107 protein-coding genes and 2 pseudogenes (2 of these 109 cut by a window edge) are annotated in these 114,190 nt (G+C 61.2%); 64 read left to right on the forward strand and 45 right to left on the reverse strand.

Annotated elements, in window-relative coordinates; all coding sequences use genetic code 11:
* From ACST81_RS02930 to hglS, 5 genes are all read right to left on the reverse strand, one after another.
* Positions 1-531, reverse strand: partial view of a cytochrome P450 gene (locus ACST81_RS02930; protein ID WP_438751312.1) — the beginning only. Its footprint begins 885 nt before the window's first position; the window shows 531 of its 1,416 coding nt (coding positions 1-531); it begins with the start codon at positions 529-531; its stop codon lies beyond the left edge, outside the window.
* Between the two features lie 179 nt (positions 532-710).
* The gene (locus ACST81_RS02935) at positions 711-1,943 is read right to left on the reverse strand and encodes a pyridoxal phosphate-dependent aminotransferase (RefSeq protein ID WP_438751314.1); all 1,233 of its coding nucleotides are present in this window, start codon (positions 1,941-1,943) and stop codon (positions 711-713) included.
* An 18-nt stretch (positions 1,944-1,961) separates the two neighbouring features.
* Positions 1,962-3,494 (reverse strand): L-piperidine-6-carboxylate dehydrogenase, encoded by a 1,533-nt coding sequence (gene amaB, locus ACST81_RS02940; protein WP_438751315.1) that lies wholly within the window; start codon positions 3,492-3,494, stop codon positions 1,962-1,964.
* Positions 3,495-3,527: 33 nt separating this feature from the next.
* Positions 3,528-4,949: an FAD-binding oxidoreductase gene (locus ACST81_RS02945; RefSeq protein ID WP_438751316.1), complete on the reverse strand. Its 1,422-nt coding sequence runs from the start codon at positions 4,947-4,949 to the stop codon at positions 3,528-3,530.
* 10 nt (positions 4,950-4,959) lie between these two features.
* Positions 4,960-6,360 (reverse strand): 2-oxoadipate dioxygenase/decarboxylase HglS, encoded by a 1,401-nt coding sequence (gene hglS, locus ACST81_RS02950; RefSeq protein WP_438751317.1) that lies wholly within the window; start codon positions 6,358-6,360, stop codon positions 4,960-4,962.
* Between the two features lie 114 nt (positions 6,361-6,474).
* Between hglS and ACST81_RS02955 the strand changes: the two genes are divergently transcribed.
* The 3 genes from ACST81_RS02955 (at position 6,475) to ACST81_RS02965 (ending at position 17,623) form a co-directional block, all read left to right on the forward strand.
* Positions 6,475-7,368 carry a LysR family transcriptional regulator gene (locus ACST81_RS02955; RefSeq protein ID WP_438751318.1) on the forward strand — a complete coding sequence of 298 codons (894 nt, stop codon included), beginning with the start codon at positions 6,475-6,477 and terminating at the stop codon, positions 7,366-7,368.
* 467 nt (positions 7,369-7,835) lie between these two features.
* Positions 7,836-16,337 carry a GH36-type glycosyl hydrolase domain-containing protein gene (locus ACST81_RS02960; protein WP_438751320.1) on the forward strand — a complete coding sequence of 2,834 codons (8,502 nt, stop codon included), beginning with the start codon at positions 7,836-7,838 and terminating at the stop codon, positions 16,335-16,337.
* Positions 16,338-16,468: 131 nt separating this feature from the next.
* Positions 16,469-17,623 (forward strand): OpgC family protein, encoded by a 1,155-nt coding sequence (locus ACST81_RS02965; RefSeq protein WP_438751322.1) that lies wholly within the window; start codon positions 16,469-16,471, stop codon positions 17,621-17,623.
* Positions 17,624-17,783: 160 nt separating this feature from the next.
* Here the strand turns inward: ACST81_RS02965 and ACST81_RS02970 are convergent, their stop codons facing one another.
* Positions 17,784-19,541: a glucan ABC transporter ATP-binding protein/ permease gene (locus ACST81_RS02970; RefSeq protein ID WP_438751323.1), complete on the reverse strand. Its 1,758-nt coding sequence runs from the start codon at positions 19,539-19,541 to the stop codon at positions 17,784-17,786.
* Positions 19,542-19,988: 447 nt separating this feature from the next.
* Between ACST81_RS02970 and ACST81_RS02975 the strand changes: the two genes are divergently transcribed.
* Positions 19,989-20,729 (forward strand): LuxR family transcriptional regulator, encoded by a 741-nt coding sequence (locus ACST81_RS02975; RefSeq protein ID WP_438751325.1) that lies wholly within the window; start codon positions 19,989-19,991, stop codon positions 20,727-20,729.
* Between the two features lie 112 nt (positions 20,730-20,841).
* Positions 20,842-24,300 carry a pyruvate carboxylase gene (gene pyc / locus ACST81_RS02980; protein WP_438751326.1) on the forward strand — a complete coding sequence of 1,153 codons (3,459 nt, stop codon included), beginning with the start codon at positions 20,842-20,844 and terminating at the stop codon, positions 24,298-24,300.
* 50 nt (positions 24,301-24,350) lie between these two features.
* On the opposite strand, the gene ACST81_RS02985 is transcribed toward pyc, so the two are convergent.
* The 3 genes from ACST81_RS02985 to ACST81_RS02995 all read right to left on the reverse strand — a co-directional run bounded on the left by ACST81_RS02985 (position 24,351) and on the right by ACST81_RS02995 (position 26,892).
* On the reverse strand, positions 24,351-25,112 hold the full coding sequence (locus ACST81_RS02985; protein WP_438751327.1) for an amino acid ABC transporter ATP-binding protein: 762 nt from the start codon (positions 25,110-25,112) through the stop codon (positions 24,351-24,353).
* Positions 25,109-25,789 carry an amino acid ABC transporter permease gene (locus tag ACST81_RS02990; RefSeq protein ID WP_438751329.1) on the reverse strand — a complete coding sequence of 227 codons (681 nt, stop codon included), beginning with the start codon at positions 25,787-25,789 and terminating at the stop codon, positions 25,109-25,111. Before ACST81_RS02990 ends, ACST81_RS02985 begins: the two co-directional genes overlap by 4 nt.
* Before the next feature lie 326 nt (positions 25,790-26,115).
* Positions 26,116-26,892 carry an amino acid ABC transporter substrate-binding protein gene (locus tag ACST81_RS02995; RefSeq protein WP_438751330.1) on the reverse strand — a complete coding sequence of 259 codons (777 nt, stop codon included), beginning with the start codon at positions 26,890-26,892 and terminating at the stop codon, positions 26,116-26,118.
* A gap of 247 nt (positions 26,893-27,139) precedes the next feature.
* Between ACST81_RS02995 and ACST81_RS03000 the strand changes: the two genes are divergently transcribed.
* From ACST81_RS03000 to ispG, 4 genes are all read left to right on the forward strand, one after another.
* Positions 27,140-27,949, forward strand: coding sequence for a DeoR/GlpR family DNA-binding transcription regulator (locus tag ACST81_RS03000; RefSeq protein WP_438751332.1), 810 nt, complete (start codon positions 27,140-27,142; stop codon positions 27,947-27,949).
* Entirely contained in the window at positions 27,949-28,332 is a 384-nt protein-coding gene (locus tag ACST81_RS03005; protein ID WP_438751333.1) for a VOC family protein, read from the forward strand. The genes ACST81_RS03000 and ACST81_RS03005 overlap by 1 nt, the downstream gene beginning before the upstream one ends.
* Before the next feature lie 29 nt (positions 28,333-28,361).
* Positions 28,362-29,543, forward strand: a complete 1,182-nt coding sequence (locus ACST81_RS03010; protein WP_438751335.1) for an MFS transporter — start codon at positions 28,362-28,364, stop codon at positions 29,541-29,543.
* Positions 29,544-29,692: 149 nt separating this feature from the next.
* A complete protein-coding gene (ispG, locus tag ACST81_RS03015; RefSeq protein WP_438751337.1) occupies positions 29,693-30,946 on the forward strand; it encodes a flavodoxin-dependent (E)-4-hydroxy-3-methylbut-2-enyl-diphosphate synthase in 1,254 nt (417 codons plus the stop codon).
* A gap of 3 nt (positions 30,947-30,949) precedes the next feature.
* Here ispG and ACST81_RS03020 read toward each other — a convergent pair whose 3' ends face one another.
* Positions 30,950-31,588 (reverse strand): LysE family translocator, encoded by a 639-nt coding sequence (locus ACST81_RS03020; RefSeq protein ID WP_438751339.1) that lies wholly within the window; start codon positions 31,586-31,588, stop codon positions 30,950-30,952.
* Between ACST81_RS03020 and ACST81_RS03025 the strand changes: the two genes are divergently transcribed.
* Positions 31,587-31,805 carry a hypothetical protein gene (locus ACST81_RS03025; RefSeq protein WP_438751342.1) on the forward strand — a complete coding sequence of 73 codons (219 nt, stop codon included), beginning with the start codon at positions 31,587-31,589 and terminating at the stop codon, positions 31,803-31,805. The genes ACST81_RS03020 and ACST81_RS03025 overlap by 2 nt on opposite strands.
* A gap of 312 nt (positions 31,806-32,117) precedes the next feature.
* On the opposite strand, the gene ACST81_RS03030 is transcribed toward ACST81_RS03025, so the two are convergent.
* Positions 32,118-33,032, reverse strand: coding sequence for a polyprenyl synthetase family protein (locus tag ACST81_RS03030; RefSeq protein WP_438751344.1), 915 nt, complete (start codon positions 33,030-33,032; stop codon positions 32,118-32,120).
* 249 nt (positions 33,033-33,281) lie between these two features.
* Here ACST81_RS03030 and mtgA point away from each other — a divergent pair, with 249 nt between their 5' ends.
* The 3 genes from mtgA to rpmF all read left to right on the forward strand — a co-directional run bounded on the left by mtgA (position 33,282) and on the right by rpmF (position 35,036).
* Positions 33,282-33,965, forward strand: a complete 684-nt coding sequence (mtgA, locus tag ACST81_RS03035; protein ID WP_438751345.1) for a monofunctional biosynthetic peptidoglycan transglycosylase — start codon at positions 33,282-33,284, stop codon at positions 33,963-33,965.
* A 79-nt stretch (positions 33,966-34,044) separates the two neighbouring features.
* Positions 34,045-34,692, forward strand: coding sequence for a glutathione S-transferase family protein (locus ACST81_RS03040; RefSeq protein WP_438751346.1), 648 nt, complete (start codon positions 34,045-34,047; stop codon positions 34,690-34,692).
* Between the two features lie 158 nt (positions 34,693-34,850).
* Entirely contained in the window at positions 34,851-35,036 is a 186-nt protein-coding gene (gene rpmF / locus ACST81_RS03045) for a 50S ribosomal protein L32 (RefSeq protein ID WP_060502645.1), read from the forward strand.
* A 25-nt stretch (positions 35,037-35,061) separates the two neighbouring features.
* Here the strand turns inward: rpmF and ACST81_RS03050 are convergent, their stop codons facing one another.
* Complete coding sequence (locus tag ACST81_RS03050) at positions 35,062-35,277, reverse strand: hypothetical protein (protein WP_438751349.1); 216 nt, start codon at positions 35,275-35,277, stop codon at positions 35,062-35,064.
* On the opposite strand from ACST81_RS03050, the gene ACST81_RS03055 reads away from it, so the two are divergent.
* The gene (locus ACST81_RS03055) at positions 35,264-35,671 is read left to right on the forward strand and encodes a hypothetical protein (RefSeq protein WP_438751351.1); all 408 of its coding nucleotides are present in this window, start codon (positions 35,264-35,266) and stop codon (positions 35,669-35,671) included. The two genes, ACST81_RS03050 and ACST81_RS03055, sit on opposite strands and share 14 nt — an antisense overlap.
* A gap of 182 nt (positions 35,672-35,853) precedes the next feature.
* Here the strand turns inward: ACST81_RS03055 and phaR are convergent, their stop codons facing one another.
* Positions 35,854-36,435 carry a polyhydroxyalkanoate synthesis repressor PhaR gene (phaR, locus tag ACST81_RS03060; RefSeq protein ID WP_438751353.1) on the reverse strand — a complete coding sequence of 194 codons (582 nt, stop codon included), beginning with the start codon at positions 36,433-36,435 and terminating at the stop codon, positions 35,854-35,856.
* Between the two features lie 227 nt (positions 36,436-36,662).
* Between phaR and ACST81_RS03065 the strand changes: the two genes are divergently transcribed.
* The 9 genes from ACST81_RS03065 to gfa all read left to right on the forward strand — a co-directional run bounded on the left by ACST81_RS03065 (position 36,663) and on the right by gfa (position 49,303).
* The gene (locus ACST81_RS03065) at positions 36,663-37,844 is read left to right on the forward strand and encodes an acetyl-CoA C-acetyltransferase (protein ID WP_438751355.1); all 1,182 of its coding nucleotides are present in this window, start codon (positions 36,663-36,665) and stop codon (positions 37,842-37,844) included.
* 143 nt (positions 37,845-37,987) lie between these two features.
* Entirely contained in the window at positions 37,988-38,713 is a 726-nt protein-coding gene (locus ACST81_RS03070; RefSeq protein WP_438751357.1) for a beta-ketoacyl-ACP reductase, read from the forward strand.
* Positions 38,714-39,154: 441 nt separating this feature from the next.
* Positions 39,155-42,616, forward strand: a complete 3,462-nt coding sequence (locus ACST81_RS03075; protein ID WP_438751359.1) for a beta strand repeat-containing protein — start codon at positions 39,155-39,157, stop codon at positions 42,614-42,616.
* Between the two features lie 134 nt (positions 42,617-42,750).
* Complete coding sequence (locus tag ACST81_RS03080) at positions 42,751-43,092, forward strand: hypothetical protein (RefSeq protein ID WP_438751361.1); 342 nt, start codon at positions 42,751-42,753, stop codon at positions 43,090-43,092.
* 248 nt (positions 43,093-43,340) lie between these two features.
* Positions 43,341-46,448: a helicase-related protein gene (locus ACST81_RS03085; RefSeq protein ID WP_438753355.1), complete on the forward strand. Its 3,108-nt coding sequence runs from the start codon at positions 43,341-43,343 to the stop codon at positions 46,446-46,448.
* Between the two features lie 4 nt (positions 46,449-46,452).
* Positions 46,453-46,863 carry an RNA-binding S4 domain-containing protein gene (locus ACST81_RS03090; RefSeq protein ID WP_438751363.1) on the forward strand — a complete coding sequence of 137 codons (411 nt, stop codon included), beginning with the start codon at positions 46,453-46,455 and terminating at the stop codon, positions 46,861-46,863.
* Positions 46,864-47,066: 203 nt separating this feature from the next.
* The gene (fdxA, locus tag ACST81_RS03095; RefSeq protein WP_438751365.1) at positions 47,067-47,405 is read left to right on the forward strand and encodes a ferredoxin FdxA; all 339 of its coding nucleotides are present in this window, start codon (positions 47,067-47,069) and stop codon (positions 47,403-47,405) included.
* A gap of 417 nt (positions 47,406-47,822) precedes the next feature.
* A complete protein-coding gene (locus tag ACST81_RS03100; RefSeq protein WP_438751366.1) occupies positions 47,823-48,392 on the forward strand; it encodes a CarD family transcriptional regulator in 570 nt (189 codons plus the stop codon).
* 335 nt (positions 48,393-48,727) lie between these two features.
* Positions 48,728-49,303 carry an S-(hydroxymethyl)glutathione synthase gene (gene gfa / locus ACST81_RS03105; protein ID WP_438751368.1) on the forward strand — a complete coding sequence of 192 codons (576 nt, stop codon included), beginning with the start codon at positions 48,728-48,730 and terminating at the stop codon, positions 49,301-49,303.
* Between the two features lie 75 nt (positions 49,304-49,378).
* Here gfa and typA read toward each other — a convergent pair whose 3' ends face one another.
* Both typA and ACST81_RS03115 read right to left on the reverse strand, forming a co-directional pair.
* A complete protein-coding gene (gene typA, locus ACST81_RS03110; protein WP_438751369.1) occupies positions 49,379-51,208 on the reverse strand; it encodes a translational GTPase TypA in 1,830 nt (609 codons plus the stop codon).
* A 135-nt stretch (positions 51,209-51,343) separates the two neighbouring features.
* A complete protein-coding gene (locus ACST81_RS03115) occupies positions 51,344-51,568 on the reverse strand; it encodes a hypothetical protein (protein ID WP_438751370.1) in 225 nt (74 codons plus the stop codon).
* Between ACST81_RS03115 and ACST81_RS03120 the strand changes: the two genes are divergently transcribed.
* A complete protein-coding gene (locus ACST81_RS03120; protein WP_438751371.1) occupies positions 51,567-51,818 on the forward strand; it encodes a ribbon-helix-helix domain-containing protein in 252 nt (83 codons plus the stop codon). The two genes, ACST81_RS03115 and ACST81_RS03120, sit on opposite strands and share 2 nt — an antisense overlap.
* On the forward strand, positions 51,819-52,175 hold the full coding sequence (locus ACST81_RS03125; RefSeq protein WP_438751372.1) for a type II toxin-antitoxin system RelE/ParE family toxin: 357 nt from the start codon (positions 51,819-51,821) through the stop codon (positions 52,173-52,175).
* A 6-nt stretch (positions 52,176-52,181) separates the two neighbouring features.
* Here ACST81_RS03125 and ACST81_RS03130 read toward each other — a convergent pair whose 3' ends face one another.
* The 3 genes from ACST81_RS03130 to ACST81_RS03140 all read right to left on the reverse strand — a co-directional run bounded on the left by ACST81_RS03130 (position 52,182) and on the right by ACST81_RS03140 (position 55,842).
* Positions 52,182-54,269, reverse strand: coding sequence for a M3 family metallopeptidase (locus tag ACST81_RS03130; RefSeq protein ID WP_438751373.1), 2,088 nt, complete (start codon positions 54,267-54,269; stop codon positions 52,182-52,184).
* A 115-nt stretch (positions 54,270-54,384) separates the two neighbouring features.
* Positions 54,385-55,026 (reverse strand): LysE family translocator, encoded by a 642-nt coding sequence (locus ACST81_RS03135; RefSeq protein WP_438751374.1) that lies wholly within the window; start codon positions 55,024-55,026, stop codon positions 54,385-54,387.
* A 552-nt stretch (positions 55,027-55,578) separates the two neighbouring features.
* Positions 55,579-55,842 (reverse strand): hypothetical protein, encoded by a 264-nt coding sequence (locus ACST81_RS03140; protein WP_438751375.1) that lies wholly within the window; start codon positions 55,840-55,842, stop codon positions 55,579-55,581.
* A 231-nt stretch (positions 55,843-56,073) separates the two neighbouring features.
* Here ACST81_RS03140 and ACST81_RS03145 point away from each other — a divergent pair, with 231 nt between their 5' ends.
* Together ACST81_RS03145 and ACST81_RS03150 are read left to right on the forward strand one after the other, a co-directional pair.
* Entirely contained in the window at positions 56,074-56,544 is a 471-nt protein-coding gene (locus ACST81_RS03145) for a MarR family winged helix-turn-helix transcriptional regulator (RefSeq protein ID WP_438751376.1), read from the forward strand.
* Between the two features lie 8 nt (positions 56,545-56,552).
* Positions 56,553-57,749: a multidrug effflux MFS transporter gene (locus tag ACST81_RS03150; protein ID WP_438751378.1), complete on the forward strand. Its 1,197-nt coding sequence runs from the start codon at positions 56,553-56,555 to the stop codon at positions 57,747-57,749.
* A gap of 276 nt (positions 57,750-58,025) precedes the next feature.
* On the opposite strand, the gene ACST81_RS03155 is transcribed toward ACST81_RS03150, so the two are convergent.
* The 3 genes from ACST81_RS03155 to ACST81_RS03165 all read right to left on the reverse strand — a co-directional run bounded on the left by ACST81_RS03155 (position 58,026) and on the right by ACST81_RS03165 (position 59,900).
* Complete coding sequence (locus ACST81_RS03155; RefSeq protein WP_438751379.1) at positions 58,026-59,243, reverse strand: argininosuccinate synthase; 1,218 nt, start codon at positions 59,241-59,243, stop codon at positions 58,026-58,028.
* Positions 59,244-59,364: 121 nt separating this feature from the next.
* The gene (locus ACST81_RS03160) at positions 59,365-59,655 is read right to left on the reverse strand and encodes a type II toxin-antitoxin system RelE/ParE family toxin (RefSeq protein ID WP_438751380.1); all 291 of its coding nucleotides are present in this window, start codon (positions 59,653-59,655) and stop codon (positions 59,365-59,367) included.
* Positions 59,652-59,900 carry a type II toxin-antitoxin system ParD family antitoxin gene (locus ACST81_RS03165; protein ID WP_438751382.1) on the reverse strand — a complete coding sequence of 83 codons (249 nt, stop codon included), beginning with the start codon at positions 59,898-59,900 and terminating at the stop codon, positions 59,652-59,654. Before ACST81_RS03165 ends, ACST81_RS03160 begins: the two co-directional genes overlap by 4 nt.
* A gap of 83 nt (positions 59,901-59,983) precedes the next feature.
* Here ACST81_RS03165 and ACST81_RS03170 point away from each other — a divergent pair, with 83 nt between their 5' ends.
* Complete coding sequence (locus ACST81_RS03170; RefSeq protein ID WP_438751384.1) at positions 59,984-60,625, forward strand: LysE family translocator; 642 nt, start codon at positions 59,984-59,986, stop codon at positions 60,623-60,625.
* A 7-nt stretch (positions 60,626-60,632) separates the two neighbouring features.
* Here the strand turns inward: ACST81_RS03170 and ACST81_RS03175 are convergent, their stop codons facing one another.
* The 5 genes from ACST81_RS03175 to ACST81_RS03195 form a co-directional block, all read right to left on the reverse strand.
* On the reverse strand, positions 60,633-61,427 hold the full coding sequence (locus ACST81_RS03175; RefSeq protein ID WP_438751385.1) for an ABC transporter ATP-binding protein: 795 nt from the start codon (positions 61,425-61,427) through the stop codon (positions 60,633-60,635).
* On the reverse strand, positions 61,424-62,302 hold the full coding sequence (locus tag ACST81_RS03180; protein WP_438751386.1) for an ABC transporter permease: 879 nt from the start codon (positions 62,300-62,302) through the stop codon (positions 61,424-61,426). The genes ACST81_RS03175 and ACST81_RS03180 overlap by 4 nt, the downstream gene beginning before the upstream one ends.
* A gap of 268 nt (positions 62,303-62,570) precedes the next feature.
* On the reverse strand, positions 62,571-63,524 hold the full coding sequence (locus ACST81_RS03185) for an ABC transporter substrate-binding protein (RefSeq protein WP_438751387.1): 954 nt from the start codon (positions 63,522-63,524) through the stop codon (positions 62,571-62,573).
* A 93-nt stretch (positions 63,525-63,617) separates the two neighbouring features.
* A complete protein-coding gene (gene rlmN, locus ACST81_RS03190) occupies positions 63,618-64,850 on the reverse strand; it encodes a 23S rRNA (adenine(2503)-C(2))-methyltransferase RlmN (RefSeq protein ID WP_438751388.1) in 1,233 nt (410 codons plus the stop codon).
* A gap of 287 nt (positions 64,851-65,137) precedes the next feature.
* A complete protein-coding gene (locus ACST81_RS03195; RefSeq protein WP_438751389.1) occupies positions 65,138-65,641 on the reverse strand; it encodes an invasion associated locus B family protein in 504 nt (167 codons plus the stop codon).
* A 429-nt stretch (positions 65,642-66,070) separates the two neighbouring features.
* Between ACST81_RS03195 and ACST81_RS03200 the strand changes: the two genes are divergently transcribed.
* Complete coding sequence (locus ACST81_RS03200; RefSeq protein ID WP_438751391.1) at positions 66,071-66,643, forward strand: sigma-70 family RNA polymerase sigma factor; 573 nt, start codon at positions 66,071-66,073, stop codon at positions 66,641-66,643.
* Here the strand turns inward: ACST81_RS03200 and ACST81_RS03205 are convergent.
* Complete coding sequence (locus tag ACST81_RS03205; protein ID WP_438751392.1) at positions 66,640-67,026, reverse strand: YkvA family protein; 387 nt, start codon at positions 67,024-67,026, stop codon at positions 66,640-66,642. The two genes, ACST81_RS03200 and ACST81_RS03205, sit on opposite strands and share 4 nt — an antisense overlap.
* A 62-nt stretch (positions 67,027-67,088) precedes the next feature.
* The gene (locus ACST81_RS03210; RefSeq protein ID WP_438751393.1) at positions 67,089-67,406 is read right to left on the reverse strand and encodes a 4a-hydroxytetrahydrobiopterin dehydratase; all 318 of its coding nucleotides are present in this window, start codon (positions 67,404-67,406) and stop codon (positions 67,089-67,091) included.
* Positions 67,407-67,508: 102 nt separating this feature from the next.
* On the opposite strand from ACST81_RS03210, the gene ACST81_RS03215 reads away from it, so the two are divergent.
* Positions 67,509-67,970, forward strand: coding sequence for a low molecular weight protein-tyrosine-phosphatase (locus ACST81_RS03215; RefSeq protein ID WP_438751394.1), 462 nt, complete (start codon positions 67,509-67,511; stop codon positions 67,968-67,970).
* Here the strand turns inward: ACST81_RS03215 and thpR are convergent.
* Together thpR and ACST81_RS03225 are read right to left on the reverse strand one after the other, a co-directional pair.
* On the reverse strand, positions 67,910-68,497 hold the full coding sequence (thpR, locus tag ACST81_RS03220; RefSeq protein ID WP_438751395.1) for an RNA 2',3'-cyclic phosphodiesterase: 588 nt from the start codon (positions 68,495-68,497) through the stop codon (positions 67,910-67,912). The genes ACST81_RS03215 and thpR overlap by 61 nt on opposite strands.
* A 135-nt stretch (positions 68,498-68,632) precedes the next feature.
* Positions 68,633-69,223: an arylesterase gene (locus tag ACST81_RS03225; RefSeq protein ID WP_438751396.1), complete on the reverse strand. Its 591-nt coding sequence runs from the start codon at positions 69,221-69,223 to the stop codon at positions 68,633-68,635.
* A gap of 123 nt (positions 69,224-69,346) precedes the next feature.
* Between ACST81_RS03225 and ACST81_RS03230 the strand changes: the two genes are divergently transcribed.
* From ACST81_RS03230 to ACST81_RS03240, 3 genes are all read left to right on the forward strand, one after another.
* A complete protein-coding gene (locus tag ACST81_RS03230; RefSeq protein WP_438751397.1) occupies positions 69,347-70,063 on the forward strand; it encodes an ABC transporter ATP-binding protein in 717 nt (238 codons plus the stop codon).
* Positions 70,060-72,612 (forward strand): ABC transporter permease, encoded by a 2,553-nt coding sequence (locus ACST81_RS03235; RefSeq protein ID WP_438751399.1) that lies wholly within the window; start codon positions 70,060-70,062, stop codon positions 72,610-72,612. Before ACST81_RS03230 ends, ACST81_RS03235 begins: the two co-directional genes overlap by 4 nt.
* A gap of 225 nt (positions 72,613-72,837) precedes the next feature.
* Positions 72,838-73,581, forward strand: a complete 744-nt coding sequence (locus tag ACST81_RS03240) for a Bax inhibitor-1/YccA family protein (protein ID WP_438751400.1) — start codon at positions 72,838-72,840, stop codon at positions 73,579-73,581.
* Positions 73,582-73,736: 155 nt separating this feature from the next.
* Here the strand turns inward: ACST81_RS03240 and ACST81_RS03245 are convergent, their stop codons facing one another.
* The gene (locus ACST81_RS03245) at positions 73,737-75,107 is read right to left on the reverse strand and encodes an IS1182 family transposase (protein ID WP_438751402.1); all 1,371 of its coding nucleotides are present in this window, start codon (positions 75,105-75,107) and stop codon (positions 73,737-73,739) included.
* A 157-nt stretch (positions 75,108-75,264) separates the two neighbouring features.
* On the opposite strand from ACST81_RS03245, the gene ACST81_RS03250 reads away from it, so the two are divergent.
* Positions 75,265-75,822 (forward strand): GNAT family N-acetyltransferase, encoded by a 558-nt coding sequence (locus ACST81_RS03250; RefSeq protein WP_438751404.1) that lies wholly within the window; start codon positions 75,265-75,267, stop codon positions 75,820-75,822.
* A gap of 12 nt (positions 75,823-75,834) precedes the next feature.
* Here ACST81_RS03250 and ACST81_RS03255 read toward each other — a convergent pair whose 3' ends face one another.
* From ACST81_RS03255 to acnA, 3 genes are all read right to left on the reverse strand, one after another.
* Entirely contained in the window at positions 75,835-76,248 is a 414-nt protein-coding gene (locus ACST81_RS03255) for a DUF2794 domain-containing protein (protein WP_438751406.1), read from the reverse strand.
* 393 nt (positions 76,249-76,641) lie between these two features.
* Positions 76,642-77,391, reverse strand: a complete 750-nt coding sequence (locus tag ACST81_RS03260; protein ID WP_438751407.1) for a DUF1223 domain-containing protein — start codon at positions 77,389-77,391, stop codon at positions 76,642-76,644.
* A 177-nt stretch (positions 77,392-77,568) separates the two neighbouring features.
* On the reverse strand, positions 77,569-80,262 hold the full coding sequence (acnA, locus tag ACST81_RS03265) for an aconitate hydratase AcnA (RefSeq protein ID WP_438751408.1): 2,694 nt from the start codon (positions 80,260-80,262) through the stop codon (positions 77,569-77,571).
* Positions 80,263-80,530: 268 nt separating this feature from the next.
* On the opposite strand from acnA, the gene ccmA reads away from it, so the two are divergent.
* The 6 genes from ccmA (at position 80,531) to ACST81_RS03295 (ending at position 84,683) form a co-directional block, all read left to right on the forward strand.
* On the forward strand, positions 80,531-81,169 hold the full coding sequence (gene ccmA, locus ACST81_RS03270) for a heme ABC exporter ATP-binding protein CcmA (protein ID WP_438753357.1): 639 nt from the start codon (positions 80,531-80,533) through the stop codon (positions 81,167-81,169).
* 307 nt (positions 81,170-81,476) lie between these two features.
* Entirely contained in the window at positions 81,477-82,136 is a 660-nt protein-coding gene (gene ccmB, locus ACST81_RS03275; protein ID WP_438751409.1) for a heme exporter protein CcmB, read from the forward strand.
* Between the two features lie 248 nt (positions 82,137-82,384).
* A complete protein-coding gene (locus tag ACST81_RS03280) occupies positions 82,385-83,146 on the forward strand; it encodes a heme ABC transporter permease (RefSeq protein ID WP_438751410.1) in 762 nt (253 codons plus the stop codon).
* A gap of 4 nt (positions 83,147-83,150) precedes the next feature.
* Complete coding sequence (gene ccmD / locus ACST81_RS03285) at positions 83,151-83,321, forward strand: heme exporter protein CcmD (RefSeq protein ID WP_438751411.1); 171 nt, start codon at positions 83,151-83,153, stop codon at positions 83,319-83,321.
* Positions 83,318-83,929, forward strand: coding sequence for a DsbE family thiol:disulfide interchange protein (locus ACST81_RS03290; protein WP_438751413.1), 612 nt, complete (start codon positions 83,318-83,320; stop codon positions 83,927-83,929). The genes ccmD and ACST81_RS03290 overlap by 4 nt, the downstream gene beginning before the upstream one ends.
* A gap of 58 nt (positions 83,930-83,987) precedes the next feature.
* Positions 83,988-84,683 carry a fumarylacetoacetate hydrolase family protein gene (locus tag ACST81_RS03295; RefSeq protein WP_438751414.1) on the forward strand — a complete coding sequence of 232 codons (696 nt, stop codon included), beginning with the start codon at positions 83,988-83,990 and terminating at the stop codon, positions 84,681-84,683.
* On the opposite strand, the gene ACST81_RS03300 is transcribed toward ACST81_RS03295, so the two are convergent.
* The 5 genes from ACST81_RS03300 to dapF form a co-directional block, all read right to left on the reverse strand.
* A complete protein-coding gene (locus ACST81_RS03300; protein WP_438753358.1) occupies positions 84,684-85,268 on the reverse strand; it encodes a DUF2585 domain-containing protein in 585 nt (194 codons plus the stop codon).
* A 5-nt stretch (positions 85,269-85,273) separates the two neighbouring features.
* Complete coding sequence (locus tag ACST81_RS03305; protein WP_438751416.1) at positions 85,274-85,906, reverse strand: septation protein A; 633 nt, start codon at positions 85,904-85,906, stop codon at positions 85,274-85,276.
* Between the two features lie 224 nt (positions 85,907-86,130).
* Positions 86,131-87,873: a signal recognition particle-docking protein FtsY gene (ftsY, locus tag ACST81_RS03310; protein ID WP_438751418.1), complete on the reverse strand. Its 1,743-nt coding sequence runs from the start codon at positions 87,871-87,873 to the stop codon at positions 86,131-86,133.
* A 16-nt stretch (positions 87,874-87,889) separates the two neighbouring features.
* Positions 87,890-89,164, reverse strand: a complete 1,275-nt coding sequence (gene mtaB / locus ACST81_RS03315) for a tRNA (N(6)-L-threonylcarbamoyladenosine(37)-C(2))-methylthiotransferase MtaB (protein ID WP_438751419.1) — start codon at positions 89,162-89,164, stop codon at positions 87,890-87,892.
* A complete protein-coding gene (gene dapF, locus ACST81_RS03320; protein ID WP_438751421.1) occupies positions 89,161-90,075 on the reverse strand; it encodes a diaminopimelate epimerase in 915 nt (304 codons plus the stop codon). Before dapF ends, mtaB begins: the two co-directional genes overlap by 4 nt.
* 123 nt (positions 90,076-90,198) lie before the next feature.
* On the opposite strand from dapF, the pseudogene ACST81_RS03325 reads away from it, so the two are divergent.
* Together ACST81_RS03325 and ACST81_RS03330 are read left to right on the forward strand one after the other, a co-directional pair.
* Positions 90,199-90,360 (forward strand): annotated as a pseudogene (locus ACST81_RS03325) (GFA family protein); the annotation flags it as partial.
* Positions 90,361-90,495: 135 nt separating this feature from the next.
* Positions 90,496-90,927 (forward strand): hypothetical protein, encoded by a 432-nt coding sequence (locus ACST81_RS03330; RefSeq protein WP_438751422.1) that lies wholly within the window; start codon positions 90,496-90,498, stop codon positions 90,925-90,927.
* An 8-nt stretch (positions 90,928-90,935) separates the two neighbouring features.
* Here the strand turns inward: ACST81_RS03330 and ACST81_RS03335 are convergent, their stop codons facing one another.
* Positions 90,936-91,955: an MBL fold metallo-hydrolase gene (locus ACST81_RS03335; RefSeq protein ID WP_438751423.1), complete on the reverse strand. Its 1,020-nt coding sequence runs from the start codon at positions 91,953-91,955 to the stop codon at positions 90,936-90,938.
* A 371-nt stretch (positions 91,956-92,326) separates the two neighbouring features.
* Here ACST81_RS03335 and ffh point away from each other — a divergent pair, with 371 nt between their 5' ends.
* From ffh to ACST81_RS03375, 8 genes are all read left to right on the forward strand, one after another.
* Positions 92,327-93,898 carry a signal recognition particle protein gene (gene ffh, locus ACST81_RS03340; protein WP_438751424.1) on the forward strand — a complete coding sequence of 524 codons (1,572 nt, stop codon included), beginning with the start codon at positions 92,327-92,329 and terminating at the stop codon, positions 93,896-93,898.
* A gap of 13 nt (positions 93,899-93,911) precedes the next feature.
* Positions 93,912-94,214, forward strand: coding sequence for a chorismate mutase (locus tag ACST81_RS03345; RefSeq protein ID WP_325462806.1), 303 nt, complete (start codon positions 93,912-93,914; stop codon positions 94,212-94,214).
* 113 nt (positions 94,215-94,327) lie between these two features.
* On the forward strand, positions 94,328-94,690 hold the full coding sequence (gene rpsP / locus ACST81_RS03350; protein ID WP_438751425.1) for a 30S ribosomal protein S16: 363 nt from the start codon (positions 94,328-94,330) through the stop codon (positions 94,688-94,690).
* Between the two features lie 115 nt (positions 94,691-94,805).
* The gene (locus tag ACST81_RS03355; protein ID WP_438751426.1) at positions 94,806-95,387 is read left to right on the forward strand and encodes an NYN domain-containing protein; all 582 of its coding nucleotides are present in this window, start codon (positions 94,806-94,808) and stop codon (positions 95,385-95,387) included.
* Positions 95,368-95,943, forward strand: coding sequence for a ribosome maturation factor RimM (gene rimM / locus ACST81_RS03360; RefSeq protein ID WP_438751427.1), 576 nt, complete (start codon positions 95,368-95,370; stop codon positions 95,941-95,943). Before ACST81_RS03355 ends, rimM begins: the two co-directional genes overlap by 20 nt.
* A 2-nt stretch (positions 95,944-95,945) precedes the next feature.
* The gene (gene trmD, locus ACST81_RS03365) at positions 95,946-96,626 is read left to right on the forward strand and encodes a tRNA (guanosine(37)-N1)-methyltransferase TrmD (RefSeq protein WP_438751428.1); all 681 of its coding nucleotides are present in this window, start codon (positions 95,946-95,948) and stop codon (positions 96,624-96,626) included.
* 108 nt (positions 96,627-96,734) lie between these two features.
* Positions 96,735-97,160, forward strand: coding sequence for a YciI family protein (locus tag ACST81_RS03370; RefSeq protein WP_438751429.1), 426 nt, complete (start codon positions 96,735-96,737; stop codon positions 97,158-97,160).
* 223 nt (positions 97,161-97,383) lie between these two features.
* Entirely contained in the window at positions 97,384-98,643 is a 1,260-nt protein-coding gene (locus tag ACST81_RS03375; RefSeq protein ID WP_438751430.1) for an RNA polymerase sigma factor, read from the forward strand.
* A gap of 271 nt (positions 98,644-98,914) precedes the next feature.
* Here the strand turns inward: ACST81_RS03375 and ACST81_RS03380 are convergent.
* Together ACST81_RS03380 and ACST81_RS03385 are read right to left on the reverse strand one after the other, a co-directional pair.
* Positions 98,915-99,127, reverse strand: a pseudogene (locus ACST81_RS03380) (DapH/DapD/GlmU-related protein); the annotation flags it as partial.
* 426 nt (positions 99,128-99,553) lie between these two features.
* Positions 99,554-99,859: a hypothetical protein gene (locus ACST81_RS03385; protein ID WP_438751431.1), complete on the reverse strand. Its 306-nt coding sequence runs from the start codon at positions 99,857-99,859 to the stop codon at positions 99,554-99,556.
* A gap of 146 nt (positions 99,860-100,005) precedes the next feature.
* Here ACST81_RS03385 and ACST81_RS03390 point away from each other — a divergent pair, with 146 nt between their 5' ends.
* Positions 100,006-100,752 (forward strand): class I SAM-dependent methyltransferase, encoded by a 747-nt coding sequence (locus ACST81_RS03390; protein WP_438751432.1) that lies wholly within the window; start codon positions 100,006-100,008, stop codon positions 100,750-100,752.
* A gap of 115 nt (positions 100,753-100,867) precedes the next feature.
* Here ACST81_RS03390 and ACST81_RS03395 read toward each other — a convergent pair whose 3' ends face one another.
* The gene (locus ACST81_RS03395; RefSeq protein ID WP_438751433.1) at positions 100,868-101,614 is read right to left on the reverse strand and encodes a sulfite exporter TauE/SafE family protein; all 747 of its coding nucleotides are present in this window, start codon (positions 101,612-101,614) and stop codon (positions 100,868-100,870) included.
* A gap of 300 nt (positions 101,615-101,914) precedes the next feature.
* On the opposite strand from ACST81_RS03395, the gene rplS reads away from it, so the two are divergent.
* The 8 genes from rplS to leuC all read left to right on the forward strand — a co-directional run bounded on the left by rplS (position 101,915) and on the right by leuC (position 107,856).
* The gene (gene rplS, locus ACST81_RS03400) at positions 101,915-102,457 is read left to right on the forward strand and encodes a 50S ribosomal protein L19 (RefSeq protein WP_325462813.1); all 543 of its coding nucleotides are present in this window, start codon (positions 101,915-101,917) and stop codon (positions 102,455-102,457) included.
* 67 nt (positions 102,458-102,524) lie between these two features.
* Entirely contained in the window at positions 102,525-103,349 is an 825-nt protein-coding gene (locus ACST81_RS03405) for a class I SAM-dependent methyltransferase (protein ID WP_438751434.1), read from the forward strand.
* Between the two features lie 83 nt (positions 103,350-103,432).
* Positions 103,433-103,687, forward strand: a complete 255-nt coding sequence (locus ACST81_RS03410; protein WP_438751435.1) for a type II toxin-antitoxin system RelE/ParE family toxin — start codon at positions 103,433-103,435, stop codon at positions 103,685-103,687.
* On the forward strand, positions 103,687-103,995 hold the full coding sequence (locus ACST81_RS03415) for a HigA family addiction module antitoxin (protein WP_438751436.1): 309 nt from the start codon (positions 103,687-103,689) through the stop codon (positions 103,993-103,995). The genes ACST81_RS03410 and ACST81_RS03415 overlap by 1 nt, the downstream gene beginning before the upstream one ends.
* 173 nt (positions 103,996-104,168) lie before the next feature.
* On the forward strand, positions 104,169-104,966 hold the full coding sequence (locus tag ACST81_RS03420; RefSeq protein WP_438751437.1) for a transporter substrate-binding domain-containing protein: 798 nt from the start codon (positions 104,169-104,171) through the stop codon (positions 104,964-104,966).
* Positions 104,967-104,976: 10 nt separating this feature from the next.
* Positions 104,977-105,792: an amino acid ABC transporter permease gene (locus tag ACST81_RS03425; protein ID WP_438751439.1), complete on the forward strand. Its 816-nt coding sequence runs from the start codon at positions 104,977-104,979 to the stop codon at positions 105,790-105,792.
* 363 nt (positions 105,793-106,155) lie between these two features.
* Positions 106,156-106,362, forward strand: coding sequence for a hypothetical protein (locus tag ACST81_RS03430; RefSeq protein WP_438753802.1), 207 nt, complete (start codon positions 106,156-106,158; stop codon positions 106,360-106,362).
* A gap of 84 nt (positions 106,363-106,446) precedes the next feature.
* The gene (leuC, locus tag ACST81_RS03435; RefSeq protein ID WP_438751440.1) at positions 106,447-107,856 is read left to right on the forward strand and encodes a 3-isopropylmalate dehydratase large subunit; all 1,410 of its coding nucleotides are present in this window, start codon (positions 106,447-106,449) and stop codon (positions 107,854-107,856) included.
* Between the two features lie 533 nt (positions 107,857-108,389).
* Here the strand turns inward: leuC and ACST81_RS03440 are convergent.
* Positions 108,390-108,941 (reverse strand): L,D-transpeptidase family protein, encoded by a 552-nt coding sequence (locus tag ACST81_RS03440; RefSeq protein ID WP_438751441.1) that lies wholly within the window; start codon positions 108,939-108,941, stop codon positions 108,390-108,392.
* A 146-nt stretch (positions 108,942-109,087) separates the two neighbouring features.
* Between ACST81_RS03440 and ACST81_RS03445 the strand changes: the two genes are divergently transcribed.
* From ACST81_RS03445 to ACST81_RS03460, 4 genes are all read left to right on the forward strand, one after another.
* Positions 109,088-109,771: a response regulator transcription factor gene (locus tag ACST81_RS03445; RefSeq protein ID WP_062581492.1), complete on the forward strand. Its 684-nt coding sequence runs from the start codon at positions 109,088-109,090 to the stop codon at positions 109,769-109,771.
* 51 nt (positions 109,772-109,822) lie between these two features.
* Positions 109,823-110,278 carry a cyclic nucleotide-binding domain-containing protein gene (locus ACST81_RS03450; RefSeq protein ID WP_438751442.1) on the forward strand — a complete coding sequence of 152 codons (456 nt, stop codon included), beginning with the start codon at positions 109,823-109,825 and terminating at the stop codon, positions 110,276-110,278.
* Between the two features lie 124 nt (positions 110,279-110,402).
* A complete protein-coding gene (locus tag ACST81_RS03455) occupies positions 110,403-111,419 on the forward strand; it encodes an LLM class flavin-dependent oxidoreductase (protein WP_438751443.1) in 1,017 nt (338 codons plus the stop codon).
* Between the two features lie 92 nt (positions 111,420-111,511).
* Entirely contained in the window at positions 111,512-112,675 is a 1,164-nt protein-coding gene (locus ACST81_RS03460) for an AAA family ATPase (RefSeq protein WP_438751444.1), read from the forward strand.
* A 28-nt stretch (positions 112,676-112,703) separates the two neighbouring features.
* On the opposite strand, the gene ACST81_RS03465 is transcribed toward ACST81_RS03460, so the two are convergent.
* Positions 112,704-113,510 carry an exodeoxyribonuclease III gene (locus tag ACST81_RS03465; RefSeq protein ID WP_438751445.1) on the reverse strand — a complete coding sequence of 269 codons (807 nt, stop codon included), beginning with the start codon at positions 113,508-113,510 and terminating at the stop codon, positions 112,704-112,706.
* Positions 113,511-113,694: 184 nt separating this feature from the next.
* Between ACST81_RS03465 and ACST81_RS03470 the strand changes: the two genes are divergently transcribed.
* Positions 113,695-114,190, forward strand: the 5' portion of a protein-coding gene (locus tag ACST81_RS03470) for a GNAT family N-acetyltransferase (protein WP_438751446.1). The gene runs 11 nt beyond the window's last position; only the first 496 of its 507 coding nucleotides appear in the window; its start codon is at positions 113,695-113,697; the stop codon falls past the right edge of the window.

Genomic DNA, 114,190 nt, shown 5'->3' on the forward strand with positions numbered 1-114,190 from the left:
GAAAACACTGCGGGCAATGATCTCCGCGGTCAGCCCTGCCATCTCGTAAAGGGCATTGACCGTGGTGCCTTCCGGAATAGTGCTCCAGCGCTCGGCCAGTTCGGTCGCGGTGTTCTCCATGATCTTGCCGAACATCGGCAGCCGGTTTTTGTGAACGATGTCGTTGACCAGCGGGCGGCGCTGCTTCCAGGTCTCGCCATCGGAGATGAACAGGCCGTCGCCGAGCAGGAATTCGAGCGCGCGCCGCATCTGGGGTGTCTTGCGCTCGAAATTCTCGTGGCGCTTTGCGACGACGTAGCGGATCGCGTCTGGCGAATTGACGACGACGATCTGCCGGCCGAGCAGTTTCATCGAGGTGACGCGGTCGGTATAATCGTTCTTGCGCCAGACGGAGAGGAAGTCATGCCGAGCCTGCAGCATCAGCCGCAGGGTGCCGGGTTTTCCCTTGTAATAGGCTGCACGTGCCGGTTCGAAGGATTTCTTCCTGAGCTTTTCAACGATCCGGGTGGATTGTCGCAGACTGAAAAACATGCCCGGCTGCCTTCGTTCATCTAGAGGCGAGGCGCGGTGCGCTGCAGGCCGTTTGTCGGGCTACCGGATAGCAGCAAAATCGCTCGGTGCAAAACGCTTTCGACATGAAAAGCCCCGCCGTCGAAACGGCAGGGTTGTGAAAAATTGACGGTTCCGGACGATATGTCGGGGACGTTCGCTCAGCGCAAATCCGCGCAGGCCTTGGTGATCCGTTCCAGCGCTTCGCGCAGTTCGGTCTCCGAGGTCGCATAGGAAATGCGGAAGAACGGCGAGAGCCCGAAGGCGGAACCCGGCACGACGGCGACATGGGCGTCGTCGAGCAGATAGGCACAGAAATCGCTGTCCGTCTCGATGCGCTTGCCGCCGGGTGTCGTCTTGCCCAGAACGCCGGCGCAACCGGAGAAGGTGTAGAAGGCACCTTCCGGAACGCGGCAATCCAGACCCTCGATGGCATTGAGGGCGGAGACCACCAGATCACGGCGGCGTTGGAAGCTCGCCGTGCGTTCCTTCAAGAAATCCTGAGGTCCGTTGAGAGCGGCAACCGAGGCGGCCTGGCTGATCGAGGAGGGGCAGGAGGTCGCCTGGCTCTGTACCACCGCCATGGCCTTGATCAGTTCACGCGGGCCGCCGGCATAGCCGATGCGCCAGCCGGTCATGGCATAGGCTTTCGACACGCCATTGACGGTGAGCGTTCGGTTCTTCAGCGCCGGCTCAAGGGCAGCCGGGGTGACGAATTTGAAATCGTCGTAGACGATGTGCTCGTACATGTCGTCGACCAGCAGCCAGACATGCGGATGCCGAAGCAGGACATCGAGCAGCGGGCGGTAATCGGCTTCGCCATAGGCGGCGCCCGAGGGATTGGATGGCGAGTTCAGCATCACCCAGCGGGTTCTCGGCGTGATCGCCGCTTCCAACTGTTCGGCCCTCAGTCGGAAACCTGCCGCTGCGTCGCAAGCGATGAGAACCGGCTTGCCTTCGGCGATCTCGACGATGTCCGAATAGGATGTCCAGTAGGGTGTCGGGATGATCACTTCGTCGCCGCGGTTGAGCGTCGCCATCATCGCATTGAAGAGAATCTGCTTGGCGCCGGTCGCGACCGTGATCTCGTCCAGTTCGTAGGAAACGTCGTTTTCACGGGCGAACTTGCTCTGGATCGCCTTCTTCAGTTCCGGCGTGCCGTCGAGCGCGGTATATTTGGTCTGGCCCTTCTGCAAGGCCTCCCAGGCAGCCTGCTTGACATGGTCAGGCGTATCGAAGTCCGGCTCGCCGGCGCCGAGGATGATCACCGGCTTGCCGTCGCGCTTCATGGCTTGCGCCCGGGCGCCGATTTTCAGGATCTGCGAAACGCCGATCGTGGAAATCCGCGAGGCGGGCGAAAAGCCCGCCTCCTCGACCTTGGTGTTGATGGTCATGACCGGTGCCTTTCGATCTTATTCGATGTCGAAGGATACGCCCTGTGCCAGCGGCAGGGCCTTCGAATAGTTGATCGTGTTGGTGGCACGGCGCATATAGGCCTTCCAGGCATCCGAGCCGGATTCGCGGCCGCCGCCGGTTTCCTTCTCGCCGCCGAACGCGCCGCCGATCTCGGCGCCCGAGGTGCCGATGTTGACATTGGCGATGCCGCAGTCGGAACCATCCGGCGACAGGAAGCGCTCGGCTTCCTGCAGGTCGAGCGTGAAGATCGACGAGGACAGGCCGGCGCCAACCGCATTGTGATCGGCAACAGCGGCGTCGAAATCGCTGTATTTCATGACGTAGAGGATCGGCGCGAAGGTTTCTTCGGTGACCGGGCCATCCTGCTTCGGCATTTCGACCAGCGCGGGCTTCACATAGTAGCTGTTGGCGTGGCCGAGATCGACGCGCTCGCCGCCGGTGATCGTGCCGCCATGGGCCTTGGCTTCGGCGAGCGCCTTCTGCATGCCGTCGAAAGCCGGCTTGTCGACCAGCGGGCCGACCAGCGCGGTGGATTCCAGCGGGTTGCCGACCGAAACGCTCTGGTAGGCCTTCTTCAGGCGCGGAACCAACTGGTCGTAGACGCTGTCATGGACGAACAGGCGGCGCAGCGTCGTGCAACGCTGGCCGGCGGTGCCCATGGCGCCGAAGGCGATGGCGCGGAGCGCCATGTCGAGATCGGCGGACGGGCAGACGATGCCACCATTGTTGCCGCCCAGTTCGAGGATGGCGCGGGCAAAACGCTTGGCAAGGCGCGGACCGACGTCACGGCCCATGCGAGTCGAGCCGGTGGCCGAAACCAGCGGTACCTTCGGATGATCGACCATGACTTCGCCGATGGTGCGATCGCCGATCAGGACGGCGGTCAGGCCTTCTGGCGCATCGCCGAAGCGGGCGAGCGCCTTTTCAAGGATAGCCTGCGATGCAAGGGCGGTGAGCGGCGTTTTTTCCGACGGCTTCCAGACGACGGCATTGCCGCAGACGAGCGCCAGTGCCGTGTTCCAGGACCAGACGGCAACCGGGAAGTTGAAGGCGGAGATGACGCCGATGACACCCAGCGGATGCCAGGTTTCCATCATTCGGTGACCGGGGCGCTCGGTGGCGATCGTCAGGCCGTAAAGCTGGCGGGAGAGGCCGACGGCGAAATCGCAGATGTCGATCATTTCCTGCACTTCGCCGAGACCTTCCGACGGGATCTTGCCGGCTTCGATCGAGACGAGGCGGCCAAGATCGGCCTTGTGGGCGCGCAGTTCCTCACCCAGCAGGCGGACCAGCTCACCGCGCTTCGGGGCCGGAACGAGGCGCCAGGCGCGAAACGCTGCATCGGCTTTTTCAATCTTGGCGGCGGCATCGGCGGCCGAAACCGTCTTCAAGCTGGCGATCTGTTCGCCGGTGACCGGCGAGAAGGAGGCCATATCGCCGCCCGTATAGAGGTCCTTGGAAACGCCGAGCTTTTCCAGAAGGGCCGTGGTTTCCTGAACGACATTCACCGTCTTCGTTGCAATGTTCATGTGAGCAAACTCCCGTTTTCTTGTCTGAAAGGACTATCCGAAGCGCACTGTGCCGAGGGCTCCCGGCGAGGTGATGGCCTTGAGGCCCTGGGCCATGTCCTTGATCTTCTGTTGCGTATAAAGGTCGTAATAGGCCTGGTTCTTGCGGCCGATGGCATGTTCGGCACTGAAACTGCCGTTGAAATCCCTGACCGCGATGGCGAATACCCAGTCGCGCAGGCGCTGTTCGAAAGCCTTGTCCGATGCCGAGGCGCTGTCCTTCGGCACCACCAGATTGAAATGCACGCCGCCGTCGCCGATATGGCCGAAATCGCAGATCGTCACGTCCGGAAAGATTTCAGGCATCTCCGTCTTCATCCGGTCGCAGAAGGCCATGATATCACCTCTGCGGAAGGAAAGATCAAACGCGATCAGTTTTCCCGAATGCTTGACGCCCTCCGACAAGGCATGCCGCAAGGCCCACATTTCATGGGCCGGACCGACAAAGGCGTCGGCGAGCGGCGCGTCCTCGGTTTCCCAGATTTCGGCGAGCACCTGCTCCAGCACGGCATCGAGCGACTGTTCTCCCTCGCGTGGCGCCCAGGTGCGGGAGATTTCGGCGAGGATCACGTAATCCGGCACGTTGCCGCCCTGAAAGGGATTTTTCAGCGACGAAACATGATCGAGCGCGGCGACGATCGAATTGCGCGAAATGCCTTCGAAAGCAGATAGATAAGCACCGAGCCGCTCTTCCATGGCGCGCAGCAGAGGCATGACATGGGCACCGCTCGACGGTACCAGATAGGCGGTCGCCACCTGCTTCGGAAGGACTTCGAGATTCACAACGCATTCGGTGATGATGCCGAAGGCGCCGGATGTGCCGATGAAGGCCTGTTTCCAGTCGATGCCGGTGTTGTTCTTGCGCAGGTCCGAGGTCAGGTCGAGGATCGTGCCCTCGTCATCGGCCAGGACCACCTTGATGCCCAGCGTGTTGCGGCGCACGTCGCCATATTTCAGGAAGCGCGAGCCGCCGGTATTGGTGGCCAGCATGCCGCCCAGGCGCGGATCGGCGCCGAGATCGATCGGGAAGAACAGGCCGTGCTTCTCCAGCTTCTGGTTGACATCCGACAGCCGGAAACCCGCATCGACGGTCAGCGACCGGTTGTCGAGGTCGAGGTCGAATCGCTGCGTCATCCGGTCGAGGCTGAGCACCGCCTGCGTCTCCGTCGCATCCGGCGTCGAGCCGGAAACGAGGCCGGTATTGCCGGATTGCGGCACCAGTGCGATGTCGTTCTTCACGCAATAGGCAACGGCGGCCGAGACCTCTAGCGTCGTCTGCGGACGCAGCACAATCGCGGCTCGGCCTTCGTCATAGCGGGCGCCGGTCTGGTAGGCAGCCATATCCATGTCTCCGGTGACAAGGCCCTTGTCACCGAGGATGGCGGTCAACGCTGCGATATGCCCTTGGTCGATCATCGCCCCAGCTTTACTCCGCAGCCTCGGCGGATGAAAGCATCTGCCTGACATCGGCAATCGAAGCATGCTCGATCCCGGCATAGTGATCGAATTCGTTCAGCACCCTGGCGCCGAGGTCGAGTTCGAAGCGCTGCTGGTTCGGGCTTGCCACGAAGTCCTGGGCGGCATCGTCGCCGAGGTTGGACTGGAAGATGCCGGCGGCGCTGACGGGCAGGAAATCCTCGTAGACGATCGGGTCGAACTGGACGAGGCCGTCGGCGATCAGGCTGTCGAGGCTTGCGGACGCAGCCGCCCTCGCCTTGCGGCCCTTGACCGTCAGCGAGTAGGCGAAATAGCCGAGACCTTCCGCGCGGATGCCGGCCCAGGTGTCGGGGAAGGGTTTGAAGGCGTCGGACAGCGCTTGTTCGTATTCGGACGCATTCGAGCCGTCTGCCGCAGGGCGAACGATCTTGCGGGATGCGCTCAGGAGGTCGTCGTAGAGCGCACGGCCCTTGGGGGTGAGCGCGATGCCGCGCTGTTCGATCTCGCCGAAGCGGGCGGTGTGCGAGCCCTCTTTCCAGCTGCCGTCTTCAGCCTGGAAGGAGACCGGCTCTTCCAGCGCCTTGAACGAGGTCTGGCGCAACAGGATCGCGCATTTTCGGGTCGGCGGACCTTCGATGGTCGCCTTCGGGGCGATGGCGTATTCCGGCATCTGTTCCTGCACGGCATCGATATCAAGCGTGCGCGGCGTCAGGTGGTTGATATGCGGACCCTTGAACGAGACGACGTCGGCGATCAGCCGGTGGGCGTCGTGCAGGCGGTGATACATGGCTGGGCTCACATTGGCCTTGTCGTGCCAGCGAAAGGTTTCCAGCGCCTCGGCGACGAAACGCTCGGCATCGTCCTTGTCGAGGCCGCCCTGGCTTTCGGCCTTCTCCATCAGTGCGATGGCGCCGGGCGTGAAGATCTGGCGATTGGAAAGGATTTGTTCGGCCTCGGTGCGCAGGGTTTCGTCGGCGATGAGGTCGAGCCGCAGCAGCGAGGTGAAAACGCGGAAAGGGTTCTTCTTCAGCGCGGTGTCGCCGACCGGACGGAAAGCCGTCGAATGGACCGGCACGCCGGCGGTCGAGAGATCGTAATAGCCGACCGGGACCATGCCCATGACGGCGAAAACGCGGCGCATCATCGACAGTTCGGCGGGTGTTCCGAGCCGGATGGCGCCATGGCGTTCTTCGGAGATACGCTCCAGCGTGTCTGTGTCTTCCAGGCGGGCCTGAAGCTCGGGGTTTGCAGTCAACGTTTCGGCGTTCACCTTGCCGACCAGTTCCATCAGCGTGCCGTAGGCGGGCACTTCGGTGCGGTACATCGCCGACATCGCCGCCGAAAAGGCGATCCGGATATCGTCGGTGGATACGAAACTATTCTCTTTCACGACGGCACGCCTCGCAGTATGGAATGGATAGGTCGATCATTCTCATTTCGTATCATATAGGGTCAGTATGGGGATTGATTGCGACCGTTGTGACTATGATCATGCGAGGCCGGAATGAAGTTGAGCAGAAGACTGATCCCGGACGTCACCACGCTGCAGGCGTTCGAATGTGCTGCGCGCCACGGCAGCTTTACCCAGGCGGCGGCCGAGCTGAATCTGACCCAGAGCGCGGTGTCCCGGCAGATCAAGGATCTCGAAGGTCAGATCGGCGTGCTGCTTTTCGAGCGCGTCCGCCAGCGCGTCATCCTGTCCGATGCCGGGCAGAAATTCCTGCCGGAAGTGCGCCGCCTGCTTGCCCAATCGGAAGAGCTGATGGTGCGGGCCATGGCCTCCGCACGGTCCGAATCAACGCTGTCGATCGCCTCGCTGCCGACCTTCGGCAGCCGCTGGCTGACGCCTCGCCTGCCGGATTTCCTGAAACAGCATCCCGGCACCGTCATCAATATCGCCTCGCGCTCGCGGCCGTTCGATTTCGAGGAGCAGAATTTCGATCTCGCGATCCATTACGGTCAACCGGTCTGGGCGCATGCGACCTGCAGCTATCTCTGCAGCGAGATCATCGTGCCGGTGGCGAGCCCCGAGCTTTTGGCTCTCAATCCGATGACCGAGCCGGGCGAGCTTGAACACAAGCCGCTCCTGCATCTCGCCACCCGCCCGAAAATGTGGGCGCAATGGTTCGAGAGCAATGGCGGCGAGATGAAGTCTGCCTATCGCGGCAATCGCTTCGACCAGTTTTCCATGGTCATCGAGGCGGCGGTCGCTGGCCTCGGTTTCGCGCTGGTGCCGCGCTACCTGATTGAGCAGGAACTGTCGGGCGACAGGCTGAGCGTCGTCTTCGACCGGCCGATGCAGACGGAAAACAGCTATTATCTGGTCGTGCCGGAGGGCAAGCTGGAAAACCCCGTGAGCCAAGCCTTCCAGGCCTGGATCGTCAAGCAGGTCGGCTGAGCGGTTCGCCAAAACCGGTCCACTATCTGGAGTGGAACCTTTCACTGCTCCGCGCGTTCTGGTCTGGATGACCAGCATTAAAGAAGCAGTTTTGGACATTCTCCCGACATCAGCCGTGGAGGGATCGGTTCCGCCCGATCTTTCTTTCGCGCGACAGGCGCGAATTCGCCCACAGAACAGGCCCCGCTTCTTGCAACCAGTTGGCTCTACGGCTAAAAAATGCCTATTTCCTGCATCACGCAGCCCTGACACCGAAGCGACTGCCGCCTTCATTCTTTCCACCGCCCGTTCGGGCAATGCCGACGACAATGGTTTCCCGCCTGCGCGAAGCCCGATGGTTTTCGGCAAAGCGATGACGGGGCTTTAGGACTATGGTGGCGCAGAGCCAGACATCAGGGCAGCAGCCCATCCGGCCAGATGATGACGGCCGGATCCCTCAACACCGCTTGGATTCAGAACCCGTACCCATGCCTCTTCACAACACGCCGACCACGCCCGCGCGCGAAGCCGAAACCAAGCCGATCGATTATAACGATTCGATCCGCTCGACCTATTTCACCATCGACGAGCTTCGGGAATGCGGTGCGGCTCTCGCCCGCGATGGCGTGTCCAGTCTGCCGGGTTTCTTCCCCTTCGAATTCCGTCCGCGGCATCGTGAAAACGAAAACGAAATTTTCCGCGTCTACAAGGTGACGGCGACTGATGTGGAGGCTGGCGCCTCGATCACGCCAGCCGCCGAGTGGCTGCTGGACAACCATTATCTCGTCGAGGAATCCATTCAGGAAGTGCGGCGTGATTTTCCGCGCAAATTCTACCGCCAACTCCCGACGCTTTCTGTGCAGGGCACGACGATCCCGACGACCATGGCGATGGCCTGGCTCTATGTCGCTCATACCCATAGCACCGTCTCGCGCGAAAGCCTGACTGCGATGGTCGAGGGCTTCCAGCGGCATGAGACCTTCAAGATCGGCGAACTCTGGGCGCTGCCTTCGATCCTTCGCTTCGTTTTGATCGAGAACCTGCGCCGCATTGCCATCCGCGTCGATCGCTCACGCAACATGCGCAATAAGGCCAATGATGTGGCCGACCAGATCGTCCGCCTCGGAGATCCGGAAAAGTTCAAGTCGATTCTGGCCGAAGCCCAGCCGCTCTGTGCCGACAATACCTTCGTCGCCCAGCTTCTCTATCGCCTGCGCGACGGGTCGCAGACATCGAGCTTCGTGATCACATGGCTGGAAGACCAGCTTGAAAAGCGCGGCTCACATGTCGAGGAGGCGCTGGTCGCCGAGCAGAACCGTCTGTCCTCCGGCAATGCGACGATGAGCAACATCATCCGCAGCCTGCGCGAAATCGACGACAATGACTGGGCCGTCTGGTTCGAAAGCGTCAGCAAGCTCGATGATGCGCTGCGCCAGGGCTCGGATTATTCCTCGCTCGATTTCGGTTCGCGCAACAAGTACCGCAACACGATCGAACGGCTGGCCCGCCGCTCGGAATATACAGAACTCGAAGTCACCCATATCGCGCTCGACATGGTCAAGGAGCAGGTAAGCGCCGATGTGGATACGAGTGCCGCGCCACATGAGCCGAATGTCGGCAGTTTCCTCGTCGGCAAGCAGCGTCGATTGCTGGAAGCCAAGATCGATTACCGGCCCTCGGTGTCGCAGAACATCATCCGGGTCGGTCGCAAGCTGGATTGGCTGGCGATTGCCGGCCCGAATATCGTGCTGACCATCCTGGCGATGATCGCCGTCTATGTCTTCGTCAGCCCGATGGAAATTCCGACGGGCGCCAAGCTGATCATGCTGCTGCTGTTTGCCCTGCCGGCCTCGGAAGGGGCCGCCGGGTTCTTCAACACGCTGGTGACCCTATTCGTCACGCCGACGCGCCTTGTCGGGTATGAATTCCTCGAAGGCATTCCGCAGGATGCCCGCACCCTCGTCGTCGTGCCCTGTCTGATTTCGAAGCGCGATCATGTCGACGAGCTCGTGCGCAATCTCGAAGTCCACTATCTCGCCAATCCGAAGGGCGAGATTTACTTCGCTCTTCTGAGCGACTGGACAGATTCGAAGGAGGAAGAGACCGCCGCCGATCTCGACGTGCTCGAATATGCCAAGCGGGAGATCGAGACGCTGAGTGCGCGCTACGCGCATGACGGCCGTACGCGCTTCTATCTCCTGCATCGCCGCCGCCTTTATAACGAGGCCGAAGGCGCCTGGATGGGCTGGGAGCGCAAGCGCGGCAAGCTGCACGAGCTGAACCTGCTTCTGCGCGGCGACAGCGATACGAGCTTCCTCGCCGGGGCCAACACGGTGCCGGACAATGTCCAATATGTCATGACACTGGATTCCGATACGCGCCTGATGCGCGATGCTGTGACTAAGCTGGTCGGCAAACTCTATCACCCGATCAACCGTCCGGTCGTCGATCCCGTCACGCAGAAGGTGACGGCCGGCTACGGCATTCTGCAGCCGCGCGTCACGCCGTCGCTGACGACGGGCAGTGATGCCTCGATGTTCCAGCGTATTTTTTCGGTCAATCGCGGTATCGACCCCTATGTCTTCACCGTTTCCGATGTCTACCAGGATATTGCCGGCGAAGGCACGTTCACCGGCAAGGGCCTCTATCACGTCGATGCCTTCGAGGCGGCCCTGAAGGGCAAGATCGAGGAAAATGCCGTTCTCAGCCATGACCTTCTGGAAGGGTCGCTGGCGCATTGCGCGCTGGTCAGCGATGTCGAGCTGGTCGAGGATTTCCCGATCCGTTACGAGGTCGAGATGTCGCGCCAGCATCGCTGGGCGCGGGGCGACTGGCAGCTTCTGCCTTACCTGTTCAACCTCTCCAACGGCGTCAGCATGCTTGGCCGCTGGAAGATGTACGACAATCTGCGCCGCTCGCTGATCCCGGTCGCCTGGCTGATCGCGTCGGTGATGGGCTGGTACTACATGGAGCCGACCCAGGCGCTGATCTGGCAGTTCGTGCTGATCTTCAGCCTGTTCGTCGCGCCGACCATGTCGCTGGTCTCGGGCATCATGCCGCGCCGCAACGATATCGTCGCGCGCGCACACCTGCATGCCGTGATCTCGGAAATCCAGTCCGCGAACGCTCAGGTCGTGCTTCGCATCGTCTTCATCGCCCATTCCGCCGCCATGATGGCGGATGCCATCTGCCGCTCCGTCTACCGAACCTTCGTTTCCGGAAAGCTGATGCTGGAATGGCGCACGGCAGCCCAGGTTCAGAGTTCGGCCGGCGGCACGGTCTGGGATTATTACCGGTCGATGTGGATGGTTCCGGTCCTGTCGGTGATTTCGCTGGCGCTTGCCGCGATCTCGGACACGGGTCTTCCCTTCATCGGCATTCCCTTCGCGATCCTCTGGGCTCTGTCGCCTGCCATCGCCTGGTTCGTCAGCCAGTCGGCGGAGACCGAGGACCAGTTGGTCGTGCCGGACAATGTCGTCGAGGAACTGCGCAAGATCGCGCGCCGGACCTGGCTCTATTTCGAGGAATTCGTCACCGCCAAGCAGCATTTCCTGCCGCCGGACAATTTCCAGGAAATCCCGCATCCGATCCTTGCGGAGCGCACGTCGCCGACCAATATCGGTGTCTATCTGCTGTCGGTCATGTCGGCGCGCGATTTCGGCTGGATCGGTTTCGAGGAAACGGTTCGCCGCCTCGAGGAAACGATCTCGACGCTCGATGGAATGCCGAAATTTCGTGGTCACCTCTACAACTGGTACAAGACCGACACGCTGGAAACCATGGAGCCGAAATACGTCTCCGCCGTCGATAGCGGCAATCTTGCCGGGCATCTGATCGCGGTCTCGTCCATGTGCCGCGAATGGGCGGAAGCGCCCTCGGCGCATGTTCAGGGCAATCTGGACGGTATCGGCGACGTCGCTTCCATCCTGTCGGAAGTGCTGGGCGACCTGCCGGATGACCGCAAGACGGTTCGGCCGCTACGCCGCCTGATGGAAGAGCGGATCGTTGGCTTCCAGAATGCGCTGGCAACCGTCAAGCGCGAACACGAATTCGCCTCCATCCGGGTGATCAACCTGGCGGTTCTGGCGCGCGACATCCAGAAGCTGACGCTCAATCTCGACCATGAGGTCAAGAGCGCCCAGAGCAGCGAAGTGACGAAGTGGGCGACCCTGCTCGTCAATACCTGCGAATCCCATATTGCCGACGGTGTGTTCGATCTCGGTGCCATCGAGACGCTGCGCCAGCGTCTGGTCGTGTTGCGCGACCGCGCCCGTGATATCGCGTTTTCAATGGACTTCAGCTTCCTGTTCCGCCCCGAGCGGCGCCTGCTGTCGATCGGCTACCGGGTCAATACCAACGAACTGGACGAGGCCTGCTACGACCTTCTGGCGTCGGAAGCGCGCCTCACCAGCCTGTTCGCCATAGCCAAGGGTGACCTCCCGACGGAGCACTGGTACAAGCTCGGCCGTCCGATCGTGCCGATCGGCGCGCGCGGCGCGCTGATCTCGTGGTCCGGCTCGATGTTCGAATATCTGATGCCGCCGCTGGTCATGCAGGAGCGTCAGGGCGGCATCCTCAACCAGACCAACAACCTGATCGTCCAAGAACAAATGAACCATGGCCGCCGTCTCGGCACGCCCTGGGGCATTTCGGAAGCGGCCTTCAATGCCCGCGACCATGAACTGACCTATCAGTACACCAATTTTGGTGTTCCGACGCTCGGTCTGAAGCGTGGCCTTGGCCAGAACGCCGTTATCGCGCCCTATGCGTCGATCCTCGCCTCGATGTACGATCCGAAGGCGGCGATCGCCAATCTGGAGCGTCTGCGCGCGCTCGGGGCGCTTGGCGTCTACGGTTTCCACGATGCTGTCGACTTCACTCCGACCCGCGTGCCGGAAGGCAAGACCTGCGCTGTCGTGCGCAACTACTATGCCCACCATCACGGCATGTCGATCGCGGCTGTCGCCAACGTCGTCTTCAATGGGCGTCTGCGTGAGTGGTTCCATGCCGATCCGGTTATCGAGGCGGCCGAACTGCTGCTGCAGGAAAAGGCGCCGCGCGATATTCCGATCATCAACACCAAGAAGGAGCCGGAATCGCTCGGCAAGGGTCAGGAAGACCTGCTGCGCCCCGAAGTCCGCGTCCTGACCAATCCGCTCGCCAAGGACCGCGAGACGGTGTTCCTGTCGAACGGCCATTACTCGATCATGCTGACGGCGACCGGTTCTGGCTATTCGCGCTGGAACGGCCAGACCGTTTCTCGTTGGAAGGCCGATCCGACCGAGGATCGTTCGGGCACCTTCATCTTCCTGCGCGACACGACGAGCGGCGACTGGTGGTCGGCGACGGCCGAACCGCGCCGTGCCGCCGGCGAAAAGACCATGACGCGCTTCGGCGACGACAAGGCCGAATTCATCAAGACCGTCGGAGATCTCACCAGCGAAGTCGAATGCATCGTCGCCACCGAGCACGATGCCGAAGGTCGCCGGGTTATCCTGCTCAATACGGGCACGGAAGACCGCTTCATCGAGGTCACATCCTACGCCGAGCCCGTTCTGACGACGGACGACACCGACAGCGCCCATCCGATGTTTGCCAAGATGTTCCTGCGCACCGAAGTCGATCCGAAGGGGGACGTCATTCGCGTCACCCGTAACAAGCGCAGCCCGAGCGAACCCGACATGCAGGTCGCGCACCTCATCGTCGATAATGCCGCGAGCACAAGGCATACCGAGGCCGAGACCGACCGCCGCCGCTTCATCGGCGTTGGCCGAACGCTTGCCGAGGCGCAGGCCTTCGACAGCGACGCCAAGCTTTCGGGCGCCGACGGTTATACGCTCGATCCGATCGTCTCCCTGCGCCGCGTCGTGCGCGTGCCGGCCGGCAAGAAGGTCAGCGTGATCTTCTGGACCATAGCCGCACCCGACCGCGACGCCATCGACCGGGCGATCGACCGCTATCGCCACCCGGACAGTTTCAACCACGAGATGATCCACGCCTGGACCCGTTCCCAGGTGCAGATGCGCCATGTCGGCATCACCTCGCAGGAAGCGGCCAACTTCCAGATGCTCGGCCGTTACCTTGTCTATCCGGACATGCAACTGCGCGCCGATACATCGACGGTGCAGGCCGGTCTTGCGCCGCAATCGGCGCTCTGGCCGCTGGCGATTTCGGGCGACTTCCCGATCTTTACCGTCCGTATCAACGACGACATCGACCTCGGCATCGCGCGCGAAGCCCTGAAGGCGCAGGAATATCTGCGCTCGCGCGGCGTCACCGCCGATCTCGTCATCGTCAACGAACGCGCCGCATCCTACGCACAGGACATGCAGCACACGCTGGATGCCATGGCGGAAAACCTGCGCCTGCGCGGCCAGCCTGATGGCCCGCGCCAGCATATCTTCGCGGTTCGCCGCGATATCATGGAGCCGCAGACCTGGGCGGCGCTGCTATCGGCCTCGCGTGCGGTCTTCCATGCCCGCAATGGCAAGATCTCCGACCAGATCGCCCGTGCCGAGAACCTGCTGACCAAGCCGGTGAAGGACGAGGACACTCCGGTTGCGCCTCTTCTGGCTGTAATTGATGAAGACAGCGGAATTGCCGCCGCCGATATTACTGGCGACGGGCTGGAGTTCTGGAACGGTTATGGCGGCTTCTCGCCGGATGGCCGCGAATATGTGACGCGCCTGCGTGGTGGCGAAGCGACGCCGCAGCCATGGATCAACGTCATTTCCAACGAAACCTTCGGCTTCCATGTGGCGGCGGAAGGTGCTGCCTTCACTTGGGGCAAGAATTCGCGCGACTATCAGCTGACGTCCTGGACCAACGATCCGGTGATCAACCGTCCGGGTGAGGCGATCTTCATCCGCGACATGGACAGCGGCGCGGTCCTGACGCCCTATGCGGCCCTGTCGCGCCGCAAGTCCGTCACCTTCGAAACCCGCCACGGGCTCGGCTATTCCGTGTTCCACAGCGTGCAGGACAGGATCGAGGTCGAGGTCAGCCAGACGGTCCACCGCCAAGCCCCGGTCAAATATCTGCAGCTGCGGCTGAAGAATACGTCCGGCGAGGCGCGCAGCCTCAAGGTTTATTTCTATGCGGAATGGCTGCTCGGCAACAACCGCGCCAAGACGGCGCCGTTCATCCTCTCGCATCATGACGAGGTAAGCGGTGCCGTGCTGGCGACCAATCCCTACAGCGTCGATTATTCCGGCCGGACCGCCTTCCTGGCGGCGAGTGAAAAGCCTGTTGGTTTCACCACCAGCCGACGCGAGTTCCTGGGCAGGGCCGGCAGCATCTACGCGCCGCAGGCCGTGATCGACGGCGGCGCGCTGTCGGGTTCGGTAGACGCCGATGGTGATCCTTGCGGTGCCATCGTGCTCGATGTGAAGCTCAAGGCCGGCGAGAGCCGCGACCTGACCTTCTATATAGGCGATTCCGACAATGCCGCCCAGGCGCTGGAGCATCTGGAAACCGCGCGGCAGACCACGTTCGAAGGCGCTCTGGAAGCGTCGCGCAGCTATTGGCAGGACTTCACCGGCATTCTTCAGATCGACACGCCCGACAAGGCGTTCAACAACATGGTCAATGCCTGGCTGCCTTACCAGAGCCTCGGTTGCCGCATCCTGGCACGGTCGGCCTTCTATCAGGCCAGCGGCGCCTTCGGCTTCCGCGACCAGCTGCAGGACACATTGGCCTTCATCGTCCACCGTCCGGAGCTTGCCAAGGCGCAGATACTCAACGCGGCCGCACGCCAGTTCCCCGAAGGCGACGTTCTCCACTGGTGGCTGCCGGGCACCGGTGCCGGTGTCCGCACGCTGATCTCCGACGATGTCGTCTGGCTCGGTCATGCCGTGCAGTATTATTGCTCGGTTACCGGCAAGAGAGACATTCTCGACGAGCAGATCGCCTTCATCGAAGGTGCTGCGCTCGAGCCCGGCCAGCATGACAGCTTCTTCCAGCCCACCGTGTCGGAGCGGCGAGTCAGCCTCTACGAACATTGTGCGATCGCGCTTGATCTCGCCATTGCCCGCAAGGGTGACAACGGCCTGCCGTTGATCCTCGGCGGTGACTGGAACGATGGCATGAACCGCGTCGGCATCGAAGGCCACGGCACGAGCGTCTGGCTCGGCTGGTTCCTCGCCACCACGCTGCGCTCCTTCCTCGTCATCGCGCGCGAGCGTGGCGATACGAAGCGGGTCGAGACATGGGAGGCGCATCTTCCGGTCCTCAAGCAGGCGCTGGAAACCGCCGGCTGGGATGGCACCTATTACCGTCGCGGCTATTACGACAACGGCACGCCGCTCGGCACAGCCGATGCCAAGGAATGCCGCATCGATTCGATCGCCCAGTCCTGGAGCGTCCTGTCCGGCGAAGGCGATCCCGCACGCTCGATGCAGGCCATGGATGCGGTGCTTTCAGAGCTCGCCGACAGCGAACACCAAATCATCCGGCTTTTCACGCCTCCTCTGTCCGGGACGGCGCAGGATCCGGGTTATATCAAGGGTTATCCACCCGGCGTACGCGAGAATGGCGGGCAATATACCCATGCGGCTACCTGGGTGGTGTTGGCGCTTGCGGCCCAGAACCGCACCGAGGACGCCTGGCGCGCCTTCCAGATGCTCAACCCAGTCAATCACTCCACTGACCGCGACAGCGCCGACCATTACCGGGTCGAGCCCTATGTCGTGGCGGCCGATGTCTATGGCCATGGCGAGCTGACGGGGCGCGGCGGCTGGACGTGGTATACAGGTTCCGCCGCATGGCTCTATCGCGCTGCCGTGGAAGGTATTCTCGGCATTCGCAGGCAGGGCGACAGGCTGATCATCCGGCCTGTCCTGCCGAAGAGCTGGACCGGGTTCTCGGCGACACTCAACATCGATGGCAAAGCCTATGCGATTTCCGTGACGAAACAGGGAGAAAGCGACGAGCCGGTGGTGAGCGTCAATAATACTGTCACAAAAAACGCGCATGAAGGCGTTTTGTTGTAGCTGCCGGTGCGTCATGAAACGTGAAAGATCGGCTTTGCACCAGAAGGCGCAAGGCCGGTTTTGTTTTGACCACAGGCGGACACATCGCGTCGATGGGGCAGGGGCACTGAACCCGGACGAGACAAGACTACATGCTGCAAAAACTGGATTTTCCCGCGCCTGCCGCCGATGGGCGCGCGGCCATTGTACCGCCTCTTCGCGACACACGCCTTGACGTGTACCGCGCACTTTGCCTCATCATGATCTTCATCAATCATGTGCCGGGGCAATATCTCGAATTCCTGACGACGAAGAATTTCGGCTTTTCCGATTCCGCCGAGGCCTTTGTGCTGATTTCCGGGCTTTCGGCCGGGCTCGCCTCTGGGCGGAAGTTCGTCGTCGGGCGCCGTCTTGCCCTCAGCCTCAAGATCTGGCGGCGGGCCTTCACGCTCTATGTCGCGCATATCATGACCAGTATCATCACGCTGGCGATCTTTGCCGGCGGCGCGCTCTATTTCGGACGGCAGGACTTGGTCGGCGAGATCAACATCCGGCCGCTGGTCGATCATACGGAACAGGGTATCGTCGCCATGGTCCTGCTTGGCCATCAGCTCGGCTACAACAACATCCTGTCCATGTATGCGGTGGTCTTCCTGATCCTGCCCGCGATACTCTGGCTTTACGGGCGCAGTCCATTCCTGTTGTTCATGGCATCGGCGACGCTCTGGCTGGCCGCCGGCATCTTCATGATCGTGCCGCTCAATTTCCTCGACGAGGGCTACTGGTTCCTCAATCCCTGGTCCTGGCAGTTCCTCTTCGTCATCGGCATGATCTGCATGATGCGCGCCCGCGCCGGTCATTCCCTGCCGCGCCATCCGGTTCTCGTCCTCCTCGCCGGCGGTTATGTGACGCTGTCGTTCTTCTGGGTGTCGTTGTCCTGGTGGAATATCGACTTTTCCTACGGACTGCCGGCCGTGCTCACCGGCTTCGACAAGACCTTTCTGTCTTTGACACGCCTGCTGCATGTGCTGTCGCTTGCCTATCTGCTCGCCGTTTTCCCCATCTTTAATCGGCTGACGCGGCTGAGGATCGATCATCCGCTAGTCATGATCGGGCGTCATTCCCTGCCGGTCTTCGTCTTCGGAACGATCCTCGCCATGGTCGGACAGGTGCTATTGTTCGTGACCGGGCGCGATCCCGTCTGGGGATCGTTGTTTGTCGTGCTCGGCATCGCGCTGCATTTCGCCTATGCCCGCTATCTCGACTGGATCGTCGGACTGGCCCGGCCGGAAGTCGCGCCGGCTTGATCCGTCCCGCTCGTCTCACCGCGGATATCAGACCGCCACGGGCGCATCTCCTGTCCGCACCGCGTTGCCCCGTCTGCCCCACCCGAGCTGCGCCCTACAATACAAAAATCCCCGCGGCGGGCCGCGGGGATCGGAAGGTTTGGTTGATCGAACTCGTCGGTCAGGCGGCGGCGTGGCTCTTGCGGACATCGTCGTCCGTCAGGATGCCGCTGGCGCGGAGCAGTGCGGCGAAGCGGCCGTTGCTGTGGCTCAGTTCATTGAAACCGCCCATCTCAACGACCCGGCCCTGATCCATGAAGATCACCAGATCGGCCTCGCGCACCGTCGACAGGCGGTGGGCGATGATGAAGGTCGTGCGATCCTTGCGCAGGTTGTCGATCGCAGCTTTCACCCGGTTTTCAGTCTCGACGTCGAGCGCGCTGGTCGCTTCGTCGAGGACAAGGATCGGCGCATTCTTCAGGATCGCGCGGGCAATGGCGATACGCTGGCGCTCGCCGCCGGACAAGCGGTTGCCCCGTTCGCCGACGCGGGTGTCGTAACCGCTCTGGCGACCTTCGATGAAGTCGGCGGCAGCGGCGGCTTCGGCGGCGGCCATGACTTCGACGAGCGAGGCATCCTCGCGGCCAAGGCGAATGTTATCGCAGATCGAGCGATTGAGCAGGCCTGCATCCTGGAACACGGTGGCGATCGAGCGGCGCAGCGACTTGCGGGTCACCGTCGAGATATCGATGCCATCGACCAGAATCTTGCCGCCGGCCGGCTCATGAACGCGCTGCAGCAGGTTGACGAGGGTGGTCTTGCCGGCGCCGGTCGGGCCAACGATGGCGATCGTCTGGCCGGCCTTGGCCGTGAAGTTCACATCGCGCAGACCTTCGTTCGAATTGGCGAAGTTGAAGGAAACGTCGCGGAATTCGACTTCGCCACGGACATGATTGAGTTCACCGGCATCGGCGGGTTCTTCGCGTTCGCGAACCGAGTCTTCCAGCACGAAGAAGTCTTCCAGCTTGGCGCGGGCTTCGAAAATCTGCGTCACGAAGGCCTTCATCTGGTCGAGACGGCCGATCAGGAGATTGGCAAAGCCGATGAAGGCAATGACGTCGCCGACGCCCAGTTCGCCCTTCTGCACCAGGAAGGTACCGATGACGAGAATGGCCATCATCGAGATCGTGGACGCCATGCGGTTCAGCGCGCTGGCCAGCGCCCACCAGTCGAGGACCGGCAACTGGGCCGAGATCAGCTTCTGGGTGAAGTTCCTCAGCTCGCGGGTTTCGGCTTCGATGCGGTTGTAGCTATGCACGACCGACACGTTGCTGATCGAGTCCGACACATGTGAAAAGACCGTGTGATAGTGATCCTCGACAGAAGCCTGACCTTCCTTGGTGCGCGTCATGACGAATTTTCCGACGATGACATAGAGAACCCCGAGAACCACGAGGACCAGCGACAGGCGCACATCCATGGCAAAGGCGGTCGGAATGAGCAGCGTCAGCGCAACCGCCGTGGCGAGATGCTGACGCATGAATTCGAGCCAGAGGCCGAACAGCGTCTCGCAGGCGCGCAAAAGCGTATGAAGCGCGTTCGAGGTGCCGCGCTGGGTGTGCCAGGACAGCGGCATGGAAATGATGCGGCCGAACGCTTCGGTGATCAGGGTCGAGCGGCGGGTATGCGCCAGCCTGTCAGCTTCGCGGGCGACAAGCACGAAGGCGACGGTATTGAACACGCCAAGGCCTGCCCACATCAAAAGCATCGGCGTGACGCCCTGCTTGGAAGAGATCGCGTCGATGATGCGGCCGAACAGGATTGGCTCGGCAATCGTGATAACAGCCAAGACGATATTGGCGATAACGATCGCGGAGACGCGAAGCTTGTGAACGGCAAGATACTGAAGCGCTCTTGCATAGATCTGGAACAATGACACTGTCTTATCCCTTTTGGGCAGCTGGTTTGCGGTGCAATGAAAAGCAACAGGCATTCGCATCGCGGCATAAGTTCAGAAAGGAAGAGGAATGGGCAGCTGGGTTGTCTTTATGACCTGATCTGGATCGACCCAGAAAAAACCCTTGCCGTTTCCTGTTCTTCTCTCGTCTTCATGACCCACGCCTGCACGATCGAATAAACTTTGAGGTCGAGCGTGCAAGCCTGCCTGTGATACGTTGCTGGAAGCAGCGAAACGCCACTCCGGCAGATATCCATAGTCTGCTATTTTTTACATCTTGCGGTTCAGTGCCGATGCAGTGATAGGTAGTCTCATGATTGACGATACGGATTATCGCGGCTGCAACATGAATGGGTGCTGAACAAGCCATTCATGTTGCGCCGCAGCAGTTTATTTGAGCGTGGGACACTGATTTTTAGAGGGGATTTTATGAATATCACGCTGCTGGTCCAGTTTCTGGCGCTCATCGACGAAATGAGAAGCAGGGACGAGATCGTCCAGGAGTTCGAGCGGCTGCTGGATCGCTACGGCTTTGATTATTACGGCATCGTTCGCCAACCCAAGCCGGACGAAAATCCCCTGAGCCTGCTGCTTGCCGGCCGCTGGCCCGATGGCTGGCCGCAAATCTACATTCGCAAGAAATACGTCATCATCGACCCGACGATCCGTTTCCTCGGCCACGCGCAACGCGGCTTCCGCTGGCGCGACACCGCGGTTGCCTTCCGCTCCGATCCGCACCGCAAGCGCATGGAGCGCATGATGGTGGAGGCCCGCAATCACGGTCTTCATGACGGCTACATCTTCCCGGTCCACGGACGTCGCGGCCTGCTCGGCAACATGACCGTGGGCGGTCGGGTCGTCGATCTCTCGCCGGTCGAGATGAGCCTGTTCGACGGCGTCGCCAAGAAGCTGTTCTGGCGCCTGCTCGAACTGACCGACCCCGCTGTTCTTGCCGAAATGGTGTCGACTGTCGATGTGCAGATGACGCGGCGTGAAATGGAGGCACTCAATTATCTCGCCGATGGCATGACCTCGAACGAGATCAGCAAGGTTCTTGATATTTCCAATCACACGGTCGATTGGTACATGAACGGCATCCAGGAAAAACTGAAAGCCAAGAACCGGCATCACGCGGTTGCATTGTCGTTCCGGCTGGGCCTGATCAACTGACGCAACAAGGTTGCGTTATGACTTAAACTGAAATTGAACTTCTTGTGACGACGCGCTAATAGTGCTTTTCGCGGTGCAGCATTTCCGCGTTTCAAGTCTTGAGGAGTTCGACTTGCCCATTTCCAAAATCCTTGTCGCCAACCGTTCGGAAATTGCCATTCGCGTGTTTCGCGCGGCCAATGAACTGGGAATAAAAACGGTTGCGATCTGGGCGGAGGAAGACAAACTCGCGCTGCATCGGTTCAAGGCGGACGAGAGCTACCAGATCGGTCGCGGTCCGCATCTGGCCCGTGACCTCGGCCCGATCGAAAGCTATTTGTCGATCGAGGAAGTGATCCGCGTCGCCAAGCTTTCCGGAGCGGATGCGATCCATCCCGGTTACGGCCTGCTGTCGGAAAGCCCGGAATTCGTCGATGCCTGTCATCAAGCCGGCATCACCTTCATCGGCCCGACCGGCGACACCATGCGCCGTCTCGGCAACAAGGTGGCCGCCCGCAACCTGGCGATCGAGATCGGCGTTCCCGTCGTTCCGGCGACCGACCCGCTGCCGGAGGATGAGGCGGAAATCCGGCGTCTCGCCGACGAGATCGGCTATCCCGTCATGCTCAAGGCCTCCTGGGGCGGCGGCGGTCGCGGCATGCGCGCCATCCGCGACCCGAAGGACCTGATCCGCGAGGTCACCGAAGCCAAGCGCGAGGCAAAGGCCGCCTTCGGCAAGGATGAAGTCTATCTCGAAAAGCTGGTCGAGCGTGCCCGCCATGTCGAAAGCCAGGTTCTCGGCGATACGCATGGCAATGTCGTGCATCTGTTCGAGCGTGACTGCTCGGTGCAGCGCCGCAACCAGAAGGTCGTCGAGCGTGCGCCGGCGCCTTACCTGACGCAAGAACAGCGCGAGGAACTGGCCAACTATTCCACCAGCATCGCCAAGGCGACCAACTATATCGGCGCCGGCACGGTCGAATATCTGATGGATATGGACAGTGGCAAGTTCTACTTCATCGAAGTCAATCCGCGCATCCAGGTCGAGCATACGGTCACCGAAGTCGTGACCGGCATCGATATTGTCAAGGCGCAGATTCACATCCTCGAGGGCTTTGCGATCGGCACGCCGGAATCGGGCGTCCCGAAACAGGAAGATATCCGCCTCAACGGCCATGCACTGCAGTGCCGCATCACCACCGAAGATCCTGAGCAGAACTTCATTCCCGACTATGGCCGCATCACCGGCTATCGCTCGGCCTCTGGCTTCGGCATCCGTCTCGACGGTGGCACCGCCTATCCTGGCGCCGTCATCACCCGCTACTACGATCCGCTGCTGGTGAAGGTCACCGCCTGGTCGCCGAACCCGCAGGAGACGATCGCCCGCATGGATCGTGCGCTGCGCGAATTCCGCATTCGCGGCGTCGCCACCAACCTGACCTTCCTCGAAGCGATCATTTCGCATCCGAAGTTCAAGGATAACAGCTACACGACGCGCTTCATCGACACGACGCCGGAGCTGTTCCAGCAGGTCAAGCGCCAGGACCGCGCCACCAAGCTGCTCACCTATCTCGCCGATGTCACCGTCAACGGTCATCCGGAAGCCAAGGGCCGTCCGAAGCCGAACGCGGATGCGGCAAAGCCGGTCGTTCCCTATATCGACGCGCCGATCCAGCCGGGCACCAAGCAGAAGCTCGACGAACTCGGCCCGAATAAGTTCGCCGAATGGGTGCGCGCCCAAAGCCAAGTCCTGATGACGGACACGACCATGCGTGACGGCCATCAGTCGCTCTTGGCAACGCGCGTGCGCACCTACGATATTGCCCGCGTCGCCGGCACCTATGCCAGGGCGCTGCCGAATCTCTTCTCGCTCGAATGCTGGGGCGGGGCGACCTTCGACGTCTCCATGCGATTCCTGACGGAGGATCCGTGGGAACGTCTCGCGCGTATCCGCGAGGACGCACCGAACCTGCTGTTGCAGATGCTGCTGCGCGGCGCCAACGGCGTCGGCTACAAGAACTATCCCGACAATGTCGTGAAGTATTTCGTCCGCCAGGCGGCCAAGGGCGGCATCGACGTCTTCCGCGTCTTCGACTGCCTGAACTGGGTCGACAACATGCGCGTGTCGATGGATGCCGTCGCCGAGGAGAATAAGATCTGCGAAGCGACGATCTGCTATACCGGCGACATCCTCAACTCGGCCCGCCCGAAATATGACCTGAAATACTATACAGCGCTTGCCGGCGAGCTGGAAAAGGCCGGTGCGCACATGATCGCGGTCAAGGATATGGCCGGCCTCCTGAAGCCCGCCGCGGCACGTGTCCTGTTCAAAGCATTGCGGGAGGCGACCGACCTGCCCATTCATTTCCACACGCATGATACGTCGGGCATCTCGGCTGCGACCGTGCTTGCGGCCGTCGATGCCGGCGTTGACGTGGTCGATGCGGCTATGGATGCCTTCTCCGGCAATACATCGCAGCCGTGCCTCGGCTCGATCGTCGAGGCGCTCAAGGGTTCCGAGCGGGATCCGGGCCTCGATCCGGAATGGATCCGCCGTATCTCCTTCTATTGGGAAGCGGTGCGCAACCAGTACGCCGCCTTCGAAAGCGACCTCAAGGGACCGGCATCCGAAGTCTATTTGCACGAAATGCCGGGCGGCCAGTTCACCAACCTCAAGGAACAGGCCCGTTCGCTGGGTCTGGAAACCCGCTGGCACCAGGTGGCGCAGGCCTATGCCGATGCCAACCAGATGTTCGGCGATATCGTCAAGGTGACTCCGTCCTCCAAGGTTGTCGGCGACATGGCGCTGATGATGGTGTCCCAGGACCTGACGGTGGCGGATGTCGAAAATCCGGCCAAGGACGTCTCGTTCCCCGAATCGGTCGTCTCGATGCTGAAGGGCGACCTCGGCCAGCCTCCGGGCGGATGGCCGAAGGCGCTGCAGGCCAAGGCCTTGAAGGGCGAACAGCCCTATACCGCCGTTCCCGGCTCGCTCCTGCCGCCGGCCGACCTCGATGCGGAGCGCAAGGCCATCGAGACCAAGCTGGAGCGCGAGGTCTCCGACTTCGAATTCGCCTCGTATCTGATGTATCCGAAGGTCTTCACCGACTACGCGCTGGCCGCCGATACCTATGGTCCGGTCTCGGTCCTGCCGACGCCCGCTTATTTCTACGGTCTCTCGGCTGGCGAAGAGTTGTCGCCGGCGCTCGAAAAGGGCGTTTCCCTCGTCATCCTGCATCAGGCGACGTCCGAGCCGGACGAACAGGCCATGGTCAAGGTGTTCTTTGAACTCAACGGCCAGCCGCGCCTGATCAAGGTTCCCGATCGCAACCGGGCCGCCTCCTCGGCCGTTCGTCGCAAGGCCGACCTCGCCAACGCCGCTCATCTCGGCGCACCGATGCCCGGGGTCATCTCGACGGTCTCCGTCTCCGCCGGCCAGACGGTCAAGTCCGGCGACGTGCTGCTGTCGATCGAAGCGATGAAGATGGAAACGGCGCTGCATGCCGAAAAGGACGGGACGATCGCCGAAGTGCTGGTTCGCACCGGCGACCAGATCGACGCCAAGGATCTGCTGATCGTCTACGGCGCTTGATAGCTTTCTTCCAATTGAAAGTGGCCGGCTTAAAACCCGGCCATTTCTTTTCAGATATCGTAATTGTTGCCGGCGCTGAGCGAGGAGATGAACTTCTTCGTGCGCTCCCGCTCCGGCGTCTGGAAGATGTTCTTCGGCGCGCCGCTCTCGACGATCAGGCCGCCGTCGAGGAACAGGACCTGATCGGCAACCTTGGAGGCAAGGCGCAGGTCGTGCGTGGCCATGATCATCGTCGTACCTTCGGCCGCCAGCCGGTTGAGAACCTCGACGACTTCTTCGGCCAGTTCCGGATCGAGCGCCGAGGTCGGCTCGTCGCAGAGCAGGACGCGCGGTGACGGCGCAAGTGCACGGGCAATGGCGACGCGCTGCTGCTGGCCGCCGGAAAGCGTGGCGGGCCAGGCGTCCGCCTTGTGCGCCATGCCGACCTTTTGCAGCAGTTCCTGCGCACGGGCACGGGCTTTCTCCTTCGGCCATTTCAGCACGGTGACGAGACCTTCCATGACATTCTCGATCGCCGTCTGGTGCGGAAAGAGCTGGAAGTTCTGGAACACCATGCCGGTCTGGCGGCGCAGTCGCTGGATCGCGTCCCAGCCGGTCTTCTTGCCCGGGGAAAAAACGATCTGCTCGTCACCCAGCTTGATTGTGCCCGATGTCGGCGTTTCCAAGAGGTTGACGCAGCGCAGAAGCGTGCTCTTGCCGCCGCCGGAGGGGCCGACCAGTGCGGTGACGGTACCTTCGGCGATGGCGACGCTGATATCCTTCAGCACGACATTGTCACCGAACTGCTTGACGATATGGGTAAGCTCGATCATGTGCGCGCCTCCAGGAAGCCGCCATAGCGGGCGAAACGTTTTTCCAGCCGCACCTGAAGGGCAGAAAGAACCGAGCTGAGCGCCAGATAGAGCAGGGCAGCCTCGATATAGAGGATCAGCGGTTCATAAGTGGTCGCAACGATGCGCTGCGCCGTCTGGAACAGTTCCGGCACGGTGATGGCGGCGGCAAGCGAGGTGTCCTTCACCAGTGAAATGAACGTGTTGGAAAGTGGCGGCACGGCAACGCGGGCGGCTTGCGGCAGGATGGTCCGGCGCATCGCCTGTCCCCAACTCATGCCGATCGAATAGGCCGCTTCCCACTGGCCGCGCGGCACCGAGGAGATGACGGCGCGGATAATTTCGGACGTATAAGCGCCAATGTTGAGCGTGAAGCCGATCAGCGCCGCCGGGAAAGCGTCAAGCAGGATGCCGACCGCCGGCAGGCCATAGAAGATGACGAAGAGCTGGACGAGCAGCGGCGTGCCGCGAATGACCCAGACATAGAACCGTGCCACCGTGACCAGCGGCCTTGGCCCGAACAATCGGGCAATGGCGGTGAGCAGCCCGAGCATCAGCCCCAGCGTGAACGAGAGCAGCGTCAGCGGTATGGTGAAGATCAGCCCCGCCCAGAGAAGCGGCTGGAGCGAATCGAGCATGAGTTGAAGCCAAGGGGGCACGATCTTCTTCCTCGAACGGTTTTCAATATGGCAAATACCCCTCCCCAACCCCTCCCCACAAGGGGGAGGGGCTTAAACGCCGCGCTTTCCTCGATTTTCGGATACTTGCGACGGGAGATATCTACATTCGTGGAGGAGGAACGGTGCCGCGGATCAAGCCCCCCTTTGTGGGCAGGGCTATCGCATATGGAGAAGTCCCCCTCTGGCCTGTCGGCCATCTCCTCACAAGGGGGAGAAATCCTGCCGCAGCCCCTTGTTTTCAAAGACAGGGGCGGCGGCAGTTTAAGCCCCTCCCCCTTGTGGGGAGGGGTTGGGGACTTTCGTCGTTACTTCGAAACGTCTGCGCCGAAATATTTCTGCGAGATAGCATCATAGGTGCCGTCGGCCTTGATGTCGGCCAGTGCCTTGTTGATCGCTTCCAGAAGTTCCGGCTCGCCCTTGCGGATGATGATGCCGGAGTAGTCGGCATTGGCCTGTTCGGCGGCGATCTTCACCGGTGCATCGGCCTTCTTCTTCTTGAAGTCGAGGAAGGACAGGCTGTCGTTGATTGTCGCGTCGGCGCGGCCGGTGAGCACGAGCTGGATCGACTGGTCGAAGCCGTCTGTGCCGACCAGTTCGGCGCCCGATTCCTGCGCCAGCTTGCCGAAGTTGCTCGTCAGCGACTGGGCGGCCTTCTTGCCCTTGAGGTCCGGGAAGTCCTTGATATCGGCATTGTCGGCCTTGACGATCAGGACGGCCTTGGAGGCGATATAGGGCTCGGAGAAGTCGTATTTCTGCTTGCGCGCATCGGTGATGCCGACCTGGTTGATCACGGTGTCGTAGCGGTTGGCGTCGAGGCCGGCGATCAGGCCGTCCCACTTGCCTTCGAGGAATTCGGCCTTGACGCCCAGCTTCTGTGCCACGGCTTCGCCGATCTCGACGTCGAAGCCGACAAGCTTGCCGCTTTCATCATGATAGGTGAACGGCGCGTAGGTGCCTTCCGTGCCGATCTTCAGCGCACCGGCGGCCTTGATGGCGTTGAGGTTTTCACCCGCGAAGGCCGTACCGAAGGTGACCAGCTGGGCAAGGGCGGCAGCGGCGAGGAGTGTGGGAACCAGTTTCATTGTCTTTTCCATTCTTCTTGTCATCCGGCCCGTCTGCCGGGGATGGCGGGACAATCGCATGCCATCGCGCTTCAGGGAGCGCAAAAAACTTCAAATGCGGCGCGAAACGGCGAAGGTTTTGTCAAATTTCATCACATCGGACGAATTTTGACCTGCTGATCAAAAAATCAAGCGTCGCGCAGGCGAAATCCGGGAAAAGAGGGATTGAATTCGCCTGAAATCTTGGTATGCGTGTTTTCGCATTTTTATGCCGATTTGTGCACGATTGGGCGAGCCCTTGCAAAACGTCCTTCTTCTTCGCCAGCGCCAGACGCTGATCAAGGATCGCCTCGACGCGTCGGGTCGCGTGCTGGCTGTCGATCTTGCCCGTGAATTTGGCGTCTCCGAGGACACGATCCGCCGTGACCTGCGGGAGATGGCTGCGGCGGGTCTCTGCGAGCGGGTCTATGGCGGCGCGCTGCCCTTGGCTCCGGGCGGGACGTCCCTGATCCGGCGGGTCGGGGAAGCGTCGGAGCGTAAGCGGGCACTGGCCGTGGCGGCCGCCTCCTTGATCCGTGACGGGATGACCGTCTTTTTCGATGCGAGCTCGACCAATCTGGCCATCGCCAGGGCCATTCCGGCAGGCATGAGCCTGACGGCGGTCACCAATACGCCCCTGATCGCCGCCGCCCTGATGGACAATCCGGAGGTCGAGATCATCCTGATCGGCGGACGGATCGACCGGCAGGTCGGTGGCGCCGTTGGTTCCGCCGCCCAGCGGGAAATCATCGCGTTGCGGCCGGATCTGTGCATTCTCGGCGCCTGCGGCATCGACGCTGGCGCCGGTATTACCGCCTTCGATTATGAGGATGCGGCCTTCAAGCGCCTTGCCGTGCAGCAGAGCGCCGCCGTCCTGGTTGCAGTCACGGCCGACAAGATCGGCACATCGGCGCCACATGCGGTCGTCCCGGCCAAAGCCTGCACGATCCTGGTCGTTGAAGACGAAACCTCCGCCATCTCCCTGTCCGTCTTCCGCGAGATGGGGATCGATGTCGTAACAGCCAAGGAAAAGACCTGATGCGCATCGGACATGTGGCACTCTGGACGACGGATATCGATCGTCTTTCCGCCTTCTGGGCTCAAACCTTCGGCGCCGAGATCGGCGAACGGTATGAAAGCGCTCGGCGTCCGGGCTTTGCCTCGCGGTTCCTGTCACTCGCCGACGGGCCGACCATCGAGATCATGCAGGGTCCATGGATCGGTACGCCGGGGGGGCTGGTCGAGCGCGCGGGGTATGCCCATGTGGCGCTGTCGCTCGGCAGCCGCGAGGCGGTCGACGTCATGGCTGACAATGCCGCGCGCCGCGACATTCTGGTTTCGCCGCCGCGCATGACCGGCGACGGCTTTTACGAGGCGGTCCTCAGGGACCCCGATGGCAACATTATCGAAATCATGATCTGAACCCGGTTTCCCACCGGGAGGAGAAAACTATGGATCAACTGACGTCACCGGCACTCCGATCGGGTTACATGCCGAAAACCCGCCTGGCGGTTTCCCTCATGTTCCTGATGAACGGCTTCGTCACGGGCAGCTGGGCGCCCAAGATTCCCGAATTCAAGGAAAAGCTCGGGATCGGCGAAAGCGTGCTCGGCCTGCTGATCCTTTGCTTCGGCATCGGCTCGCTGGTGCTGATGCCGATTGCCGGCGGCTTCATCGCCAGGCTCGGATCGCAGAAAGTGGTCAAGGTCACGGCCGTCGCCCTGTCGCCGCTGCTCCTGCTTCTGACGCTGGTGCCCAATGTCTGGGTGGCCGTCGTCGCCATGTTCATTCTCGGCGGCTTCGTCGGGGCGATGGACGTGGCGATGAATGCCAATGCCGTCGAGGTCGAAAAGACCATGCGGCGGGCGATCATGTCCTCCTGTCACGCCTATTGGAGCCTGGGTGGACTGCTCGGCTCGGCGGCCGGCGGCCTGCTTATGGCGAATTTCGGCGTTCTGCCGCACGCGATCTTCGCCACCATCGTCTGCTTTTCGCTGGTTGCCATCGCTTGGCCGATGATGCTGCACGATCAACCACATCCCGATACGGCAAAGCAGAAACTGCGCCTGCCGCTGACGCCACTGCCGTGGCTGATCGGTCTCGTTGCCCTGTTCTCGATGGTGCCGGAAGGTTCCGTGCTGGATTGGGGCGCGCTTTACCTTCGCAACGAGCTCGGCGCATCCGTCGCGCTGTCCGGCTTCGGCTTTGCCGCCTTCTCGGCGACCATGGCGATCATGCGCTTTGCCGGCGATCACGTCCGCGACCGGTTCGGGGCCGTCAAGACGTTGCGGGTCTGCACCGTGACGGCGCTGGTCGGCCTCGTGCTCTCGGGACTGGCGCCGACTGCGCCGCTGGCGATCCTCGGCTTCGCGCTTGCCGGCATCGGCATTTCCAACATGGTGCCGATCGCGTTTTCAGCGGCCGGGAATATGCCGGGTCTGGCTCCCGGCATTGGTCTTTCGGTTGCGACCACCATGGGTTATTCCGGCATGCTGTTTGCGCCGTCCCTGATCGGTTTCATCGGCGAGCATACCGGCTTTGCGATCATCTTCGCCTGCATCCCGATCCTGTTCATCGTCGTGCTGATCCTCTCGCATCATGCCGTCCATGCCGATCATAGGGGCGGACATTGATCGCAGGCCGGGCCGTCAGGACGGCCCGGCCGCTTGCCCCGGCGGTTGCGGGCCATCAATTCGCCGTCAAGAAATGATCTTGCCGTTGACATCTTGGCTTTCGTCATCCACCTGAAAGCCAGTTGCCGCACCACTTCCAAGAGGCGCCCATGTCTTCGTCCTTCGATTACGAACCGCAGCCGCGCCGGGCGTCCGTCGCCGTCGACGTCGGCGGCGTGATCGTCGGGGGATCGGCGCCGGTTGTCGTCCAGTCGATGACCAATACCGATACCGCCGATATCGATGCCACGGTCGCGCAGGTCGCCGCGCTCCACCGGGCCGGTTCCGAACTGGTGCGCATCACCGTCGATCGCGACGAAAGTGCCGCCGCCGTGCCGAAAATTCGCGAGCGACTGGAACGTCTCGGCCTCGACGTGCCGCTGATCGGCGATTTCCATTATATCGGCCACAAGCTGCTTGCCGATCATCCCGCTTGCGCAGAGGCACTGGCGAAATACCGCATCAATCCCGGTAATGTCGGCTTCAAGGCGAAGAAGGACAAGCAGTTCGCCGAGATCATCGAGCGCGCCATCCAGTTCGACAAGCCGGTGCGCATCGGCGTCAACTGGGGCTCGCTCGACCAGGAACTGCTGACCAAACTGATGGACGACAACCAGGCCCGGGGCTTTCCGCTGACGGCCAGCCAAGTGATGCGCGAAACCATCGTCCAGTCGGCGCTGATTTCGGCGGAACTCGCCGAGGAAATCGGCCTGCCGCGCAACCGCATCATCCTGTCGGCCAAGGTGTCGAACGTGCAGGATCTGATCGCCTGCTATTCCATGCTGTCGACGCGCTCCAACCACGCGCTGCATCTTGGCCTCACCGAGGCGGGCATGGGCTCGAAGGGCATCGTCTCCTCGGCCGCGTCGCTCGGCATCCTGATGCAGCAGGGCATCGGCGACACGATCCGCATCTCACTGACGCCGGAGCCTGGCGGCGACCGCACACGCGAAGTGCAGGTGGCGCAGGAACTCTTGCAGGTCATGGGTTTCCGCCAGTTCATTCCGGTCGTCGCCGCCTGTCCCGGCTGCGGTCGCACCACCTCGACGGTGTTCCAGGAACTGGCGCAGAAGATCGAGGGCGACATCCGCCGCAACATGCCGATCTGGCGGCAGAAATATCCGGGCGTCGAAGGGCTGAAGGTCGCCGTCATGGGCTGCATCGTCAATGGTCCCGGCGAAAGCAAACATGCCGATATCGGCATTTCACTGCCCGGCACCGGCGAGCTTCCGGCCGCCCCCGTCTATATCGACGGCAAGAAGGCGCTGACGATCCGCGGCACCAATATTGCCGGCGATTTCGAGGCGCTGGTGGGTGACTATATCGAAAAGCGCTTCGGCCGGGGACAGGCGGCGGCCGAGTAACGGCTAAAGCCGCGCCGTCAGCAGCTTGAAGCCGGCAAAGGCGAAGAAGCCGGCCATGGCTGCCTCGATGCCGCGCCGCGCGCGTTTATAGCCGCGGTGGATCGGCTCGATCGAAAACAGCAGCGCGAAGCCTAAGAAGATGATGATACCGAGCAGCATGCAGCCGCCGATCAGGATGGGCATGACATGCGGCGCATCCTGCGGCGTGCCCAGCGAAACCAGCGTCAGCCAGGAAAAGATCGCCTTCGGGTTGGTCAGGTGGATGCCGAGGCCCTTGAGATAGAGGCGGCGCAGCGAAGGCGGCTGCCTGTCGAGCGCGACGGTACCTTCCGTCTCCTTGCGCATCGCCGCTTTCAAGGCCTTGAAGGCCAGCCAGAGCAGATACAGCCCGCCGGCGATCTTCAACACGAACAGCGCATTGCCATAGCTGCGGATCAGCGCCGAAAGCCCGGCGGCCGCCAGCATCGCCCAGGTATAGGATCCCGTCAGCACGCCGGCCGCCAGCGCCAGCCCACCGGCGCGGCCCCGGCTGATAGACGTGGAAATGATCGCCGCGATCGCCGGCCCGGGCGAGGCGGTGGCGATGATGTAGGCACCCCAGGCGACCAGTAGCTGCGGCAGGTAGGGCAGGAGGGTGGACATGCAGGATCTCCGGGGCGTGACATGTGCTACAAGCGTGATCTTGCTCAGGGCTCGTGAAAAGAGAATGCATATTCTTGTTGCGGTGACATTTTTCCGGGAAAGAGCGCTTGCGGGTTCGTCAACCTCTTCCATGATTTTTCAATCATCGCTGATTGCATTTCGTTCGAGCAATCTTGTGGTTTCTCAGCAATATGACATGATGAGTTGTGGTAAATAAATACTTCAACTCTGGGGGGTTATGCGATTTGAAGGGGCGGCTCTGTCGATATTCATCACCGCGATGATGACATCCCAAGTATCTGCGGAAGATACTGTCGCTGAATGCGTGAAAAGAGGCATAGCTTACTTCCAAGAAATCGGCTCATACCCGACGCTCAGCGATGGCCGAGATGCAGCCACCGTAGCATTTGAGCGATGCAGTCGAACTACAACTGCATTTCCTTAAAAGCCGACAGACTTACTTGTTCCCGTAGCGATATTTTCTCTTTAAGCTGTTTACCAATTCTACCATCCTTCTGTTGGATTTTGTTCAATGATCGCGGTTGGCTATGAAGCGAGCTGTCTCGTTGAGAATGCTTGCACGCGTACCGAACGACCTCAGCAGCCCCGCAGCATCAGCCACCAGGGCCACCAGCCGGTTTTCCGCCCAATCCTGCCCCCGCAGAGAAATCAGCGTGCCCTTGCCACGGGCAGCGTCCTTGCCGGTTGCCTTGCCCATGGTTTCCGCGTCCGCCGTCAGGTCGAGCAGGTCGTCGGCGAGCTGGAAGGCGAGGCCGATGGTTTCGCCGTATTGGCGCATCAGGCGGCGGTCATCGGCGCTGCCGGCGGAAATGATGGCGCCGGCTTCGCAGGCAAAGCGGATCAGCGCACCGGTCTTCATTGCCTGCAGGGTCGTGATCCCGGCCTCGTCCAGCACGCAGCCCTCCGCCGCCAGATCCAGCGCCTGGCCGCCGGCCATGCCGCCGATGCCGGAAGCACGCGCCAGCGCCAGCACCAGTTCGGTCTTCTGCCGGTCGGGCAGGTTGGTTTCGGGTGCGGCGATGATGTCGAAGGCAAGCGTCAAAAGGCTGTCGCCGGCGAGGATTGCATTCGCCTCGCCATGGGCGACATGCACGGTCGGCTGGCCGCGCCTGAGATCGTCGTCGTCCATGGCGGGCAGGTCGTCGTGCACCAGTGAATAGCTGTGAACGCATTCCAGCGCCGCCGCGATCCTGAGCGCTGCCTCGGGATCACCACCTAAAAGCGCCGTGCTTTCGATGACGAGGAACGGGCGCAACCGCTTTCCGCCGTTCAGCAGGCCATGGCGCATGGCGGCCAGCAGAGGAGCGGGGCGAGCAATCTCGTCGGCTTGAATCGTCTCGCCAAGAATGCCGGAAAGACAGGTTTCCACGGCTGTAGCGCGGGCCTTCAGGCGGGCTTCGAAGGATGTGGAATGATCGCTCATGCCGCGCTCTTTGGCATGACAGCGCGCGTCCTGGCAATTGTATTTTGCTTCCGGGATGGCGTTCGCCCGCCTTCAACGCCGCGAACGGGTACAATTTGCGAAAAGGCGTTCAATTCCGGCCGCTCTTGCTCTAAGAGAAGTCTGGGATCATTCAGGCGGGCGCTTCAAAGATTGGACATCGTACCGGAAACGCGTGAGGAGGACGACGTGCCAATGACCGGCTCGCGGAGTAGCCGTTCGCGGAGCTGGATGCAGACGCTCCGGCGGCGCTGGCGCAAGCTCATCCTGTTGCTGGTCGGTCTCGTCCTCCTGCCCTACGTGCTGGTCATCCTGTACATGCCGAGCTTCATTCACCCGATATCGACGCTGATGCTGCGCGATCTCGTGCTGTTGCGCGGCTATGACCGGCAATGGGTCTCCTTCGACAATATTTCGCCCAATCTGGTCCAGTCGGTGATGGTGTCGGAAGACGGCCAGTTCTGCATTCATGGCGGGGTCGACTGGGTGCAGATGCGCGGCGTCGTCAATGATGCGCTCGAAGGGGAATCGACACGCGGCGCCTCGACCATCCCGATGCAGACGGTCAAGAACCTGTTCCTCTGGAACGGCCGCTCCTTCCTGCGCAAGGCGATGGAACTGCCGCTGGCGCTGGCCGCGGATTTCGTCTGGAGCAAGCGGCGGATGATGGAGCTCTATCTCAACGTCGCCGAATGGGGACCGGGCATTTATGGCGCGGAAGCGGCCGCCCAGCATCATTTCGGCGTTTCCGCTGCCAAGCTGACGCGTCGTCAGGCTGCTCTTCTCGCGGTCTCCCTGCCCAATCCGTTCGAGCGCAATGCCGGCAAGCCGGGTCGTGGCCTGAAGCGCCTGGCATCGCTGATCGAACGCCGCGCCGGCCGGTCTGGTGAATATATCAAATGCCTTTATGATTGAGATCAGGTCTTTTCATTGGCGATGAAAGACCGGTGTCATCTATAGCAGGGCCTCGTTTCGTGAAGGATGGGGAAGACCGATGACAAAACTCACGCTCTATGTCGGCAACAAGAACTATTCGTCGTGGTCGCTAAGGCCGTGGCTCGCCTTGGAAGCCTGTGGCGTTCCCTTTGAGGATGTCGTCATTCCCTTCGATTTTGAAAATGGCAATCCGAAATTCAGGGATATATCCCCGACCGGCCGCGTTCCCGTCCTGCATGACGGCGAGACCCGTGTCTGGGAATCGCTGGCGATCATCGAATATGCCGCCGAACTGTTTCCCGAGGCAGGTTTATGGCCGCAGGATCCGGTGGAGCGGGCCGTGGCGCGCAGTTATTCCATGGAAATGCTCTCCGGCTTCCAGGCGTTGCGCAACGCCTGCCCGATGAACATGCGCCGGGAAAAACGGGCGATTGATGTGCCTGATGGCGTGAGGGCTAATGTCGAGCGGATCGAAACGATCTGGCGCGAGGCGGTCGCCCGATCCGGCGGGCCGTTCCTGTTCGGCCGGTTTACCGCTGCCGACGCCATGTTCGCGCCGGTGGTCAATCGCTTCGAGGTCTATGACCTCACGCGCAATCCGGTCTCGCTGGAATATATGGACGCGGTCAAGACCCATCCGGCCTTCCAGAAATGGCAGGAAGCGGCGTTGAAGGAGACCTGGGTCGTGGCGGAAGACGAGGCCTGAAGCTTCTGCCGATCACCGACTCGAAAAAATGCCGGCAGGGACTGGTCAAACGCCTGTGAGGCATGTATAAGCCCGGCAAATTCCGAGATTGACATCTGTTTGTCCCGGCCAACGGTCTGGCCGCGAAACAGAGTTTTGCCCGATAAGTGGAGTATGAAATGGCTGTACCGAAAAGAAAAACGAGCCCGTCCAAGCGCGGTATGCGCCGCTCCGCTGACGCGCTGAAGACGCCGACCTATGTCGAAGACAAGAACTCCGGCGAACTGCGTCGCCCGCACCACATCGACCTGAAGACCGGCATGTACCGCGGTCGCCAGGTTCTGACCCCGAAGGCTTCCGCTTAATCAGCGCTGCCGTCAGGTATGAATTTTAAAGGGCTGGCTTTTGCCGGCCCTTTTCGTTGTCTGTCGGTGGCTGGTCAACAAGAGCCGCCATCGGGCATTTTCCGATCGTCTTGCGCCAGCGCTGCCCTATCTCGATCCGACGGTCATTTTCTTGACCGGAACCATGCTGTAAGCAAAGATCGATCGATGTCGGCCACGGCCGGCACGCCAACCGGGAGCCCTTGCCGATGATCGCCGCCATTCCATTGTTGATCCTGCCGTTCATTCTCTACAATCTGGGAATGGTGGGCGTTCTCGGAAGCGGCGGCGTTGCGGTTTTCGAAGACGTCATCCTGTCGATGACCATGCTGTCCGGCGCCGTCTGGACGATGAGCGTCGGCGACCTGGTGATCGTCATCGCGCTTCTTCTGCTGTTCGTTGAGATTCTCAAAGCCACCCGCGTCAGTTCCAAGGCGCTATTGGATCATCTCCTGTCGATGGTGCTGTTTATCGTCTTCCTGATGGAGTTTTTGCTGGTCGCCAACGCCGCGAACCACGTCTTCTTCATCCTGATGACGATCTGCTTCATCGACGTCATCGCCGGCTTCTCCGTGTCGATGCGCACGGCCGGACGGGATGTGTCGATCGGGCTTTGAGCGTTTTTCTCTTCTCCCCGGCGGGGAGAAGGTGGCGCATAGCGCCGGATGAGGGGGGCCGAAGGCCACCTTTGAGATAGGCCGCGCGCGTCGGCTTTGCCGCCGCCCCCTCATCGCCTCACTACGTTCGGCACTTCTCCCCGCTGGGGAGAAGAGGGAGTTCCCGGTTTAGGGACTGCGTCTTACCCCAGGTTTTCCAGCTTCGTCTGTAGCGCGCGCAGCTGTTCCTTGAGTTCGTCGATGTCCTTGGCTTCCGCCTTGCGCGGTTCCTTGGCGGCCGGGGTGGCGGCCATGAAGGGGGAGAACATCTGCATGGCCTGGTGGAACAGGTCGGTGTTGCGCTTGACCTGCTCTTCCACCAGTTGCAGCGGTACGGAGAGGTTCTTGCCGAGCGGCGTGTCGCCGAACGCCTTGTTGATCTGCTCGCGCATCGTCACCTGCTGGTCGGTGAAGGCCTGCATCGAATGTTCGAGATAGCTCGGCACCACCATCTGCATCTGGTCGCCGTAGAACGAGATCAACTGGCGCAGGAAGGGGATCGGCAGCAGCGTGTTGCCGGTCTTGGATTCCTGCTCGAAAATGATCTGCGTCAGCACTGAATGGGTGATGTCCTCGCCCGATTTCGCGTCCTGAACGGTGAATTCCTCTCCCTTTTTTACCATGACCGCGAGATCGTCGAGCGTGACGTATGTGCTTGTTCCGGTATTGTAGAGCCGTCGGTTGGCGTATTTCTTGATTACGATCTGACCGTCGTGTTTAGCCATCTGGGTCTCCTCCCCATGCTCCCGTCTTTATTGTGTTTTTCAGAGTATCCGTAAAAAATCGGTTCTGACAATCTCTTTGTGCAATGCGGCGACGCAGGTGCGAAATTTCACCCTCGTCCAGATTGTGATAGCCAGACGATACGAACCGTCACATGATCGCGTTTGACTTGCGCGATGACCTTTGCCAGTCTTCAGCAATTGCGAAGAAAAGAACGAGGAAATATCGGATGAGCACCCCCTCCATCGTCATCGCCAGCGCGGGCCGCACCGCAGTTGGTTCGTTCAACGGTTCTTTTGCCACAACACCCGCGCATGAACTCGGCGCCGCCGTCATCAAGGGCGTGCTGGAGCGTGCGGGCGTCGAGGCCGGCGAAGTGGATGAGGTCATCCTCGGGCAGGTTCTTTCCGCCGGCGAGGGGCAGAACCCGGCCCGTCAGGCGGCGATGAAGGCCGGCATTCCGCAGGAAGCAACCGCCTGGGGCATGAACCAGCTCTGCGGCTCGGGCCTGCGCGCGGTCGCGCTCGGCATGCAGCAGATCGCCACCGGTGATGCGAAGATCATCGTGGCCGGCGGCATGGAATCCATGTCGATGGCGCCGCATTGCGCGCACCTGCGCGGCGGCGTGAAGATGGGCGACTTCAAGATGGTCGACACCATGATCAAGGACGGCTTGACCGATGCCTTCTACGGCTATCACATGGGCACGACGGCCGAAAACATCGCGAAGAAATGGCAGCTGTCCCGCGACGACCAGGACCAGTTCGCGCTGGCCTCCCAGAACAAGGCCGAGGCCGCGCAGAAGGCCGGCCGCTTCGCCGACGAGATCATTCCGTTCATCGTCAAGGGCCGCAAGGGCGACGTCACCGTCGATCAGGACGAATATATCCGACACGGCGCCACGATTGACCAGATGACCAAGCTGCGCCCGGCCTTCGACAAGGAGGGCACGGTGACTGCCGGCAACGCATCCGGTCTCAACGACGGCGCTGCGGCCACACTGCTGATGAGCGAGGCCGAGGCTGGCCGTCGCGGCATCCAGCCGCTCGCCCGCATCGTGTCCTGGGCCACCGCCGGCGTCGATCCGCAGATCATGGGCACAGGCCCGATCCCGGCATCGCGCAAGGCGCTGGAAAAGGCCGGCTGGTCGGTTGCCGATGTCGAACTGGTCGAAGCCAATGAAGCCTTCGCGGCGCAGGCCTGCGCGGTTAACAAGGATCTCGGCTGGGATACGTCGATCGTCAACGTCAACGGCGGCGCCATCGCGATTGGCCATCCGATCGGTGCATCCGGCGCCCGCGTACTCAACACGCTGCTATTTGAAATGAAACGCCGTGGCGTGTCGAAAGGCCTGGCGACATTGTGCATCGGCGGCGGCATGGGTGTCGCCATGTGCGTCGAGCGCCTCTGATCACGAGATGAACACCAGTTCAGATCGCCCCGTGCCAGGACGGCCGGGGCGGTCTTCACGGTAACAATCGGGAGAAGAGGGCCCTGCATCCTGATCGGCGTAGGGACCGCCAGATAAACGTCAACGAAACGGGGGAAGAGACGATGAGCAGGGTAGCATTGGTCACCGGTGGGTCGCGCGGCATCGGCGCGGCCATTTCCATTGCCTTGAAGGCCGCCGGATACAAGGTCGCGGCGAACTATGCCGGCAATGACGAGAAAGCGCAGGCCTTCACGCAGGAAACCGGTATTCCGACCTACAAATGGGACGTGTCGGACTACAAAGCTTGTGCCGAAGGTATCGCCAAGGTCGAAGCTGATCTCGGGCCGGTCGAAGTGCTCATCAACAATGCCGGCATCACGCGCGACGCCATGTTCCACAAGATGACGCCGGAACAGTGGAATTCGGTCATCGACACCAACCTCACCGGCCTGTTCAACATGACGCATCCGGTCTGGACCGGCATGCGCGACCGCAATTTCGGCCGCGTCATCAATATTTCCTCGATCAACGGCCAGAAGGGCCAGATGGGTCAGGCCAACTATTCCGCCTCCAAGGCCGGCGATCTCGGCTTCACCAAGGCGTTGGCGCAGGAAGGCGCGGCCAAGGGCATTACCGTCAACGCGATTTGCCCCGGCTATATCGGCACCGAGATGGTCCGCGCGATCCCGGAAAAGGTCCTGACGGAGCGCATCATCCCGCAGATCCCGGTCGGCCGTCTCGGCGAACCCGATGAGATCGCCCGGATCGTTGTGTTCCTGGCCTCCGACGATGCCGGCTTCATCGCCGGTTCGACGATCTCGGCCAATGGCGGCCAGTTCTTCGTCTAACGTCTTCGAATACGTTCTGCCGGCGGCGTCCTGACGGGCGCCGTTTTGCAGTTCGCCGGAATTAACACAGGTGGCGTTGATCGCGACGAATGCCGAGTTAATCCACCATTTCCAATGGTTAATAAATTGTTTTACACAATATCTCGCAGATTCAACACGAGCCTTGCTCGCGAGATATTCTCCGCCTCTTCCTCATGCTGAACCGCAGCCGATCCGCGCATGTTCGTCGCTGCGGTATCCATTTCCTTGAAGTCTTGTCCATGAGCTTCCCCCATTCCTTCCGGGGAAGGAATGGGGCCGGAAAAGGACCGTCGCACATGTGCCGCGCTCAACCAAGCACACTATTACTAGGCACGTTAACGGACATTCCAATATTGACTTGCAACTTCCGGCGGTCTTTCCTAGACAAAACACGGGTATACGTCATTTTGGGGCAAATGAATGGCAACGATTACAGGCACGACTACGTCCAGCGAAACCTTGAACGGAACGTCTGGCGATGACGTCCTGATCGGCGGGGCTGGTGACAACGCACTGTATGGCGGAGCCGGGAAGGATACTTTCACGACATCGGCGAGGCTCGCGTTCAGCGGCACCGTATTTACCATTGTTTCCTACGACACCGTCATGGACTTTGCACAAGGCACCGACAGGATCGACGTGTCCGCCTACGGGATTTCAAGCTTCGACCAGTTACAGGCGATCATGGTGCCGGCATCCGGCAATGCAAATGACGCCTACTTCAATGCTTATTTCGGCGGCATTGATCACGAATGGCAAATCGAAGGCATTACCGTCGCCAAATTGAAGGCGAGCGATTTCGTCTATTCGACGGCCGCTGGATCGATCATCGAAGGGACGGATACCGGCAGTTGGGGTGGCCATGACCGTCTATTCGGCTCGACGGGCAACGATACCATCAAGGGCTACGGCGGCAACGACCAACTCTTCGGCGGCAACGGCAATGACGTCCTGATCGGCGGGGCTGGTGACAACGCACTGTATGGCGGAGCCGGGAAGGATACTTTCACGACATCGGCGAGGCTCGCGTTCAGCGGCACCGTATTTACCATTGTTTCCTACGACACCGTCATGGACTTTGCACAAGGCACCGACAGGATCGACGTGTCCGCCTACGGGATTTCAAGCTTCGACCAGTTGCAGGCGATCATGTTGCCGGCATCCGGCAATGCAAATGACGCCTACTTCAATGCTTATTTCGGCGGCATTGATCACGAATGGCAAATCGAAGGCATTACCGTCGCCAAATTGAAGGCGAGCGATTTCGTCTATTCGACGGCCGCTGGATCGATCATCGAAGGGACGGATACCGGCAGTTGGGGTGGCCATGACCGTCTATTCGGCTCGACGGGCAACGATACCATCAAGGGCTACGGCGGCAACGACCAACTCTTCGGCGGCAACGGCAATGACGTCCTGATCGGCGGGGCTGGTGACAACGCACTGTATGGCGGAGCCGGGAAGGATACTTTCACGACATCGGCGAGGCTCGCGTTCAGCGGCACCGTATTTACCATTGTTTCCTACGACACCGTCATGGACTTTGCACAAGGCACCGACAGGATCGACGTGTCCGCCTACGGGATTTCAAGCTTCGACCAGTTGCAGGCGATCATGTTGCCGGCATCCGGCAATGCAAATGACGCCTACTTCAATGCTTATTTCGGCGGCATTGATCACGAATGGCAAATCGAAGGCATTACCGTCGCCAAATTGAAGGCGAGCGATTTCGTCTATTCGACGGCCGCTGGATCGATCATCGAAGGGACGGATACCGGCAGTTGGGGTGGCCATGACCGTCTGTTCGGCTCGACGGGCAACGATACCATCAAGGGCTACGGCGGCAACGACCAACTCTTCGGCGGCAACGGCAATGACGTCCTGATCGGTGGGGCGGGTAATGACACCTACTTCATCACGGACAAGGGCGACACGGTCGACGAAAGCGACGGCTCCGGCACCGACGAGGTGCGCAGCACCATCAGCTTCAGCCTTGCCGACGAATCGGTCGTAGCGGGCGAGGTCGAGCATTTGACCCTCCTCGGTTCCGGCAATATCAACGGCACAGGCAACGACCTCGCCAATACCATCACCGGAAACGCGGGCAGCAACGTGCTCAAGGGTGGAGCCGGCGACGACACGCTCTACGGTCTCGACGGCAACGACACGCTTGATGGAGGTGCCGGAGCCGACCGGATGGAAGGCGGCAAGGGCAACGACACCTATGTCGTCAGCAGTGCGGGCGACGCGGTGGTGGAGGTCTATGGGCAGGGCAGCGACCTCGTCAAATCCGCGATCAGCTACACGCTCGGCGCTAATGTCGAGAACCTGACGCTGACGGGCACCGCCAACCGCAACGGGACAGGCAACAGCCTTGCCAACGTGATCACCGGCAACAGCGGCAACAACATCCTCGATGGCAAGGCGGGCGCGGATACGCTGACGGGCGGCAAGGGCAACGATACGTATGTCGTGGATAACGCCAAGGACAAGGTGATCGAGAATGCAGGCGAAGGCACCGATCTGGTCAAGGCCTCTGTTTCCCATACGCTTGCCGCCAATGTCGAGAACCTGACGCTGACGGGAACGGCGGCGATCAACGGCACAGGCAACGGCCTTGCCAACGTGATCACCGGCAATTCTGCAGCCAATGTCCTCGACGGCAAGGCAGGGGCCGACACGCTGACGGGCGGCAAGGGCAACGATACGTATGTCGTGGATAACGCCAAGGACAAGGTGATCGAGAATGCAGGCGAAGGCACCGATTTGGTCAAGGCCTCTGTTTCCCATACGCTCGCCGCCAATGTCGAGAACCTGACGCTGACGGGAACGGTAGCAATCAACGGAACAGGCAACAGCCTTGTCAACGTGATCACGGGCAACAGCGGCAACAATATTCTGGATGGCAAGGCAGGGGCCGACACGCTGACGGGCGGCAAGGGCAACGACACCTACATCGTCGACAATGCCAAGGACAAGGTGATCGAGAAGGCGGGTGAGGGCACCGATCTGGTCAAGGCGTCTGTTTCCCATACGCTCGCCGCCAATGTCGAGAACCTGACGCTGACGGGAACGGCAGCAATCAACGGAACAGGCAACAGCCTTGCCAACGTGATCACCGGCAACAGCGGCAACAACATCCTGGACGGCAAGGCGGGCGCGGACACACTGACGGGCGGCAAGGGCAACGACACCTACATCGTCGACAATGCCAAGGACAAGGTGATCGAGAAGGCGGGTGAGGGCACCGATCTGGTCAAGGCGTCTGTTTCCCATACGCTCGCCGCCAATGTCGAGAACCTGACCCTGACGGGAACGGTAGCAATCAACGGCACAGGCAACAGCCTTGCCAATGTGATCACCGGCAACGCCGCTGCAAATACGCTCAAGGGCGGTACTGGCAACGACATCCTCAAGGGTGGGGCTGGTAATGATCTGCTCTATGGCGGCACGGACAACGATACGCTCGAAGGCGGAGCTGGTAACGACGCGCTCCGGGGTGAGGCTGGCAACGATACGCTTTACGGCGGCGCGGGTGCTGACGATCTCTATGGCGGCGCGGGCAAAGATACCTTCATCTTCAAGTCTGTGAAGGATTCGACAACCTCAGCGTCAGGACGCGACACGATCTTCGACTTCGACGGCAAAGGCGGCGACCGGATCGATCTTGGCACCATCGACGCGAAGACTGGAACGAAGGCCGACGATGCCTTCTCGTTCATCGGAACCAAGGCCTTCTCCAAGGTAGCAGGAGAACTGCGCTACGAACAGAAGACGGATGGAACGTATGCCTACGGTGACGTGAATGGAGACGGCAAGGCGGATTTCGCCATCCATTTCGACGATACACTCACGCTCTCAAAGGGTTATTTCTTGCTGTAATATCCAATGTCTGTGTTCAATCGCTTGTGACGAAAACGGATCAGGAGTTAGTCTTTTGGGAAGATTCGTATTTCACGAGCCTGTCAAAGTCCGTGAAACTGGTTTTGGTGCCTCTGGCGCATCCGGAGCGACGAATGGAACTGGCGGCTATGCATGGCCTTCCATCTTCTCGCTGCCCAAAGGGTCTGTTCGTGGATTTCGACCGCCGCCCTGTTATACCCGACCAGTCGGAGCGCGAGCCAATCTTCGTGCTGGATCATATCCCGCAACCAGTCCAGAGCTTCTATGGTACGCGCGTTTCGATGAGATCCTGCGCCCTTTCACGTCGAAGGGTCGTCCGGTCAGATTTTCCTGATTTTTCATATATTTGGATTCTGAATCTCAACGGCAACCGCAGGCTTCAGAGCCGCAGATTCTTTCTGCGAAAACGCGATTCAGGATGTGGTGCAAATCTGGCGCCGCAAATCAACATCTAGCCGTGAACAAATCCTGAATCCAATGGAGTCAGCGATTCGTCGCTGATTCGTTCCACCGCTGTTCCGATTCGGGCCGAGGCGGCTGGAAATGCGAATGTCGGACGCCATTTCTATCGTTTCATCGCCGGCTGCCCTTGCGTTTGTGACCCCGCATGGGCATGTGTGGCTCTGCCGGTTGACGCGGTTTCCGCCGTGAACGCCTTCGCAGACTGAAAGTGCGCAGGATCGAGACAGTGCCTGACCAACCCATGATCTTGAGCGGCCGCGGTGTGATCGCGGTGCTCGGCCCCACCAATACCGGCAAGACGCATTACGCGATCGAGCGCATGGTCGCGCACGAATCCGGTGTGATCGGCCTGCCGCTGCGGCTTCTGGCGCGTGAAGTCTATACGCGGGTTGTCGAGAAGGTTGGCGCTCACAATGTTGCCCTGATCACCGGCGAGGAAAAGATCACGCCGCACATGGCGCGGTTTTCGGTCTGCACCGTCGAGGCGATGCCGCGCGAGACCAAGGCCGCCTTCGTCGCGATCGATGAGGTGCAACTGGCCGGAGACCTGGAGCGCGGCCATATCTTCACCGACAGGCTGATGCATCTGCGCGGTCGGGTGGAGACGCTTCTCCTCGGCGCATCGACCATGCGCCCGATCCTCGAACAACTGCTGCCCGGCATTACCGTCGTCGAGCGGCCGCGCCTGTCGCAGCTCCTGTATGCCGGCTCCAAGAAGATCACCCGCCTGCCGCAGCGTTCCGCCATCGTCGCCTTCTCGGCCGAGGAGGTCTATGCGATCGCCGAGCTGATCCGCCGGCAAAGAGGCGGCGCGGCCGTCGTGCTGGGCGCGCTTTCGCCGCGCACCCGCAATGCCCAGGTCGCGCTCTATCAGGCGGGCGATGTCGAATATCTGGTGGCGACCGACGCCATCGGTATGGGCCTGAACCTCGATGTCGATCATGTCGCCTTCGCGCAGGACCGGAAGTATGACGGTTACCAGTTCCGCGACCTGAACCCGGGTGAACTGGCGCAGATCGCCGGCCGTGCCGGCCGTCATCTGCGCGACGGAACCTTCGGCGTCACCTCGCGGGTCGAGCCTTTCGACAACGAACTCGTCCACCGGATCGAATCGCACCAGTTTGATCCGGTTCGTGTCCTGCAATGGCGTTCGAAGTCGCTGAACTTTGCGTCCATCGCTGCATTGAAGAAAAGCCTTGATGCAGCACCCACCGTCCACGGGCTGACGCGGGCCTTGCCGGCGGTTGATCAGCAGGCGCTGGATTACCTTTCGCGCTATCCGGAAGTGAGCAGTGTCGCGACCACACCGGAGCGTGTAGAAAAACTCTGGGAGGCCTGTGCTCTTCCAGACTATCGGCGTATAACGCCGGCGCAACATGCCGATCTGATTTCGACCATCTATGCCGATCTCGTCCGCCGTGGCACAGTGAACGAAGATTTCATGGCCGAACAGGTTCGACGTGCAGATCATACGGACGGTGAAATCGACACATTGTCCGCGAGAATTGCCCAAATCAGGACATGGACCTATGTGTCCAACCGTCCGGGATGGCTTGCCGATCCGACACACTGGCAAGAAAAGACGCGGGAAATCGAAGATCGATTGTCTGACGCGTTACATGAAAGGTTGACGAAACGCTTTGTTGATCGCAGGACATCTGTGCTCATGAAGCGCCTGAGAGAGAATGCGATGTTGGAAGCTGAAATCAGTGTAAATGGCGATGTCTTCGTTGAAGGTCATCATGTGGGACAATTGGCGGGCTTCCGTTTCACGTTGGCGACAGTGACCGACGGTCTTGACGCGCGTGCGGCGCAGGGTGCAGCGCAAAAGGCGCTTGCGCTCGAATTCGAAGCGCGTGCCGCCCGGCTGCATGCCGCCGGCAATGCCGATCTCGCCCTAGCTTCGGACGGTCTCGTGCGTTGGCTTGGCGATCCCGTGGCGCGTCTTGCCGCCAGCGATCATGTCATGCGTCCGCGCGTGCTGTTGCTTGCCGACGAGCAGTTGCAGGGCAATGCCCGCGAGCATGTGCTTGCCCGCATCGAGCGCTTCGTCAATCATCACATCTCGACCGTGCTGAAGCCGCTCGACGATCTTTCGCGTGCCGAGGATCTCGAAGGCCTTGCCAAGGGTCTGGCCTTCCAGCTCGTCGAAAATCTCGGCGTCATGTTCCGCCGCGACGTGGCCGATGACGTGAAATCGCTGGACCAGGAGGCGCGCGCCTCGATCCGTCGCCACGGCATCCGCTTCGGCGCCTATCACATCTTCATGCCGGCACTTCTGAAGCCGGCGCCGGCCGAACTCATCAGCCTGCTCTGGGCGCTGAAGAATGACGGCCTCGACAAGCCCGGTTACGGCGACCTCATCCCGGTTCTGGCCGCCGGCCGCACCTCGGTGGTCACCGATCCGTCCTTCGAGCGGACCTTCTATAAGCTGGCCGGGTTCCGGTTCCTCGGCAAGCGCGCCGTGCGCATCGATATCCTCGAGCGCCTGGCCGACCTCATCCGTCCGTTGCTGCAGTGGAAGCCGGGCACGACCAACCGTCCGGACGGCGCCTATGACGGCCGCCGCTTCACCGCGACGACGGCAATGCTGTCAATCCTCGGTGCCACGCCGGATGACATGGAAGAAATCCTGAAAGGTCTCGGCTACCGCGCTGATGCCGTGAAGGCCGAAGACGCAGCCGCCTTCCTGGCGTCGCAGGCGGGTGCAGCCGCACCGGCAGCAGTCGCGACGGATGCACCGGCGGAAGCCGCTGACCATGACGATGCGGATGCAGCCGGTGAAGAAGCGCAGGCTGCCGAGCAAGTTCCGGTTGCTGAGGCTGCTGTTGCGGAAACCGCTGAGGCTGATGTTGCCGAGGCTGCAGCCCCTGAAACTGCCGCTGAATCCGCCCCGGTCGCTGAGCCGGCAGAAGTGGTCGAAGCCAAGCCGGTTCTGCTGTGGCGTCCGGGCAGCCGCAACGACAACCAGCGTCAGGGCGGACGTCCGCAAGGCGATCGCCGTGGCGGTCAGAATCGCGCGCCCCAGGGCGAGGCCCGTCGCGAAGGCGGCGAGCAGCGCCGCGACGGCGAAGGCCGCCGTGAAGCGCGCGGCGACGATAACCGCAAGGGCGGTGGTGGCCGGCCGGATCGCAACCGGGGTCGTGACGGTGGTCGAGATGGTGGCAAGCCGCAGGGTGGTCAGCGTCACGAGAAGGGCGACCGTCAGGACCGCCCCGATCGCAACGACCGCGGCGGAAAGCCGCAGGCGGCCAAGTTCGAAGCCCGTCCGCCGCGCAAGGAAAAGCCGCTGGATCCGGATTCGCCCTTCGCCAAGCTCGCTGCGCTCAAGGAGCAGATGAAAAAGTAACGCCATGGCCGAAAAACAGCCCCAGTCCCTGCCGGTTTTCCGCCAGCGTCTCGACAAATGGCTGTTCTTCACGCGGCTCAGCAAATCCCGCTCGATCGCCCAGAAGGCGATCGAGGCCGGCGATATCAGGGTCAATGACGCCCGGATCACCCAACCTTCGCATACGGTAAAAACCGGTGACGTCGTGGTTTTCTCGTCTGACCGCCGCGACATGACTGTTCGTGTGCTGGCGCCCGGCAGCCGTCGTGGACCCTATGAGGAGGCCCGTCTTCTCTACGAAGACCTGACCCCGCCGATGATGCCGGGAGAGAAGCTCAGCACCTTCGATCAGGCCACGCGGGAGCGCGGCAGCGGCCGCCCGACCAAGAAGGAGCGCCGTGAGGTGGACCGGCTTCAGGGTTGGCAGGACGATTAGAAAACTGTCCCGCCACCTGCCGATTTGACGCATGGATTATTCTTGCAAAGGCAGGTCAAAGCCTTTACCTCACGGGGTAAATGAGCAGTCCTGCTGCGCCGCAAGAGGCGTCGGCGGGCTGATATCCTCAACGGATGCGGACAAGCGAGCTTAACGCCTTGTTGCTGTCTGCCATCACATGTGAGAAATCGCTGGAGTACCTCATGACGTATGTCGTGACCGACAATTGCATACGCTGCAAATATACAGATTGCGTGGAAGTGTGCCCGGTGGACTGCTTCTATGAAGGCGAGAACTTCCTTGTCATTCATCCCGACGAATGCATCGACTGCGGTGTCTGTGAGCCGGAATGTCCTGCGGGTGCGATCAAGCCGGATACCGAGCCGGGCCTGGACATGTGGCTGAAGGTCAACGCCGAATTCGCCACACAATGGCCCAATCTCACCGTCAAGCGTGACGAGATGCCGGAAGCCAAGGAAATGGATGGCGTCGCAGGCAAGTATGAGAAGTATTTTTCGCCGAAACCTGGTCAGGGCGACTGACGCGGCAGGGTTCCGAGGCAGCCGGTTACGGGTTGATTATCCCGGCTGCAAAAAATGGCGAAATTGGGAGAATCGTGGCTTAACCATGTCCGTGACGGACTGGTTGGGGTTCTTCCCCATTGTAAAGCAAATTATTGATTTCCGCAGTTTTTTATGATAGGGTCTGAATACTGATCCACATCGCGGCACTGCGCGTGCTCGAAAAACCATCACGAAAGCAAAAGAGTCCCACGGCGCGGTTGACCCCAAATACGCAACCTCTGTTGCATGTGTGTGATCGCCCCGCAGAAGATTGATTTGACGACCGTTGGAACGGATCAGCATGGAGTCACCCGACGGTGTCCCCGTCCATTCCGGGCCTGACTGACCCGGCCCCGGCGACCCCGCCGGGAGCGTAACAGGGAGTTTTTGAAACGAATGACGACCCAGCAGAAAAAATCTTCAACACGCCATGGATTCAAGACCGGTGAATCGATCGTTTACCCGGCCCACGGCGTTGGACAAATCGTCGCAATCGAAGAGCAGGTGGTTGCGGGCATGTCGCTCGAGCTGTTTGTGATCGATTTCGAGAAGGACAAGATGCGCCTCAAGGTGCCGGTTGCCAAGGCCGTCTCCATCGGCATGCGCAAGCTGTCCGAAACCGATTTCGTCGAGCGTGCATTGAAGGTCGTCCAGGGCAGGGCGCGTGTCAAGCGGACCATGTGGTCCCGCCGTGCGCAGGAATATGATGCCAAGATCAATTCCGGTGACCTGATCTCGATCGCCGAAGTCGTCCGCGACCTCTACCGTGCTGAAAACCAGCCGGAACAGTCCTATTCCGAACGCCAGCTTTACGAAGCTGCGCTTGATCGCATGGCGCGCGAAATCGCAGCCGTGAACAAGATGTCGGAAACGGAAGCTGTCCGCCTCGTCGAGGCCAACCTGAACAAGGGTCCGAAGCGCGGCAAGGCCGTCGAAGAAGACGATACTCAGGAAGAAGCTGCGTAAGCACCGGTTTCGGTGTTTGCATTCAAAAAGCCCTGTCAGTTCAATGACGGGGCTTTTTTCGTTTCATCGCTGAAGTCGTCGCACCGACCGGAAGCGTCCGCACGACCTGCCCTGACTGCGCACCCGTCATTTGGTGGAGCATACCCCCGTCAAAATCCAATCCCGTCAAGATCGGTAATCGCACAAAGATCGATAAAGCTGGTCTTCCTGCGGGCGAGACAGTCCGCGAACGCCGGAAGACTCTTCCCGCCATCATGCTATGCTGGCCGTCGAGGCGTCCTGCCGCGATCTGCCGGCACGGGGGACGATGCGATAACCGGCATTGGGAGGAGATCATGGCAGGAACTGTTTCTCTACATCCGTTACTGGACCGAGGCTTGCCCAAGGCTTCCGGAAGCTTCACAGGCGGCGTCCTGGTTTGCGAATGCGCCGACAGACCCGTGCGCGTCAAGGTCGATGGCGATGTTGCGCATAACCATGCCTGTGGCTGCACCAAATGCTGGAAACCGGCCGGCGCGACGTTGTCTGTCGTCGCCGTTGCCCCGCATGACAAGATCACCGTGCTGGAGAACGGCGACAAGCTCTATGTAGTCGACAAGGCGGCGCTGATCCAGCGCCATGCCTGCAAGGGCTGCGGCGTGCATATGTATGGACCGGTGGAGCGCGAACACCCGTTCCAAGGCTTGGACTTCATCCATCCGGAACGGTTCGAGCAGGATGGATGGTCGCCGCCCGGCTTTGCCGCCTTCGTTTCCTCGGTCATCGAAGCCGGAACAAACCCCGCTGACATGCCGGCGATCCGGGCGCGGCTGACGGAACTGGGGCTTACCCCATCCGATTGCCTGAACAACGCCCTGATGGACTATATCGCCGTCTGGACGGCCCAAAAAAGCGGCGTGCTGAAATCCTGATAACCGCGCCACAAAATGAAAAAGGGCGCAGCGACCGGTGTCGCTACGCCCTCGTATTTGATGCGAACCGGCCGCTTACGCAGCGCCGCGCGACTTTTCGAAACGCTTACGGTCGTTCGAGTCGAGGTACATCTTGCGCAGGCGGATGTTCTTTGGCGTCACTTCGACCAGTTCGTCGTCCTGGATCCAGGACAGCGCGCGGTCGAGCGTCATGCGGATCGGCGGGGTCAGCTTGACGGCTTCGTCCTTGCCCGACGCACGCATGTTGGTGAGCTTCTTGCCCTTCAGAACGTTGACTTCGAGATCGTTGTCGCGTGTGTGGATGCCGATGATCATGCCGGCATAAACCTTTTCGCCGGCTTCGATGATCATCGGGCCGCGGTCTTCCAGGTTGAACATGGCATAGGCCACCGATTCGCCGGCATCGTTGGAGAGCAGAACGCCCTGAACGCGGCCACCGATATCGCCCTTGTAGGGCTGGTAGTCGTTGAACAGACGGTTCATGATCGCCGTGCCGCGCGTGTCGGTCAAAAGTTCCGACTGATAGCCAATCAGGCCACGGGTCGGCGCCAGGAACTTCAGGCGAACGCGGTTGCCGCCGGACGGACGCAGCTCGGTCATCTCGGCCTTGCGTTCCGACATCTTCTGGACGACGACGCCGGAATGCTCTTCGTCGACGTCGATGACGACTTCCTCGATCGGCTCCAGCATCTGGCCGGTGGCTTCATCCTTGTGCATGACGACGCGCGGACGCGATACGGCAAGCTCGAAGCCTTCGCGACGCATGGTCTCGATCAGAACGGCCAGCTGCAATTCGCCACGGCCGGAGACGTAGAAAGAGTCCTTGCCTTCTGCTTCTTCGATCTTCAGCGCGACATTGCCTTCAGCTTCCTTGAACAGGCGGTCACGGATGACGCGGCTGGTGACCTTGTCGCCTTCGGTGCCGGCAAGCGGACTGTCGTTGACGATGAAGGACATGGTGACGGTCGGCGGGTCGATCGGCTGGGCGTGCAGCGCCTCGGTGACCGAGGGATCGCAGAACGTGTCGGCGACGGTGCCCTTGGACAGGCCGGCAATGGCGACGATGTCGCCTGCATGGGCTTCATCGATCGGCGTGCGCTCGATGCCGCGAAACGCGAGAATCTTCGAGATACGGCCGTTTTCGATCAGCTTGCCGTCCTGGCCGAGAACCTTGACGGCCTGGTTCGGCTTGATCGAACCGGAATGGATGCGGCCGGTGATGATACGGCCGAGGAAGGGGTTGGCTTCAAGGATCGTGCCGATCATGCGGAACGCGCCGTCCTCGTCGCCGACGCTCGGTTCCGGAACGTGCTTGAGCACGAGGTCGAGGAGCGGCGCGAGGCCTTCTTCCTTCGGACCTTCCGGATTGACGTTCATCCAGCCGTTGCGGCCCGAACCGTAGAGGATCGGGAAGTCGAGCTGTTCGTCGGTCGCGTCGAGATTGGCGAAGAGGTCGAAGACTTCGTTGATGACTTCTTCGTGGCGGCCGTCCGGACGGTCGATCTTGTTGATCGCGACGATCGGACGGAGACCGACCTTCAGCGCCTTGGAGACGACGAACTTGGTCTGCGGCATCGGGCCTTCGGAGCTATCGACCAGAACGATCGCGCCGTCCACCATCGACAGGATGCGCTCGACTTCACCGCCGAAGTCGGCGTGGCCGGGCGTATCGACGATGTTGATGCGGACGCCCTTCCAGTCGATCGAGGTGGCCTTGGCCAGGATGGTGATGCCGCGCTCTCTTTCGAGATCGTTACTGTCCATCATGCGCTCGGCTGTGCGCTGGTTGTCGCGGAAGGACCCCGACTGCTTCAGGAGTTCGTCGACGAGCGTGGTTTTCCCATGGTCAACGTGTGCGATGATCGCGATGTTGCGCATTTTCATGTTGTGAATCTCGGAGGTTTCGGGGCGTATCCGGTGCACGCCGCATGTTCAATGGCGCGCTCATACAGGTTTTTTTGCATTTGCGAAAGGGGGCCGGCCGCAAAGTCTTGAGAGACGGTAAATCCATGGGTGGCTTCACACCGAATTTCCGCCAGGAGACGGTCGAGCGCCACTTGGCACGAAATCTGCCGGACTGCTTCGCAGGCGCATCAGCATGGAAACGATGTCGGTCTTCGAATCGTTGACCGTGATACCAACGGTTTGATGACCGATCCCGTGACGCGATGGGCGTTTGTGCGATTTATTGACAATATCGTACACAAAGCTCAAGCTGTCCGGTAGTTCCTGGAGATCGGTCATGGCATCGGAAAGCATTCACGTGCGGGTCACGGGCGCCTTGCAGGCGCATGTCCAGCAGCAGATCGGCGAGGATGGCCTCTATGAAAATGCCAGCGAATATATCCGCGCACTGATCCGCCGCGATCTGCAGGGCCGGACTGAATCTTGGGACTGGCTGCAGAGAAAGCTTGAGCCAGCGCTCAGAGCGGACGAGGCGGATTATGTCGCTGTTTCCGCCGAGGACGTTATTCGCCGCAATACAGGCCGATAGATGAGCGGCTATCTCTTCTATCCACCGGCGGACGCAGTGCAGGACCGTATCTGGACGGATACGGTGGAACAATGGGGCGAGGCGCAGGCCGTCACTTATATTACCGGCCTGCATGCTCATCTGCAGAAATTATCGGAAACGAGAAGTCTCTGGCGCAAGCTGCCGCGCGACCTCGTCATCCCGGCCGGCCTCAAGACCGAGGCCTTCTTTAGCCGCTATGAACGGCATTACCTGTTCTTCCGGGTGCTTCCGAGCGCCAAGATCGGCGTCATGGCCATCCTGCATGACCGGATGGATATCCCCGTGCGGCTGCACGAGGATCTCACCAGCATCGACGACACGCTACGGGAAGAGTAGCGTTCTTCAGGCGTCCGAACCTGCCAGCTCTTCCGTTATCGCCAGGCCCTTCTTCGCCAACATCGCGTCCGGGCTGGGCAGCTTGCCACGGAAAGCCTTGTAGGCGTCCTCGGGATCGATGGCGCCGCCGACGGAATAGATGTTGTCCTTGAGCTTCCTTGCCGTTTCAGGGCTGAAAGCGTCGCCGGTTTCCTCGAAGGCGGCGAAGGCGTCGGCATCCAGTACTTCCGACCACATGTAGGAATAATAGCCGGCCGAATAGCCGCCGGCGAAGATGTGCTGGAAATGCGGTGAGGCGTGACGCATGACGAGCGACTTCGGAATGTCGAGTTCAGCCAGCACCTCGGCCTGAACCGCCATCGGATCATCGACGGCGTCGCGGGTGTGGAACTCCATGTCGACGATGGCCGAGGAGGTGAACTCCACCGTGTTAAAACCGGCATTGAAGGTACGCGCGGCCAATACCTTGTCGAGTAGGGCCTGCGGCATCGGCGCGCTGGTCTGGAAATGCACGGCATATTGCTTCAGGATCGCCGGGACCGTCAGCCAATGTTCATAGAGCTGCGAGGGAAGCTCGACGAAATCGCGCGAGACGGAGGTGCCGGAGACCGACGGGTAGGTGACGTCGGACAGCATGCCGTGCAGCGCATGGCCGAATTCGTGAAACAGCGTGCGGGCATCGTCCAGCGACAGCAGCGCCGGTTTTCCCTCGGCGGGTTTGGCGAAGTTGCAGACATTGTAGATGATCGGCAGTTCGCCGGTCCTGCCGTTCTTGAGCGGTAGCTTGTGCTGCGACTGGAAGGCGCTCATCCAGGCGCCGGACCGCTTCGAGTCGCGGGCGAAATAATCGCCCATGAACAGCGCAATCAATGTGTCGCCGGCATCGCGGATCTCGTACACCCGCACGTCCGGATGATAGGCGACGATGCCTTTCTTCTCTGTTGCCCGCAGGCCGAACAGCCGGTTTGCCACGTCGAAGCAAGCTTCGATGATCTTTTCGAGCTGCAGATAGGGCTTCAGTTCGGCTTCGGAAAAATTGAATTTCTGCGACCGGATGCGTTCGGCGTAGAAGCGCCAGTCCCAGGGCATGACATCGTGGTTCTTGCCGTCGTCAGTGATCAGGCGGGCGATATCGGCCTCCTCCTCGCGGGCGCGGTTCACCGCTTTTTTCCAGACGGCATGTAGCAGTTCGTTCACCGCAGTTGGTGTCTTGGCCATCGTGTTATCGAGCTTCAGTTCGGCGTAATTGCCATAGCCGAGCAGGCCGGCCATCTCGCTGCGCAGTGCCAGCGTCTCGCGGATGACGCCACGATTGTCGGTCTCGCCGGCATTCTCGCCACGGGCGACCCAAGCCTTGAACGCCTGTTCGCGCAGGTCACGGCGTTCGGAGAAGGTGAGAAAGGGTTCGATGATCGAGCGCGACAGCGTCACGGCATATTTGCCGTCCTGGCCCCGGTCGCGGGCGGCTGAGGCCATGGCATCGCGGAGAAAGTCGGGAAGTCCGGCGAGTTCCTGTTCGTCTGAAAGAATGAGCGACCAGGCCTTTTCATCGGCCAGCACGTTATGGCCGAACCGGGTGCTGAGGCCGGCAAGCTTCTCGTTGATGCCTGCCAGCTTTTCCTGCTCCGCCTTCGGCAGCTTGGCGCCGGACTTGACGAAGCCTTTCCAGTGACGCTCCAGCACGCGCGTCTGCTCAAGCGTCAGGCCGAGCTTTTCGCGGCCCTCCCACAGCGCGTCGATCCGGGCGAACAGGGAAGCGTTCATGCCGATCTTCGAATAATGCCGCGACATCTTGGGCGAGATGTCACGCTCCAACGCCTGGATCGTGTCATTGGTATGCGCGCCGGCCCGGTTCCAGAACAGCGAGGATACCCGCGACAGCGCATCGCCGGCGATTTCCAGCGCGATGATCGTATTGTCAAAAGTCGGGGTGTCGGGATTGCCGGCAATGGCGTCGATCTCTTGCTCATGCTCGGCAAGGGCAGCCTCGAAGGATGCAGCGAAGTCACCGTCATTGACCGCCTCGAAGCGGGGCAGGCCGTCCGGGCCGTTCCAGTCGGTGACGGCGGGGTTCAGCGCTGGGCTCAAAGTCATGGGTCAATCCTTTCGCATATCGTCTCTGGCCGCCAAAACGGCGGATGCTGCCGATGTTGTCGGCAGCGATTGTGGACATATCAAGATGGGGAGGTGGGCCTGATCGCCTTTTCGATCAAGGCTTCCTGACGCCGAAAAGGCCCGGTGCCGCATGCCAGACCGCCTGGACCGCAAAGCCCATGAACAAGAGGCCGGACAGCCGCACGATGGTGAGTTCATGCCTGCGGTAGAAGCGCCGGACGACGGAGGCGCCGATGATGCCGATGAGGATCACGTCGGCGGCGAGGAAACCGAGGAAGGAGACGCCAAGCAGCGCTGGCAGCGCGTCGAAATCGAGCGCATTCGACGAGCCGGCCAGCAGTGCCGTGAAGGTGGCGAGCGCCACCGGATAACCCTTGGGATTGGTCAGCCCGAAGATCAGGCCGCGGCGATAGGGGCGCTCGACCGTCATCACCGGCTGGTTGTCGCCGCGCGGCTTGGCGCGCAGCGCCGACCAGCCGATCCAGGCGAGATAAAAGCCGCAGAGAAGGCCAAGAATATCGAAAACCGTGCTGCCGATGGTCTTGGCGCCGACGATTGCGACCAACGCCAGCGTCGACCAGAGCAGATCACCCGCAAGATGCCCGCCCATGAACAGCGCGCCCGCCTTGCGGCCCTGACCGGCGCCGATGCCAAGCAGCGCCAGGAAGGCCGGACCCGGAATGAGAACATAGAGAAGGGCGGCCAGAAAAGCGCCGAAAAGCAGGGTCTGCGTCATGGGATCTCCTCGCGATGAAAGGCCATTCGATCCTGCGCAGGTGATTCCGTCAAGATGCGGCGGGACCAGGCAAAGGGCGATCGCATATGCAGCAGTCCCCTCCCCAACCCCTCCCCACAAGGGGGAGGGGCTTAGAGCATCGTTCCCTTAATACGCCCCATTCTGCTGGAAGGAATTTTGGCCAGAACCAAGGCGGCTGGCGAAAAGCGCAGCAGAAGCTGCGGTTGAGACGGCCACCGCCGGTAGTGGCCAAAATTCATCCAGCCCTTCGGGTTGGCTGAAAACGGCCGCCCACTGCGGCGGATGGCTGGACCGATGGATGTCGCATCGCTCTGCGCCATCCTTCTTGTGGATCGGACGTTTTGAGCCAACAGAATGGATCGTATTAAGGGAACGATGCTCTAACCTGCCGCCCGGTCCGTCTTCTGAAACGAGGACCGGCGGCCGGGTCTCTCCCCCCTTGTGGGGGAGATGGCCGACAGGCCAGAGGGGGTCTTTTTCCTTATACGATAGCCCTGAGACCAGACTGTCCCCGCCGCGCGCGGTACGAACTTACTTCGCTTCGGTCGCCTTCATGGCGTTGTCGAGATGCATGGAGCAGTCGTCCATCTTGCCGTCTTTCATCGCCATCTTGGCGCTGTCGACTTCCTGCATGGCCATCATCATCGCGTCCTTCTTCATCGGATCCGTCATGCCCTTGGCCATTTCCTCGGTTTTCATGATGGAAGCATCGTCGCAGGCGGTCATGCCGGCTGCGAAGGCCGGCGCGGACAGAGCGGAAACCAGGGCAGCAGCGGTCAGAAGTGTCTTGAACATGATATCTCTCCCAGTGGGCGGGGCATGATTGCCTCCGGGACGAACACTGCGCGTGGGATGCCAACACGGTCCATTCACGCGTCCGCGATGCACGACGTTGTCATCCTGCGTGCGGCGGCGTGATATTTTCGTGATCGTTTTATTAGGTTTTACTGCGATTGCTCTGTCGAGCTTGTTGGTCATGGCGCCGGATGATAAGTAAATCTTACGATAAACCGTGATCGCAACTGTATGGCTGTCAGACTTGAAACCGATACGATCGGCATGCTGCTCACCGACGTATCACGGCTGTTGCGCGGCGCCTTCGACCGGCGCATCACGGCGGCCAGCCTCGGCGTCACGCCGGGCGAGGCGCGGGCCCTGATCCAGGTCGGCGCAATGGGCGGCATCAAGCAGGCGGATATCGCCATCCGGATGGGTATCGAGCCGATGACGCTGTCGACCTATCTCGACCGCCTCGAAGGGCTGGGCCTTGTCGAGCGTGTCGCCGATCCTTGTGATCGGCGGGCGAAAAATGTCGTGGTGACCGAAAAGGCGGACCCGCTTCTCCTCAACATCCGCGACAATGTCCGTGCCCTGATGGACGAAATCACCGATGGGTTGGACACCGATGCGCGCGAGACCCTGCGGCTGAGCCTCCAAGACTTGCGCGACAATCTGCACCAGCTCGACCGCGGTGCCAGCCGAAAGACGGCCGAATGAACCTGCGCATGAGTGAACGCCGCACCAGCATGCTGGGTGCGCTGCTGGCGACGCTGGGGCCGATCTCCATGTCGATCTACACGCCGGCCATGCCGGAGCTGGTGCAGGCCTTTGTCACGACGGAATCGATGATCAAGCTGACGCTGTCGGTCTATTTCGGCGGCTTTTCGATCGCGCAACTGGTGGCCGGCCCGATGTCGGATGCCTTCGGGCGGAAGAAGGCGACGCTCGTCTTCGTCGGCATCAATCTGCTCGGCAGCCTGATCTGCGCCTTTGCACCCTCCGTCGAATGGCTGCTGGCCGGTCGGCTGATCCAGGGCATCGGCGCGTCGGTCGGCATGACGGTCGCACGGGCCATGGTCCGCGACCAGTTCGTCGGCGCCGAGGCCTCACGCATCATGAACCTGATCGGCATCATGCTGGCGATCGGCCCGGCCATGGCGCCAACCCTGGGCGGGCTGGCGCTGGCGACCGTCGGCTGGCAGTCGATCTTCTTCCTGCTGGTCGGCTTCGGGCTTCTTGTCATCTCCGCCGTTCTGCTCTTCATGCGGGAGACATCGACGCCGGATCCGCGCCGCGCAAGGCCGGGGCCGCTCCTGCAGGCCTATGGCCAACTGATCCGCGATCCGCGTTTCGTGGCGGCGGCGGTCGTGCTTGGCGGCTCGGTCGGCGCGCTTTATGCGCAATCGACCATGCTGTCCTTCATTCTGATCGACCGTGTCGGAATGTCCCCGACGGCATTCGGCATCGGCATGCTGATGCAGACCGGCTGCTATTTCGCCGGCTCGGTTGCCTTGCGCCTGACAGCCGCGCGGCTTGGCGGCGAAGGCTCGGTCCGGGTCGGGCTGGCGTGCTGCGGCATCGGTGGCCTGCTGATCGCACTCTCTGTCCATTTTCTCGAGCCGAGTTATCTCTCGGTCATGCTGCCCGTCGCCTTTTCCAGCTTCGGTATCGCCTTCCTCACCCCGCACATGACGACGGCGGCGCTACAATCCTTTCCTCACATCGCGGGCTCTGCCTCGGCTATGATGGGCTTCATCCAGATGGCCGGCGGCTTCCTCGGCGGGCTGGCGGCGGCGCTCCTTGGCACACCCTTCACCGCTTTCGGCCTGATCATCCCAGCCATGCTGTTCCTGTCGGTGGTGAGTTACATGCGGTTTGCCACGCTGACGTGGCGAGTGGCGCTGGATGGTGCGGGCGAATAGGCAGGGTCTGATTCCGAGGACGGAGCGTAGCCCTTCACTTTCCCTCATGCCCGCCCTTGTAGCCGGCGTCCAGCCGCCGCGCGTCCGCGCGGTGAGACGGCGGGTAATTTTCAAAGGATCTTTTGACCCGACGGACGTCGGGTCACTGGATGCCCGCCACCAGGGCGGGCATGAGGGAGATTGGATTTGTCGCTCAACCTACCAATGGGTTCATAACAAGAGACAAAAAAGCCCGCCATCCCTGCGAATGGCGGGCTATTGTCAGTGAAAAATGGCTTACTTGTCCCAATTACGGGCGGCCAGCGTGCGCAGTCGCAGTGCGTTCAGCTTGATGAAGCCGGCGGCGTCCTTCTGGTCGTAAGCGCCCTGGTCGTCCTCGAAGGTGACCAGCTTGTCGGAATAGAGCGACTTCGGCGATTCGCGGCCGATGACCATGACATTGCCCTTGTAGAGCTTCAGCGTCACTTCGCCCTCGACATGGTCCTGGCTCTTGTCGATCAGCGCCTGCAGCATTTCGCGCTCGGGCGAGAACCAGAAGCCGTAATAGATCAGTTCCGCATAGCGCGGCATGATCTCGTCCTTCAGATGCGCCGCACCCCGGTCGAGCGTGATGCTCTCGATGGCGCGGTGGGCAGCAAGCAGGATCGTGCCGCCGGGGGTCTCGTAGATGCCGCGCGACTTCATGCCGACGAAGCGGTTTTCCACCAGGTCGAGCCGGCCGATGCCGTTGTCGCGACCCAGCGCATTGAGCGCGGTCAGGATCGAGGCCGGGCTCATTTCCTTGCCGTCGATCGAGACCGCATCGCCCTTGCGGAAGCCGATCCTGACGGTGGTCGCCACATCCGGCGCCTCTTCCGGGGAAATGGTGCGCATATAGACATAGTTCGGCGCTTCGACGGCCGGGTCCTCGAGCACCTTGCCCTCGGAGGAGGAGTGCAGGAGATTGGCGTCGACCGAGAAGGGGGCCTCGCCCTTCTTGTCCTTGGCGACCGGAATCTGGTGTTTTTCTGCGAATTCCAGGAGGTCGGTGCGGCTCTTGAACGACCAGTCGCGCCAGGGGGCGATGATCTTGATATCGGGGTTCAGCGCATAGGCCGAAAGCTCGAAACGAACCTGGTCGTTGCCCTTGCCGGTGGCGCCATGAGCGATCGCGTCGGCGCCGGTCTCGCGGGCGATGTCGATCAGGTGCTTGGAGATCAGCGGCCGGGCGATCGAGGTGCCGAGCAGGTAGACGCCCTCATAGACGGCATTGGCGCGGAACATCGGGAAGACGAAATCCTTCACGAACTCCTCGCGGACATCCTTGATGTAGATTTCCTTGATGCCCATCATCTCGGCCTTCTTGCGGGCCGGTTCGAGCTCTTCGCCCTGGCCGAGATCGGCGGTAAAGGTCACCACTTCGGCGCCCAGCTCCGTCTGCAGCCATTTCAGGATGATCGAGGTGTCGAGACCGCCGGAATAGGCGAGAACGACCTTTTTCACTTGCTTTGCCATTTTGTCTGTCCGTCTTGTGCGAGAAGACGCGGATCCGCGCCGCCAGAAAATTCAGCGGCACTTTTAGCGAGATTGCCCGGCCGTGCAAGCCTTGTCACCCCGGAAGTGACGCCGAGCCGCATCATAGATGCCGTGCGGGGTCCATTCGCTGATGAAGGATACGCACAATCAGAATATCTTCCTGGTTCTCGCGATACCAGACCCGATGTGAGCCACACGAAATGACGAAATATCGAGATTTACCGACTGCTCTAACGGCGCGTCGGGTAGAATGCAGCAACAGAGACGAGCAAGCCTGTTCAAGCTCAGCGATGTAAGTTTCGGCCTGCTCCGGTCCCCACTGATCTTCGGTATAATCATAGATCTCATCGAGATCGGCCGCTGCCTTCGGAGAAAAGGCAAGCTGTTTCATCTGGCGCCGCGACGTGCGCGTTTTTGTTCAATGAACGCCTTGAAATCGAATTCCACCGGCTCGCCCGATTCCTCGCCTTCGATCAGCGCTGCCCGGAGCGCTTCAATCTTTGCATCGTCGTCGCGAAGCAGGCGAAGGCCGGCCTCGACGACGTCGTTCGCCGAGGCATAGTGTCCGGCGCGGACCTGCCGGTCCACGAAAGCGCCGAGCTCTTCATCCAGAACAATTTGCGCGTTCTTTGCCATGGAGAAATCCCATTGAATGCCGGGCTGCAATCTAGCATGGGCTATGATATCGAGACAATATCATCCCGCCGAAAGATAAAATCATGGATTTCCTGCCCAGCCTGCCGACGCTTCTCGCCTTCACCGCCGCGACGCTGTTGCTCGCTGCGACGCCGGGTCCCGACATGACGCTGTCGATCAGCCGGGCGCTCAGCCAGGGCAAGGCTGCGGCCTTTTTCATCGTTGTCGGCACCAGCCTCGGCTGCGTCGTGCATACGCTGCTCGTCGCCTTCGGCATTTCGGCGCTGATCACCGCTTCGCCGACCGCCTTCATGATCCTGAAGACCGGGGGTGCGGCCTATCTGTTCTGGCTGGCGGTTCAGGCGATCCGCTGTGGATCGACGCTTTCGGTCAAGAAGGTCGATGATACCGGCGCTTCGGCCATGGCCAATATCTCCACCGGACTCTGGGTCAACCTGCTCAATCCGAAGGTCATCATCTTCTTCATGACCTTCCTGCCGCAATTCGTCACCGCCCATGATCCGGCCGTAACGCAGAAGCTCCTGTTCCTCGGCTTCTTCTTCATCGTCGCGGCGATGCCGGTCAATGTGCTGGTCATCCTGACCGCCGACTGGCTGTCCTCATGGCTGCAGCGCAGGAAGAGCGTCATGCGCGCCATCGACTATACGTTCGCCGGCGTCTTCTCGATCTTCGCGGTGAAGATCCTGTTCACCCACGCGCGCTGACCGACGATCACCCGATCAGCAGCGCGTCGTCGTCCAGCGTCTGGCCGCGGATCTTGCGGAACATGGCGATGAGGTCTTCCACCTGCAGCGTCTTGCGGCTGTCCCCGGAGACATCGAGCACCACCTCGCCGGCATGCAGCATGATGGTGCGGTGGCCGAAATCCAGTGCCTGACGCATCGAATGGGTGACCATCAGCGCCGTCAGCTTGCGCTCCGAAACGATCTTCTGCGTCAGGTTCATGATGAACTCGGCCATGCCGGGGTCGAGTGCTGCCGTATGCTCGTCGAGCAGCAGGACTTCGGAACCCGCAAGCGTCGCCATGACCAGCGAAACCGCCTGCCGCTGGCCGCCGGAGAGAAGGTCCATGCGGTCCTTCATGCGATTTTCGAGGCCGAGATTGAGTTCGGCGATGCGTTCGCGGAAATGTTCGCGGCGCTTGGGGCCGAGTGCCGGCGTCAAGCCGCGGCTTTCGCCGCGCCGGGCAGCGAGCGCCAGGTTTTCCTCGATCGACAGGGCGCCGCAGCTGCCCGCCAGCGGATCCTGGAAGACGCGGGCAACGAGGCCGGCGCGGGCGGCGGTGCCCTTGCGGGTAACGTCGGTGCTGCCGATCGTGACGGTGCCTGCCGTCGGGATGACGTCGCCGGCGAGCACGCCGAGCACGGTGGATTTGCCGGCGCCGTTGGAGCCGATGACGGTGACGAAGGTGCCTTCCTCGACCGTCAGGCTGACCCCGTTCAGCGCCTGCTTCTGCAGCGGCGTTCCCTTGCCGAAGATGACCTGGATATCGTTTAGCTTGATCATGCGGCACCTCCGCGGCGCAGGCGGGGAAGAACGAGGGCGAAGGTGACGAGGGCCGCTGTGACCAGATTGAGATCGGAGGCCTGCAGGCCGAGCATATCGGTCGAGAGCGCCAGCTGAATAGCGATGCGGTAGAGGATCGAGCCAAGCACGCAGCCGATCAGCGCAATCAGGATGCCGCGAGCGCCGAGCAATGTTTCGCCGATGATGACGGCGGCGAGACCAACGACGATGGTACCGACACCCGAGGTCACGTCGGCAAAGCCGTTTGTCTGGGCAAACAACGCGCCGCCAAGCGCAACGAGCGCGTTCGAGATCGCCATGCCGAGATAGATCTGCCTGTTGGTATCGACGCCCTGCGCCCGGGCCATGCGGGCATTGGCGCCGGTCGCGCGCATGGCAAGGCCGGCGTCGCTTTCGAGGAAACGCCAGACGGCGATGACGGCGATCAGCGCGAGGATGCCGACGAACAGCGGCCGGACGTAAAAGTCGCGCAGGCCAAGCCCGTAGAAGGGCGACAGCATCGTGTCGGCATTGATCAGCGCCACGTTCGGCTTGCCCATGACCCGCAGGTTGACGGAAAACAGTGCGATCATTGTCAGGATCGAGGCGAGCAGATTGAGGATGCGGAAGCGGACATTGAGAATGGCCGTGACGATGCCGGCGGCGGCGCCCGCGACCATCGCGACGCCCGAGGCGATCCACGGATTGACGCCGGCAATGATCAGCACGGCGGCGACGGCCGCACCCAGCGGAAACGAACCATCGACGGTCAGATCGGGGAAATCGAGCACGCGAAAGGCAAGGAAGACACCGATGGCCACGAAGGCATAGACGAGCCCCAGTTCCACCGCTCCCCAGAAGGCAATTTGGCTCACCGCCGTGATCCTTTCGTTCAGTCATCGCCCCGATGGGACGCTGTTACCAGATAACACGAAAGCGCCCCCATCTTCGACAAGGGGCGCTTGTTGGATCTATATATCGAAAGTCCCCTCCCCAACCCCTCCCCACAAGGGGGAGGGGCTTAACCCAGCCGCACCGCCACACAAAATTGTCACCTTGCTCGAGGTGTCGTCGAGAGGTGGGACAGTGCGGCAGCCTAGCCCCTCCCCCTTGTGGGGAGGGTTGGGGAGGGGTTTTAAAACCTTACTCGATCACCTTCGTTGCGCGGCCAAGGACGCTTTCCGGGAAGGTCACGCCCATCTTGGCGGCGGCGGACTTGTTGATGACCAGGTCGGTGCCGGCCGCGACCTTGACGGGGATATCGCCGGGGTTCTCGCCCTTCAGGATGCGCACGACCACGTCGCCGGTCTGCTTGCCGACATCGTGGTAGTTGAAGCCGAGGGCGGCAACGGCGCCGCGCGCGACGGAATCGGTGTCGGCGGTGAAGAGCGGCAGCTTGGCTTCCTCGGCGACGGCGACAGCGCCTTCCAGCGCCGAGATGATCGTGTTGTCGGTCGGGATGTAAATCACGTCGGCGCGGCCGACGAGCGCGCGGGCGGCACCCTGGACTTCAGCCGACTTGGTGGCGGCGGATTCGACGATGGTCAGGCCGGCCTTCTCGGCTTCCGCCTTCAGCACGGCAAGCAGAGAAACGGAATTTGCCTCGCCGGAATTGTAGAGATAGCCGATCGACTTCACGTTCGGCAGGATTTCCTTGATCAGCGCGACATGTTCGGCAACCGGAGACAGGTCGGAAAGGCCGGTGACATTGCCGCCCGGCTTGTCCATGTCCTCGATCAATTGCGCGCCGAGCGGGTCGGACACGGCGGTGAAGACCACCGGAATATCGCGGGTCGAGGAGACGACCGCCTGCGCTGAAGGAGTCGAGATCGGCACGATGACACTGGGTGCTTCGCCGGCGAACTGGCGGGCGATCTGGGCTGCCGTCGCCGGGTTGCCCTGCGCGGATTCGTAGAGGAAGGTCAGGTTCTCGCCTTCCTTGTAGCCGGCAGCGGCGAGCGCTTCCTTGACGCCGTCACGCACGGCATCCAGCGCCGGGTGCTCGACGATGGCGGTGACCGCGACGGTGACGTCATCGGCCCGCGCGGGCATGGAAAGGGCGACGGTTGCCGCAAGAGCGAGCAGGATTGAACGCATGGTGTCCTCCAAAGACTGATTTTTGGGCAGTTTTAGGAAACCGGGACAGTTAAATCAATCGAATTGCAGGCGAGGAACCATCAAAATTGCTGATCAGTCCTCGCCGTGATTGGCGATCATCATCGCTTCGAACGCCATGCGATCGACCTTGCGCATGCGCTCGGAATCTGACTTCAGCTGGCCGCAGGCGGCAAGGATGTCGCGGCCGCGCGGGGTGCGGATCGGCGAGGCATAGCCGGCCGCGTTGATGAAATCGGCAAATTTCTCGATCTGTTCCCATTTCGAACACTGATAGTTCGTGCCGGGCCAGGGATTGAAGGGGATCAGGTTGATCTTGGCCGGAATGCCCTTCAGGAGGCGCACCAGTTCCTTGGCATCTTCCAGCGTGTCGTTGACGCCTTCGAGCATGACATATTCGAAGGTGATGCGGCGCGCATTCGACAGGCCCGGATATTTGCGGCAGGCGTCGAGCAGGTCCTTCAGCGGATATTTCTTGTTGATCGGCACCAGCATGTCGCGCAGGTCGTCCTTCACCGCATGCAGCGAGATCGCCAACATGACGCCGATTTCCTCGCCGGTGCGGAAGATTTCCGGAACGATGCCGGAGGTTGACAGCGTGACGCGGCGCTTGGAAAGCGACAGGCCGTCGCCATCTGTGGCGATCAGCAGCGCGGCCTTGACGTTTTCGAAATTGTAGAGCGGCTCGCCCATGCCCATCATCACCATATTGGTGACCTTGCGACCTTCATTGGGAACGATAGCACCGGCCGGCGTGTCCCGATCCGGGAAATCGCCCAGCCGGTCGCGGGCGAGAAGCAGTTGCGAGAGGATTTCCTCCGCCGTCAGGTTGCGCACCAGCTTCTGCGTGCCGGTATGACAGAAGGAACAGGTGAGCGTGCAGCCGACCTGGCTGGAGACGCAGAGCGTGCCGCGGCCTTCCTCAGGGATATAGACGGTCTCGATCTCGACAGGACGGCCGGCGCCGCGCGGTGGAAAGCGCAAGAGCCATTTGCGGGTGCCGTCGGTGGAAATCTGTTCCTCGACGATTTCGGGCCGCGCGATGGTAAAATGCACCTTCAAAAGCTCACGCATGTCCTTCGACACATTGGTCATGTGGTCGAAATCGGAAACGCCGCGTACATAGAGCCAATGCCAGAGCTGGCTCACCCGCATCTTGACCTGCTTGACCGGCACGCCGATCTCGGCCAGCGCTTTGCCCATGTCCTCGCGCGAAAGGCCGATCAGCGACGGCTTTTCAACGGCTATGCCAGGGCGGACGGGAGCCTTGACGGGGCGATCCAGGTTGAGTGCTTCAGTCGCGGCCATTCTCGCCATTTCCCATGTTCGAGATACGCAAGGTTCCGTTCAAGCGCCTGTGCCTGCCGTCGATGCGTAAATGCTGAGATCAGAGTTCGTTTGCCGCGCATCGGGATCGCCAGCGATCCCAGGATCGCTCAACGATCCGCGCGGTCATCGTTGTGGCGGCCTTTAGCATGGTTTTCGGCCTGCGTCACCCTCCGTAGGGTCAGGGCAGGATTGCAAAAAGGCAAAGCGTTAACGCCGAAAGGCCGGACGAGCCGGCCTTTCGAAATCACTGACCAGGCAGAGAAACCTTATTTGCAGTTCTCGATCTGCTTCAGCGCTGCCGAAATGCCCGATAGCGAGTAGGAATAGGCCGTCGGCGTACCCTTGCGCGACTTGGCCGCGACCGACATGGCTTTGCCGGACTTCATCGCGGCGACCAGCGCGGGCTCTTCAGCGGCGTTTTCCACCCAGGCGGAGTTGCCCTTGGTGAACATGACGAAGTCCTTGGCGTCGATGGTGACGGTGACCTTGGAATTTTCCTGCAGCGCATAGCCCATCATCGCCTGCGGTTCATAGGAGATGTTCTGGCCCGGGCGCTGCGAAACGAGGAAGAAGATATCGCCATGATCGACATTGGCCGGGCTCTTCTCCTTCGGAACCGAGAGAACGTAGCAGACCTTGCTGGCGCCGGACTGGTAGGAATAGGCGCCCCAGGCGTTGAACTGCTGAATGCGGGTCGGAGATTGCGCGGAAGCGACACCGGCAGTTGCGAGCATGAGTGCGATTGCGATGGTGATTTTTCTGAACTGCATCTTGTCCTGCCGGTTTCTTGAGCGCCAAAGCCCGTGGCATGTGCCGGGCAACGCATGGTCACGATTTGATTCATTTTGACTTAATTCAGGTTACCAAACCGTCAACATTCCTGAATTTGACTGAGCACCGCTTTAATACGGAACACATTGCGACGCAAACACCGCTCTGATTTCAGACTTGCGAGCAAGAACCTGAAGGTGAGCTTGTTCGATTTCGAACCTGAACGAAAACCCCGAAACGGTCCTGCAAGAGAGACCGCTGCACGCCTTATCGAGTTGCCGCCCGAAGAGCGTTTGCCCAATTCATTAAAGCGTGCTCGATATTTGTTTATGTCACAAAGAATCAGGCAAGAGTTTGACCTTTGATAAAAGCGCTGTACCTGTTGTGCAATCGTGCGAAATTGGGAAGGGGAGGCCATCAAGAGCGGAATGGATGTGGAGGCGAGACAGCATTTCGCAGACCTCGCCGTGGCCGTCGCAAGGAATCGTGACAAGGCAGCCTTCGCTGAACTCTTTGATTTCTTTGCCCCCCGGCTGAAATCCTTTCTGATGCGCCAGAATGCCAGTGCGACAGAGGCCGAGGAACTGGTCCAGGAGGTCATGGTTATTCTCTGGCAGAAGGCCCATCTCTATGATCCCGAAAAATCCTCGCTGTCGACCTGGCTTTTCCGCATTGCCCGCAATCGGCGCATCGACGCTGCGCGCCGCCAGCGCAATGACGAGCTTGACGCCAACGAGCCGCTTCTGCTGCCAACAGCGCCGCCGGCGCCCGATGATGTGCTGGAAAACCAGGATCGCGAGCAAATCGTTCGCGCCGCCCTGTCGATGCTGCCGGAGGAACAGGTCACCCTGATCCGGATGGCCTTCTTTTTCGGCCAGTCTCACTCCGAGATTTCAGCCGCCACCGGATTGCCGCTCGGCACGGTCAAATCGCGTATCCGGCTCGCCTTCGGCAAGCTGCGCGCGTTGCTGGAGCAGAACGGCGTGGAAAGTTCCGGTTAGCGGGTGCTTTTCGACGCCTCGCCGTGCAGGGCCTCGTCGGCCTTGAGGTAGTGATTTTCCTTGATCTGGCCGCTGATCGCCGCGAAGGCTGCCGTCAGAACGGCGATATCGTCGGAAAAACCGACCATGGCCAGGACATCCGGAATGAAATCGAACGGCAGGACGAAATAGGCCAGCGCGCCGAGCAGGATGCCGCGCGTGCGCATCGGCGTCGTCGGGTCCATGGCGCAATAATAGGCGGCGACGAGGTCGCGGCTGAATGGCACCTGGCGCATGGCGCGCTTCAGGGTCGGCCAGAAACGGCGCTCAACCTTGCGGGCCTTCGCCTCCTGCTCACTCTCCTCGCCCGGAAGCAGAATCTCGCCGATCTTGACGTCATCCATGTCTTTTGTCCCGTCTCTCATGGAAAATCATATGGGGAGCGATTGGCCTATTTCAAAGAGTGCTACTTCAGATGATCCGGCATGCGTCCGGCCGCCGCATGGTCCATCTTCGCCGCAAGCTTGAAGTCCAGCTCGGTCAATCCCTTGGAATCATGCGTGGTCAGCGTCACGTCCACCTTGTTGTAGACGTTGAACCATTCGGGATGGTGGTTGAGCTTTTCGGCCGAGATCGCGCACTCGGTCATGAAGCCGAAGGCCTCGACGAATGTCTTGAAGCGAAAGGCCTTCCAGATCGATGATCCGTCCTCCGAAAGCACCCAGCCTTCCATCTTGTGAAGGTTTTCGGCGACCGTTTCCGAGCTCAGCTTTTCCTGCTTCATCGTGATTCCCTCGCTATTGTCTGGCCGGTGCCGGATATTGCGGTTCCACAACGCGGCAGCGGCGGATAGGTTCAGGCTTGTGTCGCGAACCATCTGGATAGCATGAAACCTGTCAGAATTCTCTTCGTCTGTCTCGGCAATATCTGCCGCTCGCCGCTGGCAGAGGGCATTCTCCGATATCAGGCGCAGGATCGCCCGATCGAGGTCGATTCCGCTGGAACCGGCGGTTGGCATATTGGCGATCCACCCGACAGGCGCTCGATCGCGGTGGCAAGACGCCACGGCATCGACATTGCCGGCCAGCGCGGCCGCAAGGTTCATGTCGGCGATTTCGAGGATTTCGATCTGATCCTGGCCATGGACCGCAGCAATCTCGCCAATCTCAAGGCCTTGGCGCCGGCCGGATCAGCCGGCAAGGGGCATCTGTTCCTCGATTTCACGCTTGGGCAGGATCGAGATATTCCCGATCCCTATTACGAAGGCCCGGAAGGTTTCGAGACCGTCTACCACCTATTGTCGGAAGGATGCTCGTCGCTCGTCGGCAAGCTGGAGCGGCTTTCGTAAAGCGGGAAGACCTCTTCGGTCACATAAGGGCCGCCGCCGACGGAATCGCGCGACGACAGGAGCACGAAGCGCGAGACGGTGAAAGGGTTGGTATAGAAGCCGCCGCGCCCCGAGAGGTAGCGTACGACATCCTCGACGCGGGAGGATCTGAGCCGGCCGAGCGTCACGTGCGGCGTGAACTTGCGCGGATCGGCCGGCAGGCGAAGCCTCTGGCAGATGCGTTCGATTTCGGCCTGGAGGGCATAGAGTTCCGGCGGGTTGCTGACGCCGGCCCAGACGGAATGGGGTTTTTTCGATCCGAAGGCGCCGGTGCCGGTCAGTTGCAGCTGGAATTCCGGGCGTTCGATCCTGTCAAGCTGATCGACGATCTCGTCGGCGGTGCGATTGTCGACGTCGCCGATGAAGCGGAGTGTGATGTGGTAATTCTCCACATCGATCCAGCGGGCACCGGGTAGACCACCACGCAACAATGAAAGGCTCATCGCGGCATTACGCGGTATCTCGAGGGCGGTGAAAAGTCTCGGCATGTCGAGCTCCCCGAATCTCTTGGCAGATGCCTCAGCGAATCATGACCGGCGTCTGCACGCAATTACAATTTCGCACCTGCAATATTTATCCAATGCCATTAACAGTCTCTGAACAAGCGATTTTTTCTCGGACAGTTAACCTCCGGTCGAAAGCGAGCCGATGAATCGCTCGGCAATGGGCAGGAACCGGTCGACCATGACGCCGACGCCGGTGCCGTTCGGATGCATGCCATCCTCAAGCTGCGTACCGGCCACGCCGACCACCCCGTCGAGGAAGAACGGGTACATTTCGAGGCCATAGGTCTTGGCCAGTTCCGGATAGATCGGATTGAAGCGGCCGGCATAGTCGTCGCCCATGTTCGGCGGTGCCATGATCCCGACCAAAAGCACGGCGATGCCGCGCGATTTCAGCTTTTCAATCATCGCCACCAGGTTCTTGCGGCTTTCCTCCGGCGCGATCCCGCGCAGGGCGTCGTTGGCGCCCAGTTCCAGGATGACACCCTTGGTGCCATCCGGCACCGACCAGTCGATACGTGCAAGACCGCCCGACGTCGTGTCTCCGGAAACGCCGGCATTGCTGATCGTCACGTCATGACCCTTCTCGCGGAGGGCCTTTTCGAGACGGGCGGGAAAGGCGTCTTCCGGCGGCAGCTGGTAGCCGGCCATCAGGCTGTCGCCGAAACCGACGATATTGAGCGTCGCGCAGGCGCCTGCGGTCGCGGTCATCACAATTGTCGTGATCGCCAACAAAAATGTATGGAAACCTTTTATTCGCATGCCAGCGCCCTTAAATCGGTAAAAGTCAGCCGTTGCGGCCATTTCGATATTTTACATATAGGGTAATTTCCTTTGGCAAAAACCATGATCGACCTGAAAAATGCGGATCTGACCCTTGGGCAGGCCGCCGCTTCCGTTCATGTGCTGAAGGGCATGGATCTGACCATCGGCGCCGGGGAATCGGTCGGGATCGTCGGACCATCGGGCTCCGGCAAGTCGACATTGCTGATGGTTCTTGCCGGCCTCGAGCGGCTGGACAGCGGCGAAATCGTCATTGACGGCACGCCGCTGCATGGCCTGAGCGAGGACCGCGTCGCCGAATTCCGTGGCCGCAATATCGGCATCGTCTTTCAATCCTTTCACCTTATTCCGAACATGACGGCGCTGGAAAATGTCGCGGTGCCGCTCGAATTGGCGAATGTCCCGAATGCCTTCGAGATCGCCCGCAAGGAACTGGTTTCTGTCGGTCTCGGCGAGCGGCTGTCGCACTATCCGGGCCAGCTGTCCGGTGGCGAGCAGCAGCGCGTTGCCATCGCCCGGGCGCTGGCACCCTCGCCGAAGCTGCTGATCGCCGATGAACCGACCGGCAATCTCGATGCGGAAACCGGACGGCAGGTTGCCGATCTCATCTTCTCCAAGCAGGCCGAGCGCGACATGACGCTCATCCTGGTGACGCATGATGCGTCGCTTGCCACCCGTTGCTCGCGGCAGGTCCGCGTCCGCTCGGGCGAGATCGTCTCGGCGGGCGAAACCCAATCCTCGTCGCGCTCGCAGGCAGTCCCCGCATGAGTGTCGCTGCCGGAAGCGGTTTTCGTCTCGGGCTTGCCCTTCGCCTGGCGCTGCGCGAAATGCGCGGCGGGTTGAAGGGTTTCTATATCTTCCTCGCCTGCGTGGCCCTCGGCACCGCGGCGATCGCCGGGGTCAATTCCTTATCGCAGTCGATCACCGGTTCAATCGCCAGCCAGGGCCGCGAACTGCTGGCCGCCGACATTCGCTTCGAACTTAACAATCGCGTCGCCACGGATGAGGAAAAGGCTTTTATCGACAGTATGGGCACGGTTGCCGTGTCGTCCGGCCTGCGCTCGATGGCGCGGCTGCCGGATGGCTCCAATCAGGCGCTGGTCGAACTCAAGGCCGTCGATGGCGTCTATCCGCTTTACGGCACGCTCGAAAGCGAGCCGGCGGCGCCGCTTGCCGAGATGATCGCGAAGGACGGAGACGTCTATAACGCGCTTGCGGCACCGCTGTTGCTGGAGCGTCTCAACATCACGACCGGCGATGAAATCCTGCTCGGCAAGGCCCGGATTCGGGTGGCCGGCGTGATCAAGCGGGAGCCGGACGCCTTGTCCGAGGGCTTCGGTTTCGCGCCGCGCCTTCTGGTATCGGACGAGGCGCTGACGGCCTCGGGGCTTGTCCAGACCGGCAGCCTCGTCGAACATGTCTACAAGGTGAAGGTGGCTGATCCCGCAACCGTTCCGGCGCTTCGCAAGCAGGCGGAAGAGAAGTTTCCGCAGGCGGGGTGGTCGATCCGCACCAGTCAAAATGCCGCCCCGGCGCTGACGGCGAATATCACACGCTTCTCGCAGTTCCTCACCCTCGTCGGCCTGACGGCGCTGATCGTCGGGGGTGTCGGCGTCGCCAATGCGGTGCGCTCCTATCTCGATTCCAAGCGCGGCGTCATCGCCACGTTCAAATGCGTCGGCGCGCCGGCCTCGATGGTCACGACGATCTACCTCATGCAGATCCTGCTGATCGCACTGATCGGCATTGCCATCGGACTGGTGCTCGGCGCTTTCATTCCGTTCGTCGCCGCGCAGTTCCTGTCCGGCGTGCTGCCGGTCTCTACGGCGTTCCAGCTTTATCCCGGCGCTCTCGGGCTTGCCGCCCTGTTCGGTATCCTGACCGCGCTTGCCTTCGCCATCCTGCCGCTCGGTCGTGCCCGCGAAGTCCCGGCGACGGCGCTGTTCCGCGAGCAGGGCTTCGAGCGCGCTCGCCTTCCCTCCTGGCCCTATCTGCTTGCTGCTGCCATCTGCCTTGGTGCATTGGCCGGGCTTGCCATCTTCACGGCCTATGACCGGACGATCTCGCTCACCTTTCTCGGCGCCATCGCCTTCTCCTTCGTCGTGCTGCGCGGCGTCGCCATCCTGGTCGCGATGCTGGCACGCCGCGCGCCGCGGGTCAGTTCACCGGCGCTTCGTCTTGCCATCGGCAATATCCATCGCCCCGGCGCGCTGACGCCGTCGGTCGTGCTGTCGCTCGGTCTCGGCCTTGCCCTGCTGGTGACGCTTGCCCTGATCGACGGCAACCTGCGGCGCGAACTCACCGGCAACCTGCCGGAGCGCGCGCCGAACTTCTTCTTCGTCGATATCCAGGGCACCGAGGTCGAAGGATTTCGTGCGCTCTTGGACAAGAATTTTCCCGACGGCAAGGTCATCGAAGTGCCGATGCTGCGCGGCCGTATCCTTGCCTTCAACGGTCAGGACGTAACGAAGATGACCGTCCCGCCGGCCGGCCAATGGGTTTTGCGCGGCGATCGCGGCATTACCTATGCCAAGAACCGGCCGGAAAACTCGTCGCTGACGCAAGGCGAATGGTGGGCTCCGGACTATGCCGGCGAACCGCTGGTCTCGTTTTCGGCCGAGGAGGCAGGTGAACTCGGCCTGAAGATCGGCGATACGGTCACGGTCAATGTGCTCGGGCGCAACATCACCGCGCGGATTTCCAATTTCCGCAAGGTCGAGTGGGAATCGCTGTCGATCAATTTCGTCATGGTCTTTTCGCCGAACACCTTTGCCGGCGCGCCGCATGCCTGGCTTGCCACCGTCATCGATCCGAAGGCGACGGCCGAGCAGGAGGCGGCCGCGCTCAAGGCCGTGACCAACACCTATCCGACGATCACCAGCGTGCGCGTCAAGGATGCGCTCGATATCATCAACGTGCTGGTCGGCCAGCTGGCGACGGCCATCCGCGCCGCTGCCGCGGTGGCGCTGATCGCCTCCGTCCTGGTTCTCGCCGGTGCGCTTGCAGCAGGCAACCGGGCGCGAACCCATGATGCCGTGGTGCTGAAGACGCTGGGCGCGACGCGGGCGACGCTGATCCGCGCCTTCTGCTACGAATATGCCATTCTCGGGGCCTCGACGGCGATCTTCGCCCTGTTTGCCGGCGGCGTCGCGGCCTGGTTCGTGGTCAACAGGATCATGACGTTGCCCTCGTCCTTCCTGCCGGACGTGGCGTTCGGCACCATGGCCGTCGCCCTTGTCGTCACCGTCGGCTTCGGTCTGGCCGGCACCTGGAGGGTGCTCGGGCAGAAGGCCGCACCCGTTCTGCGAGAACTCTGAGGCGGCAGTTAACCGTTAACGTTATGCCGCAAAACCCTCCTGGAGCGGGTTTTCGTGCGATTCGGCGGCATGGCGGTCTTGTGCAAGTCATATTTCGACATCATATTCGTTTCAGGCATGCTGGAGCCCCGCAGCGGCGCCTGGGTCAAGTGGCTGGCACCTTCAGAGGATGCGCCCTTGCAGCCCGACACCGTAAACGTAACCGGGGCTTATATAGAGGAAACAATGGCTGATCTTAGAAACTACCAAACCCGAGTGTCGCCTGCCGGCGCACAGGCGGGGGCCGTAATCGATGAAGGTCTGCGCACCTATATGCTCAAGGTGTACAACCTGATGGCCCTTGGTCTGGCGATCACCGGTATCGCTGCCTTTGCCGCATTCCAGTTCGCATTTGCCGACGGACAGCTGACGGCGTTCGGTCAGGCGATCTACGTGAGCCCGCTGAAGTGGGTCATCATGCTCGCTCCGCTGGCGCTGGTGTTCTACATGAGCTTCCGCATCAATTCGATGAGCGTATCGGCTGCGCAGACCACATTCTGGGTCTATGCCGGTCTGATGGGTCTGTCGCTGTCGTCGATCTTCCTGGTCTATACCGGCCAGAGCATCACCCAGACGTTCTTCATCACGGCGGCGTCGTTCGGCGCCCTCTCGCTCTTCGGCTACACCACCAAGCGTGACCTGTCGGGCATGGGCTCGTTCCTGATGATGGGTCTGTTCGGCCTGATCATCGCCTCGATCGTCAACATCTTCCTCGGCTCGACCGCGCTGGAATTCGCGATCTCGGTCATCGGCGTTCTGATCTTCGCAGGCCTCACCGCCTACGATACCCAGAAGATCAAGGAAATGTACTATGAAGCAGATAGCACCGAGGCCGCCGGCCGCAAAGCCATCATGGGCGCGCTGACCCTCTATCTCGACTTCATCAACCTGTTCCTGTTCATGCTGCGTTTCCTCGGAAACCGCGAATAGTCCAAACAATCGGTCTGACGGAAAAGGCGGCTTCGGCCGCCTTCAGACTGCTGACAAACCCGTCGATTTTTCTCGGCGGGTTTTCTTGTTTGTGGAGTGCGCGCTCAGGTAGTGTTTGTGCGGCCGGGTAGTGTTATCCGAAGCGGGCCATGGCCTTATCCCCAGGCGGGCTTTGAAGCCTTGGTCATTGCGGTTGCGATCTTTTTGATGTTCTGCGCGGCGGCGGCGAGAAGGCATTGCCATCTGACTTTGATCAGGCCGCGGAAGCGTGCATAACGATGGCCGTGAAGCTGTTTGGCGTCGGCAAAGGAGCGCTCGACCGTCTCCTTTCGCCGCTTGTAAATCGCCTTGCCCCAAGGCGTCTTGCGATGAGCGTCTGTTCGCTCGCGGGCATCTTGCCAGACATGGCGGGTGATGGTGCGCTCTGCTTTGGCGTTAGAGGTGCAGGAGGCAAGCAGCGGGCAGTCACGGCAGAGGGCGGGGTCGGAGCCGTAATGCTTGTAGCCGGTGCGGTCGGTGGTGGCATAGGTCAGCAACTGGCCCTGAGGGCAGCGATAGCCGTCCGTCTCGGGCTCGTAGACGAACTTCGACTTGCGCATCATCCCGGCCTTGGGCGGTGTCGGGTTGCGATAGCCGGTCACTCCGAGGATGTCTCTGTCCTCCAGTCCCTTGGCGATGCCCGACGTGGCATAGCCCGCGTCGAGCCCCACCGCACCGACGTTGAAGTCGAAGCGCGCGCGCTGCCGGTCGAGGCGTTCGAGGTAGACGATGCTGTCATGCACATTGGCAGGTGTCACATGGGTGTCGGTGATGATGGCATGGCGGCCATCCACCGTGCGATGATCCAAGTAAAAGAAGCCCTTGGGCTTGCCGTCGCGCACCATATAGCCGCTGTCCGAGTCGGTGCGGCTGACCTTGGTTTCCTTCACCATAGGCTCGCGCTCTTTTTCCTTCAACGGCTTCTGGCCATGGGCGGCGCGCTCCGCCTCGATTGCCCGGTCGAGATCGGTCCAGTAGTCGGCGCGTGACTTGGCAATCATCTCCAAGTCGTACTTGCCCTTGTTGGCATTGGCCTTCAGATGCGTCGAATCCGTGTACAGCACCGTGCCATCGACCAGGCCGTGCCGGATCGCCTGCTCGACGATCGCATCGAAGATATCCTGCGCCACGTCGGTATCCTTGAAGCGACGGCGGCGGTTCTGCGACAGCGTCGAGGCATCAAAGACCGGGTCGGTCAGCTTCATCCGCAAGAACCACCGATAGGCGACGTTGACTTCGATCTCGCGCACCAACTGCCGCTCCGAGCGTATCCCGAACAGGTAGCCGATGAACAGCGCCTTGAACATGCAGGTCGGATCGAGGGCCGGCCGGCCGTTGTCGGCGCAGTAGTGCCCGGCAACGCGGTCATGGATGAAGGAGAAGTCGATCACCGCATCGATCTTGCGAAGCAGATGATCCTTTGGAACCAGCCCATCGAGCGTCACCATCTCGAGAGCCGTCTGTTCGGGAGCAGGTTTCTTCAACATGTCCCACTGAATCACAAACCCCTGGCTGTGGCCAGAGGTTTGTCAGCAGTCTGAAGGCGGCTTCGGCCGCCTTTTTTGTTGCCTGCATTTGCGCCGGGTTGATCGATTGGCGCCGATGTGGGAGGACGGGTTTGGATCTTTCCAGCCAGGCTTTCTAATGTCCTTCACCCTCCGTGACGCAACCCTTTCCGATATCCCGGCCATAACGGAGATCTACGAAGACTCGGTGCTGAACGGCGTCGCCTCCTATGAGATGACGCCGCCCGGCGAGGCGGAAATGACGGAGCGCTTCTCCACGATCATCGGCAACGGCTATCCCTATATCGCCGCCGTCGATCCAGAGGGTGCATTGCTCGGCTATGCCTACGCCTCGGCCTTTCGCACCCGAACGGCCTATCGGTTCATCGTCGAGGATTCGATCTATCTGGCGCCGGAAGCACGCGGGCAGAGGGTCGGCAAGGCGTTGCTGGCCGAGCTCATCCGTCGCTGCACGGCGCTCGGCTTTCGCCAGATGGTGGCCGTCATTGGCGGCGCGCATCCGGCCTCGGTCGCGGTGCATCGCGCGGCCGGTTTCGAGCATGGGGGATTGATGAAGGGCACCGGCTTCAAGCACGGCCGCTGGCTCGATACGATCATCATGCAACTCGCGCTCGGCGAGGGGACGACGACCGATCCGCAGCCGGATGTCTATCCGGACACGCTCTATCGCAAGTAAGACGGAAAAGACTCAGGTCTCGATGACCTTCAGCATTTTGTCGAACACTTTCAGCACCTGCTGTAGCTCGTGTCCGCGCTTCAGGATCATGCCGTTGGTGTTGATGACGCTGTAGGCACCCTGCTTTGCCGCCAGTTTGGGGTTCTTCTCGATGCGGAACAGCGGCATTTCGCCAGAGCGTTTGAACACCGAAAACACGGCCTTTTCTCGCAGATGGTCCATCGCGTAGTCGCGCCACTCGCCTTCGCCGACCATGCGGCCGTAGACCCTGAGGATCAGGTCGAGTTCCCTGCGATGGAAGGTAACGGGGAGTTGCTCCTGATTGCCGTTGCTGCTGCGATAGTCTTGCAGATGGACAACCACATTGGACGTTTGCTGCCTCTCGGAACGGGTCTCGCCTCGCGGCAAATCCGGCTGATCGGTCATCTGTACTCCGGCCTTGGTTTTGTGACAGGACCGTTACAGTGTGCCTGACCTTTGTCGAAATGCAAGCCGCAAGCGGACGCAGCGCACGCAGACTTTTTACAGCCTGCCGCATTTCAGCCCAAACCGCGCCCCATTTCGAATCGACACTCCCGACCGCCGACCTCAGGGCATCATCCCTTTCGTCGGCCTGCGCGTCTCATCGAACGCCGTTGTTGATTCGATGAGGTCGCAGTGGGAGTGCCTGGCCAATGCGCCTGTTCTGGCGCGGTCACTCCTCATGCCATAGTCGCGGCGACGCCCCGTCGTCGTCGAATATGGCCGGTTCGGTCCGGCATCTTCGAACCCTCAGCCCCAGCCCCTCGATGCTGCCGGGCCGAACCTGAAACCGTGCCTTCAGTTGGCGGCGTTGCCAGCCATGACGGTCGCCGCGCCGAGGATCGGACCGGGTGTCTCGTCGTCCTTCATCTTCTGCAAGAGCACGGCGCAACCGCCATTTTCGCCCTCTTTCAGGATGGAGGCCGGCAATACGAAGCTCGCCGGTTTGCCGTCCCACATGCCGATCGTCTGGATATCGCGAACCGCATGCCAGTAGGAAATCTTACGGCCGCTGTTTTCGCCCTTCTTGACATCGACGAACTGCTGGCGATTGAAATAGACGACCACGACATTGGCCTTGCCGTCGCCTGCGCCGATCTTGATGTCGATCTCGTCCTCACGCACCGCGGCATCGACCGGAACAGCCAAGCCCTTGCCGGCAATATTCATCGCTTCGAGCTTGCCGTTGATGCCCTTCAGGTCGGCGCCGTTGATATGATCGCGGCCGTTGAGCACGGCCTGGGGCGTGTAGACACCGTTGCGGCCCAGCATCTTGGCATAGGCATACTGCCGCGCGGTATTGTCCTTGGTCGCCAGCGTGTCGGCCCAGCCGAGATAGTTCCAGTAATCGACGTGATAGGCGAGCGCCACGACCTTGCCCTCGTCGATCAGCGACTTCAGCGCGGCATCGGCAGGCGGACAGGACGAGCAGCCCTGGCTGGTGAACAGTTCGACCACGCCCTGCTGTTCGCCGGCAGCGACGGGCAGCGCCACGAGGCCAAGGCCAAGGGCAAGCAGGATGCTGCGAACGGGACGTGATCCGGACATCGGAATTTCCATTTCAGTAGGCGGGCGGCTTTGCATTTGATGATCCTACATACGCCGGTCGGACTTCAACAGAAAGTCACGTTGGAGTGAGAAACGCGGCATCGGAAGGACAAGCCATTCATGCAAAAGCCGGGACTTTTTCAAGCCCCGGCTTCATGCTTTTCAATCCCGGATGGATCAGGCGGCGAGGTCGCGCAGAACGGTCTGCAGGATGCCGCCATTGTTCATGTAGGTTACCTCGTCGAGGGTATCGATGCGGCAAAGGATGTTGATTTCCTTCACCGTGCCATCGCCGTAGGTGATCTTGGCGATCTTCCACTCGCGCGGCTTGATGTCGCCTTCGAGACCGTCGATCTCGACGATCTCGTCACCCTTCAGGTTCAGCGAAGCCCAGGTCATGCCCTCTTCGAAGACGAAGGGAACGACGCCCATGCCGACCAGGTTCGAGCGATGGATACGCTCGAAGGACTGGGCGATGACAGCCTTGACGCCGAGCAGGTTGGTGCCCTTGGCAGCCCAGTCGCGCGACGAACCGTTGCCGTATTCGACGCCGGCGAAGATGACCAGCGGCGTGCCCTCGTCCTTGTACATCATGGCCGCGTCGTAGATCGACATCTCTTCCTTCGACGGATAGTGGATGGTGTAGCCACCTTCCTTGCCGTTGGGGCCGAGCATGTGGTTGCGGATGCGGATATTGGCGAAGGTGCCGCGCATCATGACTTCATGATTGCCGCGGCGCGTGCCGTACTGGTTGAAGTCCGCGACCGCGACGCCGTTCTCGGTGAGGTAGGCACCAGCCGGTGAGGCGGCCTTGATCGAACCGGCCGGGGAAATGTGGTCGGTGGTGATCTTGTCGCCGAACAGGCCCAGCACGCGGGCGCCCTTGATGTTCTTCAGGCCCGAGCCGGTCTTGCCCATGCCGACGAAGTAAGGCGGGTTTTGCACATAAGTGGAGTTATTGTCCCACGCATAGGTGTCGCCGTCCGGAATCTGCACGGCCTGCCAGTTTTCATCGCCCTTGAAGACGTCGGCATACTTGCTCTCGAACAATTCGCGGGTGACGTATTTCTGGATGAACTCCTGCACTTCGGCAGAGGTTGGCCAGACGTCCTTGAGAAAGACCGGATTTCCATCGCTACCGATGCCCAGCGGCTCCGTGGTCAGGTCCTTCCGCACCGTGCCGGCGAGCGCATAGGCAACGACGAGCGGCGGCGAAGCGAGGTAGTTGGCCTGGACGTCGGGCGAGATACGGCCTTCGAAGTTGCGGTTGCCCGAAAGCACGCCCGAAACGATGAGGCCCTTGTCGTTGATCGTCTTGGAGATCGGTGCCGGCAGCGGGCCGGAATTGCCGATGCAGGTGGTGCAGCCGAAGCCGACGAGGTTGAAGCCGAGCGCGTCGAGCGAGGTCTGCAGGCCGGACTTGGCGAGATATTCGCCGACGACCTGCGATCCCGGAGCCAGCGACGTCTTTACCCACGGTGCCGACTTCAGTCCCTTGGCAACGGCGTTGCGGGCGAGCAGGCCGGCAGCGATCAGGACGCTCGGATTGGAGGTGTTGGTGCAGGACGTGATGGCAGCAATCGCCACGTCGCCGTGGCCGAGGTCGAAATCGGTGCCTTCGACCGCATAGCGGTTTTCCAGCTGGCCCGGCTTCTTGTACTCGGTGTCCATCGAACCGGCGAAGCCGGAGGCGATGTTTTCCAGCGGGATGCGGCCTTCCGGACGCTTCGGGCCAGCCATCGAGGGCACGACATCGCCCAAGTCGAGTTCCAGCGTATCGGTGAAGACGAGGTCGGAGCCGTCATTATCGCGCCACATGCCCTGCGCCTTCGAATAGGCTTCGACGAGCGCGATGCGGTCCTTGGTGCGGCCGGACATGTTGAGGTAGTTGACGGTTTCGGCATCGACCGGGAAGAAGCCGCAGGTCGCGCCATATTCGGGACCCATATTGCCGATCGTGGCGCGGTCGGCGACCGGCATGTTGTCCATGCCCGGGCCGAAGAATTCGACGAATTTCGAAACGACGCCCTTCTTGCGCAGCATCTGCACGACGGTGAGCACGAGGTCGGTCGCGGTGACGCCTTCCTTCAGCTTGCCGGTCAGCTTGAAGCCGATGACCTCGGGCAGCAGCATGGACACCGGCTGGCCGAGCATCGAGGCTTCCGCTTCGATACCGCCGACGCCCCAGCCGAGAACGCCCAAGCCGTTGATCATCGTGGTGTGCGAATCGGTGCCGACGCAAGTATCGGGATAAGCGACGGTTTCGCCGTCTTCCTCGTTGGTCCAGACGGTCTGGCCGAGATATTCGAAGTTCACCTGGTGACAGATGCCGGTGCCCGGAGGAACGACGCGAAAATTCTTGAAGGCCTGCTGGCCCCATTTCAGGAAGCGGTAGCGCTCGCCGTTGCGCTGGTATTCCAGCTCGACATTGCGGGCAAAGGCGGTCGGCGTGCCGAATTCGTCGACGATGACCGAGTGGTCGATGACGAGGTCGACGGGAACGAGCGGGTTGATCTTTTCCGGATCGCCACCGAGCGACTTGATGCCGTCGCGCATGGCTGCGAGGTCGACGACGGCCGGAACGCCGGTGAAGTCCTGCATCAGGACGCGAGCCGGGCGATAGGCGATTTCAGCCTCGGTCAGGCCCTTGTTGCTGAGCCATGCGGCGACCGACAGGATCTGATCCTTGGTCACGGACACGCCGTCTTCGAAACGCAACAGGTTCTCGAGCAGAACCTTCATCGAGTAGGGCAGCTTCGAGACGCCGGGAAGGCCGTTCGCCTCGGCTTTCGGCAGGCTGAAATAGACATAATCTTTGCCGTTGACCGAAAGCGTCGACCGACAATTGAAACTGTCAAGGGATTTGGACACTGGATACCCCGTTCCGTTTGATCGCCAAAACCTGACGTACGAACGCCCGAAGCGCATGGGATGCGCGATATGGGATGCGGGTACGGCCATTTCCGCTGTCCGTACGTGGATATCATTCCATGTTCGGCGCTAGGATGAAATTCACGCCGACCGCTGGCGTGTTGCGGCGGTTATAGATAATTTCTGGAGATCGTGCCAGACCGGACGCGACCAATTTGATACAATTTTTTTGCATGCGACGAACGTCGTAAAGGGAATGTGAATGCCGATCAGCCTCGTCGTCGAAGGCCTCAGTGCGAAGCGCGGCGAGGACCTGATTTTCAACGATATTTCCTTCGTTCTCACCGCCGGCGAGGCGCTTGTCGTGACCGGTGCGAACGGCTCCGGAAAATCGACCCTGCTGCGGGTTCTGGCGGGGCTTCTGGCCGCCGAATCCGGCACCGTCCGGGTCTCAGGAAGCACTGCGGAAATCGGTCATGCGCGCGAGGCCTGCCATTATCTCGGCCACCGCAATGCGATGAAGCGCGAACTGACCGTCGCCGAAAATCTCTCGTTCTGGAAATCCTTCATGGGTGATTCGGCGGGTGGCACTGGAACCGGTATCGAGGAGGCAACGGAAGCGCTCGGGCTCGGCGGCATTTCGCACCTGCCGTTCGGTTATCTCTCCGCCGGCCAGCAGCGCCGCATGGCCATGGCCAAGCTCCTCGTTTCCTTCCGCCCCATCTGGCTGCTCGACGAGCCGACAGCGGCGCTGGACGCCAATGCCGACCGGCTGTTCGCCGGCCTGGTGAAGCGCCATCTCGGCTCCGGCGGCATCGCCGTGGCAGCGACGCACCAGCCGCTCAGCGTGGAGGCGCGGGAACTGCGGATGACGGGGTTTACGGGTGTTGGGGAGGGCGTGTGGTGATGTCCGTGTTTGCCGCATTCACCCCCCTCTGTCACTTCGTGACATCTCCCCCTCAAGGGGCAGGGCAATCGCATATGGAAAAAGACCCCCTCTGGCCTGTCGGCCATCTCCCCCACAAGGGGGGAGAGACCCAGCCGCCGGCCCTCGTTTCAAACGATGGACGGGGCGGCGGGTTAAGCCCCTCCCCCTTGTGGGGAGGGGTTGGGGAGGGGATTTTTCCATATGCGATTGCCCTGCCCCTTGAGGGGGAGATGTCGGCGTCGCCGACAGAGGGGGGTAAGACTCCCCGGATGCAGAGGACTCAAGCATGACCGCCCTCTTCCTCCGCGATCTCAAACTGTCCGTGCGCGCCGGCGGCGGGGCGTTGATCGGCGTCTTGTTCTTCATGACCGTGGTCGCCGTCGTGCCGTTTGCCGTCGGGCCGGATCTCAATCTCCTGTCGCGGATCGGGCCGGCGATCCTGTGGATCGGCGCGCTGCTTGCCTCGCTGCTGGGGCTCGACCGGCTGTTCCAGGCCGAGCGGGACGACGGGTCGCTCGACCTGATGCTGATGCAGGAGACGCCGCTGGTCCTGACCGTGCTCGTTAAATGCCTAGCGCACTGGACGGCGACGGGGTTGCCGCTGGTGATCGCATCGCCGCTGCTCGGGCTGTTCATGAACATGAGCGAGGTGGCGATCGGTGCGACCGCACTGACTCTGCTGCTCGGTACGCCGGCGATCACCTTCATAGGTGCTGCCGGCGCGGCGGTGGCGGTGACACTGCCGCGCGGCGGACTTCTGGTGTCGATCCTCGTCCTGCCGCTTGCCATCCCCGTCCTGATCTTCGGCGTCAGCGCCGCCTATGCCGCCGTTCAGGATCCGGCCCCATTCCTGCCGCCCGTCCTGATCCTCATAGCCGTCACCCTGTTCTTCGCCGTCATCGGCCCGCTCGCCGCGGCCCTTGCACTCCGGGCCGCGTCGGACTAGGACCAACCGCCATTCAGCCCATGCCGGCCTGCAAATGGCGCTTCTCCGAGCTTCCGGTGCTCACGTACTTTAAGTACGCTCCGCTCCGGTCTCGGAAAATCGCCATTTTCGACTCGGCCTGAGCTGAATGACGATTGGTCCCAAGAATGAATGGGCGGTTCGCATGCATGCGACACGCGGCGCTCTGACGCAAATGTGATAGCCTTCCCTTCATTGAAGAGAAGCGCGCTACACGTTAAAGAACCATCATGAGCGAAAACAGTCTGGCCATCCGCAAGTTCAGCGACCTTGCCAATCCCACCCGGTTCCTGGCCCTGGCAGGGCGTGTGTTGCCGTGGTTTGCCGGGGTGACGGCGCTGCTGTTTGCCATCGGCCTCTATCTCTCCTTCACCACCGAGGGCGATTATCAGCAGGGTGAGACGGTGCGCATCATGTATGTGCACGTACCGTCCGCCTGGCTGTCGATGATGTGCTATTCGGTGATGGCGATCTCGGCGCTCGGTACGCTGGTCTGGCGCCACCCGCTGGCCGATGTTTCCGCCCGTGCCGCCGCCCCGATCGGTGCTGCGTTTACGTTCCTGGCTCTGGTCACCGGTTCGCTCTGGGGCAAGCCGATGTGGGGCACCTGGTGGGTCTGGGATGCGCGGTTGACCTCGGTCTTCGTCCTCTTCCTGATGTATCTCGGGCTGATCGCGCTCAACCGGGCGATCGACGAGCCGGCCAAGGCGTCCAAGGTTTCGGCCGTGCTGATCCTTGTCGGTTTCGTCAATATCCCGATCATCAAGTTTTCCGTCGAGTGGTGGAACACGCTGCACCAGCCGGCCAGCGTCATGCGGCTGGATGGCCCGACGATCGATCCGGAATTTCTGTGGCCACTGCTGATGATGGCGATCGCCTTCACGCTTCTGTTCTTCACCCTGCATATCGCCGCCATGCGCAACGAGATCTGGCGTCGCCGCGTGACCTCGATGCGCCGGCAGGCGGCCCGCACCGCTGGCCGGGAGGCTTGACGCCATGATGACCCATACCGCCTATGTCCTTGCCAGCTACGGCATTGCCGCGGTGACAGTGCTTTCCCTCATCCTCTGGGTGCTGGTCGATGGCCGGTCGCGCCGCCGGGAACTGCAGGCGCTGGAAGCCGCCGGCATTCGCCGCCGCTCGGCTCCAGCAGGAGACGCACAATGAACCTCGAAACGCCGGCCGACCCGGAGCATGGCCGTCCCGGCAAGATGCGGTTTGCCCTTGCTGCCCTGCCGCTCGTCATCTTCGCGGCGCTTGCCGCGATCTTCTGGAGCCAACTCGGTTCTGGCCGCAACATAACCGAAATTCCGTCCGCCCTGATCGGCACCAAAGCGCCGTCTCTGGCCATGCCCGCGCTCGAAGGCGCGACCTTCAATGGGGCGCCGATGCCGGCGCTGACCGACGCTGCCATCAAGGGCAAGCTGACGCTGGTCAATGTCTGGGCCTCCTGGTGCGTGCCCTGCCGCGAGGAGAATCCCCTCATCCTCCAACTGTCCAAGGATCCCCGTCTGACGGTGGTCGGCATCAACTACAAGGACAAGACCGAGAACGCACTGCGCTTCCTCGGCGAACTCGGCAATCCCTTTTCCGCCATCGGCGTCGATCCGCGCGGCAAGGCGGCAATCGACTGGGGCGTCTACGGTATTCCGGAATCCTATCTCGTCGATGCGAGCGGCACCATCGTCTACAAGCGTGTCGGTCCGTTCGACGAACGCAGCCTGAGGGACGGCCTTTACCCGGCGATCGAAAAGGCCATGGCGGTCACCAATTGAGGCTGCGCGGACCGAGGGTCTTGCGCTTGGCCGGAACATGAATGCGGGAATGAGCAAGATGACCCAATCAACCTACGTCTTCACGCCCGAGCCGATCCCGACCATGCCGGTCGCGGGAACGGATGCGCTCTTTCCTGTTCACCGCATCTATTGCGTCGGCCGCAATTTCGCCGACCATGCCATCGAGATGGGGCACGATCCGAACAAGGAGCCGCCGTTCTTCTTCCAGAAGAACCCCGATACGCTGGTGCCTCCGGGCAGCGATTTCCCCTATCCGAGCGAAAGCCGCGATGTGCATCACGAGGTCGAACTGATCGTGGCGCTCGGCAAGGGCGGTATCGATATTCCCGTCGAAAGTGCCCTCGATCATGTCTTCGGTTATGCCGTCGGGCTCGACATGACCCGGCGTGACCTGCAGGCCGAGGCGAAGAAGGCCGGACGGCCGTGGGAAACCGCCAAGGCCTTCGAGGCATCGGCGCCCTGCGGCATTCTGCATCCGGTATCAGAGGTGGGACATCCGGCCGCTGGTGCCATCTGGCTGGAGGTCAATGGAGAACTGCGCCAGAACGGCGATCTCAACCAGATGCTCTGGAAAGTGCCGGAAATGATTGCCTCCTTGTCTCGTCTGTTCGAACTGAAGGCCGGAGACCTGATCTTCTCCGGCACGCCCGCCGGCGTCGGCGCGGTCGTCACGGGGGACGAAATGGTCGGCCATGTGGATGGCGTCGATACGATTACCGTCCGGGTCGCCTGATCAGAGGCCGCCCTGCCAAGTCTTCACCGCGTCCAGCGGATAGACCAGCATCAGCACGTTGAGCGTCAGGTTGTCGCGGATCAGCCAGCCGGTGAAGAGTTCGAAGAAGATGGCGATGACGACGGTAACGGCGACCGGAGCGCGGGCGGCGAAGAAGAAGCCGAGTGCCATGAAGACCGTATCCATCACCGAGTTGAGAATGCTGTCGCCGTAATAGTCGAGCGAGATTGTCGCCGTGCGGTAGCGGTCGATGATAACAGGGGAGTTTTCGAGGATTTCCCAACCGGATTCGATGACGAGCGCTAGGAGCAGCTTGGCCGCCAGCGGCTTGCCGCGCAGCACGAAATGGGCAAGGGCGTAGAACAGGAAGCCGTGGATGATATGCGACGGCGTGTACCAGTCGGCGAGGTGCTGGGAATTGCCCGGACTGTTCACCACCGGCTCGAACAGCTTGATGTAGCCGCAGGTGCAGATCGGCGTGCGGCCGGCCCAATATTCGGCGATGATCTGCGCCAGTACGACGGCGGCGCAGGCGATCAGCCAGATCGTCGTTGCGCGAGGCGCGCGATTTTCCGCCGGGATCAGCGTCGTCACGCGGGCGTGTCCTGTTCCAGCGAATGTTTCATGATCACCGGCATCTGCGACAGCGTGAACAGGATGGTGATCGGCATGGTGCCCCAGACCTTGAAGGCGACCCAGAAATCGGTCGAGAAATTGCGCCAGACCACTTCGTTGAGCACCGCCAGGAACAGGAAGAAAATCCCCCAGCGGAGGGTGAGCTTGCGCCAGCCGTCTTCATCGAGCTTGAAGGCCGTGTGGAAGACATAGCCGAGCAGCGATTTTCCGAACAGCAGGCCGCCGAGCAGGATGACGCCGAACAGCGTGTTGATGATCGTCGGCTTGATCTTGATGAACGTGTCGTTCTGCAAATAGAGCGTGAAGGCGCCCATCACGAAGACGACGACGCCGGAGATCAGCGGCATCATCGGCAGGGTGCGGGTAAGGATCCAGGAGGCGGTCAGCGCGATCGCGGTTGCTGCCATGAACAGGCCGGTGGCGATGAAGATCGGGCCGCCGAGTTCGGTCAGCGCCGGAAAATGCTGGCCCAGCCATTCGCCGCGCGAATTGGCGAAGAAGAAGACCACCAGAGGGCCGAGTTCCAGCGCCATCTTGAGCAGCGGGCTGATTTCCTTGCGCGGCTTGACCGCCTCGATCGATGACATTCTGTCGTTCCTAAAGTGCCTGCTCGGTGGGGCTGTCTGAGTGTTTGCCCCGTATGCGGGATTGCTTCTCTCGCCGTCATCCTCGGGCTTGACCCGAGGATCCATCCGCGTTTCGGCATTTGATCGTTCAATGTTCAGTTCGGTGTCGGGATCCTCGGGTCAAGCCCGAGGATGACGGAGTTCCGAGCAACCTATAACATCAGCAAAACGGCAAAACTACGGGGTCAATGGGCAATGCCGGCAATCGCTTCGGCGAAGTCCTTGGCCTCGAACGGTTCGAGATCGTCGACGCCCTCGCCTACGCCGATGAAATAGACCGGCAGCTTGTGCTTGGCCGAGATCGCGACGAGAATACCGCCGCGCGCGGTGCCGTCGAGCTTGGTCATGATCAGGCCGTTGACGCCGGCGACGTTACGGAAGATCTCCACCTGGTTCAGCGCGTTCTGGCCAGTCGTGGCATCCAGCGTCTGCAGCACGGTGTGCGGCGCATCCGGATCGAGCTTGCCGAGCACGCGGACGATCTTTTCCAGTTCCGCCATCAGCTCCGTGCGGTTCTGCAGACGGCCGGCGGTGTCGATGATCAGCACGTCGGCCTTCTTCAGCTTCGCCTGCTCGAAGGCCTCATAGGCGAGACCCGCCGCATCGGCGCCGAGCTTGGAGGAGACGATGTCGGATTTCGTCCGCTCGGCCCAGATCTTCAGTTGCTCGATCGCTGCCGCGCGAAACGTGTCGCCGGCGGCGAGCATGACCTTGAGGCCGGCGCCCGACAGCTTCGCCGCGAGCTTGCCGATCGTCGTCGTCTTGCCGGTGCCGTTGACGCCGACGACGAGGATGACATGCGGTTTGTGGGACAGATCGAGCTGCAAGGGCTTGGCGACCGGCGCCAGCACCTTGGTGATCTCGGTCGCCATGATCCGGGTGACGTCCTCGCCCGTCACATCCTTGCCATAGCGCTCGGAGGCCAGCGTATCGGTGACGCGCAGGGCCGTCTCGACGCCGAGATCGGCCTGGATCAGCAGGTCTTCCAGATCCTGCAGCGTCTCGTCATCCAGCTTGCGCTTGGTGAAGAGCGCGGTGATCTGGCCGGTCAGCTGCGAGGAGGTGCGCGACAGTCCCTGCCGCAGGCGCTGGAACCAGGTGAGCTTTTGCTTCGGTGCTTCAGCTGCAGGCTCGGCGACGGCGCGGCCGGTGGCGAAGCCTTTGGGGAGGGCGATTTCGGCGGCGGTCTTTGCCGGGAGCTCTTCATCGGCTTCCGCGAATGGGGCTGGCTTACCCCCCTCTGCCCTGTCGGGCATCTCCCCCTCAAGGGGGGAGATTGGCTGTGGCGCGCTCTCGTCGAGATTGCTGACTGTCGGGAGTGCCGAAAGCTCACCCCCCTCTGTCGGCTCCGCCGACATCTCCCCCACAGGGGGGGAGATCAGATCCGGAGCTACGTCCGCCGTCTCAATCGACAGTTCCTCTTCAGAAGAAGGTTCGGCAATCTCCTTCTGATCTCCCCCCCTGTGGGGGAGATGTCCCAACGGGACAGAGGGGGGTATGGAGCTGTCGGCAAGCGCAGAAGTCTCGATCGCCTCAGACGTTTCATTTTCGGCAGCAGCTTCCGCCTCCAGCAGCGACAGCGGTACCAGACCGATATCGCCGATCTCTTCAACGGCGGGCAGGATGGCGGCGGTGTCGTCCACGCTGTCGGCGGCTTCCGTCTCGAATTCCAACGTGTCGGCCGTATCGGCGACGGGGCCGCCGGCGGTTTCCATTTCCTGCGACAGGACCGGGTCGGTGGCGAGGGGGAGGTCCTCGGTGCGCGAATGCGGCTCGAGTTCGGCTTCGATCGCCCGGGACTCAGCCGGGGTGAAGACCGCTTCGGCATCATCCATCACGGTATCGGCCGCTGGGGTCGCGGCGGGCGCGTCTTCCACCGGCTTGTCCTTGCCGAAGGTGAAGACCTTTTTCAGAAAGCTCAGCGCCATTGGGTATCCGTGAAACTCAGGCCGCTCTGGCGGCCGTCAGTTGAAGAGTGAGATGCTTGCCGTCGTGGCCGGTGATGACGGCTTCGATCATATCGCGTGGCTTCAGCCCAGGGACTGCGGCGAGCGTGAAATTTTCCGTGTGCGCCAAGCCGTTGTTCTCGACGAGCAGGCTTTGCTGGGTTCCGACCATGCTGTCAAGATGGACCTGATGCAGCCGAAGTCCAGTGGCGCGCAGCCGGGCGGCGCGTTCCTTTACCAACGCCCGGTCGATCTGCGGCATGCGGGCGGCGGGCGTTCCCTCGCGCGGCGAATAGGGGAAGACGTGCAGATGGGCGATATTGGCCTCTTCCGCGAGGCTGATCGCATTGGCGAACATGTCCTCGGTTTCTGTGGGAAAGCCGGCGATCATGTCGGCGCCGAAGCTCATCTCCGGCCGCAAGCGTCGGACGTCCGCGATGAAGGCGAGCGCATCGGCGCGCGAATGCCGGCGCTTCATCCGCTTCAGGATCATGTCGTCGCCATGCTGCAGCGACAGGTGCAGATGCGGCATGAAGCGCGGCTCGTCGGCAATGAGGTCGAGCAGATTCCGGTCGGCCTCGATACTGTCGATCGATGACAGCCGCAGGCGCCGGATCTCGGGAACCTGCTTCAGCAGGGTCTTGGCCAGAAGGCCGAGCGTCGGCGTTCCGGGCAGGTCGCCGCCATAGCTGGTGGCATCGACGCCGGTCAGCACGATCTCGCGGTAACCGCTTTCGGTCAGCTTTCGCGCCTGGTCGACGACGGCGCCCATCGGCACCGAGCGCGAATTGCCACGGCCATAGGGGATGATGCAGAAGGTGCAGCGGTGGTCGCAGCCGTTCTGCACCTGGATGAAGGCGCGTACATGGCCGTCGATATGCTTGATCATCTGCGGCGCCGTGCCCCGCACGCTCATGATGTCGTTGACGCGCAGCTTCTCTTCCGCCGAAACGCCGAAATCCGGCAGCGACCGGTAGGAGGCGCTCTTCAGCTTTTCCTCGTTGCCGAGCACGGCATCCACCTCGGGCATCTCGGCGAATGTCTGCTTCTCGGTCTGCGCGGCGCAGCCGGTGACGATGATGCGGGCATGCGGGTTGTCGCGGCGGGCGCGGCGGATCGCCTGGCGGGCCTGGCGCACGGCCTCAGCCGTCACGGCACAGGTGTTGACGAGAATGGCGTTGTTCAGCCCCGCCTTCTCGGCTTCTCCCCGCATCACTTCGGATTCATAGGTGTTGAGGCGACAGCCGAAGGTTATGACATCGACGCCGCTCAAAGCGCGGCACTTCCCGCCTGCTGGCTGTCGGGGTCGCGCGACCAGAGGCCGGTTGCCGGATCGACCATGCCAGACCATTCCCATTCGGCGGGCCCGGTCATGACGACATGATCGTCGCGCTCGCGCCATTCGATGGTCAGGATGCCCGGCGGCGTGGCACTGGCGACATTGATGGTCACGGTGCGGCCGGTTCGGCCGGTGCGAGCGGCCGAAACAGCGGCGGCGCAGGCGGCCGAGCCGCAGGCGAGCGTCAGCCCGGCGCCGCGTTCCCAGGTGCGGGTGGTCAGCGTTGACGGCGAAGTGACCTCAGCCAACGTGATATTGGCGCGCTCGGGAAACATCGGGTGGTTTTCGAGCAGCGGTCCGAAGCGTTCGAGATCGAACGACATGACGTCGCGGTCGACCCAGAAGATCGCATGCGGATTGCCCATCGACATGACCGAGGGCGAATGCAGAACCGGGTCGTCGATCGGGCCAATCTGCAACTCGATCCGGCTGGTGTCGTAGAATTCTTCCGAGAGCGGGATCTTGTCCCAGGCAAAGACCGGCATGCCCATATCGACGGAGATCGTCCCGTCCGCATGTTCCTGCGCATTCAGGATGCCGGCGACAGTCTGGAAGGTGAAGGTGCGTCTGCCGGTTTCAGCGGCCAGCGCCTGCACGACGCAACGCGTGCCATTGCCGCAGGCCTGCGCCTTGGTGCCGTCGCAGTTGAGGATGTCGATCCAGGCGTCGGTGCGTTCGGTCTTCGGATCGTGGATCGCCATGATCTGGTCGAACGCGGTGTCGGGATGCGCATTCAGCGCAATCGCGGCTTGCGGCGTCACCTTGTCGGCACGACCGCGCATGTCGACGACCAGGATCTTGTTGCCAAGCCCGTTCATGACAGCGAATTCGACCGTGTTGCTCATGACGTCCATTCCATCGTTGGTGCGGTGTATATGGCGGAAACGGGGGGAAATTACCAGTGGGGGTGATCTCGCATGGGAGGGGATTCCTCTTCTTCCCAGCGGTGGTCATCGCGGGCACTGGTCCATTCGGTGGTGCGCGAGGGCGCCTATGTCCATGTGCCGCTGGGTACACTTGTCGATACGCTGACGATCCGCCCCACGGCCCATATTTTCGTCGGCTCCAAGGCGCCCTGGTACGAGATTACCGACGAGCTGCCGCAATATCGGGAGTTTCCGGAGGGGTGAGGGGCGCGCGTCTCCTCGCCGGCGAGGGAGAATGCAGCGTCGTTGATGCTCGGCCGTCAAGAGCTGCGGAATAATCTTGCCACTTTGGTTTCCTAGAGACGCGAGTGGAACAGTTTTCTGGGAAGAGAATCAGTGATGAATGATCGATTTGAGCAGGCGGGGCGCCGCCGTGCTGTGATTGCCCTTGTCGCGGCTGTCGCCATGTCGGCGCTCAGCAGCCCGGCCTTTTCGCAGGACGATCTCTATCCTGGCCGGCCGGGACTTGCCGGCCCTGAGGGGACGCCGCCGGAAATCGCGACCTGCGAGACGATCGGCAAGACGCTGGATGGTTTCAAGCCCGCACGCGACCGGGTCGATCTCTGGATTTCCGGACCGCTGACCCTTGTTCATACCGACAAGGTCCTCTGGTATCTCGCGGTCTGTCCGGATACGGGCATTCGCGTCATGTGCGTCACCTATTCGGACAATGGCATGAAGGTCGGCGATCGCGTAGTGCTGGCAGGCGCGCTGGAGGTGCAGGATCGGAAACATGCGGTTCTCGATCCCTGCCTCGCTTCACGTGATTAGGTAGCCGGCTAAACGGCCGGCACGTCGAAAACCTCGCCCGCCCTGAGCGCATGAAACCGTTCGGCATCCACGCCTTCCTGCTCCAGCGCTACAGCCAGCGCCCGGATGGGATCCTCGATCCCCTCGTTGGTGAGTTGCACCGTCGCGAAATGGTGGCCGGCGACGTAGGCCGCGTTGCAGAGCTGCATGCCCCTGACCGCCTCTTCCGGGTTCTGGTGCTGCCCCTTCATTAACCAGCGCGGCTCGTAGGCGCCGATCGGCAGGTTGGCGAGGCGAAAGCTGCCGTGTTTTTCGGCCACGGTGCGGTAGTTGATGCCGTCGTGAAAGCCGGTATCGCCGATATGGTAGATCTTGCCTGCCGGCGTGGTGATGACGAAGGCCGACCAGAGCGCCATGCGCCGGTCTCGCGTGCCGCGCGCCGACCAGTGGTGGCAGGGTTCGCAATCGATGGTGACGTCATCCCAGAAGGAAATCTGGTCGCCCCAGTCCATGTCGGAAATTTTCGCTTCGGGGATGACGCGATGGATGATCGTGTCATTGCCGAGCGGTGTGACGATATGGGGGCCGTGTTCCTCGTGCAGGCGCCGGAGCGTCGCGAGATCGAGGTGATCGTAGTGATTGTGAGTGACGAGCACGATATCGATCGGCGGCAGGTCGTCGAAGGCGATCCCCGGCCCGACCACGCGTTTCGGCCCGGCAAAGGAAAACGGACTGGTGCGTGGCGACCAGACGGGGTCGGTGAGGATATTGAGGCCCGCGACCTGGATCAGCAGCGAGGCATGGCCGACCATGGTGACGCGCAGCCCGTCGCCATCGACCCGGTCGTCGGGCTTGGCCGGCGGAAACGGGCTCGGCGCTACCTTCGGCCAGGCGACCCGGCCGCCCCCGAACTGCCAGCGTAGAAATTCGCGGAAGCCGGCCGGAACGATGCCACCGGGATTGAAGAAATAGGTGCCGTCGAAATGATCGGAGACGGGGCCGGTATGATAGGGATTACGCGGTTTGCGGCTGGGCGGCGTCTGGGGCATGGGAAACCGATTGATGGAACTTGTCGAGGTGATCTGGTGCGGTTTGGCCGCCTTTGTAAGAGGTGCCGGGCCGGTATCCCGTAAAATAAGCCGTTATCCTTGACTTTGCCGGCCATATCGTGTTTACCGCCCGCAATCTGCGACAAGAACAAGACTTGTAGCCACCGACCGGGACCCGAAAAGGTATAAAGAGATCCCGGAGGTCAACACCCGACAGCGCGTCGCGCCCTCGGGTGCTTTTTGGCTTTGCGTCTTGTTTTCGTCAAGGAAAAGCACAACGTTTCGGGCATCCGCGCATGTCCCTTTCGAGGCGAAGCCGAGAAAGACAGGCATATGCGCAAACAGAGATCCGAAACGACAAGGATGAAGCGATGTTTGAAAGTCTCCAGGACCGCCTTGGGTCAATCCTGAATGGATTGACCGGCCGTGGCGCGCTGTCGGAAGCCGATGTTTCGGCTGCGCTGCGCGAGGTTCGCCGTGCGCTTCTGGAAGCCGACGTCGCGCTCGAAGTCGTCCGCTCGTTCACCGACAAGGTTCGTGAAAAGGCCGTCGGCGCGGAAGTGCTCAAATCGATCAAGCCCGGCCAGATGGTCGTCAAGATCGTCCATGACGAGCTCATCGACATGCTCGGCGCGGAGGGCGTGCCGGTCGATCTCAATGCAGCCGCCCCCGTCGTCATCATGATGGTCGGTCTGCAGGGTTCGGGTAAAACCACGACAACCGGCAAGATCGCCCTTCGCCTGAAGACGCGGGACAAGAAGAAGGTCCTGATGGCGTCGCTCGATACGCGCCGTCCGGCAGCGCAGGAGCAGTTGCGCCAGCTCGGCGCCCAGACCAGTGTCGATACGCTGCCTGTCATCGCCGGCCAGTCGCCGACCGATATTGCCGCGCGCGCAGTCCAGGCCGCCAAGCTCGGCGGCCATGACATCGTCATCCTCGACACCGCCGGCCGCACGCATATCGACGAGCCGCTGATGATCGAGATGGCCGAGATCAAGCGCCGCTCGAACCCGCATGAAATCCTGCTGGTCGCCGATGCGCTGACCGGTCAGGACGCCGTCAATCTCGCCCGCAATTTCGATGAACGCGTCGGCATTACCGGCCTCGTGCTCACCCGTATGGATGGCGACGGCCGTGGCGGTGCGGCGCTGTCGATGCGCGCCGTCACCGGCAAGCCGATCAAGCTGATCGGTGTCGGCGAGAAGATGTCGGAACTCGAGGAGTTCCACCCACGCCGCATTGCGGACCGTATCCTCGGCATGGGCGACATTGTCTCGCTGGTCGAGAAGGCCGCGGAAAACATCGATGCCGAAAAGGCGGCGGCCATGGCCGCCAAGATGAAGACCGGCAAGTTCGACCTCAACGATCTCGCCGATCAGCTTGGGCAGATGCAGAAGATGGGCGGCATGGGCGGCATCATGGGGCTTATGCCCGGCATGGCCGGCATGAAGGACAAGATGGCGTCGGCCGGTCTCGACGACAGGATGTTCGGCCGCCAGATCGCCATCATCTCCTCGATGACCAAGGCCGAGCGCGCCAATCCCGATATCCTCAAGCATTCCCGCAAGAAGCGCATCGCGGCTGGTTCCGGCACGGATGCGACCGAAATCAACAAGCTTCTGAAAATGCACCGTTCCATGGCCGACATGATGAAAATGATGGGCGGCAAGGGCAAGGGCGGCATGATGAAGCAGATGATGGGCGGTCTTGCCGGCAAGATGGGCCTTGGGGGTGGAATGGGCGGCATGCCCGACCTGTCGAAGATGGACCCCAAGCAGCTTGAAGCCCTGCAGAAGCAGGCGGAGGCCGCCGGTCTCGGCAAGGGTGGCGGGCTACCCGGCGGTCTTCCGGGTGGTTTACCTGGTCTGGGGGGTGGCGGCATGAAGCTGCCGGGGCTGGGTGGCGGATTCCCGGGCCTGCCCGGTTTGCCGAAGAAGAAGTGAGGATTGGATCTTTATGGTTGATCCAGCAGTCAGACAGGAACTCTCGGGCTACCGCCAGTCGATCGACAATATCGACGCGGCGCTCGTGCACATGCTGGCCGAACGGTTTCGCTGCACCCAGGCGGTGGGCGTGCTGAAAGCCAAACACAGTTTGCCGCCGGCCGACCCGGCGCGCGAGGAATACCAGATCGAACGCCTTCGCCATCTGGCCAAGGACGCCAATCTGGATCCGGATTTCGCGGAGAAGTTCCTGAACTTCATCATCCACGAAGTCATCCGGCATCATGAAGCCATCGCTGCCGATCTCAAGGATTGATCCCGAAAAGTGGGTACCGGTTTTCGGACCAGATCAATCCCAAGGAAGCCAGCTTTAGAAGACAAGCAAACAAGTCCGCCTCGGGCGGTTGAAATTCTCAAGGAGTAAATGACATGGCACTGAAAATTCGTCTCGCCCGCGGTGGTTCCAAGAAGCGCCCGTTCTACCAGATCGTTATCGCCGACGCCCGTTCGCCGCGCGATGGCCGTTTCCTGGAAAAGGTCGGCTCGTGGAACCCGATGCTCAAGAAGGACGATGCCAAGCGCGTCGAACTGAACAACGAGCGCATCCAGCATTGGCTGTCGAACGGCGCGCTGCCGACCGACCGCGTCCTGCGCTTCCTCAACGAAGCCGGCATCGCGACCCGCGAAGCCCGCTCGAACCCGACCAAGGGCCTGCCGGGCAAGAAGGCCCAGGAGCGCGCTGCCGAAGCCAAGCAGAAGGCCGAAGACGCCGCCGCTGCTGCCGCCGAATAAAGTCTGTTGACTATGTCTTGATTTCTGGGACATAATTAGGCTTATCCGTACGCCCGTAGGCGGGCATGTATATGCCCCTGCATCCTGTGCAGGGGCTTTTTCTTTGGAGTAAGATTTGCGCGTTGCGGTCCTGATCGATGGTGGGCATTTGCGCGCTGTGTCGCGCATGGCCAAACAGGTATATGACCCCGATTTCATTGAAAAAGTCGCACATGCATGCGTGGATGGAAACGAAATCCTGATCCGTGCGCTTTATTATGATTGCGCTCCTTATTCCGGAACGGTGAAAATGCCGGTTTCCGGGACGATCATGACGATCGTCGGCGATGACAAATGGCTTGAGGTCCTTGCCCAGAAAAATCTTTTTGCGGTGCGACGCGGAGTTCTGAAATTCAGAGGCTTCAAGCCGAAACGCATCCTGACCCAAGGAACGGCCCTGACAGACGATGACTTCAAAATGGATTTCGAGCAAAAAGGCGTCGATATGCGTATCGGGCTCGATATCGCCAATTTCGCAAATCAGAACTCGGTGGACAGGATCGTTCTCGTCACGGGCGATACGGATTGTATCCCTGCAATGAAATATGCGCGGATCGCCGGACTGCAGATTGTCCTTATCGAGTTCGACAATCATCGCCTCTCACCTGAACTTCTTTGGCATACGGATATAAAACGCCATGTCGGCTGGCCCAACTAAACTCAACAATCCTGTTCTGATGGGAACCGTCGGCGGTGCGCAGGGCTTGCGCGGCGAAGTGCGCGTCAAGTCGTTCGCGGAAGAGCCGACGGCGATCGGCGACTACGGCCATCTTCATGCACAGGACGGACGCTCGTTTGAAGTCCTGGAAGTGCGCGAATCCAAAAATGTCGTCATCGTCCGCTTTCGCGGCATCAACGATCGCAACGCGGCCGAGGCGCTGAACGGCCTTGAGCTTTACGTCGAGCGCGACAACCTGCCGGACGATGATCTCGACGAGGACGAATTCTTCTATGCCGACCTCGAGGGGCTGGAAGCGCTGGATGCCGACGGCAAGAGCTATGGCACGGTGACCGGCGTGTTCGATTTTGGCGCCGGCGATCTGCTGGAGCTGAAGGGCCCCGGCAAGCGGCCGGTGCTGATCCCGTTCACCGAATGGTCGGTGCTGGAAATCGATCTCGAAGCCGGCACGCTGCTGGTCGATGCGCGCGCCGCCGGCCTCACCGACGAAAAGGACGAGGATCCGACCAGCCAGTTCAAGCCGAAGGCAAAATAACCGTGCCCTTCCGCGCGACGATCCTGACCCTTTATCCCGATATGTTTCCCGGCCATCTCGGCCATTCGCTGTCCGGCAAGGCGCTGGAGCGCGGGCAATGGTCGCTCGATACGCTGCAGATCCGCGATTTTGCCGAGGACAGGCACCGCACCGTCGACGACACGCCGGCCGGCGGCGGCGCCGGCATGGTGCTCAGGGCCGATATCCTGGCCAAGGCCATCGATCATGCATCCGCCGGCGACGACCGTCCGCGCCTGCTGATGAGCCCACGCGGCAAGCCGCTGACCCAGACACGCGTGCTGGAACTGGCCGGCGGCCCCGGCGCGATCATCGTCTGCGGCCGTTTCGAAGGCATCGACCAGCGGGTGATCGACGGGCGCCAGCTCGAGGAAGTGTCGATCGGCGATTATATCCTCTCCGGCGGCGAACCAGCGGCGCTGACCCTGCTCGACGCCATCGTCCGCATCCTGCCCGGCGTCATGGGCAACGATCTCTCAGGCGTGCACGAAAGTTTCGAAGGCGGCCTGCTGGAACATCCGCACTACACCCGGCCGCAGGTCTTCGAGGGCCAGGAAATCCCGGCGGTCCTTACCTCCGGCCACCATGGCGATATCGCCAAATGGCGCGAAGCCGAGGCGCGCAAGCTGACCGCCGAGCGGCGGCCTGACCTGTTGGAATCCTGACCCAAATTTTTTTCTGAAAAAATTCGTCACCGTGTCGACTTCGCTGACATCCGTTCGTCGTATGATCAGGAAAGCAATTGGCTTCCGTCAATCAGAGGAGACAAGACGATGCGTGTCATGGTGATGGTCAAGGCAACCGAGGACAGCGAAGCGGGCGTCATGCCGACGACCGAGCTTCTGGAAGCCATGGGCAAATATAACGAGGAACTGGTCAATGCCGGTATCATGATGGCCGGCGAGGGCCTGCATCCTTCGGTCAAGGGCAAGCGGATCGCCTTCGATGGCGCCAGCCGCACGGTCATCGACGGTCCCTTCACCGAGACCCGCGAACTGGTCGCCGGTTTCTGGCTCTGGGACGTCAAGGACATGGCCGAGGCGGTCGAATGGGTGAAGCGCTGCCCGAACCCGATGCTCGGTCCGAGCGAGATCGAAATCCGCCAGGTCTTCGAGGCCGCCGATTTCGGCGAAGCGTTCACGCCGGAACTGGCGGAGCAGGAACAGCGCCTGCGGGACAAGGCTGCGAGCGGCTCCTAAGACCTCCCTCATTCCTGTGCGTGTCACAGGAATCCAGCCAGCTCAAGTCATTGAGCTGAAAGAGTCTTTTGACCCGACAGACGTCGGGTCGCTGGATACCCGCCACAAGGGCGAATATGACGGAGAGTGGAGGTGTCTGCCTCGTTCAAAAGCCAATTTCAGGCTCTGCCGGTCATCCCGACCGGACTTGACGCGAGACTTGTTCCACGCCCAAGTTGCGAGCATGGCGTTGAACGAAACCCATCATGCGATCGAGACGGTATTCCGGATCGAGCAGGCCAGGCTGATTGCCGGCTTGGCCCGCATGGTGCGCGACGTCGGGCTGGCGGAGGAGCTGGCGCAGGATGCGCTTGTCACCGCCCTGTCCGAATGGCCGAAATCCGGCGTGCCGCGCAATCCCGGCGCCTGGCTGATGGCGGCCGCCAAGAGGCGGGCGATCGACGGTTTCCGCCGCAAGAAGATGATGGCGGTCAAGCACGCCGAAATCGGCCGGGATCCGGAGGAGGACAGCGTAACCCGTATCGAGGATATCGAGGCGGCCATGGATGACGATGTCGGTGACGAACTCCTGAGCCTGATCTTTACCGCCTGCCACCCGATCCTGTCGCAGGAAGCACGCGCCGCGTTGACGCTGAGGCTGATCGGCGGGCTGACGACGGACGAGATCGCCCGCGCCTTTCTCTCCAGCGAGACGACCATCGCCCAACGCATCGTGCGGGCCAAGAAGACGCTCGGAAATGCAGGTCTCGCCTATGAAGTGCCGCGCGGCGCCGAGCGGCAACAGCGCCTCGCCTCGGTGCTGGAGGTCGTCTATCTCATCTTCAACGAAGGCTATGCCGCCACCGCCGGCGAGGACCTGATCCGCCCGGCGCTCTGCACAGAGGCGCAGCGGCTCGGCCGTATCCTCGTGCGGCTGGCGCCGGACGAGCCGGAGGTCTTCGGCCTGCTGGCACTGATGGAAATCCAGGCGTCGCGGTTCAGCGCCCGCGTCGCGCCGGACGGATCCCCCATTCCGCTCACCGAACAGAATCGCGGCCGCTGGGACCAGTTGCTGATCCGGCGCGGCCTTGACGCACTTGAAAAGGCCGAGGCGCTGGGCGGTGCCAACGGTCCCTATGCGCTGCAGGCCGCCCTTGCCGCCTGTCATGCCCGTGCTCGAAATGCCGAGGACACCGACTGGCCCCGGATCGCGGCGCTCTATGACCGGCTGCGTCAGATCATGCCCTCGCCGGTGGTCGACCTCAACCGTGCCGTCGCCCACAGTATGGCCTTCGGCCCGGATGCCGGGTTGGCCCTGCTGGCCGCGCTCGAAGGGGAGGCGGTGCTTGCGAAGTACGCGCTGCTTCCGGCCGCCAGGGGCGATTTCCTGTTTCGGGCGGGGCGGCTGGGCGAGGCCCGGACGGCATTCGAGCAGGCTGCATTGCTGAGCCGGAATGGGCGGGAGCGGGCGTTTTTGCTGAAGCGGGCGGGGGTGTGTGGGTGAAGTTGAATTGGCACCATTTGGCAAAAGTGGTCCATCACCCGATCCTGGGGCGATTAAACCAGCCGCGTCGCCTTCACGACTGGTGCGGAAACAATGATGCTTCCCTTTTTTCGTCGATGAGCATTTCCAAGCCTTTTCCGGATGAACGAAGCACACGAAACACGCCGGGTTTTCGGTGAATTTCCCCTGCTTCTTCGCGGCGCCTTATCTCCCTCACCGCCGACATTGGGCTTTCAAAAGGGATGCCTGACAAATCGGGAGCCAGAAACTGCCACCATTTCAGACGTTGCAAGGCCGCAGCGACGGTGGGATCTCTAAAACGATTGCCGATAATTTTTGCGGGCACTCCGCCCACGATGCTGTAAGGCAGCACGTCTTTTGTGACGACGGCGCCGGCGGCAATGACTGCTCCATCGCCCACTTTAATGCCCCGCAGAATCATGACGTTTGACCCGATCCAGACGTCGTTTCCAACCGTCGTTGTTTCCTTGCCTTCCGGAACTTTAGGCTCAGCGGCGGAGACGAAACCTTGCATCGGTTCGTAGAAGGCGAACTTGCTGCTTCGGTATTGAAACGACGCCGTGCTCATCCAGTCCAATGGGTGGTTTGGCTCCCCGATGCTAAAATTCGTGCCAATGCTACAGTATCGACCGATACTTGGCGTACCGCCCACATAGGCATTTCGCATAAAAGAGTAGGCGCCGATTTTCAGACCTTGTGGACATTCCAGCGCTTGGAAACGCACAGGTGGCTGAAATGCCAACTTGGCGTTTTTCATCTCAAGTTTTCCCGAGATGACAATTCCAAAGTCCTTGGCAGAAACCGTGTTTGCGATCGGCCTGGACACATAATCTGACATTAGGCAATTCCGTGACGTAGTCGTTTCAATCACTCGGCGCCGAGTGTCAGATCAGGGACTTATGGATTTGAAAAAAGTGAAAACCGTCATTTTGGTGTCATCATCGTCAAGGTCGAAATCTTCATCGGCGAAGAAGTGGGAAGGGTCATAGATTGCGAGGGTACCCAATAACAAGTCGGTGCGCAAAATAGTCTCTGCATCTGCAACAGCTTTCTCAACAGAAAGGTAGTCTACGGGTTGATGATTGGGCCGGATCAAAACGGCTGAGAAGCGCTCGTTTAAGCAGTTGATGCGAACGACCAAACGATCGTTTGGAATTGTCTCGCCGGCGCGAAAAATTTCGTGATTTATTGCCATCGCGGCCTCGGTTGCGGTCTGCCATGAACGAGATTACGAGGATGCGAGCGCTCTTCATCCCTTATGGCCCGACGATAACCTAGAAGATGGTGTCGTCATAGAGAATTTGTTACGTAGTGGCGGGAAATCAATTGATTGGGATAAAAATGGCAGAGAGAAAAATCGATAAGAAAATCAGAGATTTCGACGCGGATTTCGCCAGTTGGCTTCAGCAGAACCCTGGCGGAAAGTTCTCGGAGTTTGCGACAGGGGTCACTCGCACGTCGCTTGAGAAAGGCATCCCACACGCAACGCTCGGACCAGCACTCAAGACAGAGGATGATTGGCGCAAGGGCGGTATCCAGGCAGCGAACCGGGTATTCGAGTGGGGCTCATCGGATGAGCACGCGAAAATCTGCGATTATGGCTGCGGAAGTCTGCGGGTGGGTTTGCATATAATGGGGCGTCAGGGTCCAGGATGCTATTACGGAATTGATGTTTCCCCATACTTGATCGATGTAGGGGCTGGGCTCGTCGGCGACGCGTTGCTTCAAGAAAAGCGGCCGATGCTGGGCACAATCGACGACAAGCTCCAAGAGGTCATTGCGGCCAATATTGACGTCGTCTTCACGTTCAACGTGGCCTCCCATATACACCCGAGTGAGCAGCAACAGTATATTTCGAATCTGAAAGCTATTTGCCACAAGCCGGGCAGCCGTGTCCTCTTGCATGCGATCATACACCCCGAGCCGATCCGGTTTCAGCAATCGGGATGGGGTTGGCCGATGGAGCAGTATGTCAGCTGGTTGGAGCCCCTGCGCTTGGTCGGTGACACGCTTATAGCAACCGCTGACAAGCATGGTGTTGAGCTGGAAGGAAGGCTGCTCACCTTCGAACGTCTGGATACCGATTGAAGCGTGTCAAATCTGTCCTGCCTCAGCTCCGTGGCTGCCATGCCGCGGCCCCGCAGTCGGAGCGTGGGTGATGTGGCCTGATATACTAAGCTGTTCCATAGCGAGGAAAATCGCCTCACCCCGTCACGAAATAATAAACCGCCAGCAACAACCCCACAGCAACCACCAGGCTGCGGATCAGACCCTGCGGCACGCGACGGGCGAGCCAGACGCCGGAATAGCCGCCGAGCGCGCCGCCGGGGATCATGATGGCGGCGTGCAGCCAGTTGACGACATCACCGCTCGCGAAGACGGCGATGGCGACGGCGGCGATGACCATGGCGAGGAAGTTCTTCAGCGCGTTGACGCGGTGATAGTCGCCGCCGGTCGAAAGCCCGAGAACGGCGAGCATCATGATGCCCATGCCGGCGCCAAAGAAGCCACCGTAGATGGCCGTGACGAACTGGCCGACCATGCCGAGCGGGCCGACGGGCGCGCCGTCCGCCGATGCTTTCGGGCGCAGCAGCGGGCCGAGCGCGAAGATGGCGGTGGCGGCGATGAGCAGCCAGGGGACCATGGCCCGGAACGAGGGATTGGAGAGCGACAGCAGGATCAGCGCGCCGACAAGGCCGCCGACCAGCGACAGGATGCCGAGCACGCTCGCCTCGCGACGGTCGGCGCTGATCTCCTTGCGGTAGGCAAGCGCCGAGGTGACATAGCCTGGGAACTGCACGATCGAGGAGGTGGCATTGGCGACGATCGGCGGCAGGCCGGCCAGCGTCATGGCACCGAAGGTCAGGAACGTGCCGCCGCCCGCCACGGCGTTGACGGCGCTCGACAGGAAGCCGGCGACAAACAGCATGATGGCGGTCGATATGGACATGTGGCCTCCCCGATGGTACCGACGGACATAGCCCGAGGGTCGATCGGCGGCAAGACGCGGAAATCATCACTCGCCGGTTTGCGATACGTCGATTTTTTGCCGTTCGGGGATGACAAACGCCGTCGTTTGGTGTAATCGCCCGACCGGTTCGGGAAAAATCCCGTCACCTGAAAACAAAGAATAGTGAATTCGCTCCTGTTTCTCGACGAGGAACAAAACCTGGCGGCGCCCCTTGGGGTCGGTCCAAAGGGTAGGCTGGGCGCTCTGGCTGTTTCAGAAGAACTTGAGAAGGTTAGAAACATGAACATCATCCAGCAGCTGGAAGCCGAACAGGTTGCCAAGATCGAAGCCAAGCGCACCCTGCCGGAATTTTCCGCAGGCGACACCGTTCGCGTCAATGTCCGCGTGACGGAAGGTACCCGTACCCGTGTCCAGGCCTATGAAGGCGTCTGCATCGCTCGTTCGGGCGGTGGCATCAACGAGAGCTTCACCGTTCGCAAGATCTCCTACGGCGAAGGCGTCGAGCGCGTATTCCCGGTCTATTCTCCGCTCGTCGAGAGTGTCGAGATCGTTCGCCGCGGCAAGGTTCGTCGCGCCAAGCTCTACTACCTGCGCGATCGTCGCGGCAAGTCGGCTCGTATCGTTGAAGACACCGGCGTTCGCGCCCGCAAGCTGAACGACGCCGAGCGCGCCGCCGTTGCCGAAGAAAAGGCACGCCTAGAAGCTGAAAAGGTCGCAGCAGCACAGGCTCTGGCCGCCGAAAAGGCAGCAGCAGAAGCCGCGGCAGCCAAGGCCGCTGAAGAAGCAGCCGCTGCAGCAGCAGCCGAGCCGGCAGCAGAATAAGTTTCAATTTCTTCGGAATTGTTGGACAAAGGCGGTCTTCGGGCCGCCTTTTTTCATTGGGGGAAGCATGGACGATTATCTGGAGACCAACCGGTTCAACTGGGACGACCGGGCAGGATTGCACGCGACTGATCCGACCGACCGATACCGGATCGAGCGGGTTCTTGCCGGCGGCTCCTCCTTGCATGCGCTGGAGGCAAGCGAGATCGGCGATATCGCGGATAAGGACATCGTCCATCTGCAATGCCATATCGGGCTCGACACGCTCAGCCTCCGGCATCTTGGCGCGGTCTCCGTCACCGGGCTCGATTTCTCCCCGATCGCCATTGCCTCCGCCCGTGATTTCGCAAGGAAGGCTGGAACGGAGGCGCGTTTCGTCGAAGCTTCGGTCTATGACGCAGTCGCGGCACTTGAGAACCGCACCTATGACATGGTCTATGTCACCTGGGGCGCGATCCATTGGCTGCCGGACATTTTTCGATGGGCAAGGGTGGTCGCCGACCTCTTGCGCCCTGGCGGCCGTCTCTACCTGCTCGACGGCCATCCGCAGATGTTTCAGTACAAGGGCGAGGGCGATGGCCACCTAACATTGATACACGGATGGCGCACACCGGCCGATGCGCCCCTGCTGTTCGAGGAGACACATACCTATACCGGCGACGAGCGGCCGCTGATTCATCAGCGCATGTACGAATGGCTGCATCCGGTCAGCGATGTCGTCAATGCCCTCCTGCAGGCCGGAATGCGGCTCGATTTCCTCAATGAGCACGAGGTCCTGACCTGGCGGCACTATCCCGGCATGATCGAAACCGGCGAGGAGCAATTCGAGCAAGGGCCGGGCCTGCCGCGCATTCCGTTGTCGTTTTCGATCGGGGCCACGAAGGCAGCTTAATCGGCCGAAAATCGACTTGATAAGTGTACGGCCTTACCGTACGTTTACTGGCGATGAAAATTCGCTCCGTCCGACACAAAGGATTGAAACGCTACATCGAAGACGATGACGCGAAAGGCATTCGGCCGGATCTCATTAGCCGAGTGCGTAACATTCTGGCCATGTTGATTTCCGCTGCGGATATGGATGGCATAAGCGGCCCACCGGGTTGGCGCATTCATCGCCTGACCGGGGATCGAATGGGAACATGGAGCATTTCCGCATCTGGAAACTGGCGTATCACCTTCGAAATTGAAGACGGTGAAATCTCGAACCTCGACCTGGAGGACTATCATTGATGAGCGAAGCCATCGAAAAAATCGGTATGACACCGCCGCATGTGGGAGCTTTCATTCGTGAGGAAATCCTGGATGAACTCGATCTGTCGGTTCTGAAGGCCGCAGAAATTCTCGGCGTGCGCCGCGCGACTTTGTCTGATCTCGTCAACGAGAAGGCTTCCCTGTCGCCTGAAATGGCTTTGCGGATCGAAAAGGCGTTCGGGGTCAAAATGGATACGCTTCTGAAAATGCAGGCTTGGTACGATACGGTGACCATGCGCCAGCATGCGGATGAAATCCGGGTGGAACGTTACACTCCGGGACATTGAGCGGCAACAAGGAGCCGTCCTGAACCACCGCGCTGCGCCCGGGTAGGATTTTTCGCGGAATCGCCTGTATTGGTTGCACCTTTTCCATATTTGCGGCCAAGGTTCCGACGGGTGCTCTTGCCACCCCCTCTTGAGATGTGACAGGTTCATTCGCCACAATTCAGGAGCCATCCATGTTTACCCGCCGCACCGTTCTCGCCGGGCTCGCCGCCCTTGTCCTCGCGCCCGCAAGCGCCGTCGCTGCCGACCTGCCGGACCTCAAGGGCCGCACCGTCGTCGTCGTGACCGAGAATGCCTATCCGCCGCTGCAATTCGTCGATCCGAAGAGCGGCAAGGCGATCGGCTGGGAATATGATGCGATGGAAGAGATCGCCAAGCGGCTGAATTTCAAGCTGGAAATCCAGAACACCTCCTGGGATGCGATGATCCAGGCGGTGTCCGACGGCCAGTACGATATCGGCATGACCGGTATCACCATCAAGGACGAGCGCAAGACGCAGGTGGATTTCTCCGATCCCTATATGCGCTCGCAACAGTTCATGCTGGTGCGCGGCGACGAAAGCCGCTTCACCGATGCCAAGACGTTTGGCGCCGTTGCCGATGGCCTAGTCGGTGCGCAGCCGGGAACCTCGCCCTTCTACACCGCCGTCTATGAAATCCTCGACGGCAACGAACAGAACCCGCGTGTAAAACTGTTCGAGACTTTTGGCGCCACGGTGCAGGCGCTGAAAGCGGGTGATGTCGATACGGTCCTGACCGACAGCGTCGCGGCCAAGGGCTATGTCGATGCGTCCAACGGTGGCCTGAAGGTTGTCGGCGGACCGCTCGGCACCGAGGATTTCGGCTTCATCTTCAAGAAGGGCTCGGATCTCGTCGCCCCGGTGAACGCCGCCATTGCCGCGCTGAAAGCCGATGGCACGCTCGACAAGCTGAACCAGAAATGGTTCGTCGATTACAAGATGGGCGAATGATTACCGCCCGATGATGCCTGCTTCTCCGCAAACGACGAAGGGCGACTATCCCTGGTGGCTGGTCGCCCTCGCTTTGATTGCCGTGGCGCTCGCCGTGGTCATCGCGACCAATGGTATCTATCGCCAGGTGTTCGGCATCGTCGCCGCCGGACTGTGGGTGACGATCTTCGTCACCCTCGTTGGTTTTGCACTAGCGACGGCGCTCGGCCTCGGCATAGCGCTGATGGCGCTGTCTGAACACAACGTCCTGCGCCAGATCGCCCGGTTCTACACCGAGGTCATACGCGGCATCCCGATCCTTGTTCTCCTGTTCTACATCGCCTTTGTCGGCGCGCCGGGGCTGGTCTGGCTGATCAACGTCCTCTGCTCGCCGCTGATTTCGGGGGGAGTGATGGAGCCGATGCTTGTGCGTGATCTCTCGCTGGTCTCGCGTGCGATCCTCGCGCTGATGATCGGCTATTCCGCCTTCATCGCCGAGGTCTTTCGCGCCGGTATCCTGTCGGTCGACAAGGGGCAGATCGAGGCGGCCAAGGCGCTGGGGCTCTCGCGCACCCAGCGGTTCCGGCTGGTGGTCTTTCCGCAGGCGATCCGCGTCATCCTGCCGCCGCTCGGCAATGATTTCGTCGCCATGGTGAAGGACTCGTCCCTCGTCTCGGTGCTCGGCGTCGCCGATATCACCCAGATGGGCAAGGTCTACGCCTCCGGCTCATTCCGCTTCTTCGAAACCTATTCGATCGTCGCCTATGTCTACCTGATCCTGACGATCGGGCTGTCGCTTGGGTTGAGACGGCTGGAGCAGAGATTGCGGCGGGGGAACTGGGGGTGAGCGAGCGCCAGAGCGAACGGCCGGAGAAGGTTTATGCGGTTCTTATCCAGGCACCCAACGTCAAAACTTGAAAAAATACGCGCTTCCAATTACATTGATCGAAGTGGTGGATAGAGCGGTAACTCCACCCACCTCTTTACTGCTTAGCTAAGGAATTGGAACCGGACTGTGGCTTGCCAGCCAGTCCGGTTTTTCCTTAGCGTCAGCGTGATCCTAAATGGCAGATACCACATAGATCACCTCCGTGCTCGAGAGCGAGGCACTCGCCAATGCCGATGAAGCCCTTTTCATCGGCGCGTCAGCTGGCACGACGCTTTCTGCTTCCGCTGCCCGAGGACGCTATTTTTATCAGAAATACAGAATATGTCAGCTGTCTTGCAGGTCATGGTTGCGACGTTCGCGTTCAGTACGATGAATATTGATGGTCTTTCACAAAACTGCTATATCCGCGCCATGGAATCCAAATTCGGATGTCACGAACAGAAAATCGTCGTGCTGCAGGACCACAAGCGTCTGCCGGCACGCTTTTTTGCGTGCGTTTCCGGCGCCCTCGGCAGCCGACTTATTTGATCGTCGGGGTCTGACCCCGGCCGGCTGCCGGCGCCTTGTTGCCGGACATTTTCCTGATCTTCTTCTTCAAATGGATGCACAGCCATGAGCGCACCGCGTACTCTCTACGATAAAATCTGGGACGATCATCTGGTCGATCAACAGGACGACGGAACCTGTCTTCTCTATATCGATCGCCATCTCGTTCACGAAGTGACGAGCCCACAGGCGTTCGAAGGCCTGCGCATGACGAACCGTCAGGTGCGTGCTCCGCAAAAGACGCTCGCCGTCGTCGACCACAACGTGCCGACCTCGCCGGATCGCCATCTCGGCATCAAGAACGAGGAAAGCCGCATCCAGGTCGAGGCGCTCGCCCAGAACGCGGCCGATTTCGGTGTCGAATATTATTCGGCAAGCGATATCCGCCAGGGCATCGTCCATATCGTCGGTCCGGAACAGGGCTTTACCCTGCCGGGCATGACCATCGTCTGCGGCGATAGCCACACCTCGACGCATGGCGCTTTCGGGGCGCTGGCGCACGGCATCGGCACGTCCGAGGTCGAGCACGTGCTCGCCACCCAGACGCTGATCCAGAAGAAGGCCAAGAACATGCTGGTGCGTGTTGACGGCAAGCTGCCGCCGCATGTCACCGCCAAGGATATCATCCTGGCGATCATCGGCGAGATCGGCACCGCCGGCGGTACCGGCAGCGTTATCGAGTTTGCCGGCGAAGCCATCCGCGACCTGTCGATGGAAGGCCGCATGACCGTCTGCAACATGACGATCGAAGGCGGCGCCCGCGCCGGCCTGATCGCGCCGGACGAAAAGACCTTCGAATATATCAAGGGCAAGCCGCGCGCGCCGAAGGGTGAAGATCTCGAAAAGGCGATCGCCTACTGGAAGACGCTGCAGACCGACGAAGGCGCGCATTACGACCGCGTCGTCGTCCTGAATGCCGCCGACCTGCCGCCGATCGTCTCCTGGGGCTCGTCGCCGGAAGACGTCATCTCCGTCCAGGGCATCGTTCCCAATCCGGACGAGATCCAGGACGAGAACAAGCGCACCTCCAAGTGGCGCGCGCTCGACTATATGGGCCTGAAGCCGGGCACGAAGATCACCGATATCAATATCGACCGCGTCTTCATCGGTTCCTGCACCAATGGCCGCATCGAGGACCTGCGCGAAGTCGCCAAGGTCGTCGAAGGCAGGACGGTCGCTTCGACCGTTTCGGCGATGATCGTGCCGGGCTCCGGCCTCGTCAAGGAACAGGCGGAAGCCGAAGGCCTCGACAAGATCTTCAAGGCGGCCGGTTTCGACTGGCGCGAGCCGGGCTGCTCCATGTGCCTCGCCATGAACGACGACCGCCTGAAGCCGGGCGAACGCTGCGCCTCGACCTCGAACCGCAACTTCGAAGGCCGCCAGGGCTTCAAGGGCCGCACCCATCTGGTGTCGCCGGCCATGGCCGCTGCGGCTGCGGTATCGGGCCACTTCGTGGATATCCGCGATTGGAAGTAAGGGGGCTCGAACCCTCTATTATGACGCTGCCCCTCACCCTAACCCTCTCCCCGCAGGCGGGGAGAGGGGACCACGGAGACCGATTGGAACGACGGAGCTTGCCGCTTCCTTCTCCCCGCGAGCGGGGAGAAGGTGGCCGGCAGGCCGGATGAGGGCGCTTTATCCGCTTCGCGTCCGGGGAGGGTTACCCCCTCTGTCACTTCCTGACATCTCCCCTCAAGGGGCAGGGCTATGGCATATGGAGTAAAGACCCCCTCTGGCCTGTCGGCCATCTCCCCCACAAGGGGGGAGAAACCCAGCCGTTGGCCCCTCATTTCAGATGACAGACCGGGCGGCGGGTTAAGTCCCTCCCCCTTGTGGGGAGGGGTTGGGGAGGGGACTTTCCCATATGCGATAGCCCTGCCTCAAGGGGGGAGATCGTTCTTTCCCTTGAGGGCACAAAGCTTGCGGCTCATCTCCACCCTTGAGGGGGAGATGTCGGCGTCGCCGACAGAGGGGGGTAACCGTCCGCGCTTTCGGAATGCTCCGCTTGGCTACCCCACAACCCTCACAACCGTCCCCCGCCGCATGAACCGGAGCAGCCGCCTCATCGCTGGCAGGCTGACCGCGACACAGCCCTCGGTCGGCGTATACCCCGGTTTGGCGAGGTGGAAGAAGATCGCCGAGCCGCCGAAGCGTTTGCGGGCCATCAGGTTCCAGTCCATCACCAGGCAGATATCGTAGAGCCCGTCGTCGCGGCGCATCTTTTCGTGGCTGGACTTGAAAGGCGCTTTGACCGGGCGGTTGTAGAGGGCGTGGCCGGGAGCGTCGCACCAGAGCAGGTCTTTCGGCGTGAAGCGCAGCGGCAGAGCGGTCTGCGGCCGGGTGATGCGGTCGGCTCTGATATAGCCGCCGATCAGCCGCATCGGTGCGATCGGGGTTGCGCCGTCGCCCTCGCGCTTGCGCGACGTAGTGCCGGAGCGGCCGATCGCGGCCTCTTCTGTGCGGCCGGCGACGGTGACCAGCGCCCTGGTCCGGCTTCCGGGCTTTATCCGGACGGTGATGGCGCCGGCGGTTTTCACGGTGCTTCTGGGTTTTATGCGCATTTTACTCACAGTTTTTTGCGTTGCCCGTGATCTGAAACCTCACCATAGCACTACACAATATGTAACAAACGGGTGAACTGCCGTTTTGCTTGCAGCTTGCTGCGATCGAGCATGTTTCAAACCGGACGCAAGGAGGAATTTCACCCATGTCGGCCCGCACCATTCTTCTCGTCGATGACGATACGGACCTGCGCGAAACGCTGGTGGAGCAGCTTTCGCTTTATGAGGAATTCACCATCCTGCAGGAGCCGACGGCTACCAAGGGCATCCAGACGGCCCGCACCCAGCAGGTAGCACTTCTGGTCATGGATGTAGGCCTGCCGGATATGGACGGGCGCGAGGCGGTCAAGCTCCTGCGCAAGGGCGGCTTCAAGCCGCCGATCATCATGCTGACCGGCCACGACACGGACAGCGACACGATCCTCGGGCTGGAAGCCGGCGCCAACGATTATGTCACCAAGCCGTTCCGCTTCGCCGTGCTACTCGCCCGCATCCGGGCGCAACTGCGCCAGCACGAGCAGAGCGAGGACGCCACCTTCACCGTCGGCCCCTATACGTTCAAGCCGGGGCAGAAGCTGCTGACGCTGGAGAATGGCCAGAAGATCCGGCTGACCGAAAAGGAAGCGGCGATCATCCGCTATCTCTACCGCGCCGATCAGAAGGTGGTGACCCGCGACGTGCTGCTGGAGGAGGTCTGGGGCTATAATTCCGGCGTGACGACGCATACGCTGGAAACCCATGTCTACCGTCTGCGCCAGAAAATCGAGCGCGACCCTTCCAATGCGGAGATTTTGGTGACAGAGAATGGTGGGTACAAGATCGTACCCTGACAGGCCGTTGTTCTATTGAACCCCGGCCTTTGCTGAACCCGAGATAGTCCTTTGGCGCTGAACGACGACATTGCCCTTCTGTCCCTCGTGCCGCTGTTTGCCGGTATCGACGAGGATAAGCTGCGGCTGATCGCCTTCGGTGCCGAGCGGCGGCGATTGAACCGGGGCCAGCAGCTGTTTCGCGAGGGAGCGCCTGCGGATTGCGCCTATGCGGTTGCCAGCGGCTCCTTCACGCTCACGCACAATCTGGTCGATGGCAGCACCGAGACGATCGATACGGTCGGGCGCGGAACGCTGCTGTCGGAACTGGCGATGATCTCCTTCGTCGAGCGCAAGTTCACCGCCACGGCCGAGGAAGACAGCGAAGTCATCCGCATCAACCGGCCGCTGTTTCGCCGCATGCTGGAAGAATATCCGGAAGTCGCCGTCGTCGTCGAAACCCGGATCAAGACCAATCTGCAGACGATGATCAGCAACATGCAGAAGCTGGCGCGGAAGTTCCGGTAACGTTTCCTGAGAGAGACGCTCTGTTTCCCACATCAAAGCGATGCAGTGCATGCCTTGCTCTTTCCCGCCTCCCGCCGCGTCCCCATCTATCGGGCAACACATCGCCATCATCAGGTAGACCATCATGAAGAAAATCGGCTTCCTGTCCTTCGGACACTGGACCCCTTCCTCGCAATCGCAGACCCGCTCGGCGCAGGACACGCTGCTGCAGTCGATCGATCTGGCCGTGGCGGCGGAAGAACTTGGCGCTGACGGCGCCTATTTCCGCGTCCATCACTTCGCCCGCCAGCTGGCCTCGCCCTTTCCGCTTCTGGCGGCCATCGGTGCGCGGACGAAAAAGATCGAGATCGGCACCGGCGTCATCGACATGCGCTACGAAAACCCGTTCTACATGGCCGAGGATGCCGGCAGCGCCGACCTGATTGCTAACGGCCGGCTGCAGCTTGGCATCAGCCGGGGTTCGCCGGAGCAGGTGATCGACGGCTGGCGCTATTTCGGCTTCAACCCGCAGGAGGGCGAGACGGATGCCGACATGGGCCGCCAGCATGCCGAAGTCTTCCTGCAGCTTCTGAACGGCGAAGGTTTTGCGCAACCCAATCCGCGCCCGATGTTTCCCAATCCGCCGGGCCTCCTGCGCCTCGAGCCGCATTCGGACGGCCTGCGCGAGCGCATCTGGTGGGGCTCGGCCTCGAATGCGACCGCTCTCTGGGCGGCGAAGCTCGGCATGAACCTGCAGAGTTCGACGCTGAAGCAGGACGAGACGGGCGAGCCCTTCCATGTCCAGCAGGCAGCGCAGATCAGGCTCTATCGCGACGCCTGGAAGGAGGCAGGGCATGCTCGCACGCCACGCGTTTCCGTTTCCCGCTCCATTTTCGCGCTGGTGGACGAACGCGACCGCGCCTATTTCGGCCGTGGCAACGACAGCGACCAGATTGGCATCATCGACAACATGCGCGCCGTGTTCGGCCGGTCCTATGCGGCGGAACCAGACAGGTTGATCGAACAGCTGAAGGCCGACGAGGCGATTGCCGAAGCGGATACGTTGCTCCTGACGGTGCCGAACCAGCTGGGCGTGGAGTACAATGCCCATGTGATCGAGGCGATCCTGAAGCATGTGGCGCCGGTGCTGGGCTGGCGGTGAGGGACCGCTTATTCTAGATAAATCTAGTGAAGTCTAATATTTTTCGCTAGACTTCACTAGAAACCACTAGACGCAGGTATCGGGAGGAGTACATGGACCCGTATCGCAACCCATTCGCGCCTGGCGCCGGTAGTCGTCCCCCGGAACTCGCGGGCAGAGATACTATTCTCGAGGCAGCGAGAGTCGCATGTGGCAGGGCCGTGAAAGGAAGAAGTGCGCGCTCGTTTATGCTGCTGGGGTTGCGCGGCACAGGGAAGACTGTCTTGCTCAACGAGATCGGTCGAATTGCCGAGCAGGAGGGTCTACTCGTTTCCAAAGTAGAGTCTCCCGAAGGTGAAAGCCTTGCCCGCCTTCTCTATCCGGAAATGCGCAAGGTCATACGGTCGTTGTCCGGCGCGGAAGCAGCGAAACAATTGGCAACCCGTGGCCTGAAAGGATTGCGGAGCTTCGCCTCGATGTTCAAGATCGAGGTGGCCGGCATAGAGGTAGGAGTGGAACCTGAACCGGGATTGGCGGATACGGGCGACCTTCAGTATGATCTACCTGATCTCTTCGGCTTGATTGGTGCGGCCGCCCAGGCGACAGGACGCGGCTGGATACTTCTGATCGATGAAGTTCAATACCTGTCCGAGGCCGATCTATCCGCATTGATCGTAGCAATGCACAAGATATCGCAGGATAGCTTGCCTGTTCTTCTCGTCGGCGCAGGACTTCCGCAAATTGCGCGTTTGGCAGGGGAAGCGAAATCCTACGCGGAACGGCTTTTTCAGTATCCAGCCATTGGCCCCCTTGATCGTTCATCTGCCGCCCTGGCCATCGAAAAGCCTATTGTCGAAGAGGGGGCCACCATTGCGGCAGACGCACTGCAGATCATTGTAGAACGCACCAAGGGTTATCCCTTCTTTCTGCAGGAATGGGGCTCTGTCGTGTGGAACGATGCGCAAGGACAGAAAATCACTCTTTCCGATGCGAGCCAATCATACGCGGAGACACTGGCTTTGCTCGATGAAGGCTTTTTCAAAGTGCGGATCGACCGCTTGACGAAGGCTGAGATTCAGTTTGTGAGGGCCATGGCAGAGCTTGGTGATGGGCCTTATGCAATGGCGGATATCGCCCAGTCGATGGGCCGCACGCAAAACTCTCTGGGACCAACACGGGCAAATATCATTTCGAAAGGCATGATTTACAGCAGTGATCACGGCTATCTGGATTTTACCGTGCCGCTTTTTGCCGAATTTATGCGGCGCCAAAGCTGAGCGTATGAGGACCTTCTGTCCATCACCTCTACAAATCAAAATGCGCAATCACCGGCACATGGTCCGATGGCCGTTCCCAGCCTCTTGCTTCCTTGAGGATATCGATGCGGTTGAGGTGTGAGGACAGGTCGGCTGAGGACCAGATGTGGTCGAGACGGCGGCCCTTGTTGGCGGCCTGCCAGTCCTGCGAGCGGTAGCTCCACCAGGTGTAGAGTTTTTCAGGGGAGGGCGTGTGCTGGCGCATCAGGTCGACCCAGGCGCCGCCGTTCAGCACCGCCGTCAGGCCCTCGGTCTCGATCGGCGTATGGCTGACGATCTTCAGGAGCTGCTTGTGCGACCAGACATCGTGTTCCAGCGGCGCGATGTTGAGGTCGCCGACGAGAATCGATGACATGCCGGCTTCGCTTTCGGCGTGCAGCAGCTTCATTTCCTCGATGAAATCGAGCTTGTGGCCGAATTTCTGGTTGATCGTCCGGTCCGGCTCGTCGCCGCCGGCCGGCACATAGAAATTGTGCAGCCGGATTGTCTTGCCCGATTTTTCGAACACCACCGACAAATGGCGGGCGTCGCCGACGCTGCAATAGTCGCGCCGGTCCGTCAGTTCGTGCAGCGGCAAGCGGGAGATGGTGGCGACGCCGTGATAGCCCTTCTGGCCATGGATGGCGATGTGCTCGTAGCCGAGCGCCTTCAGCGGAGAGAACGGGAAGAGGTCGTTCACCACCTTGGTTTCCTGCAGGCAGAGAATGTCCGGCGACCATGTCTTCAGCAGATGCTCGACAAGCGGCATGCGCAGGCGCACCGAATTGATGTTCCAGGTCGCGATCGACAAGGCCATGCGTGTGATTCTTTCCTTGGGTAGACTCTGATGAAACGGAGGCGATCCGCGGGTCCGTCATAGGAGCTTTTGAGGGGCTTGGCCATTGGATTTGCCGCCGATATTGACAGTCGCGCGCGGTGCTTCCACCTTCGGCCGCGACGCATCCGTCACGCTGCATTCATCAGGGCTGGAGATTGGCCGCATGATAAGACATCTGGGGCCGCAGGATCTGGCCATCTTCCGCTCGATCCGGATGGAGGCCTTGCGCCGCGAGCCCACCGCCTTTGCCAGCAGCGCCGAGGATTGGGGGCTGCTGCCGGATGACGAGTGGATGCGGCGGCTCATCACCAATCATGTTTTTGCGAGTTTCGAAGGGGATGAGCCGGTTGGGATCATGGGCCTGGCGCGTCAGAGCGCGACCAAGATGGCGCATCGCGCCACGCTGATCATGGTCTATGTGCGCCGCGACCAGCGCGGCCGGGGGCATGCGAAGGGGCTGCTCGACGCGCTCGTCGGTCATGCCCGCGAATTCGGCATCGCCCAGCTGGAACTGGCCTTGAGCGCCGAAAACCCGGTGGCGCTGCGGTTCTACCGGCGGGAGGGCTTTGCCGAGGTCGGGCGCATTCCGGCGGGCATGCGCCATGAGGGGCGCGAGATCGACGAAATACTGATGGCGCGCCGCATCGACGGCGAACCGG

Origin of the sequence: Pararhizobium sp. O133 (assembly GCF_051669845.1) — a bacterium.
Lineage (GTDB): Bacteria > Pseudomonadota > Alphaproteobacteria > Rhizobiales > Rhizobiaceae > Pararhizobium.

Coding starts and splice junctions, on each gene's coding strand:
- ACST81_RS02935 (WP_438751314.1), bottom strand. CDS start 1,943: ATGACCATCAACACCAAGGTCGAGGAGGCGGGCTTTTCGCCCGCCTCG.
- amaB (WP_438751315.1), bottom strand. CDS start 3,494: ATGAACATTGCAACGAAGACGGTGAATGTCGTTCAGGAAACCACGGCC.
- ACST81_RS02945 (WP_438751316.1), bottom strand. CDS start 4,949: ATGATCGACCAAGGGCATATCGCAGCGTTGACCGCCATCCTCGGTGAC.
- ACST81_RS02955 (WP_438751318.1), top strand. CDS start 6,475: ATGAAGTTGAGCAGAAGACTGATCCCGGACGTCACCACGCTGCAGGCG.
- ACST81_RS02960 (WP_438751320.1), top strand. CDS start 7,836: ATGCCTCTTCACAACACGCCGACCACGCCCGCGCGCGAAGCCGAAACC.
- ACST81_RS02965 (WP_438751322.1), top strand. CDS start 16,469: ATGCTGCAAAAACTGGATTTTCCCGCGCCTGCCGCCGATGGGCGCGCG.
- ACST81_RS02975 (WP_438751325.1), top strand. CDS start 19,989: ATGAATATCACGCTGCTGGTCCAGTTTCTGGCGCTCATCGACGAAATG.
- ACST81_RS02985 (WP_438751327.1), bottom strand. CDS start 25,112: ATGATCGAGCTTACCCATATCGTCAAGCAGTTCGGTGACAATGTCGTG.
- ACST81_RS02995 (WP_438751330.1), bottom strand. CDS start 26,892: ATGAAACTGGTTCCCACACTCCTCGCCGCTGCCGCCCTTGCCCAGCTG.
- ACST81_RS03000 (WP_438751332.1), top strand. CDS start 27,140: ATGCCGATTTGTGCACGATTGGGCGAGCCCTTGCAAAACGTCCTTCTT.
- ACST81_RS03005 (WP_438751333.1), top strand. CDS start 27,949: ATGCGCATCGGACATGTGGCACTCTGGACGACGGATATCGATCGTCTT.
- ACST81_RS03010 (WP_438751335.1), top strand. CDS start 28,362: ATGGATCAACTGACGTCACCGGCACTCCGATCGGGTTACATGCCGAAA.
- ispG (WP_438751337.1), top strand. CDS start 29,693: ATGTCTTCGTCCTTCGATTACGAACCGCAGCCGCGCCGGGCGTCCGTC.
- ACST81_RS03025 (WP_438751342.1), top strand. CDS start 31,587: ATGCAGGATCTCCGGGGCGTGACATGTGCTACAAGCGTGATCTTGCTC.
- ACST81_RS03020 (WP_438751339.1), bottom strand. CDS start 31,588: ATGTCCACCCTCCTGCCCTACCTGCCGCAGCTACTGGTCGCCTGGGGT.
- ACST81_RS03030 (WP_438751344.1), bottom strand. CDS start 33,032: ATGAGCGATCATTCCACATCCTTCGAAGCCCGCCTGAAGGCCCGCGCT.
- mtgA (WP_438751345.1), top strand. CDS start 33,282: ATGCAGACGCTCCGGCGGCGCTGGCGCAAGCTCATCCTGTTGCTGGTC.
- ACST81_RS03040 (WP_438751346.1), top strand. CDS start 34,045: ATGACAAAACTCACGCTCTATGTCGGCAACAAGAACTATTCGTCGTGG.
- rpmF (WP_060502645.1), top strand. CDS start 34,851: ATGGCTGTACCGAAAAGAAAAACGAGCCCGTCCAAGCGCGGTATGCGC.
- ACST81_RS03055 (WP_438751351.1), top strand. CDS start 35,264: ATGATCGCCGCCATTCCATTGTTGATCCTGCCGTTCATTCTCTACAAT.
- ACST81_RS03050 (WP_438751349.1), bottom strand. CDS start 35,277: ATGGCGGCGATCATCGGCAAGGGCTCCCGGTTGGCGTGCCGGCCGTGG.
- phaR (WP_438751353.1), bottom strand. CDS start 36,435: ATGGCTAAACACGACGGTCAGATCGTAATCAAGAAATACGCCAACCGA.
- ACST81_RS03065 (WP_438751355.1), top strand. CDS start 36,663: ATGAGCACCCCCTCCATCGTCATCGCCAGCGCGGGCCGCACCGCAGTT.
- ACST81_RS03070 (WP_438751357.1), top strand. CDS start 37,988: ATGAGCAGGGTAGCATTGGTCACCGGTGGGTCGCGCGGCATCGGCGCG.
- ACST81_RS03075 (WP_438751359.1), top strand. CDS start 39,155: ATGGCAACGATTACAGGCACGACTACGTCCAGCGAAACCTTGAACGGA.
- ACST81_RS03080 (WP_438751361.1), top strand. CDS start 42,751: ATGGAACTGGCGGCTATGCATGGCCTTCCATCTTCTCGCTGCCCAAAG.
- ACST81_RS03085 (WP_438753355.1), top strand. CDS start 43,341: ATGATCTTGAGCGGCCGCGGTGTGATCGCGGTGCTCGGCCCCACCAAT.
- ACST81_RS03090 (WP_438751363.1), top strand. CDS start 46,453: ATGGCCGAAAAACAGCCCCAGTCCCTGCCGGTTTTCCGCCAGCGTCTC.
- fdxA (WP_438751365.1), top strand. CDS start 47,067: ATGACGTATGTCGTGACCGACAATTGCATACGCTGCAAATATACAGAT.
- ACST81_RS03100 (WP_438751366.1), top strand. CDS start 47,823: ATGACGACCCAGCAGAAAAAATCTTCAACACGCCATGGATTCAAGACC.
- gfa (WP_438751368.1), top strand. CDS start 48,728: ATGGCAGGAACTGTTTCTCTACATCCGTTACTGGACCGAGGCTTGCCC.
- typA (WP_438751369.1), bottom strand. CDS start 51,208: ATGAAAATGCGCAACATCGCGATCATCGCACACGTTGACCATGGGAAA.
- ACST81_RS03120 (WP_438751371.1), top strand. CDS start 51,567: ATGGCATCGGAAAGCATTCACGTGCGGGTCACGGGCGCCTTGCAGGCG.
- ACST81_RS03115 (WP_438751370.1), bottom strand. CDS start 51,568: ATGACCGATCTCCAGGAACTACCGGACAGCTTGAGCTTTGTGTACGAT.
- ACST81_RS03125 (WP_438751372.1), top strand. CDS start 51,819: ATGAGCGGCTATCTCTTCTATCCACCGGCGGACGCAGTGCAGGACCGT.
- ACST81_RS03130 (WP_438751373.1), bottom strand. CDS start 54,269: ATGACTTTGAGCCCAGCGCTGAACCCCGCCGTCACCGACTGGAACGGC.
- ACST81_RS03135 (WP_438751374.1), bottom strand. CDS start 55,026: ATGACGCAGACCCTGCTTTTCGGCGCTTTTCTGGCCGCCCTTCTCTAT.
- ACST81_RS03140 (WP_438751375.1), bottom strand. CDS start 55,842: ATGTTCAAGACACTTCTGACCGCTGCTGCCCTGGTTTCCGCTCTGTCC.
- ACST81_RS03145 (WP_438751376.1), top strand. CDS start 56,074: ATGGCTGTCAGACTTGAAACCGATACGATCGGCATGCTGCTCACCGAC.
- ACST81_RS03150 (WP_438751378.1), top strand. CDS start 56,553: ATGAGTGAACGCCGCACCAGCATGCTGGGTGCGCTGCTGGCGACGCTG.
- ACST81_RS03155 (WP_438751379.1), bottom strand. CDS start 59,243: ATGGCAAAGCAAGTGAAAAAGGTCGTTCTCGCCTATTCCGGCGGTCTC.
- ACST81_RS03160 (WP_438751380.1), bottom strand. CDS start 59,655: ATGAAACAGCTTGCCTTTTCTCCGAAGGCAGCGGCCGATCTCGATGAG.
- ACST81_RS03165 (WP_438751382.1), bottom strand. CDS start 59,900: ATGGCAAAGAACGCGCAAATTGTTCTGGATGAAGAGCTCGGCGCTTTC.
- ACST81_RS03170 (WP_438751384.1), top strand. CDS start 59,984: ATGGATTTCCTGCCCAGCCTGCCGACGCTTCTCGCCTTCACCGCCGCG.
- ACST81_RS03175 (WP_438751385.1), bottom strand. CDS start 61,427: ATGATCAAGCTAAACGATATCCAGGTCATCTTCGGCAAGGGAACGCCG.
- ACST81_RS03185 (WP_438751387.1), bottom strand. CDS start 63,524: ATGCGTTCAATCCTGCTCGCTCTTGCGGCAACCGTCGCCCTTTCCATG.
- rlmN (WP_438751388.1), bottom strand. CDS start 64,850: ATGGCCGCGACTGAAGCACTCAACCTGGATCGCCCCGTCAAGGCTCCC.
- ACST81_RS03195 (WP_438751389.1), bottom strand. CDS start 65,641: ATGCAGTTCAGAAAAATCACCATCGCAATCGCACTCATGCTCGCAACT.
- ACST81_RS03200 (WP_438751391.1), top strand. CDS start 66,071: ATGGATGTGGAGGCGAGACAGCATTTCGCAGACCTCGCCGTGGCCGTC.
- ACST81_RS03205 (WP_438751392.1), bottom strand. CDS start 67,026: ATGGATGACGTCAAGATCGGCGAGATTCTGCTTCCGGGCGAGGAGAGT.
- ACST81_RS03210 (WP_438751393.1), bottom strand. CDS start 67,406: ATGAAGCAGGAAAAGCTGAGCTCGGAAACGGTCGCCGAAAACCTTCAC.
- ACST81_RS03215 (WP_438751394.1), top strand. CDS start 67,509: ATGAAACCTGTCAGAATTCTCTTCGTCTGTCTCGGCAATATCTGCCGC.
- thpR (WP_438751395.1), bottom strand. CDS start 68,497: ATGCCGAGACTTTTCACCGCCCTCGAGATACCGCGTAATGCCGCGATG.
- ACST81_RS03225 (WP_438751396.1), bottom strand. CDS start 69,223: ATGACCGCGACCGCAGGCGCCTGCGCGACGCTCAATATCGTCGGTTTC.
- ACST81_RS03235 (WP_438751399.1), top strand. CDS start 70,060: ATGAGTGTCGCTGCCGGAAGCGGTTTTCGTCTCGGGCTTGCCCTTCGC.
- ACST81_RS03240 (WP_438751400.1), top strand. CDS start 72,838: ATGGCTGATCTTAGAAACTACCAAACCCGAGTGTCGCCTGCCGGCGCA.
- ACST81_RS03245 (WP_438751402.1), bottom strand. CDS start 75,107: ATGTTGAAGAAACCTGCTCCCGAACAGACGGCTCTCGAGATGGTGACG.
- ACST81_RS03250 (WP_438751404.1), top strand. CDS start 75,265: ATGTCCTTCACCCTCCGTGACGCAACCCTTTCCGATATCCCGGCCATA.
- ACST81_RS03255 (WP_438751406.1), bottom strand. CDS start 76,248: ATGACCGATCAGCCGGATTTGCCGCGAGGCGAGACCCGTTCCGAGAGG.
- ACST81_RS03260 (WP_438751407.1), bottom strand. CDS start 77,391: ATGTCCGGATCACGTCCCGTTCGCAGCATCCTGCTTGCCCTTGGCCTT.
- ccmB (WP_438751409.1), top strand. CDS start 81,477: ATGACCGCCCTCTTCCTCCGCGATCTCAAACTGTCCGTGCGCGCCGGC.
- ACST81_RS03280 (WP_438751410.1), top strand. CDS start 82,385: ATGAGCGAAAACAGTCTGGCCATCCGCAAGTTCAGCGACCTTGCCAAT.
- ccmD (WP_438751411.1), top strand. CDS start 83,151: ATGATGACCCATACCGCCTATGTCCTTGCCAGCTACGGCATTGCCGCG.
- ACST81_RS03290 (WP_438751413.1), top strand. CDS start 83,318: ATGAACCTCGAAACGCCGGCCGACCCGGAGCATGGCCGTCCCGGCAAG.
- ACST81_RS03295 (WP_438751414.1), top strand. CDS start 83,988: ATGACCCAATCAACCTACGTCTTCACGCCCGAGCCGATCCCGACCATG.
- ACST81_RS03305 (WP_438751416.1), bottom strand. CDS start 85,906: ATGTCATCGATCGAGGCGGTCAAGCCGCGCAAGGAAATCAGCCCGCTG.
- ftsY (WP_438751418.1), bottom strand. CDS start 87,873: ATGGCGCTGAGCTTTCTGAAAAAGGTCTTCACCTTCGGCAAGGACAAG.
- dapF (WP_438751421.1), bottom strand. CDS start 90,075: ATGAGCAACACGGTCGAATTCGCTGTCATGAACGGGCTTGGCAACAAG.
- ACST81_RS03330 (WP_438751422.1), top strand. CDS start 90,496: ATGAATGATCGATTTGAGCAGGCGGGGCGCCGCCGTGCTGTGATTGCC.
- ACST81_RS03335 (WP_438751423.1), bottom strand. CDS start 91,955: ATGCCCCAGACGCCGCCCAGCCGCAAACCGCGTAATCCCTATCATACC.
- ffh (WP_438751424.1), top strand. CDS start 92,327: ATGTTTGAAAGTCTCCAGGACCGCCTTGGGTCAATCCTGAATGGATTG.
- ACST81_RS03345 (WP_325462806.1), top strand. CDS start 93,912: ATGGTTGATCCAGCAGTCAGACAGGAACTCTCGGGCTACCGCCAGTCG.
- rpsP (WP_438751425.1), top strand. CDS start 94,328: ATGGCACTGAAAATTCGTCTCGCCCGCGGTGGTTCCAAGAAGCGCCCG.
- rimM (WP_438751427.1), top strand. CDS start 95,368: ATGTCGGCTGGCCCAACTAAACTCAACAATCCTGTTCTGATGGGAACC.
- ACST81_RS03370 (WP_438751429.1), top strand. CDS start 96,735: ATGCGTGTCATGGTGATGGTCAAGGCAACCGAGGACAGCGAAGCGGGC.
- ACST81_RS03375 (WP_438751430.1), top strand. CDS start 97,384: ATGGCGTTGAACGAAACCCATCATGCGATCGAGACGGTATTCCGGATC.
- ACST81_RS03385 (WP_438751431.1), bottom strand. CDS start 99,859: ATGGCAATAAATCACGAAATTTTTCGCGCCGGCGAGACAATTCCAAAC.
- ACST81_RS03390 (WP_438751432.1), top strand. CDS start 100,006: ATGGCAGAGAGAAAAATCGATAAGAAAATCAGAGATTTCGACGCGGAT.
- ACST81_RS03395 (WP_438751433.1), bottom strand. CDS start 101,614: ATGTCCATATCGACCGCCATCATGCTGTTTGTCGCCGGCTTCCTGTCG.
- rplS (WP_325462813.1), top strand. CDS start 101,915: ATGAACATCATCCAGCAGCTGGAAGCCGAACAGGTTGCCAAGATCGAA.
- ACST81_RS03405 (WP_438751434.1), top strand. CDS start 102,525: ATGGACGATTATCTGGAGACCAACCGGTTCAACTGGGACGACCGGGCA.
- ACST81_RS03415 (WP_438751436.1), top strand. CDS start 103,687: ATGAGCGAAGCCATCGAAAAAATCGGTATGACACCGCCGCATGTGGGA.
- ACST81_RS03420 (WP_438751437.1), top strand. CDS start 104,169: ATGTTTACCCGCCGCACCGTTCTCGCCGGGCTCGCCGCCCTTGTCCTC.
- ACST81_RS03425 (WP_438751439.1), top strand. CDS start 104,977: ATGATGCCTGCTTCTCCGCAAACGACGAAGGGCGACTATCCCTGGTGG.
- ACST81_RS03430 (WP_438753802.1), top strand. CDS start 106,156: ATGTCAGCTGTCTTGCAGGTCATGGTTGCGACGTTCGCGTTCAGTACG.
- leuC (WP_438751440.1), top strand. CDS start 106,447: ATGAGCGCACCGCGTACTCTCTACGATAAAATCTGGGACGATCATCTG.
- ACST81_RS03440 (WP_438751441.1), bottom strand. CDS start 108,941: ATGCGCATAAAACCCAGAAGCACCGTGAAAACCGCCGGCGCCATCACC.
- ACST81_RS03445 (WP_062581492.1), top strand. CDS start 109,088: ATGTCGGCCCGCACCATTCTTCTCGTCGATGACGATACGGACCTGCGC.
- ACST81_RS03455 (WP_438751443.1), top strand. CDS start 110,403: ATGAAGAAAATCGGCTTCCTGTCCTTCGGACACTGGACCCCTTCCTCG.
- ACST81_RS03460 (WP_438751444.1), top strand. CDS start 111,512: ATGGACCCGTATCGCAACCCATTCGCGCCTGGCGCCGGTAGTCGTCCC.
- ACST81_RS03465 (WP_438751445.1), bottom strand. CDS start 113,510: ATGGCCTTGTCGATCGCGACCTGGAACATCAATTCGGTGCGCCTGCGC.